General features: G+C 36.7%; 123 protein-coding genes, 3 tRNA genes and 1 rRNA gene. 68 read left to right on the forward strand and 59 right to left on the reverse strand.

The window, feature by feature from the left end; all coding sequences use genetic code 11:
• The first annotated feature begins 116 nt into the window (after positions 1-116).
• The gene (locus fad_RS07735) at positions 117-968 is read left to right on the forward strand and encodes a hypothetical protein (RefSeq protein WP_081142957.1); all 852 of its coding nucleotides are present in this window, start codon (positions 117-119) and stop codon (positions 966-968) included.
• Positions 969-1,030: 62 nt separating this feature from the next.
• On the opposite strand, the gene fad_RS07740 is transcribed toward fad_RS07735, so the two are convergent.
• Positions 1,031-2,419 carry an APC family permease gene (locus tag fad_RS07740; protein WP_081142958.1) on the reverse strand — a complete coding sequence of 463 codons (1,389 nt, stop codon included), beginning with the start codon at positions 2,417-2,419 and terminating at the stop codon, positions 1,031-1,033.
• 1,330 nt (positions 2,420-3,749) lie between these two features.
• Between fad_RS07740 and fad_RS07750 the strand changes: the two genes are divergently transcribed.
• Both fad_RS07750 and fad_RS07755 read left to right on the forward strand, forming a co-directional pair.
• Positions 3,750-4,691 carry an SIS domain-containing protein gene (locus fad_RS07750; RefSeq protein WP_081142960.1) on the forward strand — a complete coding sequence of 314 codons (942 nt, stop codon included), beginning with the start codon at positions 3,750-3,752 and terminating at the stop codon, positions 4,689-4,691.
• Positions 4,688-5,668, forward strand: a complete 981-nt coding sequence (locus tag fad_RS07755; RefSeq protein ID WP_081142961.1) for a BadF/BadG/BcrA/BcrD ATPase family protein — start codon at positions 4,688-4,690, stop codon at positions 5,666-5,668. The genes fad_RS07750 and fad_RS07755 overlap by 4 nt, the downstream gene beginning before the upstream one ends.
• Positions 5,669-5,733: 65 nt before the next feature.
• On the opposite strand, the gene fad_RS07760 is transcribed toward fad_RS07755, so the two are convergent.
• Together fad_RS07760 and fad_RS07765 are read right to left on the reverse strand one after the other, a co-directional pair.
• A complete protein-coding gene (locus fad_RS07760; protein WP_081142962.1) occupies positions 5,734-7,248 on the reverse strand; it encodes an APC family permease in 1,515 nt (504 codons plus the stop codon).
• Positions 7,249-7,593: 345 nt separating this feature from the next.
• A complete protein-coding gene (locus tag fad_RS07765; protein ID WP_081142963.1) occupies positions 7,594-8,352 on the reverse strand; it encodes an SDR family NAD(P)-dependent oxidoreductase in 759 nt (252 codons plus the stop codon).
• Positions 8,353-8,489: 137 nt separating this feature from the next.
• Here fad_RS07765 and fad_RS07770 point away from each other — a divergent pair, with 137 nt between their 5' ends.
• Positions 8,490-9,329 carry an aldose 1-epimerase gene (locus tag fad_RS07770; protein ID WP_196795596.1) on the forward strand — a complete coding sequence of 280 codons (840 nt, stop codon included), beginning with the start codon at positions 8,490-8,492 and terminating at the stop codon, positions 9,327-9,329.
• 24 nt (positions 9,330-9,353) lie between these two features.
• Here the strand turns inward: fad_RS07770 and fad_RS07775 are convergent, their stop codons facing one another.
• The gene (locus fad_RS07775; protein ID WP_081142965.1) at positions 9,354-9,722 is read right to left on the reverse strand and encodes a RidA family protein; all 369 of its coding nucleotides are present in this window, start codon (positions 9,720-9,722) and stop codon (positions 9,354-9,356) included.
• A 41-nt stretch (positions 9,723-9,763) separates the two neighbouring features.
• Here fad_RS07775 and fad_RS07780 point away from each other — a divergent pair, with 41 nt between their 5' ends.
• Positions 9,764-10,858 carry an alanine racemase gene (locus fad_RS07780; protein WP_081142966.1) on the forward strand — a complete coding sequence of 365 codons (1,095 nt, stop codon included), beginning with the start codon at positions 9,764-9,766 and terminating at the stop codon, positions 10,856-10,858.
• A gap of 837 nt (positions 10,859-11,695) precedes the next feature.
• On the opposite strand, the gene fad_RS07785 is transcribed toward fad_RS07780, so the two are convergent.
• From fad_RS07785 to psmA, 3 genes are all read right to left on the reverse strand, one after another.
• Positions 11,696-11,770 (reverse strand) — tRNA-Glu (locus tag fad_RS07785).
• A gap of 56 nt (positions 11,771-11,826) precedes the next feature.
• A complete protein-coding gene (locus fad_RS07790) occupies positions 11,827-13,107 on the reverse strand; it encodes an adenylosuccinate synthase (RefSeq protein ID WP_081142967.1) in 1,281 nt (426 codons plus the stop codon).
• A gap of 120 nt (positions 13,108-13,227) precedes the next feature.
• Positions 13,228-13,932 carry an archaeal proteasome endopeptidase complex subunit alpha gene (gene psmA / locus fad_RS07795; protein WP_019841472.1) on the reverse strand — a complete coding sequence of 235 codons (705 nt, stop codon included), beginning with the start codon at positions 13,930-13,932 and terminating at the stop codon, positions 13,228-13,230.
• A gap of 171 nt (positions 13,933-14,103) precedes the next feature.
• Between psmA and fad_RS07800 the strand changes: the two genes are divergently transcribed.
• The 4 genes from fad_RS07800 to fad_RS07815 all read left to right on the forward strand — a co-directional run bounded on the left by fad_RS07800 (position 14,104) and on the right by fad_RS07815 (position 16,691).
• Entirely contained in the window at positions 14,104-14,934 is an 831-nt protein-coding gene (locus fad_RS07800; RefSeq protein ID WP_081142968.1) for a TatD family hydrolase, read from the forward strand.
• Between the two features lie 116 nt (positions 14,935-15,050).
• Positions 15,051-15,704 carry a hypothetical protein gene (locus fad_RS07805; RefSeq protein ID WP_155951148.1) on the forward strand — a complete coding sequence of 218 codons (654 nt, stop codon included), beginning with the start codon at positions 15,051-15,053 and terminating at the stop codon, positions 15,702-15,704.
• A gap of 22 nt (positions 15,705-15,726) precedes the next feature.
• Entirely contained in the window at positions 15,727-15,912 is a 186-nt protein-coding gene (locus fad_RS07810) for a hypothetical protein (RefSeq protein WP_081142970.1), read from the forward strand.
• A gap of 8 nt (positions 15,913-15,920) precedes the next feature.
• The gene (locus fad_RS07815) at positions 15,921-16,691 is read left to right on the forward strand and encodes a glycosyltransferase (protein ID WP_081142971.1); all 771 of its coding nucleotides are present in this window, start codon (positions 15,921-15,923) and stop codon (positions 16,689-16,691) included.
• A 121-nt stretch (positions 16,692-16,812) separates the two neighbouring features.
• Here fad_RS07815 and fad_RS07820 read toward each other — a convergent pair whose 3' ends face one another.
• The gene (locus tag fad_RS07820) at positions 16,813-17,460 is read right to left on the reverse strand and encodes a helix-turn-helix domain-containing protein (RefSeq protein WP_081142972.1); all 648 of its coding nucleotides are present in this window, start codon (positions 17,458-17,460) and stop codon (positions 16,813-16,815) included.
• A 205-nt stretch (positions 17,461-17,665) separates the two neighbouring features.
• Here fad_RS07820 and fad_RS07825 point away from each other — a divergent pair, with 205 nt between their 5' ends.
• From fad_RS07825 to fad_RS07840, 4 genes are read left to right on the forward strand one after another with little or no spacing between them, the layout of a single operon-like run.
• Positions 17,666-18,703, forward strand: a complete 1,038-nt coding sequence (locus tag fad_RS07825) for a hypothetical protein (protein ID WP_081142973.1) — start codon at positions 17,666-17,668, stop codon at positions 18,701-18,703.
• A complete protein-coding gene (locus fad_RS07830) occupies positions 18,700-19,818 on the forward strand; it encodes a CaiB/BaiF CoA transferase family protein (protein WP_081142974.1) in 1,119 nt (372 codons plus the stop codon). Before fad_RS07825 ends, fad_RS07830 begins: the two co-directional genes overlap by 4 nt.
• A gap of 60 nt (positions 19,819-19,878) precedes the next feature.
• Positions 19,879-21,288 (forward strand): MFS transporter, encoded by a 1,410-nt coding sequence (locus fad_RS07835; protein WP_081142975.1) that lies wholly within the window; start codon positions 19,879-19,881, stop codon positions 21,286-21,288.
• A 20-nt stretch (positions 21,289-21,308) separates the two neighbouring features.
• Entirely contained in the window at positions 21,309-22,172 is an 864-nt protein-coding gene (locus tag fad_RS07840) for an IS481-like element ISFac5 family transposase (RefSeq protein WP_009886695.1), read from the forward strand.
• 241 nt (positions 22,173-22,413) lie between these two features.
• Here fad_RS07840 and fad_RS07845 read toward each other — a convergent pair whose 3' ends face one another.
• The 9 genes from fad_RS07845 to fad_RS07885 form a co-directional block, all read right to left on the reverse strand.
• Positions 22,414-23,658 carry an NRAMP family divalent metal transporter gene (locus fad_RS07845; RefSeq protein WP_081142976.1) on the reverse strand — a complete coding sequence of 415 codons (1,245 nt, stop codon included), beginning with the start codon at positions 23,656-23,658 and terminating at the stop codon, positions 22,414-22,416.
• A gap of 208 nt (positions 23,659-23,866) precedes the next feature.
• A tRNA-Pro gene (locus fad_RS07850) sits at positions 23,867-23,939 on the reverse strand.
• A gap of 98 nt (positions 23,940-24,037) precedes the next feature.
• The gene (locus fad_RS07855; protein ID WP_009886728.1) at positions 24,038-24,259 is read right to left on the reverse strand and encodes a DNA-directed RNA polymerase subunit N; all 222 of its coding nucleotides are present in this window, start codon (positions 24,257-24,259) and stop codon (positions 24,038-24,040) included.
• A gap of 4 nt (positions 24,260-24,263) precedes the next feature.
• Positions 24,264-24,668, reverse strand: coding sequence for a 30S ribosomal protein S9 (locus fad_RS07860; protein WP_009886729.1), 405 nt, complete (start codon positions 24,666-24,668; stop codon positions 24,264-24,266).
• The gene (locus fad_RS07865) at positions 24,665-25,078 is read right to left on the reverse strand and encodes a 50S ribosomal protein L13 (RefSeq protein ID WP_009886730.1); all 414 of its coding nucleotides are present in this window, start codon (positions 25,076-25,078) and stop codon (positions 24,665-24,667) included. The genes fad_RS07860 and fad_RS07865 overlap by 4 nt, the downstream gene beginning before the upstream one ends.
• Positions 25,079-25,083: 5 nt before the next feature.
• Positions 25,084-25,452 (reverse strand): 50S ribosomal protein L18e, encoded by a 369-nt coding sequence (locus tag fad_RS07870; RefSeq protein WP_081142977.1) that lies wholly within the window; start codon positions 25,450-25,452, stop codon positions 25,084-25,086.
• Positions 25,453-25,561: 109 nt separating this feature from the next.
• The gene (locus fad_RS07875; RefSeq protein WP_081142978.1) at positions 25,562-26,905 is read right to left on the reverse strand and encodes an MFS transporter; all 1,344 of its coding nucleotides are present in this window, start codon (positions 26,903-26,905) and stop codon (positions 25,562-25,564) included.
• Positions 26,906-26,955: 50 nt separating this feature from the next.
• Entirely contained in the window at positions 26,956-27,666 is a 711-nt protein-coding gene (locus fad_RS07880) for an RNA methyltransferase (RefSeq protein WP_081142979.1), read from the reverse strand.
• Positions 27,667-28,440 carry an FKBP-type peptidyl-prolyl cis-trans isomerase gene (locus fad_RS07885; protein ID WP_081142980.1) on the reverse strand — a complete coding sequence of 258 codons (774 nt, stop codon included), beginning with the start codon at positions 28,438-28,440 and terminating at the stop codon, positions 27,667-27,669.
• A 145-nt stretch (positions 28,441-28,585) separates the two neighbouring features.
• Here fad_RS07885 and fad_RS07890 point away from each other — a divergent pair, with 145 nt between their 5' ends.
• A complete protein-coding gene (locus tag fad_RS07890; RefSeq protein ID WP_009886735.1) occupies positions 28,586-30,067 on the forward strand; it encodes a D-glyceraldehyde dehydrogenase in 1,482 nt (493 codons plus the stop codon).
• A 2-nt stretch (positions 30,068-30,069) separates the two neighbouring features.
• On the opposite strand, the gene pyk is transcribed toward fad_RS07890, so the two are convergent.
• Positions 30,070-31,749, reverse strand: coding sequence for a pyruvate kinase (gene pyk / locus fad_RS07895; protein ID WP_009886736.1), 1,680 nt, complete (start codon positions 31,747-31,749; stop codon positions 30,070-30,072).
• Positions 31,750-31,804: 55 nt separating this feature from the next.
• Complete coding sequence (gene argS / locus fad_RS07900) at positions 31,805-33,433, reverse strand: arginine--tRNA ligase (protein WP_009886737.1); 1,629 nt, start codon at positions 33,431-33,433, stop codon at positions 31,805-31,807.
• Positions 33,434-33,533: 100 nt separating this feature from the next.
• On the opposite strand from argS, the gene fad_RS07905 reads away from it, so the two are divergent.
• The 11 genes from fad_RS07905 to fad_RS07955 all read left to right on the forward strand — a co-directional run bounded on the left by fad_RS07905 (position 33,534) and on the right by fad_RS07955 (position 43,179).
• Positions 33,534-34,607, forward strand: a complete 1,074-nt coding sequence (locus fad_RS07905) for a 3-dehydroquinate synthase (RefSeq protein ID WP_081142981.1) — start codon at positions 33,534-33,536, stop codon at positions 34,605-34,607.
• Positions 34,564-34,872, forward strand: a complete 309-nt coding sequence (locus fad_RS07910; RefSeq protein WP_019841474.1) for a hypothetical protein — start codon at positions 34,564-34,566, stop codon at positions 34,870-34,872. The genes fad_RS07905 and fad_RS07910 overlap by 44 nt, the downstream gene beginning before the upstream one ends.
• A complete protein-coding gene (locus fad_RS07915; RefSeq protein WP_009886740.1) occupies positions 34,869-35,657 on the forward strand; it encodes a shikimate dehydrogenase family protein in 789 nt (262 codons plus the stop codon). The genes fad_RS07910 and fad_RS07915 overlap by 4 nt, the downstream gene beginning before the upstream one ends.
• Position 35,658: 1 nt before the next feature.
• The gene (locus fad_RS07920) at positions 35,659-36,477 is read left to right on the forward strand and encodes a shikimate kinase (protein ID WP_009886741.1); all 819 of its coding nucleotides are present in this window, start codon (positions 35,659-35,661) and stop codon (positions 36,475-36,477) included.
• The gene (locus fad_RS07925; protein WP_009886742.1) at positions 36,474-37,745 is read left to right on the forward strand and encodes a 3-phosphoshikimate 1-carboxyvinyltransferase; all 1,272 of its coding nucleotides are present in this window, start codon (positions 36,474-36,476) and stop codon (positions 37,743-37,745) included. The genes fad_RS07920 and fad_RS07925 overlap by 4 nt, the downstream gene beginning before the upstream one ends.
• Positions 37,746-38,031: 286 nt before the next feature.
• A 16S ribosomal RNA gene (locus fad_RS07930) occupies positions 38,032-39,501 on the forward strand.
• A 166-nt stretch (positions 39,502-39,667) separates the two neighbouring features.
• The gene (locus fad_RS07935; protein ID WP_009886743.1) at positions 39,668-39,886 is read left to right on the forward strand and encodes a protein translocase SEC61 complex subunit gamma; all 219 of its coding nucleotides are present in this window, start codon (positions 39,668-39,670) and stop codon (positions 39,884-39,886) included.
• Positions 39,887-39,895: 9 nt separating this feature from the next.
• Entirely contained in the window at positions 39,896-40,792 is an 897-nt protein-coding gene (locus fad_RS07940) for a transcription elongation factor Spt5 (protein ID WP_081142982.1), read from the forward strand.
• The gene (locus fad_RS07945) at positions 40,789-42,156 is read left to right on the forward strand and encodes a hypothetical protein (protein ID WP_009886745.1); all 1,368 of its coding nucleotides are present in this window, start codon (positions 40,789-40,791) and stop codon (positions 42,154-42,156) included. The genes fad_RS07940 and fad_RS07945 overlap by 4 nt, the downstream gene beginning before the upstream one ends.
• The gene (locus tag fad_RS07950) at positions 42,156-42,605 is read left to right on the forward strand and encodes a DUF1947 domain-containing protein (protein WP_009886746.1); all 450 of its coding nucleotides are present in this window, start codon (positions 42,156-42,158) and stop codon (positions 42,603-42,605) included. Before fad_RS07945 ends, fad_RS07950 begins: the two co-directional genes overlap by 1 nt.
• 124 nt (positions 42,606-42,729) lie before the next feature.
• A complete protein-coding gene (locus fad_RS07955) occupies positions 42,730-43,179 on the forward strand; it encodes a peroxiredoxin (protein ID WP_009886747.1) in 450 nt (149 codons plus the stop codon).
• 216 nt (positions 43,180-43,395) lie between these two features.
• On the opposite strand, the gene rpl12p is transcribed toward fad_RS07955, so the two are convergent.
• From rpl12p to fad_RS07975, 4 genes are read right to left on the reverse strand one after another with little or no spacing between them, the layout of a single operon-like run.
• On the reverse strand, positions 43,396-43,701 hold the full coding sequence (gene rpl12p, locus fad_RS07960; protein ID WP_009886748.1) for a 50S ribosomal protein P1: 306 nt from the start codon (positions 43,699-43,701) through the stop codon (positions 43,396-43,398).
• A 9-nt stretch (positions 43,702-43,710) separates the two neighbouring features.
• A complete protein-coding gene (rplJ, locus tag fad_RS07965; protein WP_009886749.1) occupies positions 43,711-44,667 on the reverse strand; it encodes a 50S ribosomal protein L10 in 957 nt (318 codons plus the stop codon).
• Positions 44,664-45,308: a 50S ribosomal protein L1 gene (locus tag fad_RS07970; protein ID WP_009886750.1), complete on the reverse strand. Its 645-nt coding sequence runs from the start codon at positions 45,306-45,308 to the stop codon at positions 44,664-44,666. Before fad_RS07970 ends, rplJ begins: the two co-directional genes overlap by 4 nt.
• Positions 45,308-45,784 (reverse strand): 50S ribosomal protein L11, encoded by a 477-nt coding sequence (locus fad_RS07975; RefSeq protein WP_009886751.1) that lies wholly within the window; start codon positions 45,782-45,784, stop codon positions 45,308-45,310. Before fad_RS07975 ends, fad_RS07970 begins: the two co-directional genes overlap by 1 nt.
• 341 nt (positions 45,785-46,125) lie before the next feature.
• On the opposite strand from fad_RS07975, the gene fad_RS07980 reads away from it, so the two are divergent.
• On the forward strand, positions 46,126-46,815 hold the full coding sequence (locus fad_RS07980; RefSeq protein WP_009886752.1) for a 2-phosphosulfolactate phosphatase: 690 nt from the start codon (positions 46,126-46,128) through the stop codon (positions 46,813-46,815).
• Positions 46,816-46,863: 48 nt separating this feature from the next.
• Here fad_RS07980 and fad_RS07985 read toward each other — a convergent pair whose 3' ends face one another.
• The 3 genes from fad_RS07985 to fad_RS07995 all read right to left on the reverse strand — a co-directional run bounded on the left by fad_RS07985 (position 46,864) and on the right by fad_RS07995 (position 49,000).
• Complete coding sequence (locus fad_RS07985) at positions 46,864-47,538, reverse strand: 6-hydroxymethylpterin diphosphokinase MptE-like protein (RefSeq protein WP_009886753.1); 675 nt, start codon at positions 47,536-47,538, stop codon at positions 46,864-46,866.
• Positions 47,535-48,662, reverse strand: coding sequence for a DUF373 family protein (locus fad_RS07990; RefSeq protein ID WP_009886754.1), 1,128 nt, complete (start codon positions 48,660-48,662; stop codon positions 47,535-47,537). Before fad_RS07990 ends, fad_RS07985 begins: the two co-directional genes overlap by 4 nt.
• Before the next feature lie 122 nt (positions 48,663-48,784).
• Positions 48,785-49,000 (reverse strand): hypothetical protein, encoded by a 216-nt coding sequence (locus tag fad_RS07995; protein ID WP_009886756.1) that lies wholly within the window; start codon positions 48,998-49,000, stop codon positions 48,785-48,787.
• Between the two features lie 102 nt (positions 49,001-49,102).
• On the opposite strand from fad_RS07995, the gene fad_RS08000 reads away from it, so the two are divergent.
• Genes fad_RS08000 through dph2 form a run of 3 tightly spaced genes read left to right on the forward strand, consistent with a single transcriptional unit; the run spans position 49,103 to position 51,935 of the window.
• A complete protein-coding gene (locus fad_RS08000; RefSeq protein ID WP_009886757.1) occupies positions 49,103-49,852 on the forward strand; it encodes an MBL fold metallo-hydrolase in 750 nt (249 codons plus the stop codon).
• Positions 49,853-49,910: 58 nt separating this feature from the next.
• Positions 49,911-50,909 (forward strand): NAD(P)/FAD-dependent oxidoreductase, encoded by a 999-nt coding sequence (locus fad_RS08005; protein ID WP_009886758.1) that lies wholly within the window; start codon positions 49,911-49,913, stop codon positions 50,907-50,909.
• A 21-nt stretch (positions 50,910-50,930) separates the two neighbouring features.
• Positions 50,931-51,935, forward strand: a complete 1,005-nt coding sequence (gene dph2, locus fad_RS08010; protein ID WP_009886759.1) for a diphthamide biosynthesis enzyme Dph2 — start codon at positions 50,931-50,933, stop codon at positions 51,933-51,935.
• On the opposite strand, the gene fad_RS08015 is transcribed toward dph2, so the two are convergent.
• Positions 51,917-53,119 carry a tRNA (N(6)-L-threonylcarbamoyladenosine(37)-C(2))-methylthiotransferase gene (locus tag fad_RS08015; protein WP_009886760.1) on the reverse strand — a complete coding sequence of 401 codons (1,203 nt, stop codon included), beginning with the start codon at positions 53,117-53,119 and terminating at the stop codon, positions 51,917-51,919. The genes dph2 and fad_RS08015 overlap by 19 nt on opposite strands.
• Before the next feature lie 317 nt (positions 53,120-53,436).
• Here fad_RS08015 and fad_RS08020 point away from each other — a divergent pair, with 317 nt between their 5' ends.
• On the forward strand, positions 53,437-53,976 hold the full coding sequence (locus fad_RS08020; RefSeq protein WP_009886761.1) for an Lrp/AsnC family transcriptional regulator: 540 nt from the start codon (positions 53,437-53,439) through the stop codon (positions 53,974-53,976).
• Between the two features lie 6 nt (positions 53,977-53,982).
• Here the strand turns inward: fad_RS08020 and fad_RS08025 are convergent, their stop codons facing one another.
• On the reverse strand, positions 53,983-55,350 hold the full coding sequence (locus fad_RS08025; RefSeq protein ID WP_009886762.1) for an aspartate ammonia-lyase: 1,368 nt from the start codon (positions 55,348-55,350) through the stop codon (positions 53,983-53,985).
• 414 nt (positions 55,351-55,764) lie between these two features.
• Complete coding sequence (locus tag fad_RS08030) at positions 55,765-56,415, reverse strand: DUF981 family protein (RefSeq protein ID WP_009886763.1); 651 nt, start codon at positions 56,413-56,415, stop codon at positions 55,765-55,767.
• 227 nt (positions 56,416-56,642) lie between these two features.
• Between fad_RS08030 and fad_RS08035 the strand changes: the two genes are divergently transcribed.
• The gene (locus fad_RS08035; RefSeq protein ID WP_171481328.1) at positions 56,643-57,752 is read left to right on the forward strand and encodes an isocitrate/isopropylmalate family dehydrogenase; all 1,110 of its coding nucleotides are present in this window, start codon (positions 56,643-56,645) and stop codon (positions 57,750-57,752) included.
• Here fad_RS08035 and fad_RS08040 read toward each other — a convergent pair.
• The gene (locus fad_RS08040; RefSeq protein WP_081142984.1) at positions 57,720-59,501 is read right to left on the reverse strand and encodes a site-2 protease family protein; all 1,782 of its coding nucleotides are present in this window, start codon (positions 59,499-59,501) and stop codon (positions 57,720-57,722) included. The two genes, fad_RS08035 and fad_RS08040, sit on opposite strands and share 33 nt — an antisense overlap.
• Complete coding sequence (gene alaS / locus fad_RS08045; protein WP_081142985.1) at positions 59,498-62,173, reverse strand: alanine--tRNA ligase; 2,676 nt, start codon at positions 62,171-62,173, stop codon at positions 59,498-59,500. The genes fad_RS08040 and alaS overlap by 4 nt, the downstream gene beginning before the upstream one ends.
• Positions 62,174-62,284: 111 nt before the next feature.
• On the opposite strand from alaS, the gene fad_RS08050 reads away from it, so the two are divergent.
• On the forward strand, positions 62,285-62,803 hold the full coding sequence (locus fad_RS08050) for a deoxycytidylate deaminase (protein WP_009886767.1): 519 nt from the start codon (positions 62,285-62,287) through the stop codon (positions 62,801-62,803).
• A gap of 142 nt (positions 62,804-62,945) precedes the next feature.
• Here the strand turns inward: fad_RS08050 and fad_RS08055 are convergent, their stop codons facing one another.
• On the reverse strand, positions 62,946-63,911 hold the full coding sequence (locus fad_RS08055) for an IS5 family transposase (RefSeq protein ID WP_081142986.1): 966 nt from the start codon (positions 63,909-63,911) through the stop codon (positions 62,946-62,948).
• 921 nt (positions 63,912-64,832) lie between these two features.
• Positions 64,833-65,948 carry a hypothetical protein gene (locus fad_RS08065; RefSeq protein ID WP_081142988.1) on the reverse strand — a complete coding sequence of 372 codons (1,116 nt, stop codon included), beginning with the start codon at positions 65,946-65,948 and terminating at the stop codon, positions 64,833-64,835.
• Positions 65,949-66,318: 370 nt separating this feature from the next.
• Here fad_RS08065 and hsp20 point away from each other — a divergent pair, with 370 nt between their 5' ends.
• The 3 genes from hsp20 (at position 66,319) to fad_RS08080 (ending at position 67,947) form a co-directional block, all read left to right on the forward strand.
• Entirely contained in the window at positions 66,319-66,858 is a 540-nt protein-coding gene (hsp20, locus tag fad_RS08070) for an archaeal heat shock protein Hsp20 (RefSeq protein WP_081142989.1), read from the forward strand.
• 29 nt (positions 66,859-66,887) lie between these two features.
• Complete coding sequence (locus fad_RS08075; protein ID WP_081142990.1) at positions 66,888-67,469, forward strand: ArsR/SmtB family transcription factor; 582 nt, start codon at positions 66,888-66,890, stop codon at positions 67,467-67,469.
• 61 nt (positions 67,470-67,530) lie between these two features.
• The gene (locus tag fad_RS08080) at positions 67,531-67,947 is read left to right on the forward strand and encodes an OsmC family protein (RefSeq protein ID WP_081142991.1); all 417 of its coding nucleotides are present in this window, start codon (positions 67,531-67,533) and stop codon (positions 67,945-67,947) included.
• Here the strand turns inward: fad_RS08080 and fad_RS08085 are convergent.
• The 6 genes from fad_RS08085 to tuf all read right to left on the reverse strand — a co-directional run bounded on the left by fad_RS08085 (position 67,944) and on the right by tuf (position 75,193).
• The gene (locus fad_RS08085; RefSeq protein ID WP_081142992.1) at positions 67,944-68,957 is read right to left on the reverse strand and encodes a pyridoxal-phosphate dependent enzyme; all 1,014 of its coding nucleotides are present in this window, start codon (positions 68,955-68,957) and stop codon (positions 67,944-67,946) included. The genes fad_RS08080 and fad_RS08085 overlap by 4 nt on opposite strands.
• 43 nt (positions 68,958-69,000) lie before the next feature.
• On the reverse strand, positions 69,001-71,199 hold the full coding sequence (locus tag fad_RS08090) for an elongation factor EF-2 (protein ID WP_009886775.1): 2,199 nt from the start codon (positions 71,197-71,199) through the stop codon (positions 69,001-69,003).
• Between the two features lie 620 nt (positions 71,200-71,819).
• Complete coding sequence (locus tag fad_RS08100) at positions 71,820-72,047, reverse strand: hypothetical protein (protein WP_009886777.1); 228 nt, start codon at positions 72,045-72,047, stop codon at positions 71,820-71,822.
• A complete protein-coding gene (locus fad_RS08105) occupies positions 72,048-72,959 on the reverse strand; it encodes a hypothetical protein (RefSeq protein WP_081142994.1) in 912 nt (303 codons plus the stop codon).
• 635 nt (positions 72,960-73,594) lie between these two features.
• On the reverse strand, positions 73,595-73,906 hold the full coding sequence (rpsJ, locus tag fad_RS08110; RefSeq protein ID WP_009886783.1) for a 30S ribosomal protein S10: 312 nt from the start codon (positions 73,904-73,906) through the stop codon (positions 73,595-73,597).
• Between the two features lie 6 nt (positions 73,907-73,912).
• Positions 73,913-75,193: a translation elongation factor EF-1 subunit alpha gene (tuf, locus tag fad_RS08115; RefSeq protein WP_009886784.1), complete on the reverse strand. Its 1,281-nt coding sequence runs from the start codon at positions 75,191-75,193 to the stop codon at positions 73,913-73,915.
• Positions 75,194-75,630: 437 nt separating this feature from the next.
• On the opposite strand from tuf, the gene fad_RS08125 reads away from it, so the two are divergent.
• Complete coding sequence (locus fad_RS08125; protein WP_009886786.1) at positions 75,631-75,945, forward strand: DNA-directed RNA polymerase subunit L; 315 nt, start codon at positions 75,631-75,633, stop codon at positions 75,943-75,945.
• A complete protein-coding gene (locus fad_RS08130) occupies positions 75,935-76,906 on the forward strand; it encodes a DNA methyltransferase (RefSeq protein ID WP_081142996.1) in 972 nt (323 codons plus the stop codon). The genes fad_RS08125 and fad_RS08130 overlap by 11 nt, the downstream gene beginning before the upstream one ends.
• Here fad_RS08130 and ileS read toward each other — a convergent pair.
• Both ileS and fad_RS08140 read right to left on the reverse strand, forming a co-directional pair.
• Positions 76,899-79,973 carry an isoleucine--tRNA ligase gene (gene ileS / locus fad_RS08135; RefSeq protein WP_081142997.1) on the reverse strand — a complete coding sequence of 1,025 codons (3,075 nt, stop codon included), beginning with the start codon at positions 79,971-79,973 and terminating at the stop codon, positions 76,899-76,901. The genes fad_RS08130 and ileS overlap by 8 nt on opposite strands.
• A gap of 150 nt (positions 79,974-80,123) precedes the next feature.
• Positions 80,124-80,441, reverse strand: coding sequence for a hypothetical protein (locus fad_RS08140; RefSeq protein WP_081142998.1), 318 nt, complete (start codon positions 80,439-80,441; stop codon positions 80,124-80,126).
• Between the two features lie 116 nt (positions 80,442-80,557).
• On the opposite strand from fad_RS08140, the gene fad_RS08145 reads away from it, so the two are divergent.
• The 8 genes from fad_RS08145 (at position 80,558) to fad_RS08180 (ending at position 85,035) form a co-directional block, all read left to right on the forward strand.
• The gene (locus fad_RS08145) at positions 80,558-80,839 is read left to right on the forward strand and encodes a 50S ribosomal protein L44e (RefSeq protein WP_009886791.1); all 282 of its coding nucleotides are present in this window, start codon (positions 80,558-80,560) and stop codon (positions 80,837-80,839) included.
• A gap of 2 nt (positions 80,840-80,841) precedes the next feature.
• On the forward strand, positions 80,842-81,042 hold the full coding sequence (locus tag fad_RS08150) for a 30S ribosomal protein S27e (protein WP_081142999.1): 201 nt from the start codon (positions 80,842-80,844) through the stop codon (positions 81,040-81,042).
• A gap of 7 nt (positions 81,043-81,049) precedes the next feature.
• A complete protein-coding gene (locus fad_RS08155; protein ID WP_081143000.1) occupies positions 81,050-81,811 on the forward strand; it encodes a translation initiation factor IF-2 subunit alpha in 762 nt (253 codons plus the stop codon).
• Entirely contained in the window at positions 81,808-81,987 is a 180-nt protein-coding gene (locus fad_RS08160) for an RNA-protein complex protein Nop10 (RefSeq protein ID WP_009886794.1), read from the forward strand. Before fad_RS08155 ends, fad_RS08160 begins: the two co-directional genes overlap by 4 nt.
• Entirely contained in the window at positions 81,968-82,720 is a 753-nt protein-coding gene (locus fad_RS08165) for a proteasome assembly chaperone family protein (RefSeq protein WP_081143001.1), read from the forward strand. The genes fad_RS08160 and fad_RS08165 overlap by 20 nt, the downstream gene beginning before the upstream one ends.
• A 99-nt stretch (positions 82,721-82,819) precedes the next feature.
• Positions 82,820-83,437 carry a hypothetical protein gene (locus tag fad_RS08170; RefSeq protein ID WP_081143002.1) on the forward strand — a complete coding sequence of 206 codons (618 nt, stop codon included), beginning with the start codon at positions 82,820-82,822 and terminating at the stop codon, positions 83,435-83,437.
• 66 nt (positions 83,438-83,503) lie between these two features.
• On the forward strand, positions 83,504-84,769 hold the full coding sequence (locus tag fad_RS08175; protein ID WP_081143003.1) for an FAD-dependent oxidoreductase: 1,266 nt from the start codon (positions 83,504-83,506) through the stop codon (positions 84,767-84,769).
• Complete coding sequence (locus fad_RS08180; protein ID WP_373693797.1) at positions 84,766-85,035, forward strand: ferredoxin family protein; 270 nt, start codon at positions 84,766-84,768, stop codon at positions 85,033-85,035. The genes fad_RS08175 and fad_RS08180 overlap by 4 nt, the downstream gene beginning before the upstream one ends.
• 47 nt (positions 85,036-85,082) lie before the next feature.
• Here fad_RS08180 and fad_RS08185 read toward each other — a convergent pair whose 3' ends face one another.
• The 4 genes from fad_RS08185 to fad_RS09595 all read right to left on the reverse strand — a co-directional run bounded on the left by fad_RS08185 (position 85,083) and on the right by fad_RS09595 (position 87,870).
• Entirely contained in the window at positions 85,083-86,465 is a 1,383-nt protein-coding gene (locus fad_RS08185) for a hypothetical protein (protein WP_081143005.1), read from the reverse strand.
• Between the two features lie 35 nt (positions 86,466-86,500).
• On the reverse strand, positions 86,501-87,148 hold the full coding sequence (locus fad_RS08190) for a phosphoribosyltransferase (RefSeq protein WP_081143006.1): 648 nt from the start codon (positions 87,146-87,148) through the stop codon (positions 86,501-86,503).
• Between the two features lie 271 nt (positions 87,149-87,419).
• On the reverse strand, positions 87,420-87,611 hold the full coding sequence (locus fad_RS08195) for a hypothetical protein (RefSeq protein ID WP_081143007.1): 192 nt from the start codon (positions 87,609-87,611) through the stop codon (positions 87,420-87,422).
• A complete protein-coding gene (locus tag fad_RS09595) occupies positions 87,589-87,870 on the reverse strand; it encodes an AbrB/MazE/SpoVT family DNA-binding domain-containing protein (protein ID WP_081143179.1) in 282 nt (93 codons plus the stop codon). The genes fad_RS08195 and fad_RS09595 overlap by 23 nt, the downstream gene beginning before the upstream one ends.
• Positions 87,871-88,109: 239 nt before the next feature.
• Between fad_RS09595 and fad_RS08205 the strand changes: the two genes are divergently transcribed.
• The 9 genes from fad_RS08205 to fad_RS08245 all read left to right on the forward strand — a co-directional run bounded on the left by fad_RS08205 (position 88,110) and on the right by fad_RS08245 (position 95,133).
• The gene (locus tag fad_RS08205; protein ID WP_081143008.1) at positions 88,110-89,267 is read left to right on the forward strand and encodes an acyl-CoA dehydrogenase family protein; all 1,158 of its coding nucleotides are present in this window, start codon (positions 88,110-88,112) and stop codon (positions 89,265-89,267) included.
• Positions 89,268-89,472: 205 nt separating this feature from the next.
• Positions 89,473-90,027 carry a hypothetical protein gene (locus tag fad_RS08210; RefSeq protein WP_155951149.1) on the forward strand — a complete coding sequence of 185 codons (555 nt, stop codon included), beginning with the start codon at positions 89,473-89,475 and terminating at the stop codon, positions 90,025-90,027.
• An 8-nt stretch (positions 90,028-90,035) separates the two neighbouring features.
• Positions 90,036-90,866: a hypothetical protein gene (locus fad_RS08215; protein ID WP_155951150.1), complete on the forward strand. Its 831-nt coding sequence runs from the start codon at positions 90,036-90,038 to the stop codon at positions 90,864-90,866.
• 2 nt (positions 90,867-90,868) lie between these two features.
• The gene (locus fad_RS08220; RefSeq protein WP_171481159.1) at positions 90,869-91,720 is read left to right on the forward strand and encodes an ATP-binding cassette domain-containing protein; all 852 of its coding nucleotides are present in this window, start codon (positions 90,869-90,871) and stop codon (positions 91,718-91,720) included.
• Positions 91,704-92,465 (forward strand): hypothetical protein, encoded by a 762-nt coding sequence (locus tag fad_RS08225; protein ID WP_009886809.1) that lies wholly within the window; start codon positions 91,704-91,706, stop codon positions 92,463-92,465. Before fad_RS08220 ends, fad_RS08225 begins: the two co-directional genes overlap by 17 nt.
• Complete coding sequence (locus fad_RS08230; protein ID WP_081143012.1) at positions 92,462-93,031, forward strand: hypothetical protein; 570 nt, start codon at positions 92,462-92,464, stop codon at positions 93,029-93,031. The genes fad_RS08225 and fad_RS08230 overlap by 4 nt, the downstream gene beginning before the upstream one ends.
• A gap of 233 nt (positions 93,032-93,264) precedes the next feature.
• Positions 93,265-94,098 carry an SDR family oxidoreductase gene (locus tag fad_RS08235; protein WP_081143013.1) on the forward strand — a complete coding sequence of 278 codons (834 nt, stop codon included), beginning with the start codon at positions 93,265-93,267 and terminating at the stop codon, positions 94,096-94,098.
• Between the two features lie 112 nt (positions 94,099-94,210).
• A complete protein-coding gene (locus tag fad_RS08240; RefSeq protein WP_081143014.1) occupies positions 94,211-94,576 on the forward strand; it encodes a hypothetical protein in 366 nt (121 codons plus the stop codon).
• 269 nt (positions 94,577-94,845) lie between these two features.
• Positions 94,846-95,133, forward strand: coding sequence for a hypothetical protein (locus fad_RS08245; protein ID WP_081143015.1), 288 nt, complete (start codon positions 94,846-94,848; stop codon positions 95,131-95,133).
• 4 nt (positions 95,134-95,137) lie between these two features.
• Here fad_RS08245 and fad_RS08250 read toward each other — a convergent pair whose 3' ends face one another.
• Positions 95,138-96,514, reverse strand: a complete 1,377-nt coding sequence (locus tag fad_RS08250) for a transposase (RefSeq protein ID WP_081141818.1) — start codon at positions 96,512-96,514, stop codon at positions 95,138-95,140.
• Positions 96,515-96,667: 153 nt separating this feature from the next.
• Between fad_RS08250 and fad_RS08255 the strand changes: the two genes are divergently transcribed.
• On the forward strand, positions 96,668-97,633 hold the full coding sequence (locus fad_RS08255; protein ID WP_257788223.1) for an MFS transporter: 966 nt from the start codon (positions 96,668-96,670) through the stop codon (positions 97,631-97,633).
• Positions 97,634-97,655: 22 nt separating this feature from the next.
• On the opposite strand, the gene fad_RS08260 is transcribed toward fad_RS08255, so the two are convergent.
• Positions 97,656-97,847: a hypothetical protein gene (locus tag fad_RS08260; protein ID WP_081143016.1), complete on the reverse strand. Its 192-nt coding sequence runs from the start codon at positions 97,845-97,847 to the stop codon at positions 97,656-97,658.
• A 184-nt stretch (positions 97,848-98,031) separates the two neighbouring features.
• On the opposite strand from fad_RS08260, the gene fad_RS08265 reads away from it, so the two are divergent.
• The 6 genes from fad_RS08265 to fad_RS08295 all read left to right on the forward strand — a co-directional run bounded on the left by fad_RS08265 (position 98,032) and on the right by fad_RS08295 (position 103,693).
• Positions 98,032-98,274, forward strand: coding sequence for a helix-turn-helix domain-containing protein (locus tag fad_RS08265; RefSeq protein WP_155951151.1), 243 nt, complete (start codon positions 98,032-98,034; stop codon positions 98,272-98,274).
• 244 nt (positions 98,275-98,518) lie between these two features.
• On the forward strand, positions 98,519-99,535 hold the full coding sequence (locus fad_RS08270; protein ID WP_236940568.1) for a nuclear transport factor 2-like protein: 1,017 nt from the start codon (positions 98,519-98,521) through the stop codon (positions 99,533-99,535).
• A 596-nt stretch (positions 99,536-100,131) separates the two neighbouring features.
• On the forward strand, positions 100,132-101,277 hold the full coding sequence (locus tag fad_RS08280) for a M20 metallopeptidase family protein (RefSeq protein WP_081143020.1): 1,146 nt from the start codon (positions 100,132-100,134) through the stop codon (positions 101,275-101,277).
• Positions 101,278-101,326: 49 nt separating this feature from the next.
• Complete coding sequence (locus fad_RS08285; RefSeq protein ID WP_081143021.1) at positions 101,327-102,319, forward strand: proline racemase family protein; 993 nt, start codon at positions 101,327-101,329, stop codon at positions 102,317-102,319.
• Positions 102,320-102,396: 77 nt separating this feature from the next.
• A complete protein-coding gene (locus fad_RS08290) occupies positions 102,397-102,987 on the forward strand; it encodes a hypothetical protein (protein WP_081143022.1) in 591 nt (196 codons plus the stop codon).
• Positions 102,988-103,111: 124 nt separating this feature from the next.
• Positions 103,112-103,693 (forward strand): class I SAM-dependent methyltransferase, encoded by a 582-nt coding sequence (locus fad_RS08295; protein WP_081143023.1) that lies wholly within the window; start codon positions 103,112-103,114, stop codon positions 103,691-103,693.
• Between the two features lie 35 nt (positions 103,694-103,728).
• Here the strand turns inward: fad_RS08295 and fad_RS08300 are convergent, their stop codons facing one another.
• Entirely contained in the window at positions 103,729-104,907 is a 1,179-nt protein-coding gene (locus fad_RS08300) for an MFS transporter (RefSeq protein ID WP_236940569.1), read from the reverse strand.
• Positions 104,908-104,999: 92 nt separating this feature from the next.
• Here fad_RS08300 and fad_RS08305 point away from each other — a divergent pair, with 92 nt between their 5' ends.
• Positions 105,000-105,863 carry an IS481-like element ISFac5 family transposase gene (locus tag fad_RS08305; protein WP_009886695.1) on the forward strand — a complete coding sequence of 288 codons (864 nt, stop codon included), beginning with the start codon at positions 105,000-105,002 and terminating at the stop codon, positions 105,861-105,863.
• 682 nt (positions 105,864-106,545) lie between these two features.
• Here fad_RS08305 and fad_RS08310 read toward each other — a convergent pair.
• Positions 106,546-107,037 carry a PIN domain-containing protein gene (locus fad_RS08310; protein ID WP_081143025.1) on the reverse strand — a complete coding sequence of 164 codons (492 nt, stop codon included), beginning with the start codon at positions 107,035-107,037 and terminating at the stop codon, positions 106,546-106,548.
• Positions 107,038-107,568 (reverse strand): hypothetical protein, encoded by a 531-nt coding sequence (locus fad_RS08315; RefSeq protein WP_081143026.1) that lies wholly within the window; start codon positions 107,566-107,568, stop codon positions 107,038-107,040. It lies immediately after the preceding gene.
• 209 nt (positions 107,569-107,777) lie between these two features.
• Between fad_RS08315 and fad_RS08320 the strand changes: the two genes are divergently transcribed.
• Both fad_RS08320 and fad_RS08325 read left to right on the forward strand, forming a co-directional pair.
• Positions 107,778-107,990, forward strand: coding sequence for an antitoxin VapB family protein (locus fad_RS08320; RefSeq protein ID WP_081143027.1), 213 nt, complete (start codon positions 107,778-107,780; stop codon positions 107,988-107,990).
• Entirely contained in the window at positions 107,972-108,367 is a 396-nt protein-coding gene (locus fad_RS08325; RefSeq protein ID WP_081143028.1) for a PIN domain-containing protein, read from the forward strand. The genes fad_RS08320 and fad_RS08325 overlap by 19 nt, the downstream gene beginning before the upstream one ends.
• Positions 108,368-108,440: 73 nt before the next feature.
• Here fad_RS08325 and fad_RS08330 read toward each other — a convergent pair whose 3' ends face one another.
• Positions 108,441-108,836 carry a hypothetical protein gene (locus fad_RS08330; protein WP_081143029.1) on the reverse strand — a complete coding sequence of 132 codons (396 nt, stop codon included), beginning with the start codon at positions 108,834-108,836 and terminating at the stop codon, positions 108,441-108,443.
• A gap of 86 nt (positions 108,837-108,922) precedes the next feature.
• Between fad_RS08330 and fad_RS09555 the strand changes: the two genes are divergently transcribed.
• The gene (locus fad_RS09555) at positions 108,923-109,057 is read left to right on the forward strand and encodes a hypothetical protein (RefSeq protein WP_257788215.1); all 135 of its coding nucleotides are present in this window, start codon (positions 108,923-108,925) and stop codon (positions 109,055-109,057) included.
• Between the two features lie 465 nt (positions 109,058-109,522).
• Here fad_RS09555 and fad_RS08335 read toward each other — a convergent pair.
• The 3 genes from fad_RS08335 to fad_RS08345 all read right to left on the reverse strand — a co-directional run bounded on the left by fad_RS08335 (position 109,523) and on the right by fad_RS08345 (position 110,809).
• Positions 109,523-109,594, reverse strand: a tRNA-Ala gene (locus fad_RS08335).
• Positions 109,594-110,550, reverse strand: a complete 957-nt coding sequence (locus fad_RS08340) for a replication factor C small subunit (RefSeq protein ID WP_009886831.1) — start codon at positions 110,548-110,550, stop codon at positions 109,594-109,596. Before fad_RS08340 ends, fad_RS08335 begins: the two co-directional genes overlap by 1 nt.
• A 49-nt stretch (positions 110,551-110,599) precedes the next feature.
• Positions 110,600-110,809 (reverse strand): hypothetical protein, encoded by a 210-nt coding sequence (locus fad_RS08345; protein ID WP_196795598.1) that lies wholly within the window; start codon positions 110,807-110,809, stop codon positions 110,600-110,602.
• 70 nt (positions 110,810-110,879) lie between these two features.
• On the opposite strand from fad_RS08345, the gene fad_RS08350 reads away from it, so the two are divergent.
• Entirely contained in the window at positions 110,880-111,116 is a 237-nt protein-coding gene (locus tag fad_RS08350) for a hypothetical protein (RefSeq protein ID WP_009886833.1), read from the forward strand.
• Complete coding sequence (locus tag fad_RS08355; protein WP_081143030.1) at positions 111,113-111,520, forward strand: PIN domain-containing protein; 408 nt, start codon at positions 111,113-111,115, stop codon at positions 111,518-111,520. The genes fad_RS08350 and fad_RS08355 overlap by 4 nt, the downstream gene beginning before the upstream one ends.
• 75 nt (positions 111,521-111,595) lie before the next feature.
• Here fad_RS08355 and fad_RS08360 read toward each other — a convergent pair whose 3' ends face one another.
• The 3 genes from fad_RS08360 to fad_RS08370 form a co-directional block, all read right to left on the reverse strand.
• The gene (locus fad_RS08360) at positions 111,596-112,066 is read right to left on the reverse strand and encodes a tetratricopeptide repeat protein (RefSeq protein ID WP_081143031.1); all 471 of its coding nucleotides are present in this window, start codon (positions 112,064-112,066) and stop codon (positions 111,596-111,598) included.
• The gene (locus fad_RS08365; RefSeq protein WP_081143032.1) at positions 112,067-112,300 is read right to left on the reverse strand and encodes an antitoxin VapB family protein; all 234 of its coding nucleotides are present in this window, start codon (positions 112,298-112,300) and stop codon (positions 112,067-112,069) included. It lies immediately after the preceding gene.
• Between the two features lie 411 nt (positions 112,301-112,711).
• A complete protein-coding gene (locus fad_RS08370; protein WP_081143033.1) occupies positions 112,712-113,227 on the reverse strand; it encodes a hypothetical protein in 516 nt (171 codons plus the stop codon).
• Between the two features lie 473 nt (positions 113,228-113,700).
• Between fad_RS08370 and fad_RS08375 the strand changes: the two genes are divergently transcribed.
• A complete protein-coding gene (locus fad_RS08375) occupies positions 113,701-113,880 on the forward strand; it encodes a hypothetical protein (RefSeq protein WP_009886839.1) in 180 nt (59 codons plus the stop codon).
• A 171-nt stretch (positions 113,881-114,051) separates the two neighbouring features.
• Here fad_RS08375 and fad_RS08380 read toward each other — a convergent pair whose 3' ends face one another.
• Together fad_RS08380 and fad_RS08385 are read right to left on the reverse strand one after the other, a co-directional pair.
• Positions 114,052-114,576 carry a hypothetical protein gene (locus tag fad_RS08380; RefSeq protein WP_081143034.1) on the reverse strand — a complete coding sequence of 175 codons (525 nt, stop codon included), beginning with the start codon at positions 114,574-114,576 and terminating at the stop codon, positions 114,052-114,054.
• Positions 114,577-114,844: 268 nt separating this feature from the next.
• Complete coding sequence (locus tag fad_RS08385) at positions 114,845-115,099, reverse strand: DUF2614 family zinc ribbon-containing protein (protein ID WP_081143035.1); 255 nt, start codon at positions 115,097-115,099, stop codon at positions 114,845-114,847.
• Positions 115,100-115,343 lie beyond the last annotated feature (244 nt).

Genomic DNA, 115,343 nt, shown 5'->3' on the forward strand with positions numbered 1-115,343 from the left:
CAGAATGTGCAAGTAGGTTCATGGTATTCAAGTCAATATAGACTCCTATTGCATGCAGAGAGTATAATACATATTCCTGTACATAAATTTATATACCCCGTAAATGTATTGCCTCTATGATAACTGTAAATAGGAAAAGTTTATTGATTGTAGCCACGGTAATAACGGCAGCTCTTATGATAGGCATGCCATTATCCGCAGCAGCAAGCCCGGGAAACACCCCTGCATATTTGGCCAGTGGGTCATCAATGAATTACATTTGCAGTACATCAGGATACGCTTATTCCCAGGAATACTCACACTCAAATGGCATAGGAAAAACAACCATAAGCAATTCTACTACTGGCCCTGCCACATATTATTATAATGTATCTGTAAGCAGTTCAAACAACACAGTAGCAAATATAACTGTTCCGACAAGCAATGGAATGTCCTCATATACCAATGTACCCATAAGTGATGCAAAATATATGGTGCCCACATATGTCAGCAATTCTTCCAAAAGTGTGACAGTCTTAATTCCAATGAGTGGGGGAAATTTTAATGGATTATATGGAAACTACAACTATACAGTTAACTATTCAAAAACTATTAATTTTTCATACTACAAAACCGCATTTGGAACAGTAAAGGCCACGGAATATGTTATATCTGAGCATGAAATAGTGAATCAGGCAACACCATCAACTGCGGCTTCATATAAGAATATAACAGGCACAATATATATCAACTCCGCCACAAATGTCATATTAGGTTTGAATATAAATGTTTACGATATGCATGTTAAAAGTGGAACAACCCCGTTAAATGAAACTTATACCTCAACCGGCTATACGTACACTATTGACCTTTCGAGCACAAACGTTGTACCGGTTCATACAGAACTTACCGGAGCTTATATTGGCATAGGGGTAGCTATAGTGCTTCTTGGAATAACACTTTATTACTTCTACGGCAGGAAGCATTAACCGCCCGAACAGCTACATAAAGGAATGGGAGGAATACCGGGAGAATAAAATTATTTTCTTTTTTAATCCGGTATTATCTTTTGATTATTTTTAAACATAATCAGGATACCGGGAATTATCAATATTATAATAAGTATTATAAATAAAGTATTTGTAATGATTCCAAACATGATCATAACAAAAAATCCGGTAAATGAAAAGATGGAAATCCCGAGATAGATGTGTTTCATATTGATATTTTTCCTGTGTGAATAAAGATATATGCCTGTCAGGGAATCTATTCCGAATTCCATCATAAGAAATATTCCAGATATTGACAGCAACTGTGCAAAGAAACTTTCTATTGATGGCACAAAAAGCATGACTGCATTTATTGATTCAGCCGCTATCATAATTATAATAAGATTAGCATATGGGCTTTTCCTTGTTTTATTAATATATCCGAATTGCTTTGGAAGGAGATGCTCGCGGGACATAGCGTACCATGCCCTGCTGAGTATATAGGTTGTCAACCACAGCGAACTTGCAGTAGAGGCGATAACGGCAATATCCATAACAAATGAATATTGTGGAATTATGTAATGGGACCAGGTGGCAAGGGGGTCCAGACTAGCTGATAGAAGGCTTATAGGTGTCTCAATATCCATCAGTGTCATTGTAACCAGGTAAATGGCGAATACTGCGATAAGCCCTATAATTCCTGTAGTTCCTGGCCATTTTTCCCTATTAAACGACTCCTCAGATGCATATGAATCTATTTCCCACCCGTCCATTATTGTGGCTATTATGGGGAAAGCCAGCATAAATTTATATGGATTCTTTAATAGAGCGCCAAAACCTATAAACCAGGCAGGAGAAACCGTATTTACAGTATGCCCGGGCAAAAAATAGATTGCTATTATAATGAAAACGGCAATTATGGATAACTCCAGTACGAGAAAGATTTCTGTGAGCCTTGCAGTTGGCCTTGCACCCATTATAGATGCTACAAGCGTAATTAAAATCCATGCACTGCCGAGCAGGAATATGGTTATTGTACTGCTATATATTGAATAGCTTATTATTCCAGTATTATAGAGCAACACTGCTGTATATTCACCTGCGGGTATCACTATTGGTGGAATTGAAAAAAAATATGCAAGGGTGATTATCCATGCCTGCAAAGAACCGTACCTCTTTGATACGATCTTATTTCCCCAGTGATATGATGCACCTGCGCTGGGGTATAATCTGTTAAATTTTCTAAACAATATGGCTGCGCCAAGCCATATGGGAAATGTGATGATAATTGCCATAATTGAGTAGAACCCAAGGTACATTGCAATTACACCGTATGATGCTGCAATACTGAATGCAGGTGCTACGCTTGATGTTGAGAGTGCTGAAAGGTCAATAAATTTATGTACGTTAGATTTTAAGTCGCCAGAACTCCTGTTTATTTTAAATATCATCTTTATCAATTAAGTATACTTTATTAAAGTAAAGTTTATTTGAATATTTAAATTTTCCTTCAGGCATATTTCATGGGATAGGGGTAACTGTATAGAGATTATTATTGGTTTAAAAATATATAATCAACTGGTGCTACGTTTTGTGTTACAAAAAGTGGATTCAGAGACTATAAAGAGAAGAAATAATTTAAAGTTTTAAAGGGTGAAACATTAAAATTTTACTAAAGTGCCCTACGATGCCATTATTAAAGATTATTTTTAGGTCTTATGTTTTTACAATTTTGAGACAAGAGCCCTGAATACACCCAAAACTCCGAGCCTTTTAATGGGACATTTAGTTGTTACACAATATTTACAGAAATCTTTATATCATCATATGTGTCACTATATATAGAATATGAAAAAAGAGGCAAGATAGATAGGGGGATATAATTACCTAAAGGAGAGTGCCATTGTTTGGGGCCAGGAACACGTAAAAAGCCAGATATATGCTGCCATGGATAACTCTTATAGAGTGCATAATTTCGGGGTAGTGCATTTAAATGGTAAATTTATATGGTTTAATAATGGGATTTATATATTTAATAATATTTTATATAATTTCATGGAGGATGCTGGTTTATATTCTTTTTTTAATATACAGGAAATACATTCCAGAATCATCAACTAAAAAATCAATTTTATTTTCAACCGTAATTACATTTTCTATACTAATCTTATTATATTATCCATTATATGGTATATATTTATTAGCAACTAAAGATGTGTTTCCATTGGGTATAGCCGGTTTGATCATTGTTTATTTGAATATTTCTGTTATAATTGGATTTGCACCACTATCAATCATATATACTACACGGGACAATTATAAGGCCGCACTTAAAATTGGAGGGTTAACTTCTGTTGTGCTATTTTTATACATGAATCTGAGTGCATTTATATTTCTTGTATCCTGATTCTATTTTATAGTATGTTGCAGTAATCGGGTCTATTCATGTAACATACACAATATTATCTGCGTGAATTTAATAATAAATGTTCCTGTTAGTTGATTTAAACCATCACTGGGCCCTAATATACGAAAATCTTGCGTGCTTTCATAAATCTGCTAAATTTTATATTTTTCTTCGTTGTTAATAAAATATATACGATTAAACCTAGGAACCAGAGAACAAAACCCAACACACAGGATGGAAATGTCCTCGACAAATATTATTTCTCCCTGAAGATGTTACAGCAAAAAACATTAATAAATAGACGTGTTGAGAATTGTAGTATGCACATAATGTAAATATCCAAATTTTTAATAAGAGCTCTTTAATTTTGTGCCATGTCAGAACTGGAGAATGAAATTAATGAACAGAAAACTATATTTTCAAATTCAATAAAAAGGATAAAAGACAATGTTAATGCAGCATGCGACTTAATATCTAATAAAAATCCTATATTCATAATTGGCAGCGGAACAAGTTACCATTCAGCATTATATCTGAACTCAATGCTTGATATGGTATCAATAAATTCACGTGCTGTCCAGTCCTCCCAGTTAAAGTATATTATAAACAATTCCGATTATAAAAATGGTCTGATTATAGCCTTTAGTCAGTCCGGAGAAAGTAAAGATTTAATAGACGCAATAGAGTCAACAAGTGGAACAAAATTTACCGTAATAGGAATTACCAACTCATCAAAATCAAAATTAACAGAATTATCTGATGTTTTCATATCCCTTAATGCTGGAGCCGAAAAGGCAGTAACGGCTACAAAATCATTTACAACTTCACTTTTAGCGTCAATAATTATTAGGGACACAATAAATAATACAGAAACTGATTTTGCAGGTTTGGAGAATACCATTACAGACATATTAAACAACAGAAAAATAAAAGAAATTTCAAAAAGTATTACGGATAACGTCATAGTCCTTGGTGATGGTTTAAATTATACTATAGCACTGGAAGGTGCATTGAAACTAAGGGAAACAGCAAATATTATAGGGGAGGGTTTTCCATTTCGGGAATACCTACATGGATATATAGAAACATTAGACAAAAATACTACAGTTATATGCATTGGAAACAGACCTGATAAGGAAATTAGTGAGTATACGGACAATATTATATTGCTGGATGATTACATCTCCAGTAGCATAAATAGTGAATTATTCCCCATCTATTATGCAATAATGTTACAGTTGCTGGCAATGCATAGTGCGTTAAATAGAAACCTTGACCCGGACAGGCCGGAAAAATTACATAAGGTGGTTAAATGAAAATAATGTCTGTTGACGGTGGTGCAACAAAAACAGTTGCAGCGCTGTATGATTCCAATGAAGATAAAATCACCAGTATCGGGATATCGGGTCCATCCAATTATTTTTCTGTACCTCATGAAGAATCTCAAAATAATATTGTTTCAGCAATTAGCAGTGCTTATCATAACTGGAAACAGGACGATATAAAATTTATTGTAGGGATTGCTGGTTTTGGTGATTCAAAAAAAGCGAATGAAATAGGGAAATCCATAATGGATAGAATCTTCTCTAATAAACCGTACATTCTGGAAAACGATGGTATCTGTGCATATAGGATGGCACATCTGTTCGATGATGGTGGAATCTTTGCACCTGGAACCGGGAGCATTGCAATATATCAGCATAATAACGAAATAAATCGACTTGGTGGATGGGGGTGGTTTGCTGGCGATGAGGGTTCAGCATCCTGGATAGGAAAACGTTCCATAACAATGGCAGAAGAACAGTATGATGGAATTATAGAAGGAAGTTCCCTTATCGAACTGTTAGAATCATACTTTCATAATGATTTCATTGAACTTATAAATAAATTCGAAACCGCGCATCCAAAGAGAGAAATAGCAATGTTAGCACCACATATTTCAAAACTGGCATTGGAAGGCGATAAGGCATCTAATGTGGTAATCAACGAGGCTGCAGGTTATGATGCCAAAATCTTACACGTGTTGGATAATAAATTGGTCAATAAGTCCATGGCGCTTATAGGAGGCACAACTGGATCTGATATATTAATAAAAAATGTAAAGAAATATTATAACAGCAAATTAAAGTTTTACCATGGCTATGATGTGTGTACCGGAGGACTCTTGATTGCCGCGGATAGAAATAACATTAGAATTGATAAAAATTTTCGGGATAAGCTTGTTTCAAACGTGGAAGAATTGATAAAAATGGTAAACCCCGAAGATTTGAAAAAATATCTTGGTATTATATAATATTATAGTTTATAAAAATATTTTAACAAATTATATAAATAGGTGGAAATAGTTACACATGTACATTACTTATCCGTTTCATCATCATTTGATAATTCTACCTGCTCCGCTTCTGCTGCCATATATGAAACTGTGCTCTCACCAAGTTTATTGGTTTTTGCTTTATAAGTTACATAGATAACTATGCCAAGCAATGCAGCCACAGCAATAAGCATGAACGAGAAGTATGGTTCGAGAAGATCTGATACAATTCCTAGATAGAATGTATAAACAAACAGCGCAGTTCCGCCAAGTGGTACAACTATTCCAATAATCCATTTCCTGGCAAAAGAATATTTTAGTTCTTTATGTTTATTTATGTAGGGAAACAGTCCAAATTCAGGGATGAAATGGTGGAAATACCATACTACTGTGCCACCGGCACCCGCAGCAAACCATGCAATTGTAATTGTGCTAATACTGTATCCGTATATTGCCACTAAAGCCCCTCCAGCACTGAATGCAAATACAATTACGACGATAAATTGGAGTATGATGGCATTGGTTGGGGTCTTATTTTTACTAAGCTTCCTGAGCTTGATACTATCTATGAACTGGTCTCTGGCCATAGACCACATAAGCCTGCTTTGCGACCCGGCACCAGCCCCGAATGAAAGCATAGATATGACAACCACAATAAAGCTTAATATAAGAAGTGCAGGTGCTGGAATGTAGTGAATCCATGAGACAAGTTCTGGAAGTGTTGAAGAAGAGATAGCTCCAAGTTTGGAGGAAGGTACGGTAGCAACTACAGAATACGCAGATAGTGCAATCACCAATGCTGAAATACCTAAACCAATGTAAATAGCCTTCCAAACATCTTTCCTTCCATTCTTTGCTTCTTCGGAGTAAAATAATGTCGATCCATATCCCACGAATAGGAAGAAACCGTAAATTGCAGTTCCCTTAGCAATTCCTGTAAAACCTGAATAACTGTTCAGCGGGTTAACATAGTAAGCGCTGTTGTATGGTGATTTTAAGATAACGTAAAATACGAAACCTAAAACCAGTATAGTCGTTGCGATCGTTATGTATATTAGTACCTTGCTGAGTATTTTTGGATGCAGGGAACTCATAACATTTGTTAATATTAATACGGCTACACCAATTAGAAGCCACCCCCAGATTGGAATCATGTAATTGTATAGTAAGTAAACGCTATCCACAATTATTGCTGACATGGCGAAGAAATTGGTTACCTGCCAGAATATATAGAATGTATAATTTGATAGGGCAGTATATTTGCCAACAGCTTTACCGAATCCTAATTCAGCAAGCCCATAGTATCCGCCAGCGAAATTTGTGAATTTTGTATACTCAAAAATAGGAAGCGAAACAATAATAAACAGTAAAAATCCCAAAATAACAGGCCACATTGCCGCAGGACCGGCAGAACCAACAAATGACGAGACTTCCATAGGCCCGATTATTGCTAGGGTTCCAGCCATTGAAATGATCACGAGACCAAGCAGGCTAATAGATTTCTTACTTAGTTCTTTACTAGTGCTATCAGTAGATCTGGTTTTATTACTTTCAGACATGCCGGGGGTATTTTGATTATATTACTTAAATGTTTTTACAATCTAGAAATACAAATGGTTTCATTTATATATCTAATGTTTAAAATATATGGTAAATAAATATATATCATATAGAGGTAAAACTAAATATTTAAATTGCAAATCAACTAGCTCTAATTATAAAACCTGTAGTTCCTAAAGTATAGATACAAATTATAATAGCGATAATATTTGGATTTGACAATAAATTAGTTTTATATAATTAGTTTATCTAACATTTATCAAAAGACAACAGATAGTTGTATTACCATTCCTCTATCTGAGCCTATTTATACACTTATCAGGAATGGTATGATGACGATTATCTTATTCCTGGCAGATTTGTCCACCATCCACTACTATTTCAGTTCCAGTGATAAATGCTGATTCATCTGAGGCAAGATAGACAAAAACATTGGCAACATCCAACGGTGTTCCAAGACGACCCAATGGGATTTTTGATATATAATTGTCAATCATGTCCTTCGGTAATCCTGCACTATCCTGGAGCTTTGTTCTAATAAATCCTGGGCACACTGAATTTACCCTTATTTTATACTTAGCAAGTTCAAGAGCCATCGTTTTAGACAGGAGTATGACACCTGCCTTTGAAGCATTATAGGCTGCCAATCCTTCCTCAGCAAGAAGTCCATTTGTGGATGACATATTAACAATTACACCTCCTCCATTTTCGATCATGTTTTCTACCACATATTTTGAAGTTATAAATGTGCCCCTTAGATTCACACTCAATGTTTTATCCCAGTCTTCAACTTTTAGTTCCGGGAATTTTGCAAATGGACCTATTCCAGCGATGTTTGCCAGGATGTCTATTTTACCATTCTTAAAAATTTTAGTGGCTTTCTGAACTGTGTCCCTGATGCTTTCCTCACTTGTTACATCAATTTTAAGACCGGTTAAGTTATCGCCCTGGCCATCCAGTTCATTTAATGTAGAATCTATAGCTTTCTGGTCGCGGTCAACAATTAGAACGTTGGCACCTTCTTCAAGATAACGTTTTGCTACAACTGAACCGATTGACCCAGCACCGCCTGTGATTATTGCATTTTTATTTGACAGTCTCAATTTTTTTCACCTATTTTGTTATATATCCCTGAATTATTAAAAGATTATGGTATATTATTTTCTTATTACATACATGATGATGGGCTATTCATACCCAATGCGCATAAATTAATTATCTAATAATGCAATTGTATCCTATGTCTGATTTTGAGATCGTTGGCGCCGAAGATTTCTTTGCTACAATTTATAGGAGAGGGGCATATGTTGGGCAGATAGTAAAAAATGGGAAGAAAATTTTAAAAGAAACAGAAGATGGGGTAGACATTAAAGGAGGAATACCAATTCTCGTGCCTTACGGAGACCTTGTCAGGGATGCAAAATACACTTTCCATGGGACAGAGTATCATTTACCGAAAAATGCACATGTTGTTGGGAACTACAGGGATTCCATACACGGTCTAACACGGAGCCAGGAATGGAATGTTAAAAAAAGAAATGATAATTCCATTTCCCTATTTACAGAAATAAATGACCCTGGATATCCCTCAATTCTAGGTGTAGAAATTACTTACACCATAATAGAAGGATCTTTTGACGCCAGCATTTCGGTTGTTAATACAGGAGAAATGCCTGCTCCGTTGGTAATCGGTGCACACCCTTATTTCATTACTTCTGGTCCATGGAAACTGCATCACCAGGAGAGGATACAGATGCTCAACTACCCCGATGGAGTATTCCCGGATGGGAAACTGATGGATTATAGTTTCAATGACATAGATAACCCCGAAAAACTTAATCTTGACAGTTCATTTGTAGGAGGAGGTGCATTGAAATTGGAATCAAAATATTCTACTATTATACTTGAACGAATAAATATGACTTATTTTGAAGTGTACAATGGAACATTTGCAGGAAAAGATTCTGTAGCTCTGGAACCATTGACAGGCGCTATAGATGCTTTCAACAATGGCATGGGTCTAAAAGAGCTTGCAAGTGGTGAAAAATTTAAATGTGGTTTCAGGATAACTGTATACTGAAATTATTCTATATTGATAAAAAAATCAATGAAGTACTGCGTCTATTTCCACAAGAATTCCGTCAGCAACAAAACCGGAAACCAGTGTTGTCCTTGCCGGTGGTGAATCCTTGAAATATTCTCCGAATACTTCGTTCATCTCTTTGAAGTAGGATTTATCGCTAATATAAACACCAATTTTTACAATATCTTTTGTTGATTTCCCGGCGGATTCAGCGATTTTCTCAATCTTCTCCATTGATGCCCTGAACTGTGCCTTGAAGTCTTTCTGATTATTTTCATTCTGGCCAGTCTGGCCTGATATGTAAACTGTCTCTCCAGCAATTACTGCATGTGCATATGGCCCTCCACGGCCTAACCCCTCAACAACTATAGATTTGTGCATTTTAATCATATGAGAAGTAGCTTATTATATTTGAATGTTATTAGTAATCCATGAACGTAGAACAAGCATTATTAATAACTTCTGAAACACCTTACATGGCTGTAGACCTTAACCAGACAATGGATAATATCCGTAAATTCCAGGAAATTGCAAACAAAGGCCATAAAACCCTCCGACCACATTCAAAAACGCACAAAATACCCTATTTAGCAAAGCTTCAAATGGAGGAGGGCGCTTCCGGCGTTTGTGTTCAAAAAGTCGCAGAAGCTGAAGTTATGTTTAACGGTGGGATTTCAGATATCCTCATCAGTAATGAAGTGATTGATAAAAGGAAATGTGACAGGATAGCAAGGCTTTCAAAGAATAACTGCAGAATATCTGTTGCTATTGATAGCCTTGAAGGGGCAACTAATCTTTCCGAAAGCGCAGCCTATCTTAACCGGGTTATACCGGTCCTTATTGATATAAATATAGGAATGGACAGATGTGGAATTGATCCGGAAGAAGTTCTAAAGTTCCACTCTGAATTAAAGAAACTACCTAATATTAGGGTTGAGGGCATAATGGCGTATGATGGGCAAGTTCATAGTCCCAGGGCAGTTGAAAGGGAGGAAATGGTGAACAGAGAGCGAGTTATAGTACATGATATTTTTCAAAAATTGAAGAAAACAGACCCAGATATCAAGGTGCTTACTGTTGGTGGCACACCATCTTCCGAGATATGGTCACACTTTGAAGAAGTTTCTGAAATTCAGCCTGGGACATATATATTTTATGATATGCATTGCCAGGAGATGGGGCTGTGTAGCATGGATGAAGTTTCAATGGGGGTGGTTGGACAGGTAATGAGTATGAAACAGGGAAAAAGGATAGTCCTCGATGCCGGGTATAAGTCAATCTCACTGGATCAGGGAGTATACCCCGTTGCCGTCAACCAGAAAGGCATAGTTGGGAAAGTTGTTTCCATGTCTGAGGAACATACAGTAATTAAACCTGACCAGGGAGATATTAAATTGGGAAGCAAAGTCCTTTTGCTGCCTTACCATGCATGCACCACAACAGATTTTTGGGATTATACCTGGATATACGATGGTAAGGCACTACCAGTCATGACAAAAATTATGGGAAGGGGGAAGAGAGAGTAAAGTATCACCCAACACATTTTTTGTGTGTTTTGACACGGGTCTATTCCTTCAAATGGTTCTACAAAATTCTCTTATAGGGTTGCGTACATAATTATGTGTAAATATAAACTTATCAGGTATGGCCGTACGCTTCGCATGCCTTATCATATAATTTCTCTGTAAATCTGAGATGCGGAGATGGTACAACTATACTCTAATGACCAGGACTATCATAACAATATAGGCAATGTATTTTCTGAGATTAGAAAGAAAGTAGAAGCTTTAGATAGGTAAGAGAAATTCAGAATTTTAAGTTAACCATATTAAATTAATTTATGATTAGTAGATGTAATTGGGCCAATTGATAATAAAATTAAAGATCTACTCTGCGCCATTATAGAGCTGGGACAGTTTAATGTTATAAATAAGGAAGAATACATGGAGACATACCAATGAATTCAGGGTATCTAGTGTAATAGGCATTTGAGTTCAACATCAAAACAATCACTCAAAAAGTTATACCCACATCACAATTGAAGGTGATATCTTTTATCAAACCTGTGCATAACTTTTTGATCAAAATTTATGGTTAAAAGTAAAACAAACAATGGAAAACATTGATGAACGGTTTCAGTGGTAGTTTATCTATTAGTGTTTTTAAATTAAAAATTAACCTTTCTGGTGCTATTTTTAACTATAAAATTTTACAGAGAATGCGGAAGACCAACTGTGAAAATGCATATCTATATTCTGTATTAATTATATCATTGCATGTTTATATTACAAAAAGCAGATATGAAGTATTTAAAGAGAGGTGATTTAGATTTTCCTAGTTAAAGAATTAAAATTGTATTATAGTGCTCCGACCGGGATTTGAACCCGAGTCATCGGCTCGAAAGGCCGGAATGCTTGGCCTGACTACACCATCGGAGCATACAAATAAGCCTGGAATTAATGGCCTAAAAGTTGTATGCCATAATCGCATTATATTAATTAAATATTTGTTTTGTTATTGTCATCCTGCGGTCTTCCCCAAGTGATATAATATCAATGGTTTTACCTGTTTTTTCCTCAATGAACTCAATATATTTTTTCATATTCTGGGGAAGTGCCTGGTATCCGTTTGCAATTATATCATCAGGGTTTTCTATGTCGCCCCAACCGGGTAACTCCACATAATCAACATGCAACTTCTCAAAATCCTCCAGCCTTCTCGGAAAATAGTCAATTTCCTTGCCATCTATTGTATAGTTTGTTGCTATCTTTATTGTTTTCATTTTCCCCAGTATGTCTACCTTTGTAATGGCTAAAGAGTCAACATCGTTCATCATTATGGTATACTTTAACAATGGGAGGTCAAGCCAGCCGACTCTCCTTGGCCTGCCTGTAGTTGTACCGTATTCACTGCCTAAATCCCTCAATGTGCTGTCCCCTATTATTTCCGAGGGGAATGGCCCTGAACCAACCTTGGATGTATAGGCCTTGAAAACTCCGATAACACGGTCAACCTTTCTGAAAGAGAATCCAGACCCGGTTGATAGTGCTCCTGCAAGCGTGTTTGAAGATGTGACAAATGGATAGATCCCAAAATCTATATCCAGCATTCCCCCCTGGGCACCCTCAAAAAGTATATTTTTGCCAAGGCGGTAATCGTTGTTTATAACATTCTCTGTATAATCCATATATTGCATGATTGAATTGCCAAAACCACAAAGGTCTTTAACCATTTTAGCCCTTTCTTCAGGATTTTCAAATATGCTGCCCTTTAACAGTTGTTTCTTCATATTGTATATTGTTTCAATTTTGTCTTCAATAATTTCTGGATTCGACAGGTCTATAAAGCGTATTCCGGTTCTTGCATACTTATCCTCGTATGTGGGGCCGATGCCCTGGGACGTTGTGCCTATATTTAATTTAGACCTGATTTCTTCCTCTTTCTTGTCAAGGCATTTATGCATTTTGGTAACTATGTGTGCGCCTGCACTGATTTTTATTTCTATATCTTTCTTGGATTTTTTAAGCAGGTCCAGTTCGGATACAAGTTCTTCCGGATCTATGACCATTCCATTTCCAAGTATGACTTTATTGCTCTGCATTGCCCCCGATGGGACGAGATGGAATTTAAATTTTTCACCCTTTATGACAACCGTATGCCCTGCGTTGCTGCCGCCATTAAAACGTACAACTTCATCATAATCTCTGCTGACAAAATCAGTAATTTTACCCTTCCCCTCATCACCAAACTGCAAACCAAGAATAACTGAAATCACTTTAACCTATATGTTATATTAATTGAGTATAAAACTGTTATTTTAAATCAAGAAAATTAAAAATTAAATCGTTTTCCCTGATAAAGGGAAATGTTCATGGAATTATTTTGCATTTACAATTTAGTTAAGGTATTTTGACACTTCCTCATTTGTATAAACGTGGAAAGTCTCACCAACTTTTATTGAAGCGATTTCAGGCTCTTTCATTGAGCTTGCATCTGCAAGTGCTGATTTAAGGGCTGCTACTCCAAGTTTTATTGTGTCTTCAAGGCTCATGTCGTCCTTGTATTCCTTCTCAATATAATCGGTAACTGCATCCTTCCCTGCACCAATAGCCACTGATTTATATTCATTTATTGTTCCAGCGGGGTCACAATCAAATAACCTCGGGCCTATTGTGTCTGTACCAGCAAATATGATAGATACTCCGTACGGCCTGACGCCTCCAAATTGTGTGTACTGCTGCATCTGGTCGGCCACTTTTTTCACAAGGTTTTCTATATTTGTGAGTGAGCCATATGTTACCTTTTCCTGCTGTGCTCCAACCCTTGCAAAATCTATAAGCACCCTTGCATCAGCAACTAAACCCGATGTTACAGTTGCAACATTGTCATCTACAAGCTGAATTTTTTCCAATGAATTCTTCTCTACAAGCCTGCTTCTTGCCTTCTTTTCTGATAAAAGCAATACGCCGTCCTTGAATTTTATACCAAGGGCTGTTGAACCTTTCTTTACTGCTTCTCTTGCATACTCGACCTGAAATAATCTCCCATCAGGAGAAAATACTGTTATTGCTCTGTCATAAGCCATTTGACCCTGTTGCATTTATTCACCTCTTCCTTAATTATAATATAAGATTATAATCTTTTCTTCAAATCAATATGTATATTTCATTATAAAATTTTCCCTAATCCCGTAAAAGAAAAAAATGTTAAATACAGGATAATTAAATAGTGGCAAACACAAGGGATATATCACTAGATTTTATGTGTGCATATGTCACCCTATAGAACTGTATTTGACAATTTTGCCCATATACGTAGAAATGGGTATTACGTTGATGCAGCAAAAGAATTTTTGAAATATGGAGGAACATCCATGAACATGGTTAATTTTCCGGATTATTTCTATACGCCAGATTCACATTATGAAAAACTGTACAGGGAAACCATAGATGTGGCAAAGACAGTTAGAAATACCGGGGTGGATACGGTAATTACAATAGGGCCATATCCACTGGATTATTTCTATTTCCAATCTGCCCGGAAAGACCCTGTAGATGAAATGAAGAGAGGAATAGACATGGCAGCATCCATTATAACAGCCGGAGATGCTGATGCCATGGGAGAGATAGGGTATCCACATTTTCCCGTTGATGAAAAAGTCTACAGCGATTCAGGGGTTATTCTGGAATATGCACTGGATGTATGCCATGACCATGATATTCCTTTGATCCTGCATACAGAGGACATGGATGAAGAGGGCTATTTAAGGGTAGAATCCATAATTAAGATGCATTACAGCATTGATAGGGTAATAAAGCACCATGCAAATGCCACGGATATCTATTTTAATGATAGCATAACCAGATCATTTGTTGCTTCAAGGAGCAATATAAAGACTGCAGTAAGCTCTGGCAGGGATTTCTTACTGGAAACAGATTATACAGACCAGAAAGACAAGCCTGGCAAGGTTATTCCTGTATACTCGGTGCCGAAAAGGGCTGAAATGATAAAAAATTTATACGAGAATTATGATGAAATATTTCACAGGATTTTTGAGGAAGTGCCTTTCAGGATTTACAGGAAGGAATTCTTCGACAGATGATTATTTAATGCTATATTATTATCATCTATATTGCGTTCCAGGATTTATTAATAAGTTGGCACAATAAAATCCTTTTAGTGATAAATATTTAAATGGCTATGGTATTCGTAATGATAATGATCGACATCAGCAAATATGATAAATTACTGGAAGACCTTAAGGCAATGTTGTTTTCTGAACGAAAATCCAGAAAATTGAACAGGATAGAGCCTAATTTTTACAAAAATATACATTCATTGTTTGTTGAGTTAACAGAGGAAAAAGATAGGGTTGTGTCCAGCGATATAACCGAGTATATGGAAATAACTAAACTCCTTGATGAGGTAAGGAAAAATTTTAAGGCATTTTTTCAGGTAAGATTCGAGAAAATCGGGAAGTACTCCGTTTATGATGAAATAGAGGAATACCTTTACAATATGAGCCCCGAGGAAAAGAATATAATGAAGGAATTGAACGCCCAGATGAAGGGGTACTACGATGATTTTACCGGCATAACAAGGCAAACAGAGGAAATTCCAGAAATGCCTGAAGAAGAAAAGACTGTGGAAGAACCTCCTGAGAAAACTATTACAGAGCCTGAAATCGAAGAAGCACCTGTTGCAGAAGAAATGGTGCTTGTGAGGATAATTAAAGACCAGCCACCAATAGCGCAACCTGATAGGGATTATTATCTGCACAGGAATGACATTCTGTATATTTCAGGTTCATTTGCAAAAATGCTTAGTTCCCACGGAGTCTGTTCTTATATTGAAAAAGGTAAAAAATTATAAGCAGATATTATATTGCTAATCCATGGAAAAAATATGTGATGTCAAAGGATGCAATGAAAAAAGTTTTCAAACAGTGCCAGCTGACCTGGCCGGAAAGGTTTTCTCATTGAAGGAAGAGAAAACCAAGGTCCATCTATGTAAAGTTCATTACAAGGAGTACAAGAAGAATACTAAAAAAGAAAGGGAAACACAGAGGATGGACTGGTAAGTTTTTAGATGGAAGGCATTTCAGCGATTATAACTGTTCTTAACGAAGAGAAAAATATAAGGGACCTTATGGTTTCCCTGATTTCCCAGGAACAACCATTTGAGGTTATTGTAGTTGACTCCATGAGCACGGATAAAACCCCGAAAATACTGAAGGAGTACGCTGAAAAATATGATTTCGTGAAATATTATAGGAAAAAAACAACCAGGGGCGGCGGAAGGAATTATGGCGCATCGAAATCAAATTATGATTATCTTGCATTCATCGATGGCGATGCAATAGCAGGTGAGGCGTGGATTAAAAATTTAAGGGCTTTAACACAAAATTATAACCTTGTTGCCGGTAAAAGCATCAATACAGGCAATATGAGATATTCTATGGAAAGGTTCAGGCTTTATTATGAGGGATTTGAGGTTACGCGCCCTTCCTCTAATTTAATGTATTCAAAATCGCTTTTTCAAAGCATAGGTGGCTTCGATGAAAATTTTGTAACTGCCGAGGATATTGATATGAATATACGGGCAGTAAAATCCGGTGCGAAATATGCAGTATGTGATACCTGCATTGTGTACACCAAAACTAGGGAAACTTTCAGGGATTTCAAAAAACAGGCATACTGGAACGGATACGGAAGGCGCCAGCTAAAGGAAAAGTATGGCAAAACACTTGAATTGTCCCATAGGCTGAATATGAAAGACCTATTCTCGCCTACATATGTTATCAGGAATTTTTATGGTTTAAGAGGTTACATGCACTGCATGCTGAAAAGCAAAAAATAGGCTTTGTTTTATCCGGATTTTACTGGCTGCGCCATGTTATTGCTGTTGAATTGCCATTGCAGGGATGCAATCCCGATGACCGTAAGTAATTGGCATAGTTCAGCATGAATCAGCCCTTTCATCAATGCCTGGCAATAAAACATGATAGGATCTTTTTTTCTGCATTTCTTATGTGCAATAATGCGGTGGGTTTCGAGATGGAAAACCTGCGTGCTATATCATCAAGGCTTGTGGTCCTTGGCCAATCCAGGTATCCGCTATTGTATGCTTCCTGAATTATCTTTTTTTCTGTCGGTGTAAGGCGCATCATGTTCATTTCCTGGTTTAGATTCCTCGATATATCCATTATGCTATCTCCTGAACTCACAGATGTATAATCAAAATACTTTATTTTATTATTCTTTTCTATAAGTTCTAAATCACGCATCATAGAAGATTTATCAAAGTGCATAATAAAATAACTCTCTCCGCCATTAAACGCAATGAAAGGATACATTGGAATTCCGCCACTTTCGTTTATGGCTTGCATTATATTATGCCCTTTTTTTGTGCCTATGAACATGTTGGCATATTTCCCCTTGATGAATCTTATTGTGCTGAAATCCCGCCTGTATATGTTATTTATGTCACTTCCTATGGAATATGCTATCAGGGAATTTGCACTATCCCTCATATTATAAATATTCGATATTATAATCTTTGATTCGTTGTTTTCGGTTGATTTTGATAGGCTACAGTCCCCAGCTACATGCACGCTCAGGAAATACATAGCAAAATAGCCCAATCGAGTATATAACTTTAATTAACATGCAATATTGCAAATGACGGTTTAAACAGCATAGTACTTATTTCATTGAATTTCTTGGGACGCAGCCATCATTAAAATTTTTTGATTGGCAATCATACCCCACAGCTGGTTTCATGCTATAATATGTTATATTAACAGATTATATAGTGGCATACAATAATACATCATGTTAACTGATGATACTTTGCGGGAGGGAATGCAGACTCCCGGATTTGCCATGTCTTATGATGAAAAGATAGAACTTGCAAAACTTATTTCTTCTGCCGGAATTGAGCGGGCACTTGTTGCCTATCCACCGGCACATAAATCTGAATTTGATGTCACAGCTGCTATTGTGGATGGCAAATATTTCCAGCAGGTATTCGGGCTCGGGCGCACAGTAAAGGAAGACATCGATATGATTAATGCAACCGGGGCTAATATTTCACTTCACCTGCCATTTAAACTTGATAATCTGGATCCGATATATGAAAACATAAAATATGCGTGTACACTGGGAAAACTTGTTGAAGTTGGCTTTGTGGATATAGATATGTTTAGCGTTGACCAGATAACAAAATTTTGCCTCAGGATGGAGGAGTTAAATGTTGATGTGGTCCAGCTGCCGGATACACGTGGTAAAATGAATCCTGCAGCCATAAAAAATGTATTTGAAGCTGCAAGAAAAGCCACAAATATAAAAATAGAAGCCCATTGCCATAATGACTATGGGATGGCAGTAGCCAATACAGTATCAGCAATATCGGCAGGTGCCGATTATATAGATACAACAATATTTGCCACTGGAGAAAGGAATGGCATTGCTGATTCCATAACACTGGCAGATTATCTGATGAAAAATAATTTGGAAAAGTCACTGGATATAAAGGGCATTAGAAAAGCATATAATTATATGTATAATCTTATTTTAAAGAAAATTGGCGTTAATTTCTTTACAGATAATTTGCCCATATATGGAAACAATTCTGGAATACAGACGGCCGGAACCCATGTAGCCTATGGGAATGCCTTTACCGAAAAAAATTATTCTGTGAACGTTTACACCGGGAAGAAAATGATTATGGAGATACTGGATAACAATAATGTAGCATATGATAAGGAAAAAATAGGGAGAATAGTGTCTATGATTAAGGATGAATCTGCTATCCGTGGTGAGGCTTTGCCAGTCAAGGATATTATAAAAATCGCTGATGGTGCCATATGAAGAGGGTTATAGAATTGGGGCAGATAGTAGCAGGGCCCACTGCAGGATTAATTTTTGCTGACATGGGATTCGAGGTTATAAAAGTTGAAAAACCATGCAGCGGTGATATATCAAGGGAATTAAACGGAACCAGCGCTGGAACATTTATGTATTATAACAGGGGCAAAAAAAGCCTTGAACTGGATATTAAAACAGATTTTGGAAAAGAAGTACTGACTAAACTTTTGAGTACTGCAGATATTATTGTGGAAAATATGGCACCCGGCACTATGAAAAAAATTGGATTCTCCTATGAAGATGTTAAAAAAATCAATAGCCGAATCATATATGTATCCATAAAGGGATATATGGAAGGCCCTTACGAAAATAGAAAATCCCTTGATTATCCAATAGAAATAGAATCTGGCCTTGCTTATATGACCGGGACAAAAGATCGGCCGATGAGAATGGGTGCATCAATAGTAGACATGGTAGCTGCTATACTTGGTGTTACAAAGGCTTTCCAGTTAATTTCAGAAAATAAGGGCGGGCTGGTAGAAATAGGCCTTTTTGAAACTGCAATGTTTCTGGCAGGGCAGCATATAGCAACATACGAGATAGAAAAAAAGGATCTGGAACCTATAAATGAAATGAATTTCGCATGGGGTATATATGACTATTTTATGTCATCTGATAATAAGAAACTTTTCATAGCTGTAGCCACGGATGACCAGTGGAAAAAATTCTGTGAAGGTTTTGGGCTGCAAAGCATAATCACGGATGAAAAATTTTCCAGCAACAATGCAAGGTATATGCACAGAGATTTTCTTATACCATTAATTCAGAAGAAGCTATTATCTATGAAGTATGAAGAGATAAAAAATGTACTGGATTTATATAATATAAGTTACGGAACACTTAATAAGCCCTGGGATCTGTTGCATGACCCGCAGGCTCTGAAATATATGGTAAATATGAATTACAACAATAATAGCTATGAAGTCCCAAGGCTCCCGTTTTCGGTGGCGCAGAATAATAACGCACCAACACTTGGAAATTGTACCAAAAAAATACTGTCTGATCTGGGTTATAGTGATACCCGGATAGAAGAGGCAATAAAAACAATGATTAAATAAGCTATATTTGATCTAACATATTATAATACTACTTTATATATACTTCTAATATGCATTTTTATGCAAAATAAACCTTATGAAGGTAGTGTTTCAGACAGGCTTGAACGGATTCCATTCAGTTCAGTGCAGAGAGATTTCCTGCTGATGGTAGCCGGTGGAGAGTGGGCTGAAACTTTGATGTTGCTGGGCAATGGTGCAATTTTAGCACTGGTTGTATCTGTATTGGGAATTACACACAGCCTTGGTGCTACTATTATAACTACTGCATTCTTCCTCGGGGAGTTTGTGGGAAGTGCGTTCTTTGGATGGCTCGCAGATAGGAGGGGAAGAAAATTTGTCTTCCTTTATAATCTTCTGGTATTTTCATTCGGAATGCTTATAGCTGGATTCATGTCAGATCCATTCCTAATCGCCGTATTCATATTTATAGGTGGCATAGGTGTTGGTGGTGAGTTCCCCCTGGTGGACTCATTTACCACTGAAATGATGCCAGCAAAGGTTCGTGGCAACCGTCTGGCGTGGGTTTATACAATAGCTGTAACAGCTGGCTTTGTCATAGCGTTCCTGACATATGAAATGGATATAATAGCGCCGACTTATTACTCATGGAGAATACTATTCTGGTTCATGGCTGTGGTTGGATTCGCAATATGGGCCGTCAGGACAAGGCTTAAGGAATCACCAAGATGGCTTGAGGTACATGGAGAATACAAAAAAGCCAACGAAATTACCACTGAGTGGGAACAGAAAACTATGGAGAGAAAACATCTAAAGGAACTCCCGCCTGTTACAACGAATACCCCCATTGAACAAAACAGAAGCAAATACAAGGATATTTTCGAACCGGATGTCAGGAAAAGGTCAATAATGATGATTATCTTCCAGTTCTTCCAATCCGGCATATTCTATGGATTTACAGCACTATCCCCATTATTCCTTATTGATAAGGGCTTTGACCTGCCAAAAACTCTGGAATTTACATTCCTGATATATGCTGGATTCTTCTTTGGGTCAGTATTCAATCTGTTCATAATAGACAAAGTTGAAAGAAAATGGGGAATAATAGGCACCGCTGTCCTCGCAGGAATATTTGGAACTGCATTTGCAGTGGTGTCAAATGTATATCTGATTGTAATATTCGGATTCATAACAACATTCCTGCTATGGAATTTCTCAAATTTCTACCACGCTTACCAGGCAGAAATATTCCCTACAAGAATCAGGCCAACAGCTGCCGGAACAGTATATGCAGTCAGCAGGGTATCAACTGCAATTTTAACACTGTTTATAGTTGATATATTCCTGCCGCATGGTGTTCTTGCAAGTTTCGGGATAATATGGGTTTTCATAGCCATAGTTGTTGTCGATATATGGGTTCTTGGTCCGAAAAGTTCTAAGGAACAGGTAGAAACAATAGCACAATTATATTGTCCCGTAAATATTTCCTATATATACCCTCTAAAAATATAATAAAAGAATATAAGCCCAGAATGAAGTTAAATGAGAAAAAAATAAAATATATAATAAGGGAGAAAAATAAGAGAAGATCATCTACAGAAATAGCTAAGGAAATGAAAATAACAACAAGGTATGTAAATTACATATACAAAAAATACAGGGATAATGGAGAATATACAATAGGTAAAAGGAAACATAGGGAATTAAACAGCAAGGATATAGAAATAGTTAAAAAAATAAGATATGAATACCCTATGTCAGGACCTGAAAGAATAAGGAAATACCTTAAAAGAAAGGGGATAATAATAGCTAAAAACAATATATACAGAATACTGTTATTATTAAATATGGTTGATAACAGCAATAATAAGAAGAAACAGAGAAAATATATAAAATATGAGAGGAAACATAGCAACTCACTATGGCATATGGACTGGACTAAATACAGTGACAGTGAGAAGTTAATAATAATAGAAGATGATGCTTCAAGGTTCATAGTAGGAATGGGAATATACGGTGAGGAAACAATAGATAATACAATAGAAGCACTGGAAATAGCAATAAACACTTACGGTAAGCCTGAAGAGATATTAACAGACCATGGAACACAGTTCTTTTCAAATGGTAAGAATGGAATACCTGGAGATCACAATAAGTTCCAGGAATACTTAGATAACAGTAATATAAAACACATACTTGGAAGGGTAAAACACCCTGAAACAAATGGAAAACTGGAGAGATTAAACTATACCATAAAACGTTTAAGGCCATATTTCAGTACCTGGGAAGAGGTAGTATACCATTACAACTATGAAAGGATGCATGACTCACTGTCAGATGGTGATAATATAGTTACACCAGCAATGGCATATAAAAATAAAATGGTGGTAAAATGAAAAAATATAAATTCATACAGTATATAAAGGAAATAATAATGGGACAGTACAAACAATAGCACAATAATAAATTTTTTATAATATTAATTGGATCTTTTTACAACATTATCTGGCGATATCTTCAGGTACCTCATTTGTTCGTTCGTTTTTGTGGGCATGCATGGAGAAATCTCTGCTGCACTATACAGAGAGGATAGTACGTTAATTAAAATTCATATGTATTGAATACCGGCAATGCGGTTTATGTTGTAACCGCTATGCATGCAGTAGCTATTATTAATCCAAACATGAGAAGGTATACAACCTCATTTTTCCTTGATAATACAAGGTCCCCCATTATATTTTTGTTTCTGCCAATTATCCACATCATTGCCAGAGGTGCAATCAATGCAAAAACAAAGAATATAAGGAGATACAGGACAATTGCTATCATGCTTGATGGGTTGATAAGCATTATTGCTACTACGGCTGGCAGGCTTTCAAGTATATATATAATCCAGTATGATTTCTTTTTCAGGTTAAGAGATTCAGCTATGCCCCATGCACTCCCGAGGGATATGGTAATAAGTGCAATAAAACCTGCAGCTATTAATCCTATTCCGAGGATAATTGGTGAGAAAGACCCTGCTACCGGAATAAGTACTTTGCCAAGTTGCTGTGGAGTTGCAAAAAAGGATGAATGATTTGCATGTGGGATTCCCGCAAAAGCCATTTCAGCAATAACCATAAGAAGTTCAGTCACTATGGCTCCGGCGAGTGTTTCTTTGCGCATTATTCTGAGAGACCTGCGCCGTGTAATTCTTATATGTCCACCATCCAGATCACCGAGTTTCAACCCGGTAGCTGATGCCTGGAAGAATATCATAAATGGCATTATTACTGCACCAACATTAGCTGCAAGCAGGAAGAAATACCCTGCGGTAGGTTTTATCAATATGGGGTTGGCCAGAGGTGATGACACAGGTATAATGCCTCTCAATGCCAGCGATAGAAGCAATGCGATTATCAAAAGCAGTGAAATTATAATAAGGGGCTTTTCAGCCTCGCTATATTTTTTTCTTGTAACAATTAATATGTGTATAACATATATAACTGGAATAGTATAATAAATTGAAAGGCCCATTATTTCCAGGCCTATTCCTATTCCAAGGTATTCAATGCCATAGGTTACCGTATCGGTTAAAGCCATGGGCAAAGCAACAATGGATGCTATTCTTTTCCCGTAATTCTTCCTGACAATGTCCCCAAGCCCGCCTTTAGTTGCTATCCCGATCCTTCCAGCAAGTTCCTGAATCACATATAGCGGTATTATAAGAATGAGCATAAGCCATATTAAGCCGTATCCAAGAGTTGCACCGGTTTGTGCTGCTCCAATATATGAGGAGGCATCCATATCAGCCATCATGACAAGCCATGCAGGCCCGAATAGGGCGATGGTATCCCTGTTTAATAATCTCCGCCTTTTATGTAAATCGTCTACGTCCATTAGCTACATCCCTGAACCTACAATACAATAGGGTTGTGTTGTATTTTTAGGTTAGCCAAAGTGTATATTTAAATGTTTGTTAGGCACACCTAACTAATTGTATTACAGCATATATAGGGTTTATCAACTTATAGAACGTACAAAATAAACTGGATTTGTTAAAATTTTTGCTGGTATAAAAATGGTAAAATGCTCTAATCTGTATAAATGGGACCGTCCGAATTTGAATCGGAGTCACCAACACCCCAAGCTGGTAGGATACCAAGCTACCCCACGGTCCCTTGTGTTATGAATATCCAGATAGGATATAAAAATTTTCAATAGCAGAAATTATATTATAATTCTGCACATAATATTAATTATAAATTTTTATGGATATTCAGGAATATGAGATAACCTCATCCAGCAGGTCTGCGTTTGAAAGTATCATCCTTCTGCAGCAGTACCTGTCAACGCCAAGGTTGTCAAGTATCTCTGATTTTTCTTTGCCAGTAGGGTCGTGTCCGGTATCCTTGCGTATTTTTTTAGATTCTTCTACAAATCTTACGTAATCGGAACCGATAACCTTGCCACAGCTGAAACATCTCACCGGTATTATCATGATATCACCTGTATGATTTCTGCCTCTTCGCCCTGGCTCCTGAACCCATAGGTTTTTTCGGCATTTTTCTCCTTATGTCGTTTACCAGCATCGTCCTGTCATATGTCCTGATTGTGTTTTCCAGTTCGTGGTCATCTGAGAAGTATTTTACTATTCCCTTTGCCATTGCAGTTCTTGCGGCGTCTGTTTGCCCGGTATTTCCTCCTCCGGTTACCTTTATTTCTATATCTATTTCATTCGCCCTGTCTCCCAGTATCTTCAGGGGCTCCATGACTTTATTTCTCAAAAGTTCTATAGGATAGAGTTCTACCGGTTTGCCGTTTATGAAGACTTTCCCGTTGCCCTTGCGGGTTATGGCCCTTGCAACTGCAGTTTTTCTCTTTCCTATTGTAAGTATTTCATTGCTCATTGGTTCTCACCTAATATCTTTGAAATGTCTCCCAGTGTTATAAATCCTGTTGCGTTTGTATTCATAGCCTTGTCTATTTTAACAAATTCAACATCAGTTAAGGATTTTGGTATGCCGCTGTATACCTTGCACCTTTTAAGTGCTTCAAGCCCCTTTGTTTTCTTTATTGGAAGCATTTCACTTACCGATCTTCTCATAATCTGGTCCGGTGTTCTGGGATAGTATGGACCTTTTCTTACACTTCCTATATTTCTCCTGTGGTTAAATTTATCAAGAATAAACTTCCTGCTTCCTGTTATGGCTATTTTAGAAGCATTAACTATAACGACCTCTTCGCCTGAAAGAAGCTGTTTCGCCACATAGGTTGAAAGCCTTCCGTAAATATGGTTGTCGCCATCAATATATATCATATTTATCACTTTATAATTTTTAAATTGGTACCCTTTGGATTTTCATCGGCAAGATCCTTTAACTCTATGAACTCGCTACCTGATTCGGCAAGTTTAAGCTTTGCCTTATCACTTGCTTTTACCGCTGCAATTCTGACCTTTTTATGGAGTATTCCTGATGAAAGAAGTGTTCCGGGTATAACCACAGTATCTCCCTCAGAAACAACCCTGTCAAGTTTCCCAAGGTTCACGTCTGCGTAATGGTTTCTTGAAGAATTTAATCGAGAGGCAATATCACGCCAGAATATGCTCTGGCTTTCCCTCGATCTTTCAAGCAAATTGTTTATTACATCTATTAAATAGACGCTTGTCTTTCTCTCTACTTTGATCGACATAGGGCTATATTGATAATTAATTAATAAATTTATTGAATGCCTGAGCTACAAAGAAAGACAGGGGCAATGCTTGATTGCCGGCAAACAGGCAGATGCTGCCAGGAAAAGGTCAATTAAGGCTTTTGCCCTTCGTCTCCGGTGCAAGCAGGAAAGTAATGGAAAAACCTATTACTTCAAACACCACAAGGAAAATCAGGACAAATGTAAATGGCAGTGTAAATAGTATAATTGGAAATGCTATGGTGCCGACAATAGCACCTACTCTGGATACTGATGTGGCAAAACCCATTGCAGTTCCACGGATCCTTGTTGGGAATATCTCCACAGGATAATCATAGGTAAGGTTTGTTGGCCCCATATTATGGAAAAGGTGCATTGTTGCGAATGCAAAGAAGGTCAGAAGTATTCCAAGGGCAATAAAATTTGATACTGCAGCAAAGATAATAAGAGAAACAGCGGCACCGCCAAAACCTATTAGCTCCAGGCTCTTCCTCCCGGTTTTTTCAACATAGTACATGCATATAAGAAAACCTATAAAGACTGGCAATTCCTCAAGGAGGGTGGCGAGCACAACCATAACAATGTTGGAATTGCTATAAGCAAAAGCAGATGGGGTATATTCCCAGACGCCATAACTGGAAACATCGTATGAAAACCATGCAACTGAGACGAATATAGTATAATAAAGATATTTTTTGGAGAATAAATCCCTGATTTTTGAATTCCCACTTTCCACAACGGGAAGTTCATCCACTTCCATGCCTGCTGATTTGCCCAGGTAATTGGATGATTTTAATGCCTCACTGTCTTTTCCTTTTCCTGTAAGCCAGAATGGGCTCTCTGGCAGGTTTCTCCGCGATAGTATAACGAAAAATGGTATAATTGCACCTGTAAGGTATAATATTCTCCAGTTTATAGCTGCAGGAATGTAGAGAATAACAGGAATTGCCACAAGCAGAAGGACAACACCACCGATTGTCCAGGAAAATATGTTAAACACAAGGAATTTGCCACGTTTGTTTTTCGGCGAGAATTCTGCCTGAATTGATGAGCTTATTGGATAATCTGCGCCAATTCCCACACCTGCCAGAATTTCGAATATTATAAATTCAAGAATATTGGTAGAAATGCCACTCATAATGAGAAATACCATTGTTATAATCAAGTCGTATTCGTATATTTTTTTCCTGCCATACTTATCGGAGAGGTTCCCGAGAATTATGCTTCCAAAGAACATTCCTATAAACAGGGAAGAACCCATGAATGCAATGTAATAAACGTAAAATGGCGTTCCAGAAACCAGGTGGAAGTAATCACGCATATAAAGTATGGCAATTGAGTAAATTGAAAGCACATAGCCATCCATGAAAATACCCATTGAGGAAAGCAGTGTGATTTTTAGCAGAAACGGGCTTACTGGCAGTTCATCTATTCTTTTATGAACAGAAAGCATCTTAATCCTTTCTTTATCTTATATTTAATGATAAAGTTTGCCAAACCAATTTATTGCAATCTGTTTATGGTCTGGCGCATGATTCCCATTATTTTAAAAAATTCAGAATCAGTTATATTTGCCCGTGCTATTATGCGATTGAGCATATTCATGAGCGTATCAATTTCCTGTTCATTATAGTCTATTTTAGCCAGCAATTCTTCAAGCCTTCCTGCAAGTGTATCAATTTTGTCACGCCCTATGAGGTCATGTGTTATAGTAGCATTGCATGAATAGTTTGCCTTGATCATTTCATATAGTATTATTGCAACAGCATGTGATAAATTGTATACAGGATATTCAGGGTTCCCTATTATTTTCAGGAAAAAATTGCACATTCCCAGTTCTTCATAGTTGAGACCGTTGTCCTCCCTTCCAAATACAAGGGCAACTTTCTGCCCTGTAAGCCCGTTAGTTGACCAGAACTCTTCAGGCCCGGTTGGAACTCTCCTGAACTTTTCGCCGGATTTAGAGATATCTGAAGTCCCTGCTATTATCTCAAAGCCACTCACAGCTTCCTTAAGAGAATTAAAAATTTTTGCATTTTCTAAAATATAACGGCCATGCATAGACCGGTAAATAGCTTCTGTTTCAATAGGGGTTTTAACTATCCTGAGATCGCTTATTCCACTATTTGCCATTGATCTGGCAACTGCCCCTATATTGCCCTGGTATTTTGGTTCAACCAGAACCACAGAAATAATTTTATCAAGGTCTAACATTTATTGTGTTTCTTTGACGTTGTCTTTCTGGTTTTCCTTTGAATCTTCTTTTTTCTCCTCCTTGTTCTCGGCAGGAGCTTCTTCCTTCTTTTCTTCTTTTTTCTCCTCTTTCTTATAAAGTTCTTTTACAACTACGTCTTTCTCAGGCATGTATTTCCTTATATCGTTTACGATTTTATACTTGGAATCTATCCAGTTAACGTCAAATTTTGCTTCTTCCGGAATCTGAATGCTTATAGAATCATTTTCTATTTCGACCACAAAATTATCTGAATCTGAATAGTCCATATCTATTATTGCGTTTACTTTTCCCTTGACATCGTCGATAACCTTGCTAATCTGGTACTTATAGTAAAGGTCTTTTCCAGCAAGCTCATGGTTATAATCAATTAAAACCCTGCCTGGAGTAACAGATATTATTCTGCCGACTTTGTTGTTTATATTTACTTCTTTTCCAATTTCAGGATTAATCTTATTTCTCTGGAATTCTCTCATGGGGACAACCTTAATGTTTTTGGTATCTCTCATGCCATATGCATCCTTTGCCGGGACTGTTACCTCGTACTCTTTGCCGAGCTCTGCCTGCTTAAATGAATCGTTAATTTCCTTGAAAAGGCCATCTGTGCCAATAACAATAACTGCATTTTTGTACTTTTTCTTATCGTCAAATATATTTTCCTGTTTGGCTAAGTCTTCCTTGCTAGTTGAAATCAATTTTTTATCCTGCCCTGCACGCATTTCAAAGCTTAATTCTATGAAATCTCCATCGTTCATCAATAATCACCAATAATTTACTGTATGGAATTATTAATTTCTATTTATATTTATTGAAATACGGGGAACCGGTCCGGGCATGGTTAAATTATATATATTTTCACCCTATTAACAAGGCTTTTATATATTGTATTAATAGTTTATTATGAAAATATATATTGATGGAACATGGAAAGAATCATCAAATGGAAATACGTTAAACAAGTACAACCCGAGCACTGGAGAAGTTCTTGATACATTTCCCGCTGCCACTAAAGATGATATTGATGCAGCTATGGATTCCGCTGAATCCGCATTTCCCTCATGGTCAGATATGGGAACACAGGAAAGGGCAAAAATCCTGTATAAGGCAGTAGAATTAATATCGCAGAAAAGAGGGGAGCTTGAAAACCTGCTAACTTTAGAAGTTGGAAAAATAAAACGTGAGGCTATAGATGAAGTTGATGGTGTTATTGACCAGATTCAATACTACGCTGAATTTGAAAGGAAGCTAACAGGAGATATAGTGGAAGGGTCCAGTTCAAAAAGGAAAATATTCCAGTATAAAGTTCCATATGGCATAGTGGTTGCAATAACGCCATGGAATTTTCCGGCAGCTATGGTTGTGAGAAAGCTTGCACCGGCATTGTTGACAGGAAATACCGTTATACTGAAGCCAAGTTCAGATACACCGCTTACTGCCAACTGGATCGTCAATAAATTTATAGAAGCAGGAATACCCAAGGGAGTTTTGAACTTTGTAACAGGCCGTGGATCTGAAATAGGTGATTATATAGTAAACCATAAAAAGGTCGGCCTGGTAACTATGACAGGTTCAACTTCAACCGGGCAAAAAATCATGCAAAATGCATCCTCAAATATGGCAAAATTAATTCTGGAACTTGGTGGAAAAGCCCCATTTATCGTATGGAAGGACGCTGATATGATAAGGGCATTGAAAAGCCTAATATGGGCAAAGTACCTCAATGTTGGACAATCGTGTATAGCTGCAGAGAGATTGTACATACATGAAGATATATATGACAAATTTATGTCAAAGTTTGTCGCAATCACAAAGAAATTGACAACAGGGGATCCGGATACATCCGATGTTGGGCCACTGATAAATAAAAACGCGCTGGCTGGGATGGTACAGACAGTAAACAATGCAAAGGATTCCGGGTATAAAATACTCACAGGCGGCAATACTCCGGACCTTCAGGGAAAGTATAAAAACGGGTATTTCTTTGCACCAACCATAATAGAAAACGTTCCACAGGATTCCGGATTATTCCAGGATGAGATATTTGGCCCTATTATAGGCACTGAAAAGATTTCCGGGGTAGATGAGATGTATAGAAAAGCAAACGATTCGAAGTTTGGATTGGCATCTTACCTGTTCACTGAAGACCCTGAACTCATGCTGGAGGCATCCGAGAAAATCAGATTCGGGGAACTCTATATAAACATGCCAGGGCCTGAAGCGTCACAGGGCTACCATACAGGATTTAGAATGACAGGTCAGGCAGGAGAAGGCAGCAAATATGGAATAAACGAATATCTGAAGTTAAAAAATGTATATGTTGATTATTCAAAGAAGGCACTTTACATAAATACTATAAACAACAGCCTTTTTGATAATCTATAAATTTATATTTCTGTGATGATGCCTGTATCGGCATCTATGCTTATTGTTGTATTTTTGTTTATCTGTTTAACCAGTTCGGCATTATATACCAGAGTTTTTCCGGCATCCAGGAATTTGTCTATTATCCTGTTGGTAACATCGGATTTTATTATGGCTGCGTTATATTTCGAATAATCGATATTGCTGTCATATCTGTCAAGAAGGATGATGTTTCCGTTTTCAGGAGCATCCGTATCAATTTTTCCTGTTACGTTGTGCCCTGCAGGGTACCCCCTGCCAATGAAGCGCCCTATAGAAATAACCCTGATGTTATTTGTACCTCCAAGGTATAGGGATGGAGAACCTGATACAACGATGGCCTTTTCCCCTGGATTCAGCAATCCAAGCGGGGCTATTTTATTTATTATATCGTATATATTTTCCTCCTTCGCCTGTGCTTCCGGCAGTACAACTGGTATTACGCCCCTCATGAGATTTATAGACCTTGCAAGCCATTCAGTTTGCACGATAGCATAGATATCATTGACAGGCCTGATTGCCGACAATATTTTCGCTGTATGGCCTGTTCTTGTCATTGCAATAATGGAACTTACATCAATGGTATTTGACATAATTTTCACACCCTTGGCAACAGAGAAAGCTATGGGATCCACCATAAAATTCTCCGGTTCAGGGAAAGATGTGGATTGTGATTCTACATATTTGGAAATCTCGTAGAGGTATGTTACAGCCTCTACCGGATATTTTCCGATAGCAGTTTCCTCAGACAGCATAACAGCATCAGTATCATCAAGTATGGCATTTGTTACATCCGATACCTCAGCCCGGGTGGGTGAATCTGAATTTACCATAGATTCAAGCATCTGTGTTGCTACTATGGTTGGCACTGCATATTTATGTGATATGTCTATAATCCTTTTCTGGGCCATTGCAACTTCTTTCAATGGCAGCTCAACACCAAGGTCTCCCCTGGCGACCATGATAAAATCAGAAGCTTTCACAATTGATTCTAAATTATCGTAACCGCTTTTTGTTTCGATTTTGCTTATAATATCGCCCTGCCCTTTTCGGTCATATATGTAGTCCTGAAGCTCATAAACATTTTCACGTGACTGGACAAATGAAAGTGCATAGAAATTTATATTATTTTTCAGGCCTTCCTCCAGGAACATTTTGTCCCTATCTGTAAGGACTCCAAGGTCAATGTATTTGCCCGGAATATTTACCCTTGACCTATCGTGTATTGTTCCGGTATCCATGGCTCTAGTTGTTATTACTCCATTGCTGATGGATTCCACATTGAATCTTACCCTGCCATCATTTATCGCTATCAGTGTATCCTTATCAACATAATCAGAGATTTTGTAGTTAATGGATATATCAGATTTAACTCCCGGGTTATCTGAAATTCCATATGTATTCCCGGCTGTTATGTTTAAAATTCCACCGGGAAATTCCCCTGTTCTGAGCTCAGGCCCCTTGAGGTCCACCATTATTCCAAGTTTCTTATTATATTTCTCATTTATTTTATAAACAAGGCGGCTGACATCTGTAATATAACCTTCTGAAATATGTGCAGTGTTAATCCTTATGGTGGCCAATCCTTTATCAGCCATTTTTGTGATAATAGATTCATCAAAACTTGCCGGGCCTAAGGTGGCCACTATTTTGGTTTTCGTCATAAAAACTGATAATTGATACTATAATAAGCTTATTGGTTAACCATTTAGTGGAAATTTATATTTTTTCCAGAAGCTGTATTCCAAGAAGGTCTGCACTATCCTCCATGATTTTCTTAAATGCCCTGACTATCCTCATTCTTTTATTTTCCTCGCTGTTGCCAATTATAGGGCAATTCAAATAGAACTCATTGAAAGATTTAACAAGGTAAAGGATATAGCCAGCTATTATATCCGCCCTCAGGAAATCAACTGAATTCTGTAAATAGTATGGATAAACATACATCGCCTTTATAAGCGCCTTCTCGAATTCATTGTATTCCTCAGTGGAACTTTCAGTATTGCCAGTTTTGGAAATCAGGCTGCATGCCCTGGCATATGCATACATAATATAAGGAGCAGAATCCCCTTCAAAGTTGAGTGCCTCATCCCACCTGAATGTCAATGGCTTGTTGGCATTTATTTTTATAATGTTGTAACGGATTGATGATGCTGCTATGGCATTGCTTATTTTATCAACTTCCTCCTTGCTGTACTCCGGCCTTTTTTGCTTTATTATAGCTGCAGACTCCTCAACAGTTTTTTCATATAGATCGTTAACAGTAACAATATTTCCTTTTCTTGTTGACATCTTTCCTGTATCGAGGGAAACAAACCCGTAGAACAGATAGTCGATCCGGGATGGGAAATCCAGGTAATTATGGAGGACATAATCAAGATTTTTGGCATGGTCTTTGTGGTCTTCGCCTAAAACATCGATTATCCAGTCGAAATTTTCTGATTTGAACATATGGTAGACAAGGTCTCTGGCAAAATACAGCGATGTCCCATCCTGCCTTGTTAGAAATATTTTTTTATCACCAATTTCGATATATTTAGCCTTTCCCTCTGACTTCAGGTCTTCCGAAAGTGAATCTATTAACTGTGCAACATTGCCATACATAATAAAATTGGACTCCCATACATATGTAGAAATATGTATGCCCAGTTTGGCCAGTGAATCTGTTATTGACTTAAGGACTATGGATGCGGTATTCTGTATTTCCTTGATTAATTCATTATCCCCTGTTTCATATTTTTCATCAAGTTCCTGGACTTCTCTTTTTATATCCGGGTCACTGTCGATATTTGTGTAAATTTTCTGGTATCCGTCCAGCAGATTTTCCACTGTCATTTCCTCATCTTTGTGGTATTTAATATGGCCCAGGTACAGTGAAATAACCTGTTTGCCGGAATCGTTTACAAAGTACTGGGTTAAAGATCTTGTTCCATAACGTTCTATTATTCTGAAAATAGAATCGCCTATTATCGAGTTCCTTATTCTGCCTACATGTATCGGCCCGGTGGGATTGGAGCTTGTATGCTCTATGAGTGCTTTTGATGTATCCTGGAAAGTGTTTGGGTACTTGCCGAAAGTCCCGATAGAATTTTCCACTGTATCCAGCATCTTGCTAGACTTTATATAAAAATTTATGTAATTGCCCTGAAGCTCTACCCTGTCAATAAACTCCATGTCCATGCTTGATTTAATTCTGGAATAAACCTCCTCACGGTTATCTTTAAATTTAAATATTTTAAGTGTAAAATCACCAAAATTTGTACCCAGTTCCATGTCATTGTCCTGTACACTGTATATGGTTTTAATTTTGTCCAGCATAATTTTTTTGTAATCATCAAAAAGAAGCATTATTGGTAATAAATTATATGTAGTTATATTTTTTTATATCCAGTGTTAACGGATCCGGATAAAATCGATTGATAAATATAACATATTGCCATTATAATTCATGGAGATTCTGGAAAAACCCATAAATGGCAAAAATATAAAGATGTACATAGGTTCCGGGCTTGAAAACAAAATCAACAGTTTCATGGAAGATTATGGCAAAAATATTTCCTTTGTTAGCTATGCACTGAAGCAGCTATACAAAAGCAAGATAAATGCCATTTCTTCATACAAATCATTTTTGAAAGATGGAGAATCATCTAAATCTCAGAAGTATGTTAATATTGTTATAAAAAAACTGATAAATATGGAAATTGAACGGGACAATTCCGTGTCGTATATAGGCGGGGGAACTATAGGAGACCTTATAGGATATTCAGCATCTGTGTATAAGCGTGGAGTGCACCTGATAGGAATTCCAACAACCTTGCTTGCCCAGGTAGACAGTTCCATAGGTGGCAAGAACGCTATAAATTTTGAAAATTTAAAAAATGCTATGGGGACATTCTATAATCCTGATGTAATCTTTGCCGATGTTGATTTCCTGCTCGGGTCGGACCCTGCACTTTTAAGGGATGGCATAGCAGAAGCAATGAAGATGGCCCTTGTAAAGGACAGGGAATTTTTTAATTATTTTACCTCAAAAAACTTGAATTCTATATACAATAGGAAAAGCCTGGAATATGTAATATCAAAAAGCGCAAAGATAAAACTGGATGTTGTTTCGGAAGATTTTTTTGATTCCAGGAAAATACGGTACCTGCTAAACTTTGGGCATTCCATCGGGCATGCTATAGAATCTTATACTGAAAACAGGGTGTCCCATGGAACTGCTGTTGCCAATGGCATGATACTGGAAAGTTATCTGGCATATAAGGCCGGATTTTCTGAACCATTTTACGAAACAGTAAGGGATGCAGTATCAGCCTATGGGATTCCATTGCTGGATTTCAACACTATTGAAACAGATAAGCTGGTATCCTTTATAAAAAATGACAAAAAAGTCGAAAATGGAAAGCTGAATATGGTAATGTTAAAAGGCCCCGGACAGGCAGAAATTGGTGAAATAGGATTCCAGCAGATGAGGATGTATGTTAATCTCTACAAAGAGAGAAGCACGAAGGGAAACCATTGATTTAACAGGATGTGTGGATTCTGGAAATAACCGTACAAATATTTATAATCCTATGTGGAATATTAACAGTGAAATGACACGGTGTCACAGGGCAATAGGTACAATTACAGATATCGATATGGAAAGAAGCATCCCGGAATTTAACACTGTACTTAATGCTTTATCTGCAAAACTTTTCCAGAAAGAAGTTATGCGCATTAACATTGCGTTGGACAGGAACATTATGCCAGCAATAATTAAGGGATTCAGGAGGTATAAGGTATGAATTTTTCAGCTTTAATAGGTAACCCTGTAGGCCATTCTATAGGTCAGGATATTTACAACAGCCTGTTTATGGACTACGGTATAGATTCCATGTATATTGCAATAGATCTGCACAGGAAAAATTTGCCACGATTTTTTGATTTGTCCAGGGGCAATATTGAAGGCTTCAACATAACTGCACCGTATAAGGAAGAGTCAATACAATTTATAGACTATGCAGATAAAATAGTTTCTGATACCGGATCGGTTAATCTCGTAAAAAACCAGGGTGGAAAATTATACGGATATAACAGCGATTACGCTGGATTTATGATGCTTGCCAGAAAAAATAATATTGATTTTTCAGGTAAAAATGTAATAATAATGGGCACAGGTGGTGCAGCCAGGACAGTTGCATATTCAATAATGCAAAATTATAATTCAAATATCAGCATAGTTTCAAGGAATCCTGGGGAAAAAAAGATTTACGGAATAGCCACAACAGGATATAATGATATAAAGGAATATGATATTATTATTAATTGCACGCCACTGGGCACATTTCCAGATACTGGAATGCCTATCCCGGAAAATATGATACATAATGGAATAACCGGCATAGACCTTGTGTATAATCCCTCCAGGACCCCATTTCTGAAAATAGTCGAAAAAAATGGTGGGATTCCGGTAAACGGAGAGGACATGTTCATCGGGCAGGGAATTGAAACGTTAAAAAAAATATATGGGATAACGGTAGATTATGAAAAATTTTATGATATTTTCCATGAAAATTTAAGGAGTAAATAAAATGATAATAAAAACCAATGGCGGCCTTTCTGTTCTGTCAGCATTTGTCAACGGCTATGGTGCTGCAATATCCATAGACCTGCCAATGTACACTGAGATCAAAAAGAGCGGAGAGGATATTTTTCCCACACCTGAAATGGCAGATACTGTGAATTTTCTGAGGAACAGATTTTCCATCCATGATAAATATTCAATAAATATCAATAGCCAGATTCCAATGGGAATGGGATTGAAAAGCAGCAGTGCCATGACACTTTCATTAATTTACGGAATTTTTAAAATAAATCATATGGACATCGCACCACAGGAAGTTTTAAAGATTGCGTCAGAGGCCTCAATACACAATAAAACATCGGTAACAGGGGCAATAGATGACCTTTCCATAGCATATTATGGCGGGTTTTGTTTTACTGACAACAGTTCGAACCGGATTATATCAAAGCAGCAGATTGAGGAAAAATACATTATCCTGGAATTGCAGGACAGAATGGCATTGACATATGATATGCGAAACAGGGATTTTTCAGGGTACAAAAATTATTACGGAAGATTGCTGGAACTTGTGAAGGACGGACATATATTCGAATCTATGATGCTCAACGGGTATATATTCAGTGATGGAACAGAAACCGGGATAGTCAAAAAGATGCTCGGCACAGGTGCCATATATGCAGGAAGGAGTGGAAAAGGGCCTGCCATATTCGGAATATACGAAACAGAAAGTTCCATGGAAAGCTCTTTTAAACAGCTTACATCAGAAGGATACAACGTGATAAGAAGCAGGTTTAATAATTATGGAATTAATATATATGAACAATGAACGTTAAAATAAAAAATGGAACTATTTCAGGTACAATTTACGCACCGTCTTCAAAAAGTTATACCCAGAGGTATGTGCTCTATTCAGCCTTTTCCAATAAGCCGGTAAAAATTAAAAATGTCTCATTTTCAGAGGATGAGATGGTATCGCTTAAAATTGCCGAAAGCTGCAATGCCACCATTAATTACAACAGAAAAGATATAGAAATAAAACCGGATTTTAAATGCCCGGATAGCATTTATGTTGGAGAATCCGGAACTTCTTACAGGCTCTCTATAGGATTACTGGTCGCAAGAAAATGCAAAACAACAATAAAAGGAGAACAGCAACTGGCAGGGCGGCCTGTTGAACCTTTAATAAAAGCCTTATCAGATGCAGGTACCAATTTCAAAAAACACAAAGATGGCTTTTATATGGTAGATGGTAGAAATTCTGCTTCTACAGGAGTATCTATTGATGGTGGAACAAGTTCACAGTTCGTAAGTGCTATGTTATATTATTATTCCATACTTGGAGAAGGAAACTTCACTGTCAGCAATATGGTTTCTGCGAATTATGTAAATATTACCATTAACTGCCTGAGGAATTTTGGTATCACGGTGCACAATAATGGAAATAATTATTCCATAGAAAATGGTGATTACGCTGTTAAAGAAATTGGCATTGAAGGTGATTACTCCTCTGCGTCTTATTTTATAGTACTGGGCATATTTACCGGGAACATAAAAATAAAAAACCTGGGTATTGATTCACTCCAGCCGGACAGGCAAATTATAGAATTGTTAAACAATGCAACAGAATGCATAAAAATTGGTGGCAATGAACTTACCGTTGATAAGGCAAATTTTATAAAAGGAATTATTGTAGACGCTTCTGCGACCCCTGATATAGCTCCAGTAATATCGGTTATAGGGATATTTTCGACTGAAGGTGTAAAAATTTATAATTACCAGAGGTTAAAAACGAAGGAATCCGATAGATGGAAAGGAATAATTGAAATGTGCCGGGCATTTGGAGCGACCGTTTCAGTATGTGAAAACTTTATAGAAATTAAGAAGGGCATCCTTAAAGACCCGGAATCTATAAAATTCACAGACCATCGCATGATAATGAGTGCTATAATAGCTGGGGTAATAGCAGGATCTCATACGGAATTTAAAAATGCGGAGAAAATTAATAAAAGTTATCCAGAATTTCTGGTTGACCTGAAAAGGCTCGGGCTGGAGATATATTCAGATTTAAATTTAAGTGGAGATGCCGTAATTTGAACGGATTTATAAATATGTGAAATCTATATTATATTATTAATATATATTATGTCATTATTTTTATTGATTTTATATAAGTTTCTGAATTGAAAATGCTTAAATATTGCTTAGTTATTTAGAATAGTCAACAAAAGCCAATCTACAGCAAATAGATGGATATGCACACAGTGCGATTATGAAATCTATATTCCAGGATTGGGACAGATGAAGTTCTCATCATAAGATGGGTTCCGATATGTAAGGTAAAGCCGCTAATTTCTTATTAATAAGAGTGGAGGTAGGATTAACTCCGGTTGATCCTGCCGGCGGCCACTGCTATCAAGTTCCGACTAAGCCATGCGAGTCAAGGTATCGTAAGATGCCGGCAAACTGCTCAGTAACACGTGGATAATCTAACCTTGAGTAAGGGATAACTTCGGGAAACTGAAGGTAATACCTTATAATTGCTTAAAACTGGAATGTTTTTGCAATAAAAGTTACGACGCTCAAGGATGAGTCTGCGACCTATCAGGTAGTAGGTGGTGTAATGGACCACCTAGCCTCAGACGGGTACGGGCCCTGGGAGGGGTAGCCCGGAGATGGACTCTGAGACATAAGTCCAGGCCCTACGGGGCGCAGCAGGCGCGAACACTGTGCAATGCGCGAAAGCGCGACACGGGGAGCTTGAGTGTCTTGGCATAGCCAAGACTTTTCTCATTCCTAAAAAGCATGAGGAATAAGTGCTGGGTAAGACGGGTGCCAGCCGCCGCGGTAACACCCGCAGCACGAGTAGTGGTCACTTTTATTGAGCCTAAAGCGTTCGTAGCCGGTTTTGTAAATCTTCAGATAAAGCCTGAAGCTTAACTCCAGAAAGTCTGAAGAGACTGCAAGACTTGAGATCGGGTGAGGTTAAACGTACTTTCAGGGTAGGGGTAAAATCCTGTAATCCCGGAAGGACGACCAGTGGCGAAAGCGTTTAACTAGAACGAATCTGACGGTAAGGAACGAAGGCTAGGGTAGCAAACCGGATTAGATACCCGGGTAGTCCTAGCTGTAAACATTGCCCATTTGATGTTGCTTTTCCGTTGAGGGAAGGCAGTGTCGGAGCGAAGGTGTTAAATGGGCCGCTTGGGAAGTATGGTCGCAAGACTGAAACTTAAAGGAATTGGCGGGGGAGCACCGCAACGGGAGGAATGTGCGGTTTAATTGGATTCAACGCCGGAAAACTCACCGGGAACGACCTGTGCATGAGAGTCAACCTGACGAGCTTACTCGATAGCAGGAGAGGTGGTGCATGGCCGTCGTCAGCTCGTACCGTAGGGCGTTCACTTAAGTGTGATAACGAGCGAGACCCACATCTTTAATTGCAAATGTATATGAGAATATGCATGCACTTTAGAGAAACCGCCAGCGCTAAGCTGGAGGAAGGAGTGGTCGACGGCAGGTCAGTACGCCCCGAATTTCCCGGGCTACACGCGCATTACAAAGAACGGGACAATACGTTGCAACCTCGAAAGAGGAAGCTAATCGCGAAACCCGTCCATAGTTAGGATTGAGGGCTGTAACTCGCCCTCATGAATCTGGATTCCGTAGTAATCGCGGGTCAACAACCCGCGGTGAACATGCCCCTGCTCCTTGCACACACCGCCCGTCAAACCATCCGAGTTGGTGTTGGATGAGGTTTAATTCGAGAGGGTTAAATCAAATCTGATGTCGGTGAGGAGGGTTAAGTCGTAACAAGGTATCCGTAGGGGAACCTGCGGATGGATCACCTCCATGTGAAAGGCAGCTTTGCCTTACAAACTTTTTATTTTTTATTGTTTTATATTGTTAAGTATTTGTTATATTGATTTTCATCTATTCATGTACCATTCCATCATATTTATTCATATAATTTTTAAATTTTAGAAAAGATTTTATTTTATGTTTATCTTATCTATATAATGGATAAAGGTATTGAGGGCAAACTTGTTGAACAACAGGAAAAAATTGAACGAAAATTTCAGGGTATAGGAAAGGGAAAATATGCCCGTATCCTCAAAATGGCCAAGAAGCCCAATGGAAATGAATACACAAAAGTGGTGCTTATAGCAGGCAGCGGTATTGTGCTCTTAGGTTTAATAGGGTTTATTATATATTATATAATGCAGATAGTGTTTTAGGTGACTTTAATGATGGAATATGATTGGTTAACGGCAGATATCCCCGATGTTATAAATGCGGGATGTGATAAACGTATCAAGCAACTTGAAGAAAAAGATGATAGAGAGAAAATTATACCACTGGCTATTACTGTAAAGAATATCCAGGGTGCAAAAAGGAAATTCAACATTAATATAAGGACATCCCTGGAACTTCAAGACCCGTCTATAGACTGGAAATTAAAGTTAAAAGACGAATATACACTTTCAAGCAAAAAAATAGAGGAGATAACATATGACTTTGATCTCGATGGAAACAAATCAAGGGATCTGGGATTGGAGATAGATACACCCATAGGCGGATATGAGGGTGACAGGCTTGATATTGATCTTTCAATTAAATCAGAAGATGGAATAAATAGTTATAATAAAAAATTCAGTGTTAACCTTGTGCCGGTTATTAAAATTGCCAAATGTACCATAGGAAAGGAGCTTGACATCGCTATAGACCTGTCAAACCATGCCGAAAGAGACAGGGAAGAGCGCATGGCAATGAATAAAAACGCCAGGAATGAAGTTATGGCCGTCATGTCCCCATATGAGATAAAGGGGTACTTTTTCATTGAAACAATGCATGCAGACAGGGTTGACGTACTGTCAAAATCTATAAGGGGATTCAAGGGATTTGTTTCTGGAGATATAGATATATCAGAAATAGAGAAATACCTTACGCCAAAGCCTGCAGTAACTGGCCTTGAAATGGGCTCACTTGTAGAAATAGTTGAAGGGCCATTTAAAGGAGAAAGGGCAAAGATTACTGCAATTGATGCAGCAAAGGAAGAGGTAACAGTCCAGTTAATAGAATCCATGGTTCCTATACCGGTTACTGTAAAGGCTGAAGCTATTAGAAATCTGGATAAAACATGATAACTAAATCCAATTCAAAAGAAGCAGAAAAAGCGTTTATCGATAATATTAAAAAATTTTTTGACAATCCTGAGATTATACTTCCAGAGTGTACTGACAGTTGCTTTATGTGCCCTATAAAAGGTTATGCAAAGAAAATCCAGAAGATGAAAGAATCCAGCAATTTTGGCAAATACCATAATTCTGCAGACCAGTTCCTGGCTGGGGTGTCAGAGACTTACAGAATACTGGAGAGCGAAAAAGCACCACTTATGGGGGTTATAAAGACAAACTATGGTTCTGTTAATTACTGTAAGCGGGGAAACACTGATGAACTGATAATTTCAGGTGTACAGAATTATGATAACGATATATACAGGCTTCTTGCATTTACAAATACAGTAAAATTGAAGAAGTTAAGGGTGTATTCCACAAGAAATTATTTTACAGCAACATGCAGGGAAAAGATTGATATTGATTTTATAACAGATTTATTGAACGAGGAGAATATACCCTTTACCAGAGCCGAAGACAGGATAGTTATTGGAACAACCGGCAATAAAATTACTGTATCGGCATATGATGCCATACTGGACGTGTATGAAGATTTTGACCACAACATAGTTTTTACATTGCTTAAGCATATGTTATTGCCTGATATGCCATTTAAAATTCAATCAGATTTTATGGATTTTATACCCGATAATCCTGATATCATAACTGAATTTATACACAAAAGGCTTAGCACAAAGCAATTGCTGTCCCGTTTACGGAAAGACAAGATAAATTATGCAATCAAGAATAACTATTATATTATAAATTACGAGAATTATGGAATAGATGAATTTCTGGATAAACTGGAATTTGATGACAGGCTAAAGCCGTTCATAAGGGAGAAAATAGCATCCAAAGGATTTGTACTTGACTCTCCCAGCCAGCGCAAGGTACTGGAGTACCTGTTTCCTGAATATAAAAATGAAATTGTAAGGCTATTATATGATCTTACAGACGCGGAAATAAAATCCTTGAAAGGAAACCCCATGGAGATCATGGAAAACGCAAAGCTATTAAAAAGCAAGAAGTCGGTGAAATCAAAGATCATGGAACCATGGTCTGAAAATTCCAGGTATCTAATAGACTTAATTACATATTATTTCAACTATGGAAAATCCGACTCAATAAACTTTGGCAGGAAGAACATGAATAATGACATACAGAAATCAATATATTATGCTTTTCTTGAAGCAATAGGAAGTGGAGAAGGATGGATGTTTACTGAAAACCAGATACTTCTGGGAAAAAGAATATATGACTATGTAAATGACATGGTTAATGATCGGAATATAAACGATCAGCTCAAGAAAATAAAGGGGATAATAGGATAATGTCAAAGCATATACTGTCAAAAAAAGATTACAGGGCATTCATGGAAAAGCTCAGCGCATTCAATATAGACGGAACATCCATGGCGGATATTGAAGTGGAAACAAACAAAAAAAATGAGGTGTATTATTTTTCAGGCAAACCGGTATTTTACAACGGCATGCCTACATTATACCTTATAAATTATCTGAAAATAAAGACACATAACGTTACTGTAGATAATGGTGCTGTGCCCCATTTAATGAATGGATCTAATCTATTCGCGCCCGGGATTGTTGATATGGACCCGAATATTAAAAAAGGTGACATGGTTTTTATCAAAAACATGGAAGGGTTATATATAGCAATAGGAAGGGCCAATGATAGCGGTGATGCAATAATGTCCTCCAGAAAGGGTGAAGCAGTGGAGATATTGCATTATCTTAATGATAAAGTCATGAAAGAATTTTAAGCTTAGGCATGGGGGCTCATTATAAGATATCATTGCCATATCTAATTATGCGCCATGTTATGCAGTATTTTATAGACTAAAAAGTATACAAAATACTTATTTATCTAATTTGTATATATATTTCATGGAAACATTAAAAATTGGAGAACAGGCTCCTGATTTTGAAACAATTGACCAGGATGGAAAAAATGTAAAGCTCTCAGATTTTAAAGACAGCGTGGTTGTATTATATTTTTACCCGAAGGACAATACGCCGGGATGCACCATGGAGGCTAAAAACTTCAGAGATAATATAGATATGTTTACTGAAAAAGGCGTGAAGGTTTTCGGGGTAAGCGTAGACTCAAGTGAATCACATAAAAAATTCCAGGAAAAATATAACCTTAATTTCACATTGCTCAGTGACAAACAGAAAGATATAGTAAAAAAATATGGCGTACTGGGCCTCGCTACTGCCAAGAGAGTTACATATATTATAAAAGATGGAAAGATTGTTTATGTATACCCGAAAGTGAGCCCGGGAGAACATGCAAAAGAAGTATATGAAAAGCTTCAGGAGTTAAAACTTATTTAATTTTATTAATTTTAAGATCTTACAAAATTGCTTTTAATACTGAAATTTATAAGAGAAACAACCAATGTTACAAGTAACCATAAAACTGAGATCATTATCAGAAACGGATTGAATTTTATTATAGAATACGCTAAAATGCCTATTGGCAACAGATACTTAATTATTATCCATAAAATACTATAAAAACCCATAAAAATCTAAAATAAAAAAATGTATTTATCCGAAAAGAGAGCTTAAACCGGCCATTGCGTCTGAATCCGATTCATCCTTCTTTTCTTCTTTCTTCTCTTCTTTCTTTTTCTCCTCTTTCTTTTCTTCCTTCGCAGGTGCTGCTGCTACAGGTGCTGCTGCGGCATTTTTCAAGACTTCTTCTATGTTTACATTCTTCATGCTTTCAAGCAATGATTTAAGTCTTGCGTCATCTGCCGCTACGCCTGCGTCTGTCAGTACCTTCTTCAGGTTCTCTTCATCTATTTCTTTTCCTGCTGAGTGAAGCAGTAAAGCTCCATATATATATTCCATTTTGTCACCTCATCCAAATAAAGACCCGAGACCCGCTGCTGCGTCATCTCCAGATCCTTCATCTTTCTTGTCCTCTGTCTGGCTTTCTTCAGGGTTTTCATTCTCTATGTTTTCATTATTTAAATCTTTATTTATTAATGAATTTAGAGTTGTAGCGTTTATTACTGCTTTCCTTATAAAAATATCTATATTCTTTTCATCAACAAAGTTTGCAGCAAGTGCAAGACCCTGTGCCTGTAGATATGCCTTGGACAATAATTCAGGCATTATCTCAGGAACAAGGAAATCTGCCTTTAATGCAAGTGCTTTTGCTTTCAGGAAAGCTCCGGCCATATCCGATACTATCTGTTCTATAGTTATGGATAGGGCATCCCTGGAATAAACAAGCCTGTCACTATATGCAGCTATCATCTCAAGGCCAACTGTAACCGGAAGTATTTCCAGTTTTTCCAGCACCTGTGCCTTCTCCTTGGATATTACTTCGCCTTTTTTGACCAGTGTAACTTCGCTTTTTATTACTATTTTCCCCTTTTCTATTCCTGCCGGTATACCTGCCTTCTGGAATACTGATATCATAGGCCCTGGTGGGAATGATGTTTCCTTCGGTTCTATTATTATATCCTCTTCTGCTATTTCTCCACCACGTGCAGCCGCTTTTGTCCTTTTTGAGACAAGCATATCGTAAACTGTTTTTGGTGTCTCAGAGGTTGTAATAAGGGCTATCTGCCCGGTTGCGTGTTCTGTCATTCCTGCAATATTCTTTTTGTTTGATTTTTGTAATGCAAGCCTTAGTAATCTTGCCCTTAATACCTCTATTTTCACTTTCCCGCGTATATCGCTCCTTATTTTCTGGAATTCCTTATTTCTTAATCCCTTTATGCTAATAACTGCTGATACGGGGCTTTCGTTTAATTCCTCAGTAAGGGCATTAACCTTATCCACCTTCCACTGTGCTGGCTCGATCATTCTATATCACCTAAATTAATTGTAATTGCCTTACTCATCGTGCTCTTAATATATGCAGAGGCTATATTTCCCTTACCCTTATCAAGGTGGGAAATTATTCTTTTCAGAACTGTATTAAGGTTGGTAAATAGGTCTTCATTGCTCATAGCTTTCGTCCCGATAGGTACATGGAATGTGATTTTATCCCTGCTTCTGGCCCTTACACTTTTCTTAAGGTTTTCTATTAATGCACTTGGGTCCTGCCCTGGTGGCAATGGCTTGGGCATTTTTCCCCTTGGGCCCAGAATTATACCGAGGTTTTTACCAACATTTCCCATAAGTGTGGATTCTGCTACAAAGAAATCTATTCCCTTGACAATTTTCTTGAATGACTTTTTATTATCTGAAAAATTATTCAGGTCTTCAACTGAATACAGATAATCTGCATTCTTTGCCTTTGTACGCATTTCCTCACTGGCAATAACAGCAACTTTCAGGTCTTTGCCTCTGCCCGCAGGAAGTATGATTTCTTCATTGATCCTATTCTTAGGATCTACCATATCAACGTCTTTCAGGTTTATTCCAACCTCTATGCTCTCATCAAAATTTCTTTTCTTGAGTTCTTTTAATTCCTTTAAATTTTCTATAATACTATTCTCCATTATTTCTCACCGACATCTATTTCGCCAGCCTTGATTTTTTTCTGTAGTTCTGCAGCATTTATGCCATCTACTGTAATGCCCAGAGACAGCGCAGTGCCAAGAACTTCAAGGACAGCTCCTTTCATTGTGTATGAAAGTAAACCGGATTTTTTGGATTCCGCAACCTTTTTGACCTGTTCCATTGTCAAATTTCCAGCGTAGTTTTCCTTATTTTTTCCCGAACCTTTGGCTATTCCAGCCTCTTTCTTCAACAGAGCTGAAGTCGGAGGTATTCCTATTATTATTTCATATTTCTTGGTAGAAGGGTCCACAACATTTACTGTTACCGGGACCTGCATTCCAGCAAAATCCTTTGTTTGTTCGTTTATATCCTTTATTACCTGCCCGAGATTAAGTCCAAGAGGACCAAGGGCAGGGCCTAAAGGAGGCCCTGATGTGGCTTTTCCACCTTCAACCATTGTTTTAACTGCAACCATTTATTACACCTTCGATTATACCCTATTTCTAACTCATTTTTAATATTTTCTTTTTAACATATTTATTTTAGTGCATAGTTTCTAATCAGGTTGTTCTACAAATATTTTATACCGGTATTCTGGGTATAAATAAAATATATAATCCGGAGTTTTTATTTTCTAAGACTAAAAGTATGTCATAACGTCCTGAAACATTAGTTATTACAGTATATAAGAATAAAATTTATAACATTGATAAAATTAAAGCAAAAATTTATAGGGTATATAAATGAAATAATAATATAGCAACATAATGTCAGAATAAATAAAAAGTAAATATATAAAAACAATATAGCATATAAATGATAGTTAACGTTATCGACGGGCGAAGGGAAAAAAATTTTGATGATTCAACAAAGGTTCTTATTGATATATTCAGGGCTACCACAACAATTCCCCTGATGTTATACAGAAATGCAAAATCCATAATACCTGTAAGAACTATAACAGAAACAAGAAAAATGAAAGCAAAAAACCCGGATTATCTGACAAGCGGCGAAAGATATGGCGTCAGAATCCCAAGATTCAATTATGGAAATTCGCCAAGTGTAATAATGGGCGAAGACCTTTCAGGCAAAACCCTGCTATTTACCTCAACCAATGGAATAAAGGTTCTTTTTAAGATAAGGGAATTCCCGGGCGATATATACTTATCATCATTCATAAATTTCACTGCAACATATAATGCCATCAAGGATCGGGAAAAAGTATCCATTATTGTCTCAAACAGGCCTGATGGCATATCAGATGAGGATTATATCTATGCAAATATGCTAAAAGCTAAGCTCGAAGGCGAAGAGGTGAATGTTGATGATTACTGCAACCAGATAAGGGCAAGCCATGGTGCAAAGAGGCTTAAAATTATGGGTGCAGCAGCCGATATAGAAAGTTCATTGAAAGTTGATATTTACCATGAACCTATAATATACAGCAATGGAAAAATAATACCCTTAACAAAATTGAGCGGGAAATCTCCTTCAGCAAGCGAATAATATGGTAGCCGACGGTTAAATGAAAATCCTGTGGCACATTATTGTAACTTAAATCTCAATAACATCACCATAGTGCATGGATGTTCCCCTTAATTTTGACAGGCACCCGAGAAGGTATTTTGCCCACTCAAGCTTAATTTTTTTCCTTATAATGGCAGTGTTATCATAATATGGCTTGATATTAACATTCTTGAAGTCGAAACCAAGCAGCGTTATATGCCTTGCTCCGAGATAATCTGCCAGAAAAGCTGACCTGTCACCATCACTGAATCCGCCGTAATTGTAAAGATGCGCCATTGGTATATACTGTGTTGTAGCAATACCATTACTGAAATATTTTGCATATTTTTCTATGGCGTTTATATTATCCCCATGTGCATGCACGAGAATAATTGAACCGCGGTTGTACGAATCTATTATGGAATTGATATTTCCATCAAGGTCTGTCACTATAATATCCGGATTGCCATATAAGCTGCTGTAAGTTTCTATTGCCGAATCAGCAACTATTACATATCCACCTGAAATTGTTTTAATAGCATTCTTTAAGTTTGGCCCGTTGCCGATAATAAAAGCATTTCTTCCACGGTATGCATCTAAAATATTATCGCTGTTATGGATAAACTTCCTTAAAATCATAGATGATTCATAATCCATTTTTCTATTAATTCCCAGAGAATCGGTAATCTGGAGATACAGCTGGAACCATTGGTCAAAGTTCATTTTATCTCCATCATATTATGATTTTTGCTTTTTGACGAAGAGTAGTATTTATGGACTGCAGATGCCGATAATGCTATTATTATTCCAGCAATTATATATGTCAAATACAGTATCATAGATGAATATGGTATAAAGCCAATTATATACCTGACGTAATTCATCATTCCATAAACTATTAACACTATAGCCAGCGAAAACGAAATGCCATACCACATCCTTGACATCCCGTGCCTCTCCTCCATGTAAACATCAAAGGCATCAAAAAGTTCCTTTGAAACGAATGACGCCAATACCCACCATACAAATGCAGATATAAATACCAGTACCTTGTTCATAATCGGTACGGTTTTTATTATGGATTCGTAGCTATATGCAATGCCGATTACTATAATAAAGAAAGACACAAGGTATGAAAGCATTGAAATTTTTGCCTCCTGTGAATATTCCTTTACGTCTGCAGCTAATTTTATAATAAGCTGGTTTATTTCAACAGCCCTGCCAACGAAATATGCACCCAGGACAATGGTAACAAACATAACTGCCCCTGTGGCTGGATCAAGTACATAAGATTTTGTAATAACCATGGCATATATAGTAAAAGCCAGCAGCGACACACCATAGCTCAGAAGCAGGAGGCCAACGGGTATTGTAAATTTCCTGGCTATTTTCTTATCTTTAATGCCCCTTATAATGTAATAATAAAGTGATTCTATATTTTCGTTATGGCGAATAAGAATATGCTTAACATACCTTATCCTTATCCTCGATGATATTAACGGTATTATATAATCGTCTTCTGCACCATCTGACACAAGTATAAGGTCGTCATAATGCTCCATTGAAAGTACATCATCCAGCTGTTTTCCAAGTATTTCATCTGATTTTGCACCAACATCATCGTCACCGGTGATCAGGGCAATTTCAACCTCTTCGTTTTTTCTCTGCAAGTCTTCGTATACCTTTATTGCGCCAAAAAGGGCGTTTGCATCAGAATCTTCAGGGTCAACAGAAATCAGCTTAAGTGCTGCATTATAGCATTCACCATATCCCGTAACGGGTCCATCCACCCCGGCCTTTATGCCGTAATCGTTGTCACGGTCCACATTCAATACAAGAGTTGCCATACAGTATAATTATAATAGGAAAAGCAAGTATATAAGTTTTATTACATTCAGATTATAAAAATAAATCTTAGTATTAAAATACTTTTTCCTCAGAAAATCCAGCAATATATCCTGTTTGATAATCATTTCAGTATAAAGTATCCTGCACTTTTTTGCCTTGCCACCCTTTTTACCATTTTTCCGTCCATGAGTTCCTTAAGCCCGGAATTAACCAGCGCCTTTCCCAGGGCTACTTTTTTCATTATATCGTCGGCTGTTTTCATCTTCTCTTCAGATACGGCGCCCATTGCTTTCAATGAACTGTATATTTTTTCTGCATTTCCTGATAATCCTACCATTTAAAACCCCTATTCCATATTATATATAAATATATAAATATTATTAAATTAATAATTGTTATAAAAAGGCAAAAAATAATACCTGTAAGTTATTCACTATTTATGCTGAACTTTTATATGCTGTCATCCGGTAGCAGGGGCAATTCGACTATAATATGGGATGAATATGATGCCATAATTATAGATTGCGGGATAAGCATGAAGAAATTCTCTGAGAAAACCTCACAATTTCAGATAGATGGGCTTGAAAAATCTATTTTTATCAGCCATGAGCATTCAGACCATTCTGCAGGTGCAAAGGCGATTTCCAGGAAACTCAAGGCTGACCTGTATTCCAGAAGCGGGACACTTGAAAAGCTTCACCTGGAAAATTCTTATAGCATAAACGGCGAAGTTGCAATAGGGAATTTTACCGTTACCCCTGTGCATGTAAACCACGATGCTGTTGACCCTGTGGTTTACGTTATACGGAACAGGGGCGTGAAAATATCGGTGGTTTCTGACCTGGGAATAATGAATGATGAATTGCTTGATGAAATGAAAAATTCCAATATCATGGCAATTGAAGCAAACCATGATCCGGAAATGCTTAAAAATGGGCCATATACAGAGGCACTTAAAAGGAGGATACGGAGTGACCACGGGCACCTGTCCAATGAACAGTCTGCTGAGGCCATATACAGCTCCGCCTCAGATGGGACAAGCATTATCCTTACACACCTGAGTGAAAAGAACAACACTCCGGATATTGCAATTAATACTGTAAAAAGTTATCTGGCCAACAGGCATAAGGGGTATAAGTCCCTGGAAGCAGCATCACAGGAATTCGGCAGTACACTGTATAAATTATAGCCTGATATACAAATTAGACCATACCAAAGTTTTTGTATAGTTTTTCAATCTGCGGAGTATGGATGAATACGATCTTGTTATAATAGGGGCTGGACCTACTGGCCTCTTTGCTACTTTTCTGGCTGGCCTGAGAGATATAAAAAGTGTCACACTGGAAGCACTTGACTATACAGGAGGGCAGATACCTGAACTTTACCCGGAAAAGATGGTATATGATGTCCAGGGGATTCCAAAGATAAATGCTACGGAACTCAGGGATAAAATGTACGAACAGGCAAAACTTTTCGACGGTGAAATAAAGCTCAGTTCCAAGGTTACCGATATTATTCCGGATAATGATGAGTACATAATAGAAGTTAATGGTGTTAAAGAGTACAAATGCAAAGCTGTGCTTATAGCCACAGGCATAGGCGATTTCACACCTAGAAAGATTGGATGCCCTGGCGAAGATGAATTCAAGGGCAAGGGAGTTGATTATACTGTAAAGGATATAACCAAATTTAAAGACATGGTTGTAGCTATTGTTGGTGGAGGGGATTCTGCACTGGATTATGCCGATGAGCTTTCAGGCACAGCAAAAAAGGTCTATGTTTTACACCACAGTGAGAAATTCAAGGCAGCGGAAAAAACACTGGATGCGGTGATGAACAATAAAGGCATATCGCTTATGATGAATACCTCCGTAACAGAAATAAAGGGCGACTCAAAAATACGGGAAATATCTACTATAAATGAAAAAGACAAAACCACCGGAAGTATAAAAGTTGATGCACTTGTCATTGCCATAGGGCATGTTGGAAAAGCAAATGTCTTTAAATCTGTAAATATAGAAACAAGCAAAAACGGCAGAACCATTCTGGTAAACAATGAGTTCCAGACAAATTTAAAGGGCATCTATGCAGTAGGTGATGGGGCCACGGCAGCGGGAGAACCTGTACACCCTATAATAGCGATTGATGGCGCAAATGCTTATATTGCAATCAACTTTATCAAAAAATACCTGACTCCAAATGCAACAATGTTTGGCGGGCATAGCTCCAGCCTTAACATTAAATAGGCATAAAACGATATGCAGTAAATGGAAGTTGACGATGCAATAATAAGATTACGGGAGATGAAGGCTTCAAAGATATTGCTCCAGATACCGGACGGTTTGAAGCCTGAATCTTTCAACCTTTTCAATAAATTTTCAAAGGAATTTAATGTAATAATAAGCTCACAATCATTTTATGGTGCGTGTGACATAGGAAATATGGAAGTGTACAGGGATGTTGACTGCATAGTCCAGTTCGGCCATTCTGAAATACCCAATATCAAATACACAAAACCCATTCTATTCATAGAATACTTCTACAAGCAGATAGAGCTTGATGATGATATATTTTCCATACTGGCTGAAAATCTTGTAAAAAATGTAGGGCTCCTTTCATCCGTGCAGTATTATAAGGAAATGGAGTATGTAAATGGCAAATTAAAGGAACTGGGATATAATGTAATAGTGGGAAATGTGGATGGAAGGATGAAATACCCAGGCCAGGTTCTGGGTTGCAATTTCAGTGCCGCACATTCAATAGCTGCTAAAGTGGATGCATACCTGCTTGTCAGTACCGGCTTATTCCACGGAATAGGTGCACAGCTATCCACAGATAAACCTGTATACATACTGGATCTGAATAACCGGTCTATCAGAAATATACAGCCAGATATAGATAAATTTCTCAGAAAAAGGTATGCGAGAATAGAACCGGCAATAGATGCAAAGAAATTTGCCATAGTTATTGACACAAAAATAGGGCAATACAGAAAAAAACTTGCATACAGCATATACAACAGGGTAAAAGGCATGGGGCGTGATGCCATAATCGTAACAGCAGACAATATAAATCCGGTAGATTTCCAGAACCTTATGTGTGATGCTGTTGTATTCACAGGATGCCCGAGGGTATCTATAGACGATGAGGATAAATTCAGCATGCCTGTATTGACGCCAATAGAATTCGAACAGTTATTCGGGTTTAAAAGCAATAATAAATATATAATGGACGAAATAGTGGGTGTCGATTCCTACTCCCCTATAAGATAATTGGACCCATGGGAGACAATGGTGCATTTAATTTCTGAATATTTTTCATAGTTTCCCTTTAATACAACTGGCCTGTAATTTATATCCCTTCCGACCATTGTTCCATTTTTCCCCTTTTCAGTAATCAAAACTTTTTCTTCCCTGCCAAGGTAACTATCAAGTTTTTTCTCCATCTGTTCCCTGTGCAATGATATGATTTCATTTGACCATTCCTTAAGCAGATTGGAATTTAAAGGCGTTTTATTATAATCTTTAGTGTATGGCCGGGGCGAAAAGCGTGTAACGTTTATTATATCAGGGTTATATTTCTCCAGGAATTTCATAGTTTTTTCGAAGCCTGCCCTGCTGTCATTATAGTATCCAAGTATTATATCTGTGGCTATGGACATATCTGGAAATGCGTCATGGAATTTCTGCCATACTGCTTCCGCTTCCTCTATTGTGTATTCCCGGTTCATGGCAGAAAGTACATTATTTTCCGCGCTCTGCACAGGCAGGTGGAGGAATTTAAATACCCTATCGTGCCTGTATGCATCCACAAGCTTATCCAGTATATCGTATGTATTTCTTGGTTCCAGCATTCCAACGCGGAGGTAGAAATCCCTATCTATGGATGAAATTCTATTTACAAGTTCTGCAAGGTCTGTTCCTATGTCTTTTCCGTATGCTGCAGTATCCAGTGAGGAAATCCTGATTTCCTTTATATTGCGGTCAAGTTCCATATTTACCTGGTTTACAATTTTATCTATTCCCCTTGAAAGGAGTTTTCCCCTGGCTATATGTGATATGCAGAAATTGCAACTGCCTGTACATCCTTGGTTGATAGGTATTCCATCGTATATATCTGATTTTATTTCTATGCCATCCAGATCGCCCTCGTAAAAACTCCTGAATTCGCGTGGTTTTAATACCTGGACATTACCTGATTCTATCGTATTTCCGTTGACTGTTGCAAGGCATCCCAGAACCTGGACATTACCTGAAACCTTTGAAAGTGAGGATATGCGCTTTACCATTCTGTCTTCTGTATGCTTAATAACAACACAGGTGCCTATAAGGCTCAAATCTGCCTCCTCCGGGCTATTGACAATCTGGTTGTTTTCATCCTTAAGCAATTTGTTTAGGTAAAGTGAAGATTCGGATTTCTGTAAAGTGCATCCGTAGGATTCGAAATAAATTTTCATGGATTTTAATTACAATTACGTTAATAACGATTATTATATTTACTATGGCAGCTGTTGAATATCAGGTTGTTTAAATTTTCTGTATAGTTTTCCATTGGCAATAAAGGTTTCCAGAATATTTCCATTGATAATTAATATAATTACTGGAGGAGCATTCAATGTGCATCATAATATGTTTCTTACTCAATAGGCGGGAGTAATGATTTATATATGGATATTTCTATACTGCCATGCGACATTCTAAATTCGATAAGTGCCGAATTTTTTTAATAATTCTACTTTGAAAAAAGTTATATATTGCTTTAAAATATAATTTTATGACGAAAGAAAATAATATGGAGAAGACCGAAGATAATAAAAATTATGAGTGTGACCTTTCTGTCCGATGGGGGCATATTGACCCATCTATTCTGCCATTTGATGACCTCGATAAGGAGATTATGTGCTTTCTCCGTTATAATGCAAGAATGTCCAATGCCGAAATAGCTAAAATGTTGAATACAAGCGAAGCTACAGTAAGAAGAAGGATTAATGAGCTGGTGCGGAGGAAGATCATTACAGGATTCTCTGCACTTGTTGACCTGCATGCAATAGAAAATAGCATAAAGGTATGCATCAGGATAGACACTGAAGGAGACAGGCTTGATGCAATAGCCGATTCACTGGCTGCAAATCCAAACGTATTATCACTTTACAGAAGGAGGGGACAGAATCAGTTACTTCTCCAGGGGCTTTTCCTGAATCTTGAAACAATACAGGAATTTGAAGATAGCCTTGCCAGGAAGGATGGAATAGTAAAATACGATACTATGGTGGTATCAAAGGCGTTTAAAAAAGACCCCTGGGTAGGTATATAAAAAAAATTAGTTCAAGAAATTAAATATTTCTTTATATTTCTTTTCATCTATTTTTCCAGTTGCCAGAACAAGGTCCTTTATGCTTTTTCCAGTTTCAAGGGATTCTTCAACAATCTTGGCCATGGTATCGTAGCCCAGGTATGGATTCAGCAATGCGGCAGACCCGAAACTTCTTTCTATGTTTTCCTTTATCTTATTAAGATCCGGCTTTATGCCCTGTATGGCTTCTTCATCCAGCATTTTGATTCCATTTGCCAGCCTTTCTATTGACTTGGATATCTCATAGTCAATATGGGGCATCATAACATTCAGTTCCAGCTGCCCTGCTTTTACAGATAGATTGACAGCCTGCTGTGATCCGGTTATGGAATGGCATATCATATTCATAGCCTCTGCTATTGATGGATTTATCTTTCCTGGCATTATAGATGAACCCTGCTGTACTGCTGGGAGGACAATTTCATGTAATCCTGCTCCCGGCCCGGAATAGAGAAGCCTCAAATCATCTGAAATTTTGCTCAGGTCAAGTGCCATATTTGACAGTGAGTTGATTACCCTTGAAAAATCGGTCATAAACTGCATTATGCCCATAAGATTTTCTCCGGGCCTGAAATTGAAGCCTGTTTCCTCTGATATTTTCTTCACGGCGTATTCTTTGTATCCATCCGGTGTATTTGCCCCATTTCCCACTGCGGTACCGCCGATATTTAATTCCAGTATATAGTCCAGTGCGGATTTGAATTCCTTCAAATCTCTGCCAATAGCAAATGCCCAGGCATTGAATTCATCCCCCAGGGTAACCCTGACGGCATCCTGAAGGTGGGTTCTCCCGGTTTTGTAAACTTTCTCGAATTCCTTATGCTTTGCCTTTAATGATTTTATTAGGGCTTCCGCATTTTCGATAAGTTTTGGTGATTTTAGCATTATGCTCACACGCATCATGGTGGGGTAAATATCGTTTGTTGATTGGCTCATGTTAATTACGTCGTTTGGGTGTGCGTATTTATATTCGCCTTTCTTATGGTTAAGTGATTCCAGAACCAGGTTCGCCAGTATTTCATTTGTATTCATGTTGAATGAAGTACCTGCCCCTGCCTGGAAAACATCAACTACGAATTGTTCATCAAAATCTCCTGATATTAATCTGTCACATGCCTTGCTTATGCTTTCGTATAGCTCTTTCTGTAGCTTCCCGGCAGTATAGTTGGCATATGCTGCCCCTTTCTTTACAATGGCCATTGCTTTTATATGGTCACGGTCTTTTGATTTTATTCCGGAAATATTAAAATTATTTTTTGCCCTCAGAGTATTAATTCCATAATAAATGGAATCGTCAATCTGTACTTCGCCTATTACATCTCTTTCTGTTCTCATAAATAACAATGCTATATCACTATAAAAATATTTTAATCAATACATTTAACATTGTCAACTGGCGAGTTAAAGCAATGAACCTGGAAACTGTGTGTTCAAATCTGGAAAATATCACCAGCTACAATAGGCTCACTGGCTGGCAACACAGTGATTTCCGGGTATTACAGTACGCATGCAATTTAATGCCTTGGCATCTCCCTTCTTTTATGCATACGCTTTAATAAACCTTGGTTCTCACTTTTCAAACATCTCACAAATTGTTTCCTAATGTTATATTTTCACTTTCTATTCATGACTTTGGAGGAATCTACATTGCCTTTTTTTAATTTCGACATATTGCAGATAAAATTAACATTATCCGGAAAAAATTAAATTTCTACACTGGCACATAATAAAATATTAAAAATAAAAAAATTATGGAGGCGAAACCAGATGTGCTGGAATAGCTTCTAATCCTATTAATGCAGCAACAACAGCAGATACTACCAGGCCTATCCAGAACAACACCAGAACTACTGTCCAGACATTAGAGACTTTAGTCTTTCCTGGAAGTATATCATAGATAAGTGTTGTGGGGAAAGTGAAAACCCCTGTCAATCCAAAGGCCAGAAAGAGCCCGAACATTGCAATTGGGCTTGAGGTAAGTTTGTCCACATATGCATTTGCGCCATACCATATAGAAATTATACCGGCAAAGAATGCAAGAATACCGACATACTGAAGTTTCTGTTTTAGGGCTATTGTGCCAGCCATCATCAGTACTATAATGCCGAGGAACATAAATGGGTCGTCAAAAAGTATATTATACGCCCCGGGAAGTGGCCATACCATCTCACCCCAGAGCCCCATAAGAACAATTATAGCACCCAGTATTCCAAGCGGGAGCGCCCCTGGCTTCAATATCTCATTAACATTTTTAGCTCCGTTTTTCCTGAACTCAATATACACCCAAGCCGACATATAAATAGAAACTATTGCCACCAATGATATTAAAAAAAGTTCCATTGGGGTGTCATCTACAAATCCCATATTTTTGTCACCAAGCCCATAATCTGCATTGAGCATATAGCTTTATGTTATTGGATATAAATATTTTGAAGCTATGATATAGACAAAATGGCGTATTATTCTATATTTCCGGAGCAACAGCCCATTATAAAACCGTATTATCAATATTTTCAAAAAATATGATTGATTAAACATTTATAATAAATAACTCTTCGAATAGTGTATCTTATTTCTGGAAATTACACATTGAAAAAAATTATATGCTTGTAAGCATGGTGAATTTAATGTATATAGAGTTCACCGATTCTGGCATGGTGGTTCCAGATGTCCTTACCATCGGTTATATAGATGGCGATGGCATAGGCCCTGAAATTACCGGAGCTATGATAGGAGTTGTTAACAGTGCGATTGAACTTGCGTATAAGGGCAGCAGGTCCATTGAATGGCATAAAATACTCATAGGAACAGAAGCATATGAGAAATTTGGAACTTATGTGCCGGAGGACTCCATAAAGGAAATCCAGAAAATGTATATAGCCATGAAATCAACACTGAACTTTATGCCTGACAAGAGAGATTTGAATACAATATTGAGGAAGCGGCTTGGGTTATATTCAAATATACGAATATTAAAATATATTGAGGGAATGGATATACCGGTAAATACATTCAACAGGCTGAATCTAACAATTATAAGGGATTCCACCCCGAACAGCCACATATTTTACCATTCTTCTGAAAGCACCGATGATTTAATCCGGTTTATATCTGACAATTATGGATTGAATATTACGCCCGACTCAGGGATATATATGATGCCACAGAGCAAATTCAGGACAAGGAAGATTGCAAAACAGGCCGTAAGGTATTCCAGAAGAAATGGGAAAAAGAAAATTACAATACTGGAAAGCCAGCAAAACCATGAATTTGCAAACTGGTGCATAGAAGAAGCATCAGCCCAGGAGGACGTGGGTTATGAAGTTGTGAAAACGCGGGAATTCATGAAACGGCTGATAGCCTCGCCGGAGGATTTTGAAGTTATCCTGGTTGACAATGTATTAAGCCAGACACTGGTAGACTACCTTGCAGGTACGATTAATATAGAATATGGATCAAGTATAGGAGATGAATGTGCAGTTTTTGAAGCCGTCCAGTCCTCTTTGCCATCTGAAGCAGGATATGATGCCGCTGACCCACTTTCATTCATTCTTTCAGGGTGTGAGATGCTTATGCACATAGGATGGGTTGAGGCAGCACAAATTATTGAGAAAGCAATATCTGCCGCGTTTAAGGACAATAAAATTCCAAAAGATATAAACACAAGGCCGGATATAAGCCCTATAAAGTGCTCTGAATTTTCATCAGAAATTATAAAAAGGATGAATGGTGCCTAATTGCATTTCATAGTATCCAGTATAATTGATGGTTGGGAATATTCCGGGCGGGCTAACCGTCCTTGGCCGTGGCTCCGGCAGTATATGTATATTCACAATAGCTGCCTGGCCGCCCTGCCCCATTATAATAAGTTTTAGATTTCCAGGGTCATATGACACCAGTGTCAATGTCTGGTTCTGCCCACCGTATATTTGGAGTATCCCTAGAGGAATGTGTGGGTTCAGGTTAATTTCTGCATTCAGGTTATTCTGTAAGCTCATGTACAAGCCTGTGCTATTAAAAATTGGTATTATCTGTGCATTCAATGTACTGTTGCTGTTATTGAATATGGTGATATTGAATGGTTTATATTCTTTTACTGTTAAATTTTCGGGCCCCATTGTTTTATTAATATGCATATTACTATCAGGTTTCAGGAAATATACTGAAACTGTTTTGTTAACACTGCTCATTCCGGTATCAACTGTTATGGTAAAATTTTTCCTACCGGAGTAATTATGGTTGTAAGTGATCAGTTCTAGAGTGTATATGGTATCAGCTTTATTCTGTGTAAATCCTTTAACTGTAAAATTACCGGGTGTAACAGAGAATAAAGGAGAAATATTTACACCATGGTTCTGTACCGTAATATTAACGGAAACATTCCCGGTATTGTTCTGCTGCATTATATAACAGGAATCCGGAATGGCGACGTTGTTGCTATCTGTATTATGCAAAGGCAATGGGGCAAAGCCAAGAATGATAACTATAACTACTATTACCAATGCCAACCATTTGACCGAAGCACGTGGCTTAAAGAAGTTATTCATTGGCAGTGCCCCCTTAATCCCGAGCAAAATTGAGAGCACAGCAAGAATGAGAATGTATGGATACAGAATGCTGGCGGCTAGAAGTATGGCTATTCCAGCATAGGATGCATATTTAAATTGTTTTCCCAGTATTCCGGAAAAGACAAGCCCGCCATCCATAAACCCAACAGGCATTGAGTTTAATGCAGTTGTTATAATGCCAACATACCCGGCAAGTTCCAGGGGATCCGGTATAATATATGCAGGGAATAAATGGTCAAGGGCAACCGGGAAAACAAGAGGGAAGTTGAGAACAGAAATTGGGGAATGGATTGCCGAACTATAATTCACATATGGCATGATAGCCGCACCGGCAATTATTAAAAGAATCGATGCAAGAAATCCAAAAAATAATGAAAATGTGCCTGCCTCAATCATGGATTTTGAGTCTCTAAATTGGTTTTTGTTTGAATTTATGGTTCCAAGGGTCCCCAGGCCAGGAGATGGAACAAAAATGGGAAAATTATATTTTATATGGTTTTTTCTTAAAGCTATATACTTTCCTGCTTCGCGGAATAACAGGATAGAAATCACAGGTATTGCATAGAATAATGTTCCATATATGATATTACGGTATATTAAATCTGATGAGTAGTATGATGAATAATAAACAGAGCCGGTATAAATCAGGGCGGCCATGGAAAGGAAAAGCATCAGGGTTTTTAATCCCCTGCGTTCCCGGCTTACATTGCCATTATTTATTACTATTATCTGGCTATCAGGAAAATCGTTTGTAAAAGCTGTTGCACCTACTGGAGCAAGTTCATCAAGAAGGTAGCCAAATGTTTTTTCATCCCCTCTGCCCTGTATATGGAATACCATAGAATAGCGTGTATTTTCAACTTCTGAAACGTCGTAATACTTTTTTACTATCCCGTCAATGGTACTGGATTCTATCATACGTTAATGCTTACTAAAATCTCCTTTATTAACTTTTCATTTATTCCCGGATTGCATATTGCCGTGTACAGTTTCCTGTTTCTTGATTTCTCTTTAATCCCTATATTGCGCGTGGAAAGCCCGGATATAAGGGTGTCAACGCCAGCATCAATCCCTATTGCAGTAAGCTCCGTTTCACTGTTAATTATAATCGCTTTAATATTTTTCCTGAATATGCCCTGGATCAGGAGGTTAAATTCATACCGGTCCAGATTTGTGGCATAAACATAGATATTTTCGTGAACCGGTTCCCTGGAATTAAGTATCCCTTCAATTTTTTCTTTTCTGTACTTATCTATAAGTTTTCTGTTTTCCAGATTTTCATGGAAAATTTCCAGGGATTGCCTGTATACATCCTCCGTATCAACCTTCAGGTATTCCTGTTCCATCTGAACGGTATCATAAACCAACTGAACATAGCGCATTGCTGCAGGGCCTGCGGAGAAGGTAATCCTCTGTATTCCTTCCTGTAGGGTTTCTACTTTCATAATTTTTATAAAGCCTATTGGGGCCGTGCTGTCCAGATGCGTACCCCCGCACCCTTCAGAGTCTATGCCATCTATGGTAACAACTCTGATTTTGGATGATACGGGAACACCCCCCTCAAAAAGCCTGAAACCGTATTTTTCTATGGCAGGATTCCAGCTTACATTTGACACTGTAATTTTTCTGTCCTGTTCTATGGCTTCCATGCACATATCTTCTATATGCCTGATATCCTCCAGAGTTATTTTCCTGTAATGCGTTATATCTATTCTTGATTCTTTTATATCTTTCTTTACACCGCTCTGCCATACATGTTCACCGAAATACTTTCTCATTATTCCAAGCAAAAGATGTGTTGCTGAATGGTGTATCATAAGCTGCTTTCTCCTTGTGTAGTCTATATAGCCCTTAACACGTGAATTAGCCGGTATATTATTATCAAGAAAATGTACTATTGAATCGTTGTATTTCTGGACATCAACAACGTTAACTTTTTTTCCGTTGGCAATAAAATATCCGAGATCACATGGTTGCCCTCCGCCTTCCGGATAGAATGCAGTCTGGTTTGGTATTATGCACTTTTCCCCGGAGTAAAGCACTATTCCTGTAAACTCGCTTATTTTAGTATTGTCATAATAAAGTGGCCTGGTATGTACAGGCGGAAATTGAGGCATCTCTTTCTTCTTTGTATGCCTTGTTTCGTGCCTGGATATTACTATTTCCTGAAAATTGTCAGGAAGTTCGAGGTCTTTTCCTGTAATTTTCTTAAATGATTCACTGATCAGATCCTCATTCATGCCTTCAGAGTCATAAAGCGTGATTGCATCCTTCAGCTCAAGCTTGCCAGAATGTATGTATTTTCTTACTTTCCCTTCAGCGGATTTATTTATTTCAGCGTATTTTTCCTTCTCTATATCAATAATATTTTTGATGAAATCCCTGTCGTAGTTAGAAACTATTCTGGAAAATATTTCATGCTGGAAGTCCATGAGGTCCATAAAATCCTGTGAGAAACTTATATCATCCATAAATTTCAATGACCTTCTAATCAAAGTCCTTGCCAGGTATCCAACCTTAACGTTTGAAGGTATAACATAGTCGGCAAACATTAAAAGAAGTGTTTTTGTATGGTCCGCCAGTGAATAAAGGCTTCTGACACTTTTGAGCCGGCTCAGGAATTCATCGTCAATGTATATGTGCTTCTCCTTAAGCCATGGAGCTACCTGCTTAAGGAGTTTTGACTCACTGTATGGGTCTATTTCTGCCGAGAGTTCCGATAACTTCTGCATAATTTCCGGGTCCATATCTCCTGCTGAAGAGTTTTTCCTTATATATTCTATTGTCTTCCCCAGTATGGATTCATAAACTGTGGGAGTGCCTGTAGAAAGCCAGACAAGCCTTTCCAATCCGTAACCGGTATCAACAATTTTGAGTGGCATCATGGAATACTTCGTGCCCTCGATGTCTATTTCCCCATCGGGGTCTTCTTTCATGTCCATAAACACGAGTGTTGCTACCTCCAATCCCCTGACAAAAACTTCCACAGCGTTTCCAGCATTGCCACCCCCAAACCAGGGTTTTTCCTTGTATGTAATTTCAGTTCCATCCACATGGAGTTTTTCTGTAAGAAACCTGTATGAATATTCTATTGTTTCGTTCTTCCAGTATATGTACTTGTTTTCATAATTGAACGCATCATGGCACAGCATCTCAAATGATGTCAGATGCCGCCCGGTTTTGCCCACAAGGTCAAGGTCCAGCATCCGTATACTTGGCTGTGACATGGCCAGAGGGTTTCCTGGAGGGGGCACCAGTCCCGATGTTACCTGTGGCTGGAAATCATATATGGACGCATTGACAAGGAGAACGTCATCACGCCACCTGGGGACTACAGGATATTTTTCTATTATAGTGTGTGGAAGTTTATCCTCTTTAAAAAATGACAGGAACTCCTGGCGCATCTCATCAAGGCTATATTTCCTGTCTACGGGAGAGTTGCCAATAAATGAATAGCCTTCACAGGCAGGGTCCCCGCATGTCTTTTTCCCCGGGTTCTGTGTCCAGAAGAACGATGAGCATACTATACATTGTTTTCTAAGGAAATTATTGTCCCTGAAGAAATCCAGGTCAAATTCATCTTGCACCATTTTACATATAATACATCTGTATAAATAAATATAATTGTCCGTGTTTATATATACGGGCTGTAATGAATCGAGATAAAGAATATTTATATCCTTATTTTCAATCAATAGTTTATGGAAGAAAGGCTAAAAAGGCCGTCATGGGATGAATACTTTATGCGTATGGCTTATCTGGCGGCATCACGCTCCAACTGCACAAGAAGAAAGGTTGGCGCGGTTATTGTGAGAGACAATAATGTACTGGCTACCGGATATAATGGTCCGCCATCGCACACGGTAAACTGTGATATAGTAGGATGTATAAGGGATGAACTTAACGTGCCATCTGGTGAAAGACATGAGCTTTGCAGGGGATTGCATGCAGAGCAGAATGCGATTATACAGGCTGCAGTTAATGGTTCATCAATCAAAGGATCTAAAATATATGTGACAACACATCCCTGTGTTGTGTGCTCCAAAATGATAATGAATTCCAGCATAGAGGAAATAATATTCGCCGAAGGGTATCCTGATGACCTTGCTGAATTGATGTTGCTTGAAAGCAATATTACAATACGTAAATTTAATCTGCCAGACCCGGAAGTGGAGTCTATAATAGGAATATATTATACACATAAAACAGGGGAAGATTAAACAGTATTGCTGCTATTATTTTAATATATTATAATTTAATTATTATCCAATTTTAATCTGAGGGAGATGAATCTATTCCTGAACATTGAGCAGGAATATTGCTATATTTAAATTGTTATTCAATAAATAGTGTGTTGCATAATTAATAGGCATGTGTCATCCCCCTCATAATATTGTAATTAACTACCTTAAGAGCTAATTCCTGTACAATATACTCTATTTTCTTAGCTTTAATTACCTCTGACATTACTCTTTTTAATCCTGAAAAATATATTTCCACGAGCCATCTTTTACCATAGCTATTATTCTCCTTCCACTGTTCCATGGAGTTCTTTTTTATAAATCTTACAATCTTAGCCCTTGCAGGTGATCCTCTGAATTCAGTAGAAGCATTCTTCCTGGGAGGTATTATTGCATTATATCCAAACATATTGTAGATATATTTGGAATCATATCCCCTATCCCCAAAGAGCCTTAAAATATTATTTTTCATTTTACTCAATAGTTTTCTGGCAGCCTTAGAATCATGTGTATGCTCATCTGTAATTGTGAATGATAATACAGTAACATCTTTTAATGATATTATTACATGTAATTTTATCCATCCTCTCCTTTTCTTATGCCATTTATGCCTTAAATAATCCCCTCTTATTGTTATCTTAGAGCCAGTAGAATCTATAATGCAATCCAGCTTACTGTTAATATTATTCAATTCAGGTTTGATTCTCCTTATCCTCCTGAATATTTCACTATATGATATTGATTTTATATTAGCTATAATTGCTAAGGACCTTAACACCCCTTCAAGTGACCTGAAAGGTATACTGAATATAGATCTTAATCTCGCTAAATATATTATCAATGCATCAGGAACTTTGTATGGATGGCCTATTTTACCATTATTTTTTTCCTCCAGCAGACGATCATTATCCTTTATGAATGATAGATCTGCAAGGTATTCTATTCTATCTGCAAGGTATTCTATTCTATCTACAAGGTATTCTATTCTATCTACAAGTGATTCATTATACTTTCCCCATCTCCTGTTAGAACCGAGCCAGTACCTTTTTATACTTCTATTTATTTTATTATTGATTTGTGGAGTCAAAGCAAATCACCCCTATATTTCACTATATAGGGGTTTTTCTTTTAAGTTTTAAATTTATTATGGGATAATTATTAAATTAGAATGAATTATGCAACACACTATTCAATAAAACCAACTACTCCCCGGACACCTAAAATACATTTCAATTTGGATCGTGCTTACCATCTTCTTTTATCTATTGCATTGGAAATAGAACATTGCCAGCTGGTGCAATTTGAATCCCCAACAATAACTAGCATTGCTGCCATGTTTCCATTATGCTAAATGAAAACTATAGTACAATAAAAAACCCAGCTAGGAAACTCTAACTTTATGCCCCAATAATTGTCTTCTGCTATTAGTCGCTTGCACCGTATAAATGTTCGCTTACTCTGTGTATAAAATGTGTTCCGGGAACAAAGTATGGTGGCTTATAGTTGAAATTTAATATATCATTAATATTAAATCACAGTTTATATTGTATAAAACGTTGTAATCACAGACACTTTCTGCGACACCAGAAAAAAGTTGAATAATTTTCATTTTATGTTTAAACTTAACGTGTTGTTTGAACAAACAGGGAAGTGTAATACTATGAATGGGGTAATTTACCTTTCTTTGATTCCTTTACTCTCAATATTATAAATCCCGCCAGACCAATTAATAACGATATAACACCATATATCACAACCAGCATGTATCTTCTGGATTGTATCGAATTGTATTCAAAAACTCTATCCGAGTAGGGGTATCCTATTACAATAAGAGTTATAGCAATTATTCCAGACGCGAGAATTATAAATAGAGTAAAATATTGCCCGGATTTTGACCAATCGGATCTGTGTCTACGGAATGAAATAGTTAACGAGATTGAAAGTACAGCAAAGATAATTATGAAATATATAAAAAATGCTATGTTAGGAGTATAAATATTGCCAAACATTAACTCACCCAATTATTTTCACCATATTTGTTCCCCAGATAATGGACATAAGACGAAAAATATCCACTTATGACTACGCCTGGCACTCCACCAAAAACTCCAAGCGGTGTATTTTGGAATATTGTAACAGTGTTTCCATTGGAGAGATGCCCGTAAAATCCAATGGAGGAAGCTAAACTACCGACAACTGTTATCCATGGATAATAATAATCATTCATCATATATGTCCATATATATTTATTTCCTGATGGTTCATTGGCATATGTTGATTCATACAACTTTGTCATGGCGTCATCAATATGCATAATTACAAGTCCAGCCACTATACCAACTACTGCACCAACAATGGTACCAACTGGACCGCCCCAAGAACCACCTATTGCACCGGCTAATACATATCCTGTAAGACCAGATGCAGCGGCACCACTTGCAATCCCATCCAGCGTCATGTACTTTTCAAAACTATTATACTCTTTCTGTGCTGTACTACCAGCCCATAGTTCGTTAAAATCATCCTGCTCACCATAAGTTACAGTCCATCCCCCAAGCCACCAGGGTGCATGGTATACGAAATAGTTAATAGTTACCATAACCCATGTTCCACTATCTGATGAAACACCACCGGGAAGGTCTGCCATTATATTTAAGACATATGACATAGAGTCTTTTCCATTTATTACAGATGGAACTTTGTGCCCTGAATGCAGTATAGATTCTATTGAGCTCACTTCCATCTTGTTGCTTTTATTAAAGGATGATTTTTCATTAGCTGTAAGCTGTGATATGTATGCCTTTCCTGCTATTGACTGGTTAATGTATTGCATAAATAAAGATTGTCCGGTAGTTGATGATATCTCAGGAAGGTTTTCTTTAACATGGTTCTTCATGTACCAGCTAGAGAATGATACTGCAATTTTATTTGATAGGTTTGAATTTGTTGTGGTAGTGGGTTGTGATTTATTTACAACATATTTGCCAATAGCTACCTGGGGAGAAATATTCCCTGGTGCTTTATTGCTCTGAACTGAATGTATATTGTCTGCCACAGGGACAAATGCGAGTATCACAAATATTGCTGCCATTAATACACCTATTATTATCCTCTTTTTATTCACAATGATATTAATACATGAATATATATATATATATTTCTGTAATAATATTAATAAATGATTTATTATTTAATAATTTACCGGTCAATTTTACAACTTAAACCATACTTATAATAGGAATTTACGGTTATTTATATAAATTATATGTATTACATTTATAACTCCATTGTGCATATATATACAACAGTTCATTTATTCCTTATGTTTCTCGGAACAATACCTTTATTGCACCTGTGCCAGAAGTTATATATTTGCAATGCGGCATTTATTTATAATGCAATATTTTTATATTATATTTAAATAAAATAAATATTTATATACATGTTAATAATATACAGATAACAACCAATGGTTGTTAACTAAGGTGATATAAATGAATGGAAGAAGAGATGATGACTGGGATGATATATTTAACGACATGTATGATGAATTTGGCTTTGACATGAAGAAAATAAACAGGGAAATTGCCAGATTCTGGGAATCCATCATGAAAGGAGAACCGAACAGCAAAATTATGGGCCCATATGTATACGGATTCAGTTACAAGATGGGGCCAGATGGGAAACCTGTTTTCCAGGAATTCGGCAATGTGCCAAGAAATGGAATAGGGCCAAAAGCAGAGCCACAGGGAGGGTTCAGGGAGCCACTTACAGACATAAACGAAGACAAAGAAAATGTATACATCACATATGAATTGCCCGGTGTCGAGAAAAATGATATTGACCTGGTAGTAAACGAGAACAACATAGAACTTAAGGTGGACAAGGGGTCAAGGAAATATTATAAAAACATAGAATTCGACAGGGAAGTCGATATAAACAGTGTTATAGCTAAATTTACCAATGGCGTCCTGGATATAACAATTAAAAAAGTAAACAACAAAAGTACCGGCAGGGCAGTAAAAATCGATTAAATATATTTTTAATATTTTATGGTGTTTACATGGACGAGGATTTATGGTCTATTTTAATTGCACTGGAAAACAATACCAGGAGAGAAATGCTAAAAACACTGGCAAATTATAATTCCTATGGGCTCGAATTAAGCAGGATGATAGGGGTTTCACAGCAGGCCATCAATAAACAGCTTGAAATTCTGGAAAAACTTGGATTGATATGTACAGATGGAAGCATACCATCAACCATGGGGCCACCGCGGAAAGTTTACAGGTCAATGGGATTCTCAACCATAATTATAGATTATTCAAAAAATTTTATGAAAATTAAGAAAATGGATATTGATTATGGAGACGAAAATATTGAAGGGAATAATTCTGATCTTGTCAATAAATTAAATAATTTAAATGGTGAAATAGACAAAATCGACAGGGAAAGAAATTTGCTGTCATCGAAAAAGGATGCAATAATAGGCATGTTAAAGGAGAGAGCCTCAGGCTTTGACAATTTCTACAGAAAGGTAATATACGGATATCTTGAAACTATGGATATATCAATTGTGGCTCACAATATGGGGATTCCTGAGGAGCTTGTTAAAGGGATTGTGGATAAATTTTTGCAGGGATAATAAAATTCATTTCATAACATGAGTGGGTTAAAAGTTATATATATTTCATAAATATGCAAATATGAAAGTATCGTTTAAGTTTGATAGTGATGTTGGGTTTATTTCAGATGATGGGAAGAGAGAAACTAAATTCAAAAATTCTATAGTAGGCAATGACGAATACCATTCACCTACAGAGCTCCTGCTTCTGGCAATGGGTGGATGCAGCAGTGATGATGTGCTCAATATCTTAAAAAAGATGAAAAAGGAAATTAAGAGTTATAGATGTGAGGTTACAGGAGAAAAAAGGGATACTGATCCAAAACTTTTAAAATATGGGGAAATACATTACATATTTGAAGGGGATATGGATCCGGAATCTGTGAAAAAGGCAATAGATCTGTCTCTGGAAAAATATTGCTCGGTATCGCTCACCGTGAAAGGCGCAGGTATTCCTGTTTCCTATTATTATACAATAAATGGGCAGGATTACCGCTAATTTTTTAATCCATTTCCGGTAAGTACTAGGAGTGACGACCCTTCAAAATTGAATTTTCTGTATGCTGCGAATACAGTAGCCGAACTGTATTCTGCATAAAACCCTTTCAATGCAAGGTCTTTTCTTGCTGTTATTATTTCATTTTCGGATACAGAAATGCACCTGTTGCCATCATTCATAATTTTAATCATTTTATTCATCAGTACAGGGCGTTTTGCTACTAGAGCATCGGCTATGGATGAAAGGTTATTGTCAGGATCATATTTTTCTCCGTTTATGAATGAGCATACAGGCGAAATATTCTCCGGCTGGACACCAACTATTACAGGTACTTTACTTATTTCTCCGGAATTATAAAGATGGGTTAAGCCGCTATATAGCCCTGAAAGCAATGTGCCTGCTGATATTGGTACGAATATATTGTCAGGCATTTTGCCCTGAAGGAATATTTCATAGGCAAGTGTCCTGATGCCATCCCTGAATTCCGGGTTTAATATATGGGAAGCATAGAATCCTTCCGCATGTTCTGCTTCTTCCTGCACATGGTCCCTTGATCCATCTACCTTGATTATATGAGCCCCATAACTTTCAATCTGTTTCAGTTTGGCCGGATTTGCATTTGAAGGAACGTAAATATTAGTTTTAAAGCCTGCACTTATTCCATATGCTGCTATTGAAGAACCTGCATTCCCGGAAGAATCTTCATTGATCATTTCTATATTAAGTTCATTTCTCCTTGATGATATATAGGAAATCAGATTTCTTGTACCACGATCCTTGTATGAATAAGTTGGTGAAAAGTAATCCAGTTTAAATGAAAGATCATTATTAATTTTGACAACCGGTGTCCTGACTTCGCCCAGGGTCACCCATCTGGAGATATAATCAAAATTTTTATCCATATCATCGTAAAATTTTCCTTCAGGAACAATCTCAAATGGTTCATTGCATTGCCTGCATCTTAACTCGTGCTCGAGCCGTGGATGGCCGTTAAAACAAACTGTGCGCATAAAAATAAGAATACAATTAAAAATAAAATACTATGCAAAAAAATTAAAGGGATGAATAGTAGGATTCATCATATGGTTCTGGCTTAAGTCCCTTTCTTTCCCTTATCTTTGCAACTATTCCAGCCTGCAGTTCATATGGAACACGCTGATATCCAGAGTTTTCTGAACTCCATATAGCTTTTCCGCCTGTTGCGCTCCTTATTGCGGATGCGAAACCTATCATTCCTGAAACAGGGGCATTTGCTATAACAGTGATTTCTTCACCATTCTGCTGCATATCTTCAACAACGCCACGCCTCTGCTGGAGTTCACTGGTTACAGGGCCCATTAATTCCTGTGGAACGCTGATGAAAACTTTCTGCATGGGCTCCATTAATACTCTGCCTGCCTGGCACATTGCACCATATATTGAGTTTCTTCCTGCAGGTATAACCTGTGCCGGCCCTCTGTGGATACTATCCTCATGAAGTTTTGCGTCCATCAGGCTTACCTTCAATCCATATACCTTTTCATTTGCAAGCGGGCCCTTGTCCAGGGATTCGTTAAATGACTCTATAAGAAGTTCCATTGTTTCATCAAGGTACTGGATTCCCTTTGTCATGTCCAGAAGAAGGTTTGCCCCGTGGATAGATACAAGCCCCCTGGCTTCATTATGGTCAAGGCCAGCTTCCTCGAGTATGGCCATGACAGCTTTCTTATCTTTTATTTTAGACCCGTCAGGCACTTTACCTTCCAGGATAGCCTGCACTACACCTTCAGGCAATGGCTCAACTTTGAAATAGAACCTGTTATGCTTGTTGGGTGATTTTCCCTCAAATGGCCCACCTGTTTTGTCCACAGTTTCCCTGTAAACTACAAGGGGAGCTGAGGTAACAACATCAACGTGGTAATCATTTTTTATCCTGTACATTGTGATTTCAAGATGCAATTCTCCCATACCAGAGATTAAATGTTCCCCTGTTTCCTGGTTTATATCTACCTGTATGGACGGGTCTGCCTTGGAAACCGATCTCAGTACATCGATAAGTTTGGGAAGGTCTGCAGTATGTTTTGCTTCAATTGCAAGGGTAACTACTGGATCAGAATAGTGGGACATTGGTTCAAAGTCATCCATATCCTGCAGTGATGATACTGTAGAACCTGCAATTGCTCCCTTTAATCCAACAACTGCTGCGATATTTCCTGCAGCTATTTCGTCTATTGAAATTCTGTCAGGGCCAACCATCATAGATAGTAACTGGACCTTTGATTTTCCAGCTCCTGTAACATATAATTCACTTCCTTTCCTTATTATACCGGAGAAAACTCTTCCCACTGCAATTTCTCCTGCATGCGGGTCTATAAGTATTTTTGTTATCATCATACTTACAGGGCCATTGTCATCACACTTTTCCATAGCCTTGCCTATCTCGCTGTCAAGGTCCCCATGCCATATCTGTGGTATTCTATACTTCTGGGCAACAGCCGGATTTGGAAGGTTTTTGGTAACCATATCAAGAACCACCTTATGTAAAGGTGCTTTTTTAGCCAGTTCCTTCTGTTTTCCTGCACTGACGAGATCTACTATATCTTTAAATGTAACCTTGAATAATGCCATTGCCGGAACAGATAGTGCCCAGTTATGGTATGCTGAACCGAAAGCCACTGTTCCATTTTTAACATTTACAAGCCATGAATCAGCGAATTCCTTCGGTGCATATTTTGTTATAAGCTTGTTTACATCTGTAATAACTTTTATGAAACGTTTCTGCATTTCATCTCCATTCAGCTTCAATTCATTGATAAGCCTGTCCACTTTATTAATAAAAAGCACTGGCTTTACTCTCTCTTTAAGGGCCTGCCTTACCACTGTCTCTGTCTGTGGCATTACACCTTCAACAGAATCCACAACGATTACTGTACCGTCAACTGCCCTCATAGCCCTTGTAACATCACCGCCAAAATCAACATGCCCTGGCGTATCTATAAGATTAATAAGAAATTCTTTTCCATCTACTTCATGCACCATGGAAGCATTAGCTGCATTTATGGTTATTCCTCTTGCCTGCTCCTGTTCATCATAATCAAGCAGCAACTGCTTTCCTGCCAAATCTTCGCTCATCATGCCAGCACCGGCAATAAGATTATCACTCAATGTGGTTTTACCATGGTCTATATGAGCAGCAATATCAATATTTCTGATCAATTCTGGATGTTCGACTAATTTCATTGCTTTTGCAACATTTTCTTCTTTTCGCCCCATTAACAACACCATTTAACGTTTATAATACCGTATCGAAAATCATTATTTAATAATTATTAAAATTTAATGATATTACGACAACAATATGTATTTTGTTATATCCACTATATATTATACGAATTTATATGTTTTCATTTTATTAGTGTGAGTGGTGGAGACCACACCGTTTATATGTGGGATAAATGGGGACTTAAAGTTAATAAATACAATACTAATTATAAAAAAGGGAATTGTTTTAAAACATATCATACATTTCCAACCTTGTTGCGCCTTTTGAATATTGATAGATACGCCGGATTAGTATTATATTTTATGATTCACTATTTAAATTTAATGTTTAATCTCTCTTTTGTTTATATCGTGCAAAGTTACAATGGTATAAACCATACTCAAAAACAACCGCGGGGTCATGGGGTTAAAGGAGAATAATATGTATTTTATTTCAAGACTAAAGAAGAATGCTGGTCATACTAAAATAGAAGAGGAAACGTGGGAATATTAAAAAATTCCATTGACCGATAATAATTTCCATAGCAACACTGAAATTGATGTTATTTTTATGAAATTGCAGATAATTAGATATAAGTATTGGAAATTTAGATGATAATTAAGGAAAAACTTTAATTATTTAAAATATTATGCCTATTTTTTACTAGATATATGACCACTACTATATAAACTATTGTCCCAATAATAAATATGTAAAGTAAAATATTTATGTGGGATATATCATATGCAACTGCTATAAGTTCGACAATAACAAACAATAAAAGTATAATTATCCCTAATTTTATAGATTTTTTTTTGCTTATCTTATTTTCTTCTTTATTATTATGAGTATTGTTCATTTACCATCCCCCATAACATGCATTACCAATCAGATATGTTTGATAACCTATCAAACCTATAGATAGACTTAAGCCTAGAATGAAAAGAGCTATGGCCGCTCCTCCGGTTATCCCAGTGGAAAGAGCTAGACCTCCTAACATTGCTACTACTCCCATTAATTCAACAACAAGAATCGTTATTGATACTATGCATCCCCAACTCCAGTCTATTGCTATTGCACTTGTTTTATCTACAACTATATTTTTTACATTATTATTTGTAAATCCTAACATAGTATTCATTGCTATAGCAATGTATGAATATTCTATGCCAAATTTATTTAATGTACTGTTGCCGGAGAACATATAATTAAATGCAACCAGTTTAACATCGCCTATCAGTGATTTCATTTCATTACTATACGTGCCCTTATAATTCAATGTAAATTCATTGCCTAATAATATCTTTGATGAGTTTATGGGAACTATGTTTGCATATATATAAGATATCTTATTATTATTTTCATTTGCTATTATATCAGCTATTTCTACTTTATAATCTTTGAACTTTTCTGTAAATGCTATTGTATACTTTATAGTGGAATTATTATAATACTGTAATAGATAATTTGAATTGTTTGATTTAGTATAATTGTATTGATATGCTGTTATACTATTATTTTTTATATCATTGTTATTATAATTATATATGTTGTTTATGGAAGTTTTGTTTATATTAGCTGGTATTATTGTGCCATTGTTAGAATCAATAAAATTGTTCATAAATGTAATGTTCCCGAGTTTAACATAATTATTATTTGATTTGGCATCATTAATATTGTTTATATAATTAGTATTGGCAGATGAATATGCAATCATAATAAACATAGTAGCAATCAGTACCGCAACTAGTGCTACATACTTTTGCTTCATAATAAATATAATTCTAAAAAATATATAAACTATTCGATATAGTAATAGTTCAATGGTTTGAATTAACATGGAGTTAATATGGCTTTAAATTTATTTTTGTTTCAATAGGATTTCTGTACAGTGTAAAGATGTGAAAAATACTATGGACTATCTGATACTTTCCATTATGTAATTATTGATCTTATTGACCTTTCTGACTTATTGTTTGCAGGTCGATTTTATTACAAATCGAAATCTATCATCCTCTTATGCCTTAACTGGTTGTTTACAAAATCTCTGGATTTCTTTCATTCATATGGTGTATCTATATGGATGAAATTTTCATTCAATGATTTTTATATGATTCTGTAACGTTTTCATGCGCCCGTTTAGTATTTCCTTTGCCTTATTGTATATCTATTTCAATGTATTATAGATATATTCACTGGCGTGCTCCATTTATTATTTAGATAGTTATCAAGTCGAATATTGGGATAATATAATGGGTAAATTTACAGCAATAGCAGGCCAGCATTAGTAATGACCATTCTATAACTCATTTAGAACAAACTGCATATAGCAAAATAATCTTGAAGATTTCGGAGATAAAGAAAAATTAATTGAAATAAAAAATAATATTAAAAAACACAGATAATTTAGCTTTTTATCTGGATTTCAATCCTGACGCCATCAGGAATGGATATCCTCATTAATTGCCTTAGGGTTCTCTCATCGGCATCCACATCCATAAGGCGTTTGTGTACTCTCATTTCCCAGCGGTCCCATGTTGGAGAACCTTCCCCATCGGGGCTTTTCCTTAATGGAACTTTAAGTTTTTTTGTAGGCAATGGGATTGGACCGTGTATTTCTACACCAGTTCTCTTTGCTATGGCTTTGATCTCGTTGCAAACTACGTCAACTATTTGATTTTCGGTGCCACTCAGTGAAATCCTTGCTTTATATGCCATATATCATCACGCTACTGTGGCTTTTTCAAGGTCTATGCACTGACCGGCTGCAACGGTCATACCCATATCCCTTATTGCAAATCTTCCCAGCTGCGGGAACTCCGATACTTTCTCTATTACAAGGGGTTTGTCAGGTATAACCTTAACTACAGCTATATCCCCTGCTTTTATGAAATCGGGTTTTTCCTTAAGTGTGGTTCCATCCTTCGGGTTTATTGTTTTTATGATTTCTTCAAATCTGCAGGCTATCTGGGCAGTATGTACGTGGAATACAGGTTTGTATCCAGCTGCTATTACACTCGGGTGCTGAAGTACAACTATCTGGGCTGTAAATGATTTTACAACTGTTGGCGGTGCAGATACTGGGCCGCAGACATCTCCTCTCTTCAGGTCGTTCTTTGCAATTCCCCTTACGTTGAATCCTATATTGTCACCAGGTTCAGCGCTTTGCATTGCAGTATGATGCTCCTCTATTGACTTCACTTCCCCTGACTTGTTTGCAGGAAGGAATATTACCTTGTCATTTATTTTAATGACTCCAGTTTCCACTCTCCCTACTGGAACTGTGCCTATACCTGTTATGGAGTAAACATCCTCAACCGGTATTCTAAGCGGTTTGTCTGTTGGTTTTGCTGGTACCTTAAGGTTATTAAGTGCTTCCATAATTGTTGGGCCTTTCCACCATGACAGATTTGCGCTGTTTTTCATGATGTTGTCTCCCTTGTAACCGCTCATGGGTATAATTGGAACATCCTTAAATCCAATCGGGGTAAGCAGTTTTGTAACCTGTTCCTTTACTTCGTTGTACCTTTTTTCACTGTAAGCTGGCTGTGTTGCATCCATCTTGTTGACTGCAACTATGAGCTGTGATACACCAAGGGTCCTGGCAAGGAAAGCGTGCTCTCTTGTCTGTGCCATTACACCGTCACCCTCTCTTGCTGAAACAACAAGCACTGCTGCATCTGCCTGGCTTGTTCCTGTAATCATGTTCTTAACAAAGTCCCTGTGTCCGGGTGCATCAATAATAGTAAAGTAGTATTTGTCTGTCTGGAATTTTCTGTGTGTAAGGTCGATTGTAACTCCTCTTTCCCTTTCTTCCTTAAACCGGTCCATAACCCAGGCAAACTCGAATGTTGCCTTTCCCTTTTCTTCAGACTCTTTCTTGTACTCGTCTATTATGTGCTGTGGGATCTCTCCGTGTTCGAACAATAATCTTCCTACGAAAGTAGACTTTCCATGATCGACATGCCCTATTATAACTAAATTCATATGTGGTAATTCTGCCATTTTCTTTCACCTTTAACCAGGATTGACAATCCTTTCTTTACCATATAATACTTTAATATTTAAATATCTTTCTTATCATAATGGTAGTACAGATAAAAACGCGGGAGTTATACTTGAATCTTTAATTCTAAAAAATGTTTTGTGGCATAATTTCTGGCCCAGAATGGAATACTGGGGCTTTGCCCGTTCTAACCGGATCCTGGATATGGTACCACAAAAAAAGTCAAAATTGTCGAATATTGGGTGTATGATAATTTTTCAAATGAAGGAGGCAGGTTCCGGTGGAATTTAGGCTAGAGAATTTATTTGAAAACTCCTGAAGAATATTTTAACCGGATAGAAACTATGAAAATTGCTCTCTGCAATGATGAATAATAAAAATTAAAAATATCTCGCTCCTGTGATAATAAATATATACTAATTTAAAATATAGCTACATGGATTCTCAATTTAACATTATTTCAAAGGACAAAGATTCAATTAAAGTAGAAATGATAAATTATGACAATACCGTTTTAAGGCCCCTTGTCGAGGAGATATTAAAGGATGATAAGGTTGTGGAATCTCACTATTACATAAAACACCCCGACATAGACAATCCGGAGATTTATGTAAAAGTCAGTACGGGAAAGCCCCAGGCTGCAATTAAAAGAGCTATAAAACGCATGAACAAGATTTACGAATCGCTGGATGCGGAATTGCAGAAGGAACTTGAAAAATTCAAAGCCAGCACAGAAAAAAATGAACAGTAGATATATCCTGGAACTTTCAGGTGAAAATATTGAAATAGCCTACACTGAAATAAAATCTATCCAGGAAACTTATAAAAATTTTCAGATAATTTTTCTCAGTGGTAAATTCGCATTAATTGATGGTGACCCTGCAAAGGTAATGAATTCTGCATTCACCAATTATATATCCAGAGTTATAAATGAAAGTGACGATTACAAGAATTTTACCGGAACAGAAATTCCGGATGGTTTTTTTTACGTCAGGGTTATAGGAAAAGCTAAAACAGAGACAGAGGGGATAGAATCTGAAATAGGGAGAAATTTAGGTGGCAAAGGCAGAATATCCTTTAAAAATCCGGATTTTATTGTCAGGGCAATTTTTCTGGATAAATGGTACCTGTGCATCCTCACATATGAAAGGGATAAAAAACGTTTCGAAGAGCGCAGGGCGCCTATGAGGCCATTTTTTTCACCCGTTTCCCTCCACCCTAAATATGCAAGATATCTGGTTAACACATCAGGGACAGTGGAGGGAGATACCTTGCTTGACCCGTTCTGTGGAACTGGCGGCATACTCATAGAGGCTTCAATGCTTGGGAGAAAAATAATCGGAAACGATTCAGAACTTAATATGGTAATGGGCACAAAATTGAATTTTAAGTATTTTGGCATAGAGAATTATAAAATGTATAATTTAGATATAGCCAGCTTATCACTGGATAAGAAGGTTGATGGGATAGTCACAGATATGCCGTATGGGAGAAGTTCCGGAGTAAACAACCATGACATAGTAGAATTATATAAAGAATCATTCATAAAATTTAACGAATTGTTAAAAAGCAGAGGAAAGTGCTCCATTATAGTAAATAATACCCAGTTTCTTGATTATGCTGTAAAATATTTCAATATAGAAAAAATTGTGCCTGTGTACCAGCATAAGTCGCTGATCCGGCAATTTGTTATTTTATCCAGGATTAATTAACCGGAGTTATGCTTATCTGGACATTTTCACCATCAATATCCCAGGTTTTTCCATCAGTGGAAGATGAAAATTCTATGCTTTTGCTTAATGTCTCATTCTTTATAAGATCCATAAACTTCTCTATGGATTTTCTTATATCGCCTGACACATTTATCTCCGTTTTGATATTCCTGGAATATTCCAGATTAAGGTCCTTTCTCATTATCTGTATTCTCCTTATAATTTCCCTTGCGTATCCTGCCAGCAGAAGATTGTTGTCAATATTTTTGTTTATGAATACGGATATCCCTGTTTTTTCATCACTGGCAAAGGCATATTCCGGTGATGGATCCTCGTGGATTTCAAAAAAGTCAGGTGTAAATTCATTGCCTTTATACGTTATTTTGCCGGTTTTTTTAAGTTCACTGTAAATGTTTTCTGAATTCAGGTACTCAGCAAATTTATTGGTGTCCCCCCTCAATACCGGAGCTACCTTTGAGAAAACAGGTTTTACTGTTGTTTTAACTGGCCTTTCTCCAAATGGTATAAATTTAATATCCATAGAATTAAGCTCCGGGGATATTATATCAAGAATAGCCGGATTTAATTCCATATCGCTGTACAGCATTATATTGCCCACAACCTGCCTTCCTTTTATATTGGATTCCTGCCTTGCCCGCCTGGAAAGTTCCATTATGGATATGGCATATTTAAATTCCTTTTCCAGATCGCTGTCTATGTAATTATTGTCAGGTTCCGGGTATTTTTCTGAATGGATTGTTTTTTCCGGGCCTGAGAGTTTCTGGTACATATAATCTGTATAGAACGGCGCCAGGGGTGCAAGAAGTTTCAGTATGTTTATAAGGGTATAATACAGTGTTTCGTATGCTCTCTTCTTCTCATCGTCCAGTTTCCCTTCCCAGAATCTTTTCCTTGATAGCCTCAGGTAATAATTGGAAAAATCGTTTATAAGGTCCATTATGTTTCTGAGAGCTATATGCATATCAAATTCATCCATATTCTTCCGGGTATTTTCTATTGTAGAATTTAATCTGGAAAGGAGCCACCTGTCCAGAAGGTTGCTGGAGGGTTCAAGGTCCTGGAAGACGAATCCATCCAGGTTGGCATTGGATGCAAAAAATGAGTAAACGTTGGATAGTGTGCCGAACACCTTTCTTGCAGTATCGCCTATGAGCTTCTTGTCAATTGATTTTGAATTCCATGGTGCGCCTGTGTAGAAGAAAAGCCTTGCAGGGTCTGCACCATACATAGATATAAAATCCCTTGCTGTAACAAAATTCCCCTTGCTTTTGCTCATTTTCTGCCCGTTTTCATCAAGGATAAAACTCATAGACATTACATTTTTATATGCATTTCTTCCAAAAAGCAGGGATGATATAACATGAAGCGTGTAAAACCAGCCACGTGTCTGGTCAATTGCCTCGGTTATAAAATCTACAGGTATGCCTTCTGTGTCAAAATTTTTGTTAAAGGGATAATGCATTGCGGCATAGCTTGCACTCCCAGAGTCAAACCATGTATCTATGACATATGGCTCCCTTTCCATAGTTTCTGAACATTCCGGGCACTTCAGTTTAACAGCATCGATAAATGGCCTGTGTAAGTCATCCGGTATATTGCCACCATGCTTTTCTATGTCTTCCCTGCTTCCAACTGCAAGGTAATGGCCGTTGCTACATTTCCATATTGGCAATGGAGTTCCCCAGTATCTGTTCCTGCTTAGCGCCCAATCCTTTGCATCATTAAGGAAATTCCCGAATCTTCCGTCTTTAAGGTATTCCGGATACCAGTTAACCTTATCATTATTTTTCTTCAGCAGCTCCCTTATTGTGGATACTTTGATAAACCATGCATCCAGTGGATAATAAAGCAGTTTTGTTCCGCACCTGTAGCAAAATGGATATGTATGCTTTATTTTCTGGCTTTTAAATAGAAGGTTATTTTCCTTCAAGTATCCGATTATATCAGGATTAACATCCATGACAAACTTATCTTTCCATGGAACGCTATTATCAAATTTTCCCTCTGAATCCACAGGATTTATAAGGCTAACATTGTATTCCTTTGCTATGTCAAAATCGTCAGCTCCGAATGCGGGTGCTGCATGGACTATTCCCGTACCATCCTCTGCTGTTACAAAATCACCAGGAACGACCTGGAGTGCATTACTGCCAACGTGAAGAAATGGCATAAGCTGCTCATAACGTGTTCCAACAAGGTCTTTCCCTTTCATTGTTTTCAGGACTTTCGCATCCTTAAATAATGATTGGACGGTGCTGGATAATACATAATATTCATTGTTTCCATCCGAAACCAGAGAGTAATCAAAATCTTTATTGACAACAAGAAGTTCATTTGATGGCAGTGTCCAGGGCGTTGTTGTCCAGGCTATAAGATACCGGTTCATGCTGCCTTTTACCCTGAACTTCACATACACAGATATATCATCTGTATTCTTATATCCCTGGGCTACTTCATGGGAACTTAATGATGTTCCGCATCTGGGGCAATATGGGACAATTTTGTAATCCTTTACAAGCATATTTTCATCAAATAGCTTCTTCAGGGCGTACCATTCACTCTCCATATAGTCGTTTCTCAATGTTACATAGGATTTATTCTCATCAATCCAGTAGCCTATTTCACTGTCTACTTCGTTCCATTCATCTATGTATGTAAATACACTGTTTCTGCAGTATTCATTAAATTTTTCTATTCCAAAATCCTCTATTTCCTTTTTTGTATTAAACCCGAAATGCTTTTCGGCTTCCAGTTCAACAGGAAGGCCGTGGCAATCCCACCCGCCGGTTCTCCTTCCTATGTCGTATCCGGACATATATTTATACCTCATGACAGTATCTTTTACTGTCCTGGTCATGAGATGCCCTACGTGGGGCCTACCGTTTGCTGTTGGGGGCCCCTCGAGAAAAGTATATCTTTTAAGGTTCCTGTCCTTATTCAATATATCCTCGATGATTTTATTTTCTTTCCAGTATTTTCTTATTTCTTTCTCAATATCCATCGATGATTTGTTAACGTCAATAGTCTGGTAAAAATTGCTACTCATTATCAGTTCAGTAATAAAATGTATTTATTATTTTTTATCAAATCTAATTATATGCAATGTTAATAATCCGCGGGTAGTTGAAAGGATCCATAAAATACATACTACCAGCATAAAAATAATCGGGGCAGTTGCAAAGATGCCACAGGATATTTAATTCCTGTACTTGCTGTATGAATATATTAAATCTATGAGGTTTTTCTCCATTTTTTCGTCTATGGTGCCATCTTCCTTCTTTTTAATTATATATTCCTTGGCATCCTTAATGCCTTTCTTTGAAGTGATAGCATATATGCTGCCCCTTACTGCTCCCCTGACACTGTCAGGAAGGTCCTTCAGCATAGTTCCAAGCATGTAGTTGAATTCGTCTTCCCGCCTCATGTCAAGTTTTTTTGAAGCTTTTTCGCCATTATTTTCCCGGTAATTTTTATTAACCCTTGTTCCATATTTTCTATACTTGTAATTGGCCATTCACTTTTATAGGTTAAATTTATATTTAATATTTGTTAATTTATATGCTTTACCTACAATTTATAATTGTATAAACATTATATATCAGTAAAAAATATAGTTTAAGGTTTGATATTATGAAAATGCCAAAACAGATAAAAACTTACTGTCCATATTGCAAAAAACATACAGTACATGATGTAGAAAGAGTACGTAAAAGAAAGGCCAGCGAATTAAGGGCAGGCCAGAGGAGGTTTAGAAGGGTTACATCAGGTTATGGAGGATTTCCAAGGCCAAGGTACGAAGGAAGGGAAAAACCAACCAAAAGAATTGCATTGAGGCTTAAGTGCACAGTATGCAAGAAATCTATAACACCACCCACACAGAGGGCCAAGAAATTTGAAATAGTGGAGGCATAAATATGGCAGATGAATTTAAAAAATTGAAGGATGTAGGAAATAATTTCCTTAAAATTAAATGTAAAGATTGCGGAAATGAACAGATTATTTATTCAAAAGTCTCCTCTGTGGTAGTTTGCAACATCTGTGGGTCAACCATAGCAAAACCAACAGGTTCAACACTTGCCACATCTGGAGAGCTTGTTGAAAAGATAAAATTATAGGCCAGTTATGTCCAGAGATATGCCAGAACCCGGAGATTTAGTAGTTGTTACGATAAAAGAAGTCCAGAATTATGGTGCAATTGTACAGCTGGATGAATATCCTGGCGTTTCAGGTTTTATTCACATAGCTGAGGTCGCAACAGGATGGATTAAGCACATTAAAGATTTTGTCAGGGTTAACCAGAGAACAGTATGCAAGGTATTGAATGTTGATAGCAATAGGAGGCATGTTGACCTTTCCCTTAAAAGAGTTAACGAGCACCAGAAGAGGGAGAAGATAGAAGAATGGAAAAACGACCAGAAATCCGAGAAGCTCCTGGAAATTGTGGCAAAGGAAGCAAACATATCTGATAAGGCCATAACAAAGAATATGGAAGATTATCTTGTATCAGAATATGGAAGTGCCTATGACGCATTCTTTGAGGCAGCATCAAATAAGGAGTTCATGAGCGATAAAAATGAGCCATGGAAAGATGCATTCATAAAGGTTGCAAAGGAGAACATTTCAATCCCAATGGTAAAGATAGGCGGCGAGATAGATATGTATTCGCTGGCATCAAACGGAATAGAGCTCATAAAGGAAGCACTTGATGTAGGCTCCGGAAATAATGTTGAAATAACATATGCAGGGTCACCAAAATACAGGATTTCTATAGTAGATGAGGATTATAAATCTGCAGAGGAAAAATTGAAAAATGTGCTTGAAAAGATCTCAACTGCATGCAAAAAAAACAATATATCATATAGTTTCACAAGGGACGAACAATGAGAACTTTAATAAGGATATGCCCATCATGCAAACTGTACACAATGAATGATATATGCAGTAATTGTGGAACGGCAACTGTTATGGCAATCCCGATGAAATATTCGCCCGCGGACAAATTCCAGAAGTACAGGATTAAATTGCTTGAGGATGAACACAATGGAAAAAATAATGTTTAAAAATTATGAAGAACCTGAATTGAATTCCCCCATATTCGTAGGCGGGCTTCCAGGCATAGGCAATGTTGGCAAAATTACAGTTGATTATTTTGTTGACAAATTAAAAATGAAAAAGCTGGCGGATGTGTATTCCGAATTCCTTCCACCACAGGTATTTATTAACAACAATGTGGTGCACCTGGTAAGGGAATCACTTTATTATAAAAAAACCAGCGGGGAACACGACCTTATTTTCTTAACAGGCGATTTCCAGGGAACAACACAGGAAGGACAGTATGAACTCTCATACAGGATGCTTGAATTTCTTAAAAAATATGAAGTTTCAATGATTTATACCCTTGGTGGCTATAGTGTGGGAAAGATAGTTGAAAAACCCCGCGTACTGGGAGCTGTAACAGACAAAAAACTGATAAAGCCCCTTGCCCGCAAAGGTGTTGTTTTCTCAGAAGGCGAGCCAAGTGGTGGGATAGTTGGATCTGCCGGATTAATTCTTGGCATGGGAACTGAACTGTTTTCAATTCCAGGTGCCTGTTTTATGGGGGAAACATCCGGTTATTTTGCCGACCCAAAGAGTGCCAGGGAGATAATAATGGTTCTGGCAAAGGTCCTTAAGACCAGGATAAACCTGAAGGACATAGATGAAAAAACCAGGCAGCTGGAGGATATAACCGAAAAGATGAAGCAGGAAGCACAGAACAAGGCTCCCAAGGATGACCTGGGATACTTTGGATAAACATTTTAAATTATATCCATAAAAGCCACATTATTTTTGGCTAGTTGGAATTTTGTAGAATAATGTCAAATTTTTATATTTTAATAACATGTAGTAATAATGAAAGCCGAAGTTTTTAAACCAGGCAACATTAAAAAATTAAAAAAGGATTTTGACAATATTGATGAATGTGACAAGCCCGTATATTATATGGTGATAAATCTTTTTGAATCTTTTCCGGGCAAAATTTCTGCAATAAAGGTATACAGGGGCAGCGATATTGATTTAAAGATAAGGCTGGGAAATACCGATTACAGATATATAAAAATATTGAAGTCAAAATCAGGGATGTTTGAAATTATGAGGCTCCCACTTGATGAGAGGAAAATTGGGAAATACAGCCTGTATGATATGATCAGGAATGATGTGGAATCCGGAAATGAGCTTAAAAGGGAGACCAGGAATGAAATATTGAAATACATAGATTTTAACAGGAACAGAAAAAAATTGCTTTATATTCTGAATGACAGTGAAAATGCAAATTATTACATTATGAAGGAAACAACAATAAAAGATATTGTGGTGCGTGACATAGAATATATGTATACAAAAAACAGTTCATACAGGGTATATAATGGCACAATACCTGTAAAATTTATAGGGGATTACTGGAGCAGTTACCTTAAAAGAAGGAAAAAGACAGAAAAAGACGTATGGAAATCCTTAATAACACAATGAATTTTTAATTTAAAAGAGTTAACAGCATATACCAAAAATTATTAAATATAGTAATTATACGTAATAATGGATTATGATGTTGACGTTGCAGTGGTGGGAGGCGGACTCGCCGGCATTTCTGCGGCGATAAGTGCTGCAAAAAATGGCCTCTCTGTTATAGTTCTCGAACGTGGGGAACACTCCGGTTCAAAAAATGTATCGGGTGGCAGGATGTATATCCATTCCCTAAAGACGCTCCTTGGAGACAGATACAGGGATGCCCCGCTGGAACTGCCAATTAAGAAGGAAACCTTTGAAATTTATACAGGGAATAACAAGGCAAGCTTCTCATTTGAAAATAAAGAAACTGAAAATAGTTACTCTATACTCAGATCAAGGTTTGATGCATGGTTTGCTTCTGAAGCTGAAAATCTTGGAGTTCCTGTATCTTACTCCACACTTGTGTCAGGAATTGATAGGGAAGACGGCGGCCTAGTTGTTAAAAGTGACAGGGGAGACATAAGGACACCACTTGTAATAGAAAGTGATGGTGCTGCAGGTTTTGCTTCCAGATACCTTGGAATCAGGAAGGAAAAGGCATTTAAAATGCAGCCGGTGAAAAATCTACAGGAAAACCCTGATTTTATGCCAAAGCAATTCATGGTCGGCGTAAAGGAAATAGTGGACAAAAAGCCTGATGCAGATTATGGTGAAGCGAAAACTATACTCGGACTTTCCAATGGCGTAAAGGGTGGCGGATTTGCATACACAAATAAGGATTCTACATCAATAGGTCTTACATTAAAGCTGGATTCCCTGGAGGGGCACAGTGAAAAAGCCTTCGATCTAATAGAGGATTTCAGGGAAAAGCTCGGCATTGAAGGGAAATTGCTTGAATATTCTGCCCATTTAATACCATTTTACAGGTTTGAAACACTTCCAGCTAGATATGTAGACAATTTAATGGTTACAGGTGACGCAGCAGGATTTTTAATAAACGATGGATTTACGATAAGGGGCATGGACAATGCCATAGAATCCGGGCGCCTTGCTGGGGAAGCTGCTAAAAAAATAACAGATTCCGGTGATTTCAAGGACACATATATTTACGAACAGATGCTGGAGAATAGCTTTATACTGAAAGACATGCAGGCTGCTTCAAGAATATCTACATTATTCGGCAATGAAAGGACATTCGATGCATACCCGAAGATGATGGCCGGGATTCTTGAAAGGATGTTCACAGTTACAGACAATCCCCGGGAAAATATAAAAAGTGTTTTGATGGATGAAATAAAAAAGAACAATATAGGGTATTATACATTGCTGCAGGATATGTTAAAGGTGATATAATGGATTTAATAAAGAGACTTGGGCTGAATAAAAATGAAGTTGGAAACCAGAGCCATATAGAGGTCAATACTGATATGTGCAAAATATGCGTTGATAAGCCGTGCATAAAGGTTTGCCCTGCTGGAACATATGAGGAAGACAAGGAAAATGGCATATCTGTCCACTATGAGAGATGCCTGGAATGTGGTGCTGCACTTTATGCATGCCCATTTGGAGCCCTGCAATTCAAGTATCCTGAGAAGGGTGTAAGCTATATTTACGGATAAATTCCTGAAATATTAGCAATAGATAAAACCAGAGATAGTTGCTGCCTTTACCTTCCTTTTATTATTTCTCTTCTGCAACTGCATGAGGCAAAATCACATGATTTTATTGCGAATTCCGGGCACATGTCCAGTATCTCCGGAGTCTTTCTGGCAACAGCAGTTTCAATATTTTCTATAGATGTCCGGCATGCTGAAATAATCCTATCTATGTCAAACTTCACCTCGTGCACTTTTATAGTTTTTTCAAGTTTCGGATATACCACTACTATGAGACCTTCTTTTATATTTCTCCTTGCGCATGTAATTGCCAGCTCTGAATAATATGTGTCAGGGATATTGTTCGTATATTTTGAATTGTTTATCTTTAATAAATATGGAACTATTGTATTTTCGTCATATATATTTTTGATGATGTATCTATCATCACCGTAGAGTGGCAGGGTTGATACCTTATTGATGTTTGCTTTTTCGGTTCCGCTTACATTCAGTATTGAGCTGTCTATGGAACCCAGGACAAAAAATTTTATATTATTCTTTTCATAATAGGAGTCGGGTATCTGGCCGCTACTTCCTGCATTTCTGGAATCGCCGGTAATTTTGTGGTAATATTTTCTCTGGTATATAAGATCATAAAACCTCAGGTCTATAGTACTTTTGCCATGTTCATATATCTCCTGAAGCCTGGATTCCATGCCATAGTCTTCTTCTACTTTTGCCACATTGCTTATCCATGAGGAATCACTGTGCCGGAGTGAATGGCAGGGGCATACCTGTGCCTCTGAAAACTGGCAGCCGTAACCAAAATATGAACACCGTGGGAAATCTCCAATATCTCCATTTTCCATAGCTCTGGTGATAAGGGAAAAACGGTAAACCATTTCATCTTCTATTATTGCCCTGTCATGTACTGAAACTTTGTAAACATAAAATTTTTCATCTGAAAAGAAAACGAGGTAATTGTCCTCTGTGAAATTTTTATTCATTGCAGCATAGAAAAGCAACTGCTCAAGATCAGAGCTGTAAACGCTGTATATGCTTTCAAGGTCTATCATGTCAACATGCTTTGTCTTGAATTCAACAATAGAATTATAGAGCATAAAATCTGCCCTCCCAACAACGTTTAATCCTATGTCAGCACCGGTCAATATAACTTCAGACCCGGAAAAGCCGGGCAACTGTTCAAACCATTGCCTGGCAAGAAAATGTATTTCCTCCCCATTTTTCATTCTGGCTTCAACGTTTTCTGGCAGCGGGATCTCTGGATATTTTCTTGTAAAATATGACCTTACAGGGTTTATAAGGTCTGTAACATAAAGATATTCGGGAATATCGAAATTTTTTATCTTTATCCTATCTTCCAGTACACGTGAAATGTATGTATTTTCAGTATCACTGAGGATAGAATATTTAACTTCCCTTAAAAATGACATTATAATACATTGTTCCGGGCTTAAAAAAATTTTGTTTATAGTATAGAAAACTTATTTTCCCGTTTTTTCAGCATTTTCAACGATGCAATGTTTTCCAGGACTTCGCTGAGGTTAACATCTTCAACGTTCAAATTATAGTTTTCTACTAATTTTTCCTCGAGTTTTTCTACATCAATAGGGTCTTCCATAAATTTCTTGGAAAGGTTATATGTATCTTCATAAACGTTCCAGGGGAATATAAACCATGCCCACTGTTCCTTTGAAAGCCCTTTTCCGTAGTAATCTGGAGTGTAATTAGAACCGTTTACATAAAGCATTGAAGTTGTTTTTACCGTTGCTGGATTAAGGGATTTAATATAATTGTATGAGAGTTTCATGCTTTCTCCAGTATCTGTTATATCGTCTACTATGAGAACTTTCTTTCCAGTAATATCATAGTTCAGTTTTTCCTTCAAAACAGCCTTTCCATCCATTGTAGCCGTCAATCCCCAGTGTTCGGTCTTAATTGACAGTAAATCTTTTTTGAAAAGGTAATCTGCAACCATTCTTGAAGGGACAAGGCCGCCACGTGCAATGCCTATAATTATGTCGGGATTATAATTATCCTCTATGACCATTTTCATTATTCCCTTTGTCCATTCTTCTATTTCGTTCCATGAAACATATGTAGCCTTGAATTCCATTTCTATCTATAGATAAGTGGTTATTATTATTTTAAAGTTCTTTAAGTGACATCTCCTCGTGCAATGACAGTAGATAAAAAATATATCAGTATGAAAATTATCTGGCATGAACTCCCCTGTCATAACGGCAAAAAACACTCTAGACAGAGTATAAGGCAGTTATACTTATATCCACGAATACACCTATACAACATATGGTTTCACGCGAAGACTTATTCAGAAACCAGGATAATTGCAGGTAACCTCTGGATATTTATAACCTTAATAATGATCAAAGCAAATTCATTCTCCACCAATCCTGTTCAGTCAAACAGGCATCCTGAGGTGATTTTTGATCTGCTGTTTCAGAAGAGGATTTTCTGCTCAAAAATGTTAAAATTTTGCCGGATATAATTGCCTTCTCATTTTCATAAATAGCCGGAAATATAAATATATTTGAATCAATGTAGAAAATCTCGGTCACACTCCCTATCCAATATTTTATTTATATCTATATTATTTTTCAATTTCTTAGAATATGTGGCCGCATAATAAGTAAAGTAACTTTCAGTTGCTGGTTTCGATTTTTTAATAACTATGCAATCATCATTTAATGATACTATGACTTCTGTATTCTCTTTTATCCCGGTTATAGTCCTGATTTCTTTCGGGATAAGGATCTGCCCCTCGGCCCTATCTTCATTTTTATCTCCATAATAGTTATGTGTATAATATTTATTTATACTTTATTATATTAAATTTAGAAAAATAAATGGTATGGCTAGCCATAAGTTCTGGAATAACCGGTGACTGTATAAACCAGTCAACCCCTATGATAAACACAAAAACCAGTATGGGATTAGTTTCTTAATGTTGTCAATGATTGCTATAGTATATCTTTTTAATAATATTTGGATTGTGTATATTGTGCATAATTATACCCAGTTAGGAATATTTAATAATCATAAATCCATAAAATAATATGGATTTTTCATTAAGTGATGAACAGAAACTGCTAAGAAAAAATACTGCAGAGTTTTTAGAAAAGAATTTAAAGCCTTTTGTCAGGGAAATAGACAACAATGGAGAAATTCCTGTTGAATTTTTCAGGAAAGCTGGAGAAAATGGCATTATTTCACCATTAATAAAACTGAAATATGGTGGGCCAAGCCTGTCATTCATGGATTCGGTAATTATATCTGAGGAAATAGCCAGGATAGATACCAGTATGGCAACATCTGTATACTATTTATTGAATACTTCATGGGCATATGTACTCCAGAAGTATGGAAAACAGGAACTTAAGGATAAACTGTTGCCAGAAATAGCGAATGGAAGCAGGTTTATCGGCATAGCATCTACAGAACCGTCCGGAGGGAGTGATGTTGCGAATATCACAACAACGGGAAGAATAGAAAATGGAAAGGTAATTATCAACGGAGAGAAGATGTACATAAGCGGCGCAGTGGAAGCCAAAAAGAATGGAGGCGGCCACCTTACTCTTGTTAAAACAAAGGAAGGAGTCGGGCATAAAGGGATAACAATGGTATATGTCCCTGCTAACGCAGATGGCATTGAAATTACAAAATTAAATAACATGGGCAGGATGGGTATTTCTACCTCAGGGATAAAATATACAAATGTGGAAGTGCCCGAAGAGAATATAATAGGCGAAATAAACGAAGGATTTTACTATTCCATGGATGGGTTTAACCATGCACGTATAATGGTAGCTGCAGCATGCAACGGATTATCTTACAAAATGCTGGAAGAGGGATTGAACTACATTAAGGAAAGGAAAGCATTCGGGAAACACCTCAGCGACTTTGAGGCCATATCATTCGAAGCTGCAGATTTAAGAACGGATATAGAAATGGCAGCACTGTTAAACTACAAAGCTGCATACCTTGCAGATGTGGAAGACCCCGATTTTTATATATATAGCTCTATGTCCAAGCTTAAATCTCCCCAGATAGCAATGGATACGACAAAAAAGGTAATGATGTGGTTCGGTGCTTATGGCTATACAAAGGATTCAGGAATAGAGATGGCTGCAAGAGGAATATTCTCCTATCTTGTTGGTGCAGAAGGGGCATTGAATATCATGAAAGTTATTATATCTAAAGCAATTTTGAAATAATTATTTTATATTATTGACAGCTATTCATATTTACGGACAACTATATTCAATACCTTAATTATTCTGATAATTCAAACCACTGAACTCCCCCAAAATATCGATAAATCATTTAATAATCAATTATTTACTAGTATTATTATCGTAATATATATATTGATGTGTTAATATCACTATGTATATAAAGAGAATGGTAGCAGGTGTATTAATGGTAGTGATATTTACTATGATTTTATTCGCCCCTGCAATAAGCAGCGGCTATATGGGGAGCAATCAGGTTCAATTGCCGGATTCCCCCATAATATGTACTCAGCATAGTAATTTGATTATTGAAACAAAAAATGTATCGTCAGGTCTATTTAGTTCTGTTAACTCGATCGACACAGGATATTTCAATGTCACACAAACCTATTATTATAATTATCACGACCTGGAACATGATATTGCATGCAATGTATTGGGAAAGGTAACCGGGAACACAGGAGGTTGTACAATAATTACACAACAGTTCAGTTATGTAATCACGGCTTCAAATTCTACCGGGACTTTTAAGGAGTATAACGGATATGTAGTAATGAAAAATCTAGGGTTTAGCTGGGGTGGTTCCTATACACACAATTACGTTGCAATGAATGTAAATCTTGAGATTTATAGTAATGGAGATGTATTTATGCAATATTCCATAGCCTATAGCAGGACACCATCTGAAATCAGTATGGCATTTATAGACATAACTGGTCTGGTAAAAAATATGGATTGTTAGGTGCATAGATGAAGCGAAGAACAATATTTATGACTGTAATTGCTATCTTAATAATATTAACAGCCAGTATTATGATAGCTGTTATAGACAATGTCTCCAGCGAGGTTGACGTAGAAAAGCCTTCGCCTGCAACAAATGGTGCATACTTTGTATATAGCTATACATCAGAGTTACGCTGTAAATCATTTCCGAGTAATTCTATATACAAAAATGAAACACTTAAGCATGGGGATTTATATATAAATGGTCGTGTGTATATAAATATTACCGGATCTTCTGCAGTTTTTCATAGTTATTTATGTAACTCTACAGGAACCATTATAGCAAACAGAACATTTTCCGAGCCATTAAACGGAACTATATTTACGGCTATGTTTCCAGAGGAAAACCACATCAATACAGGAAATATTGTGATATTCGGCAATAATGTGATAGCAATAAAAGGAATGTATACAACATGCCCCTCTTCACATTATGTAGTTAATTATGGAAAAAAGCAGGTTCAATATATACCATATATTGGCAAGATCGAATCACTAACGGATGTTATACAGGATTACAATTATAGCCTTTTTAATTATGCAAATTTTATACAGTCAAGGGGATATTCAATACTGTCTTCAATATCGATTCCTGGAAATTCCAGCATAGCTGCTATGATACAGGACAATATCGGCATCAAGACATCATGGTTTACAATGAAACTTGACAGAACAAACGTAGGGATAACTGCTATAAATTATATATCCTATATTGAAAAGTATACAATAGTTTATGCGGTGATATGGATAATCGGCATAGGATATTTAATTTCCATAAAGGTAAAAAAGAAGAGATAATAATGGATGGAATATACTTTGGCAATGCAACCAAGAAGTTCGACGATATAACTATATTCGAAAACTCTACATTCAGAGTTGATAAGGGAGTTACACTTTTAATCTCCCCAAATGGTTCCGGCAAAAGCACAATTATTTATTTAATAATGGGAAATTACCGCATTAACTCAGGGGAAATATACGTTAACGGCTATAATCCAGTGAACAATCACAGACTGGCTTTTTTAAATACATCGTTAATGCCTGAGAATCCAGTATATTTTGGTTCCGGGACTGTCAGGGAACATATTAGCCTGTTTTCTCGCTTAAAAGGAGTGGCCAGTTCCGAAATATATGGATTTTTGTCATATTTTAAGATGGAACATATTATAAATTCAAGGATATCTTCCTTAAGTATGGGAGAGGCACAGATACTGTACATATCATGTTATTTATCAGGAAACTATAAATTATATATATTTGATGAGCCAAATTCTAACCTTGACCAGCCAAACAGGAGGAGATTCGCTGAAGCTGTAAAATTAAAGCAATTAAATTCTAATTCTATATTTTTGATTACAAGCCACATAAACGATGAATTAAACCAGCAGGCAAATCAAATATTAACAATTACAGGAAATAAAGTCAGGGCATTTTACAGGGATGATATAAATATAGCCTACGCCCTGAAATTTTATGACATTAAAACTGTGGAGGGGAAATTAAAAGGATTAAAACATTTTATGGTTAACGATTCAATAGTCATTAAGAACGCTTCAATAAGGGATATAATAGACGTTATACCTGAAAGCAATATAAAGGAAATTACCAGAATTCCTCCTGCGATGGTTGAGTATTATGAGAATCAAAAATAATCTTATGTCTATTATTTTCCAGGACTTTGACAGCAGGTATTTCATTGAAATAATACTAATAATAGGCATATGTGCAACTGTATATTTCAGTTATATTCAATCTATATCCATATCGCCGCATTTAAATTTTGGTTACCCTGAAATTGGTGTGTTATTTTTTTTCAAGCAATATTTGTATTATGCATCATATCCGTTATTCACTATATTTTATATTGTTACAATAGTTATTTCATCCTATGAAGTATTTTTATTTTCTTCGTCTATAGTACGAAATAAATTTCTTGTTATGTATTCTATGGGATTCAGAAAGAATTCTATAATACTTTCATATTTTATTCTATTTGTTATTTATCCCCTACTCATATTATCCATTTCGTATTTTGTAATCTCCTACGTAGATTTTTTCTCAATAGAATATTATATAATATGGCATCTGGTACTGTTCACTTTTATAAGTTTGATGTTTTTTATAAGTATAGGCATGGTATTATCCGCAATAACAAAAAATTTATTGATCCCGGGTGCTTTCATTATAATATTCTTTTATTTTCTGGTACCGCTTGTATACATAAGGCCACAGAACACAATATTATACCATGTGGTTGATCCTGTATACGGCTATCTAAATTACGGCTTTAACCACATTACTTTTATTGGTGTTATAATAGAAGTATTGCTTTCTTTAATGTTTATATTCCTAACCATGCTGATAGCACGGTATAGAGATATGAAGGTGGTGAGATGAATTATAAAAGCCTGTTACGCATATTTCTTATATTATTAGTTATTTTTGCTGTATTAATTACCTCTATTCCCTTTGCAAACCATTATGATAATTCATTTACTCTTAATACCAAAAACAACATAACTGAAAAATACAATGGAACAACACACTACATAATTCAGGGGCGATACTATTCAGCATTCTTCAGAACATATGGAGGTAAATTGAAATTAATGCCGGACACCAGCATAATTGAAAATGGGCAAAACTATACGATTAATAACTGTGTATCAATTTATTCTGTTAGTCTGCATTATAATAATTCAACTGGCCATAAAATTTTTGAAAAAAATATTCTAAACACAGTAAATGTAAATTTGACAGCCGGATATTATATGATAAAATATAATTCGACACTAACAATTTATGGAAGGGAGAACTCCAGTCAGGTAAATAAATTAAATCTTATAGTTGTTGATCCGCCGGGAAATTATGCAATGATGGCCATTATTTACATTTTTGCCATACCAACAGCAGCCACTGGCATATTATCAGGAATTTTATATAATAAAAATAAACATAAATAATGGTAAGTCAATAATTATCTTGCATATATTCCATTATTTAAAGTTTTATTGATACGGAGTAAATAACACAACAGTCTACATTTAACATTTTCAGAAAGTGTAGAGATAAATATCTTAAATTCAGGATTTATCTGATATTGCCAGGGCGCATATTTTAATTCTTACCTGATTTGCATTTAGATTAAATATTGTTCCAGGCATTATAGTTATATCATTCCATCATATATTCATCAATGTTTAAAGAGAATTTACTGAAAGATAAGAATATCCTGATTACAGGCGGAGGAACAGGCCTCGGAAAACAGATGACAGAAACTTTCCTGAAATTAGGTGCTACAGTATCAATAATTAGCAGGAAAGAAGAGCATCTTACCGCTGCAAAGGAATATTTTAATAATATGGGATACAAAATTGAAGCTGTGAAATGCGACATAAGGAATCCTGATGAGATTAAAAACGCAGTGGATTTAATAGAAAGTAAAACAGGGAAAATTAATGTTTTAATAAATAATGCTGCGGGAAATTTTATCAGCAGGACAGAGGACCTAACTCCTAAGGCGTTTGACACTGTAATGGGGATTGTTTTACATGGGACAGCATATGCTTCACTGGAAATGGGGAAAAGGTGGATCTCTAATTCCATGAAGGGAACAATACTGAGCATTGTGGCAACATACGCCTGGACAGGTTCCGGATATGTGGTGCCATCAGCAATATCCAAGGCCGGAGTTTTAGCCCTTACAAGGTCACTTGCAGCCGAATGGGGACATAAGGGAATAAGGACTGTTGCAATTGCCCCTGGAGCATTTAAGACTGAAGGAGCATGGTCAAGGCTTCTCCCTGGCGATGATTATGAAAAGCAGCTCATATCAGGAAACCCTGAAAGGAGGCTTGCAACAAAGGAAGAAATAGCTAACATAGCTGCCTTTCTTATCTCGGACATGGCATCCTATATCAATGGAGAAGTTGTTACTGCTGACGGAGGGCAGGCATTATATGGCTCCAGCATGTTCAACATGATGGAAAGCCTTCCTGATGATATATGGAAAATGATGAGACAAAGGTAATCAGGCAACATTATAACTGCTACCTGATAATTGTGCTATTATAACCTATATAAAACAATGTTTACAATATTTATAAGAATACCTTTTAATACTCTATTTTAGATGGATATTAATGGCATCTAACGCACGCATACGGTATCTAATTACATCAATTGGTTCGATTATAACTTTTATTTCAGGAATTATAGTATTGCTTTTATTGTTTATTTCGGGGCTTGGAGGAGCAGCACAACTTCTCTTTTTCAATCCAGCAGGAGCCGCAGTGATAGGCAGTTCTATTGTTATGGCAATTGTTCCTATAATATGGATCATTCTGGCATATATTATTTACACCAGGGCAGATGGAGGTAGAAGAAAGGATAAAGTTCTCAATGGTGTCATTATAATATTCCTCGGATTTATAATACTTCTACTGGGCGGCGGATTTGTAATAGGCCCTGTGATGGAAATAGTAGGCGGATTTCTATTGATATTATAGGGATATACCATAATAATACGATATTAAATTGCCAGTATTCTCAACAGATTGGAAAACTATAGCTAATTATGGGGCAAAGTCGGACACTCTGCCACATACAGCAATAAAAATTTACTTTAAGTATTTCTGGATTATAGGTTGAAATTAAATATATTTATTTTTATCAGGCTGTATTGTATATGCTTGGGAACAAATTCTGGAAGAAATCATAGATAAATTTCCGGAAATGTGCAGGATATTTTTATATAGTGCTAAACATTGACAAACGTATGGATAGTATTTTTAAATTGGGATTTCAAAAAAAGGAAACGGTCAGACAGGCTGCAGGAGAAAGCCTTGCACGATTTATTATAATAGCTATTGTTGCTGGCCTGCCTGCTTTTCTGGAAGGATTTGATGGAGAGATTTATTCATTCGGTTCAACATATATTGTTCCTTCCCTGACTGGCCCGCTATACCTCTCAATAGGGCTTATACTTACAGGATATGCTATAGGCATAGCCATATTCAGCCTTGTGGGTGGATACTTATTTGACAGGTATTCAGTTAAGCCTTAACTCTTCATTTTTTACGTAATATGTCCAGGTCTACCCCTAATTTTGATATGAGTTCCTTTGCCTTCTTCGGTATTTCGCTTACCATCTCAGTTTTCCCTGTACTGTATATTTTTATCCTGGAAAGAATGAGTAGAATATCCCTCACACTGTATTTTCCATCTATCGTGTTAAGTACCTGGAAATGCAGGTAAAGTGAGAGTAAATTCAAAAACATGTAGGATGAAAGCATGTGATCATCTCGGATATATGATCTATCTGCTTCAAGGTCATTCTTGTATACATTGAAAGCGTATTCAACATATTCACGTTCTTTGTACAATCTGTATATCCGTTCCGGTTCATCAATAATATCGGATAAAAGGTAAAGCTTTCCAAAATCACCGGAATGATCGTAGTATGATGATTTTGACCTGATATTGTCATGGATTCTTATGAGGTAGTCCCTCTCCTCCTCTGATTTCAGGACAGGGTCTTCGAATACATATACACCATTCTCAGGCTTCCAGTACTTCACAGGCTTTCCATTGTACATGAAAACATTAAGGAAATCACCGCTTTCCGGTATAATGGAAGAATTCCTCCTCAATGGTATGATGTAGCTAAGATGCCTCCTCTTCAGCTTTTTAATATTGTCTGCGGAGAAGAAGCCCTTATCTGCTACTATAACGCATCTTTCCACGCCTGCTATGTCTATTGTATTTGCCATAGCTGATACATCCCTTATTGAGCCTGGAAGTATCCTTATGAATGTGGGTACAGTCCTTGTTGATGAGAACAGCATCATTACATTGATCTGTGGAAGGTGTATCTCCTTTGAATTATGGCCAGGCTCAAGGAATGATATGTTCTCTGACCTGGAGAATATTGCTGTTGAATCCATTAAAACATACTCGCCCTTTTCTGTGAGCTTTCTCATTACTGCTACCATGCCTTCCTGTGGCAGTGATGACAGCATTCCTGAAATGGACCCGGGAGACATGGATTCATTATACATTCTTGAAAGGTATGTTTTCTCATATAGATACCTTAAGGACTTCATTGGTAGCGGCTGTATATCCCTGAGTATTACATATATTATTATCCTCTCATACATATATGGAAATACCTGCTTCAGTACCGGGAGTATTGTCTTCCCTGCTATTCCATACAACAATGCAATATTTCCATATTCATAGTCCCCACTTATGCCTGAAACATCGCTTTTCTTTATTATTCCAGCAGGTGTTACAACCCCAAGGTATTTCCCTGTCACTTTCTTTGCCCTTTTTAGATCCTTATCATACCTGCTTGATGATTCATATGCATAATACCTGTCACCGAACCTCCTTATCTCTATCCCCTTCCCCTTATGTTTCAATACCCAATCTGGCATATTATTCATATAACGTATATATACGTAATATGTATATAAATATTTCTCTAATCAAATGTGGTAATAAACCCGGTAAAACACTAACTTACTATTACATAGATGGAGAGAGAAAATGTGACATATAACGTAAAAAACTAAGAGTTAAGGGTTAAGAACACAGTTATTCTCTCTGTGCTGGTGTTTTCAGCCTTTACCATAATGACAGGATTTGTTACAACAACGCCCGAGTTATTCATAGCAAGGCTTGGTGTTGGAGTGGGTGTTGGCATATTCCAGCCCGCTGGAGTAGCTCTACTTGGCGATATATTCTATGAAACCAGGGGAAGGGCAGTATCTGTCTGGGCTACTTTCTTCTCAGTAGGATTATTTGCGAGCCCTTATCTAATAGAACCATTCCTTCCTGCATTCAGGCTCCCCTTTGAAATATCGGGTGCCATGGCAATAATTATCCTTGCACTGGTAATAATGGTAATACCTGTTACATTCAAAAAGGAAAAGCCAACAACAAAATTGAACATAAGAAATGTCTTCAACAGGAATATTATACTTTTATCCATATCTGTATTCTTCTTTGGAATAGCTTTATTTGCAGGATATCTTGGCTATTTCTCTGACTACCTGATAAAGGGTCTTTCTATATCCGATGGCAATGCGGCTATAATAGCTTCAATGGCAGGGGCGGGAGGATTCATAATGGCTTTCCCTATTGGGTACACAGCAGATAAGATAGGAAGAAAGTATATGGTGATAATAACTTCCCTTTTAATTGCTTTCGGTTCCCTGGGAATGTTTTTCCTGTTTACGTCATTTGCAGGGCTTATTGTATCTACTTTCATTTTCGGAGCTGGATGGGGGGTTTATGTTGATCTTCTTGTGGCCCTCGGGCAGGATTCCGTAGAGGATAGAATAGTCGGGACAATCTCAGGTTTTCTATTCTTTATATTCAATGTGGGAACTATAATAGGGGGGCCATTATACGAAGCTCTCTTATCTGAGGGATTCAAGAAAACCTCACTTCTGTCAGTAATTATACCTGCATTCCTGGCAGTATTGTTTGTGGTATTCACAAAAAAGATGACCAAAAGCACAATAGAAGAACATCCAGAATTCGAGAAGCAGGCATCATAATTTTTTAAATTTTAATTTGCTTTTAATTTGCATTTCTTAATTTATATATGTGCCTGTGCAAAAGATATAAAATTACAAGTATGATTACAGTTGGCAATGCAGCATAATAGGTGAAAAACCTGAATGAAAAATAAATATTTGATACAGCGGTGTAAATTACCATTATAATGGCTACTGCACCTATAATGTAATCTAAAATGGCAAGCCTTTCCATAGCTTCGGATTTTTACCTTATATATTAAGTTTTATTAAGTGACATGGTACATGGAGATAATTTTTATGTAAAATTATTAAATAATTAGAACCGATATATTGAAGGATGGGATTTGGGTGCAGAATTTGATAGCTCTTTTAAAAGGCTGTTATGGTGGATATTTATATCTACAAGGGGAGGAGAAATGCGTATTAAAGTAATGAAATCCCTGATGGAATCCCCTAAAAACGCTTATGGGTTAAGTTGCAGCCTTGGCGTAAATTACCGTACCATTGAACACCATATGAAAGTTCTGCTTTCAAATAATTTTGTTGTTGTACAGGGCCAGGGTTACGGGAAGGTGTACTTTCCAAGCCCCACTCTGATAAACAATATCAAAATATTTCAGGAAACTCTTGCTGCTGCAGGGATTAAATGGGATCCTTAATTATAGATTTATCATGCAATAAATCCCCAGATTATAGCAATAGCATACTAAATATAACATTTATAACAGTTATTCCATGTTAAGTGCCGGCAAACTATGACTGAAAGATAGAATTAAATCATATGTTAATTATAACGTAACTGTTTATTCATATTTATACATAATTTGCATATTATTTATCTATAATTTGTGTGTAATTTTGAAATATCCTTAAATCAATTTCACTTATAATCAAATGATAAATATGAACATGAAAATGTTAGCAGCTATATTTATTGCTTTGACCATAATATTTGCAGGGCTTTTTATAGGTTTTTACGCCGTTGATAACTCAACAATTGCACATAAGGATACCCAGCTGAAAAAGTCTCAGAATGCGTACAGTGATGCAAAGGCATCATCAGCTCTCGAAGCCGCTTATGCCCACTGGAACAATATAACTATAGAGAATCTTGCGAATGTTTCTGCTGGATACACAGATAATGCAACATTGCACTGGATAGGTGGACCTTTAAATGGAGTTTACTCTGGAATAGCAAACATAAATTCTACCTGGAGCAAGTTCTTTAAGACATGGTCAGCAGTGTGGTTTTATGCAGAAACACCGCCGACTGTGGTGGTAAATGGCAATTACTCAAATGTAACATCAACCAACCAGTTTATACTAACACCATTCAACAATGAAACACAGGTACAGTACCTGAATGTAAGCTATACACTTGATATGATGTATATGGACAACAGCTGGCACATATACAATGAAATATGGCATATAACAGGGTCTGGATATGTATCATATGCACAGGAATTTGCAGAGTACAACGAGATCAATGCATTGTCATTGCAGCACTGGAACCAGATAGCAATTGAGAATCTATCTCTGATAATGAAAGAATATGCAAATAATGCAACATTGCACTGGATCGGAGGGCCATTAAATGGGACATATTCCGGAATAACAAGCATAAATTCAACCTGGAATAAGTTCTTCACTGCCTGGAAAGCTGTATGGTTCTATGCATCAACCAGCACTACGAATAATCCGGAGATATCCATAAACGGTAATATGGCAACAGTAAGTGCAAACTTTACACAGTTTATAGTCCAGAATGCAACAACAAATGCGTTCCAGTATATAAATACAACATATGCTATAACATACTATAACTATGGATTCAACGGGCATCTGGGAGAAAACAGTTTCAAAATAGTTAACGAAACATTCCACATAACCGGTTCAGGGAATTTAACTGATCTTTAATAAACTAAATATTTTTATTTTGTATTTATATTCAGCAAATAAGTTATAATAAAGAAAAATTATAGGGTAATTCAATGGAATATATATGGATAACAAATATGGTAATTATTGCTATTGAATTCATAATATTTTTGATAATCGGCATTAGCTACATAAAAAATTATAAAAAAACTGGATTAAAAGTGTATAATCAAATATTTGTGTTCCTATTTGTATTCATGGTTCAGAGTGCAATGACACTCTATATTTATTACAATTTTTCAAAATTTCTGGGGTTAAACGTGTCTTTGCCCTTATTAATTATAAATATCACAGGATTAACAGGAACAGTATTATTGTATAAATTTATATCACAGTAATTTTCCATGGTGATTTGCATCTTTGCTGGAATAAAAACCAGGTAACAGGATAATTCAACATTTCAGGGCATTATATTTCTAACATTGTTTAACATTCATCCGGTTTTACAGGTTTTGCTTATCATAAATATGGTGTATAAAGTTCAGAATATATATTTACAGGATAAATTATAAATTTGAAACAAATAAATGAAAGATTAGTAGAACTATTAATATAGATAAATATCATATTTCATTATGGAGACTGAGGAATACATAATTGCAATGAGGGAATATTTCCATGAAAACCCGGAATTGAGCTTTAAAGAATTTAAAACTGCAGATAGGCTGGAGAAAGAATTAAGAGATATGGGGTTAAACCCTAAAAGAATCACAGAAACAGGAATAATTGCAGATATAAAGGGAAAAGGCAAAAAAACAGTGGCAATAAGGGCAGATATAGATGCTTTGCCAGTTACAGAAGAAAACAAAGTTGACTATGTGTCTAAAAACAAGGGTGTAATGCATGCCTGTGGCCATGATACCCACATGGCTATGCTATTGGGTGCAGCGAAAATGCTTATAGCAGAAAAGGAAAAACTCAATGGCAACATAAGGTTGATTTTCCAGCCAGCTGAGGAACTCCCTCCAGGCGGTGCAGTTGGCATGATTAAAAACGGTGCACTGGATGGTGTTGACTACATAATAGGGCAGCATATAATGGGATTTATACCTGCAGGAAAGATAGCAATATACTACAAGGAAATGATGGCAAATGCGGACGAATTTGATATTAAAATACATGGGAAAGGCGGGCACGGTTCTGCACCACAGGATTCAATTGATGCTGTTTACATAACAGCACACCTTATAGAAATGCTGAATACAATTGTTTCAAGGGAAATTGACCCCCAGGAGCCTGCAGTAATAACAACCGGGACAGTGAATTCAGGATACAGGTATAACATAATAGCTGCACATGCAGAACTCACCGGCACTGTGAGGACATTCAACACAGAGATCCAGGAAAAGATAATAAAAAGGATAAAGGATATATTGGAAGGGCTGAAATCCATTTATGGAATTGAATATGAGTATGAGTACAAGAAGGGGTATCCGGTTCTGGTAAACAACGAAAAAATAGCTAAATATATAGAGGAAGCTGCAAAGAGGGTTGTTGGGAAAGATAATATAATTTACCCTAAACCCAATATGGGTGGTGAAGACTTCGCATATTTCCTGCAGAAAGTTCCTGGATCTTATTATTTCATTGGGGGGAGCAATCCTGAAAGAGGAATTGATTCTATGAACCATTCTCCTACATTTGATATGGATGAAAGTGCACTTTATACCGGTGCCAAGGTTTTAAAGGAAGCCGCAATGGAAATATTGAATAAGGAATAAAATAATTATTTTATCCAAAATTATTTATTTATAGTCCAATTATTAGATAATGAGCTTGAAATCTGATTTTACCATTGATGTTATAGATACACATACAGAGGGAGAGCCAACACGTATTATGTTCTGGAATAACATTCCTAAAAATTTAAGGGATGCGCTTTCCGTGAGAAAATATTTCATTGACCATTATGACTACATAAGAAAAATATTGCTGCTGGAGCCCAGGGGGCATAAGGACCAGTTCGGCGCCATTCTCCTTCCTCCGGTAAACCCTGATAGCGATTATACCGTGATTTATCCTACAACTGAATCATATCTTGATATGTGCGGGCATGCAACAATTGGTGTGAGCACTGCACTGGTTGCACTTGGGTATGTTCCATTTGAAGGCAATGAGAAAACTCTGGTATATGACACAGTAGCCGGGACTGTTAAAGCAAGGGTCAAGATAGAAAACGGAGAACCTGTTTCTGTATCCATTGTGGATGTCAAATCATATTTTGTAAAGCAGATTAAGGTAAATGTGAACGGGAAAGATGTGGATGTTAATATTTCATATGGAGGAAATTTCTACGCCATTGTAAATTCTAAGGATCTTGGAGTTGATGTGGAGCCAGAATATATTGATGACCTGCTTGCATATGGGAAAATAATAAGGGAAAAAGCATATGAGACTTTGAAAGAACTGTATCCTGAAAACCGTAAAAACCTGGAGCCTCTTGCAATGATAACCGATAATAACCATGATTACCGCGCAATAGTTACCTTTGCAGGCAATAGCTTTGATAGGTCGCCGTGTGGTACTGGAACTGCTGCCAGGGCTGCTTTTCTTGTCCATGAGGGAAAGTTGAAACTGGATGGCAGCTATGTTAATGAGTCAATTCTCAGGACAAAATTTGAATGCAGGATAATATCGTGGGAGAAAGTCAACGACACCATTGCAATTGTCCCTGAAATTACAGGTAGGGCATGGGTAACACAGCTGTGCAAGCTTATAGTTGACCCATCAGACCCTTTGAAACACGGGTTTCTGGTACAGTAATTATTCATTAAATAATGACTCTTTTTCTGGAAATGTTTCGCAATATTTATTTATATTTATGTTATAAAACATCATAAATGCCGGACACAATATATGTTTATGAAAACCATAAAATTACAGGCCCCGATGGCTATAATGTTGATATAATTATATCTGACCATGGAAAAGAAATAACCATAGAAGGGACTGATAATATACAATTAAAACGGGAAAAGGGCAAATATATCATAAGCCACAATTTTCTCGAAGAAGGCAACCTGGAAAGAGGTTCTGCAATGGAGTATAGGGGAACCAATTTCTGGATTCCAAAAAAGGATATGAAAAAGTTAAGAATGTTAAATTTTGCTATTTATTCTCAAAATATAGAAGTTGCATATATTAACAAATTCAAAAATAGCCTCAATATAAATATAGAAAAAAATGAGTATACAATTCCAGTAATAATATACATTGCGGTACTATCCAGAGAGTTAAAGGAAAAATTCGGAAAATTGTATATGAAAACCGGGGCACTAAATATGGCTGGATCAGTTTTATATCCGCTACTTGGAATTTCCTCACTATTGGGGGTTAGCGTAAACTCACCAGCAATTTACATAGTAAGTATACTCATTTTTGTGGCTTTACCTGTTGCATCATCAATAATAGGTAGGAAAGGTGTATTTTAGTTAATTTCTGGAGCCCGAATATGTTATCTGGCCAGTTGACATTTAATATTTAGCGGTATTTAACGATACTCCAATTTCATATGGAAATGCAAATAAATAAATATTGAAGTGGGATAAAATTACCATGGCAGAGATTGATTTTGGAACGTATCACCATTCATCCTTAGAAGGGTCAATAAAAGTAAGGGCGCTGGTGGAGGAAAATATGAACCAGGTACTTGGCAACTTGTATCCAGCAACTCAAAAAATAAATATTCTTGATGCGGGTTGCGGCCTTGGTTTTATGGTTTCCATAGCTGCAAAACATTTTCCCTATGCATCAATTACCGGTATTGACATATTTAACCATGACAGCCTTTCTGGATCTTCCATGGAAAAGGCACTTCAAAATATGAAAGAACTTGGCATAGATAATAGAGTTTTATTGATCAACCATAACCTCTTAACTCCTTTTACCATAGAAACAAAATTTGACCTTGCAATGTCAAACCTGGTTTTCCATAATCTGGGGAAAAATAGATTTAAGGCCTATGATAATGTTATTGAATGTCTTAACAGCGGAGGGTATTTTATTCTTATCGACCTTCTTCCTGAACAATATATAGATATGGATTATTTTGGAAATAGTTTTTCTACAGTTATGGAAATACCCATCACAGGCAATGGGAAATGGGATTTGCAGATGAAGATATTTCAAAAAATTTAATTTAAAAATAACAAAATATAAAAAAATAAATTATCTTATCTGGAATGCTTTACGAATAATACCAGAATTCCAGCTACCAGGGCAAATAATGCCATCCCATAAACACCTGCTACGAAGGAATGGGTTACAGTCTCAAGCCCCCCAACAACTATAGGCCCAACTGCACCACCGAGGTTACCCAGCCCATTGATAAGGCCTATTGACGCAGCGGAACTTTCCTTTGTAAGTGATTCCTGGGGTATATTCCAGAAAACCGGAAGGAATGTGAATATTCCAATAGCTGATATTGTAAAGAATGCAAAAGATACATAGGCGTTCGATATTGAGAAAGCACTTATTGCAAGCCCTATAAAAGCGATAAAGAATATAATGGCTGTAAGTTTTTTCCGATCACCTTTTCTATCCGAGTACCTCAGTATAAAAATAAGTGCTATAGCTGCAACTATATATGGTATATCAGACAGGAAACTGGAAGAAGCTGCGTTAACATGCGCAAAAGACCCTATAATTGACGGTAACCATATAGAATACCCATAGAGTGCTGTTACACCGAAGAAATATACAAGTGTTAATAAAATAACATCCGGCTCCATTAATGCCTTCTTCCAGGGGATTTTTAAAGCTTTATTTTTTTGTTCAATATCAAGGTCTGCTTCAAGGGCATTTATTTCTTCTTTTTTCATCCATTTTGCCTGTGATGGAAAATCGGTTAGGACTATCCATAAGATTACGACTGAGACCAGGGCAAGTATACCTTCGATTATAAACAGATATCTCCAGCCAGGATTGTTGCCATAAACAGTAAAAATTTCACCTGAAAGTAAGCCACCAAATATACCGGCAACCGGAATTGCAGCATTGAAAAAGGCATTCGCAACTCCCCTCTCGGACTCAACAAACCATACACCCATAAAGAACATAACTCCCGCATAGAATGGAGCTTCTGCCAATCCAAGAATGAATCTCAGGGCATAAATTTCTGGCACATTTTGGACAAAACCGGTTATTATTGTTATTATTCCCCATGCAGTAAAGGCTACTGCGAAAATTTTTCTTACACCTACTTTGTTTATCCTTAACGTGGTGAACACCTGTGGTATGGCATATGCCACGAAAAACAATGCCGATGCTATGCCTGCAATTAAATCAGCCGATGATTTCGGTACCCCTATATCAGGGAACATCCCTGCAGATATTGCATAGGATAGATTCACCCGGTCTAAAAAATTTATAACGTAGTATATTGTCCCGTAAATATTTCCTATATATACCCTCTAAAAATATAATAAAAGAATATAAGCCCAGAATGAAGTTAAATGAGAAAAAAATAAAATATATAATAAGGGAGAAAAATAAGAGAAGATCATCTACAGAAATAGCTAAGGAAATGAAAATAACAACAAGGTATGTAAATTACATATACAAAAAATACAGGGATAATGGAGAATATACAATAGGTAAAAGGAAACATAGGGAATTAAACAGCAAGGATATAGAAATAGTTAAAAAAATAAGATATGAATACCCTATGTCAGGACCTGAAAGAATAAGGAAATACCTTAAAAGAAAGGGGATAATAATAGCTAAAAACAATATATACAGAATACTGTTATTATTAAATATGGTTGATAACAGCAATAATAAGAAGAAACAGAGAAAATATATAAAATATGAGAGGAAACATAGCAACTCACTATGGCATATGGACTGGACTAAATACAGTGACAGTGAGAAGTTAATAATAATAGAAGATGATGCTTCAAGGTTCATAGTAGGAATGGGAATATACGGTGAGGAAACAATAGATAATACAATAGAAGCACTGGAAATAGCAATAAACACTTACGGTAAGCCTGAAGAGATATTAACAGACCATGGAACACAGTTCTTTTCAAATGGTAAGAATGGAATACCTGGAGATCACAATAAGTTCCAGGAATACTTAGATAACAGTAATATAAAACACATACTTGGAAGGGTAAAACACCCTGAAACAAATGGAAAACTGGAGAGATTAAACTATACCATAAAACGTTTAAGGCCATATTTCAGTACCTGGGAAGAGGTAGTATACCATTACAACTATGAAAGGATGCATGACTCACTGTCAGATGGTGATAATATAGTTACACCAGCAATGGCATATAAAAATAAAATGGTGGTAAAATGAAAAAATATAAATTCATACAGTATATAAAGGAAATAATAATGGGACAGTACAAAATTTATAACGTAGAGAAAAAATAGTATAGGCGCTATCCTTATATATCTCTTCTTCAACGAAGAAGCCACACTAAACTTAGTAGTTTCCATAACAGATAGAATAAATATCTTATATATAAATTGTTACATGATAACACTGGTCATGTATGATGTTTTCTAAATATGGATTAATGGATAGTTATGTGCTTGGTTATAAACTTTTCAAGTTTCGTTATTCATAATAGATACCCCATAAGCGTATTTAGTTGTTACTTTACCTTTGTATATGAACATATAGGAAAACTTTAAGGTTTCTTTAAGGTTTTGAACATCATTCAAATTCATAGAAATGAAGCATAATAGCGGAGATTGAAACACTCTCAAAAATATCAGTTGATATATTTGAGTTCGAAAATAATATGATCAGGCTATAACAGGAGTATTATGGCAATACTCTCTGGTTATAATACATGTACTCACATTCATAATAATAGAAAAATGGAGCAAAAAACCTACAATACAAAGTTAGTAAAATGAGCGAATTCAGATTTTATTAGAATATTACTAGAATACAAATTCTTTTACAAAAAGAGAGATGATATAGTAATTAAAAACTTATATTTTTGTGTACTATACAAAAGCAGGGTATTTTATTTCAATAATTCCAAGTATTTTGGAGGTTCTAATATTCTATTAACGTCAATGCCATTTACGGTAGCATACCTGAGGACATGTTTAGTATTCCATGTGACAATATAGTCAATACTGACTGATTTTGCTATTGAAATCATGTACCAATCGTTTCCAACATCTTGTATTGCCGTAGGGTCTATTGTAAGATTCTCTGTTTTTATAAAATTCAGTTGCATAACATAAGGATCGAGCCTTGAGTTCAAATATTCAGGTCTAACATTATTTAGGGCGCGAAATACATCTCCTTCTTTCTTTCCACTCCGTGAAATCTTTTCAACCAGATCTGGGTCCAAATCAAGAAGTCTTTTCAACTCACCATAGAGTATATCGCAGGTAAATGCCTTATCTGAGCCATTGACGACTCTTTTACATACCTTACCATTTGCGGAGCTACCAGACCCGGAGATAAGGTAGGCTAATATAACATTGGTATCAATTATGAGCCGCATTTATTGTTTCAGTGCCTCTTTGGCCAGGTTGACAGCAGAGACTACATCTTCTTCAGTTATTTTATTTTCCTGCAGAAACTCAGCAAAATACTTATCTACAACCTCTTTCTTAAGGGCTGATCTTTTAGTGAATTTTGGGTACCTTGAATATACCGTATCAAGTAATTCTTTTAAACTCATATAATTGAAGGTAGACTTGACATAGTATATTTGTTGTTTCTCAAAATCAGATAAGTTGTTCCAAACTGAAGCGGCAATTTTAAAACCTCTGTTGGTAAGTCTTAGCTCATCAAAAGAAATCAGTCCTCTTGATTGAAAATCAGTAAGATCTCCTGAAAGTTCCTTTGAAAATGGGCCATACCAAAGAGGTTCAAAGTGATAGATCTCCTTCATATCTATGAATGGAGTTCTTCTACATAGGAGGAAAATTTCCTTCTGTAAATGTGTAACTGATGGGATTGACTCATTATTCTTCTTAGACTTTCCCCATGCGTATATGAAAGAAAGCAACAAATCACTTCTTGAAACCATATAACGAAGATATTCCATTGTTATATATATTTCTTGTGTAACGCAGTAAGTTTTCACGAGTAGAGGTTGGTTGTGCATCTCGGATAAAATAGTGGATCAGTCGGGATTTAATTATAACTTAATCTGGATAGAAGAACCTGTAAATACTAAAGAAATTTTATTGACACCATCAATAACATTTAAGTATAGTTTAAACATAAACATATGTTATGCCAAAAACAATTACCATTAAAAAGTCAGTGTATGATGAATTAATCGGTGTTAAAAAGAAAAACGAAAGCTTTAGTGAGTTATTGGAAAGGCTAGTAAAATCACAGAGCAAACAGGAACTACTTCTGTCATTGCGAGGGCGCATTGAATTCGAAGGAAAGGATGAACTTCTAAAAGAAGTTGAGAAAAAACGGTGGGAGAGAGAAAATTGATTCTACTGGATACAGATGTTATCATTGAGATACTCGACAAGAAATCGGATAAAGGAGAGACGCTTATGTCAAAGATTATTGACAGCGGAGAATATTACTGCACAAGCTCCATAAATTTACACGAGGTTCTATATGGAATTAAAAAATATTCTAAAGATTCTAAATTGGTCATGCAGATTCCAGTTTTAGGCTACAGGAAAAGTGACACTGAACTGTCTGTAGACTTAGAACTAAGTGCCGAAAGAAGTGGGAAAGCTATTCCCAGAATAGATGTAATCATAGCAGCAATAGCGATAAACAACGGGTGTTCACTTTACACTTTAGACAACCATTTTGAAGTTTTAACGGATATTGGCCTAAAGCTGTTCAGGTTATGATTTTTAAAATATACTAATACCCATAAAGCCTGAAGTCAGAAATATAATTCCAAATACTGATAGAAATAATATTCTAATTCCTGCTTTTTCTGTATGCACTCAAACCACCCTGAATTAATAATCTAACCATCGCTGCCAGGATAAACAGTATGCCAAGTACAAATGAACCTGCCCATACTAAGGATTTTACTCGTAAGTAGAATGCTAGGATACCGAACGAAAATAAAGTGATTCCACCAACTAAACTCATAATTCCTGTTCTAAAAAACCATGGAGAATCTTTTTCCATTATAAGAAGGACTGCAATACCAATAGATGCTATAGAAAAAATCAAGGGTAAAACTATTGGTAATGCGGATATGAAATGCCCATTGTACTTCAGGTTGTTGGATAAAAATATTGACAGATAGAGAAGTAATAAACTAGCAATATAAAAAAGGATAGACTTATAGATGTTTTCATATCTCATGTTTGTTTCCCTTACTCTTATCAAGCCCCAGTATAAAATATTTATTTTGATAGAACATTTAAATATCAAGGTTAAATGCTCAGTTAATGACGTCCAATGTTCCTGAGCAATTTGCTAAAAAGCATACTTCGAAGGTTAAATGCCCTAACTGCCAGTTCGAATTCAATTTTATACATTCAAAGTATGGATCAATTACTGCCGTGAGAGCCTTTAACGTATAGATATTTAAATGCCCAAGATGCAACCAGAAAGAGAGTTTTGATCTTTCAGATCATGAATACGATCCATCTATTCCAACATATGTAGATCCGGGTTTCGGAAAGTTCTTTGGATTTATAATACCTCTTTCTATTGGGCTGGCAATCTCTGTAACTGTACTTGGTATTTTCCTTCCATCTGCTTATAAGGCATTGTCACTTATACCTCTTATCCCATATATAATAGCTATGGTATGGCTTACTTTGCTTATGATGAAAACGTCTAAGATCAAATTGTGGAAACCAGCATAATATACATATGTTATTTTCAGAAGCTAGCAATAGACAAAGTTTCTTAATACTAATGATTAAAACAGGATTATTAAAACATCAACCTACATCGTCTTATAGAAGAAATTTCTGACACCAGGGTTCCATAGCCGTAATAAATGTGTTTACTGAATAGTAGTATAAAAGTATTAGATTAAGTGGACCGGTCGGGATTTGGACCCGAGCCCTCTTGCTTGCGAAGCAAGCGATCTACCGCTGATCTACCGGCCCTAATTAATTTCACTGCCGATATAGGACAATTTAGCCAGAAGTGCATCCATCTGTATATTGTCTGTGCCACCTTCAACAATTCTGAATTCAGCCTCAGCCAGTGCCATGATTATTTCGAGCTTCTGCTTGTATGCTATCTGCTCTCCCCGTATAGATGAATGCATCCCTTTTATTATATCTATTCCTGACAATCCATAGTCAATTAACATCTTGTCAAGATAATTCCTGGCATCATTAAAATTCCCTTCTATTGCCATATTGATGAGATTTTTATATTCATCCCTGTTAATTTCCCCTGATATCTCATATATTGCAGTAGCAGAAACTTTTCCTGAAAGCTTTACCGCCTGAAGGACGTTTACGGCCTTTCTCATATCACCATCTGAGATTTCGTATATGGCATCAAGGGAATCATCGTCTATTTCGAAATTCTCCTTTTTAGCTATATCCTTTAACCTGTTCTTCATTGATTCCCTGTCAATAGGCTTGAAACGGAGAACCACACATCGGGATTGAATCGGAGGAATTATCTTGGATGAATAGTTGCATGAAAATATAAAACGGGTTGTGTTGTAAAACATCTCCATTGTCCTTCTCAGTGCAGCCTGGGCATCCCCTGTAAGATGGTCTGCTTCATCAAGGAATATGATCTTAAATCCCAGATCATTTGATGGCCTGATCTTGGCAAAGTTTTTGATATTGTCCCTTATAATATCTATGCCACGGTCATTGGATGCATTTAATTCCATAAAATTTTCTTTCCATGAATCGCCAAATAATGAAATTGCCAGTGCAATAGCTGTGGATGTCTTGCCTGTCCCCTGTGGTCCGGCAAAAATAAGGTGTGGTATATTTTTATCCTTAACATAGGCATTCAGTCTGTTTATGTTCCCTTTTTCGCCTATGACATCCGAGAGTTTGCTTGGCCTGTATTTTTCCGTCCAGATATTTAACATACTTTTTTTTGATAATTACTTTATTTATAAACATATCTATTCAAAATTCTTATTTCAACGTGCTATTTACAATTGAAGGGTATACATTACGAACACCTTCTGTAGCTTCTATTTCTGCTATGCATTCATTCAATGATTTTCCATATAGCTTTGAAATGACTATAGCTATGGCGGAATGATCTCCAGAAGTTGAAAAAAGGCTCTTGATAAAGGTTAATTTTCTTAATTCTTCCAGTGTCTTTGTATAATGTTCAGGCATAATATTGAGTTGACTATTAATTATACCATTTAACCGTAAAACTTTTATACGGCATTATGATAATATAAATATGGTAAAAACCACAATCAATCTTGATGACGAAATTTATGCTGAAATTGTGAGAGAATCTATTGAAAAATATGGGAGTACTAAGAATATGTCCAAGATTATTAATCAACGCCTTGGGAATAAGAAATCCGATACAGGTAAGAGTGGAAAGCGAATTACATTCAACGTCAGAGAAGACCTTGCATCTCTTGATGCAGACAAAGAGATAAAAAAAGGTTGGAAAGCGAGGGATAGATGACATTAGTAGTGGACACAAATGTCCTGGTATATGATGCTATAGAAAACTCTCCACAGCATGGCCGTGCAACTGAGATTATAAATGAATCGGAAAATATTATAATAAATTCCCTTTCAATTATTGAAATTGGATTTGTTCTTCCAAGATATGGAATAAATAATAACAGTGTCGGGATGAAACTTGAAGAATTATTGCACAGCGATTATTTCATGGTTTCCTGGCTATCCGAAAGGATGCTTGAGGGGACATCTACATTCATAGTTGAAAACAACTTCAGTTTCAGGGATTTCAATGACTGGATAATTGCATATGACGCGCTTTCCCGAAATGCTCCCCTAGTGACTTTTGATAAAAAACTATCCAAGCAATGCAAAAAAATCGGAATAGAAATTATTGAGTGCTAGTTGATAGAACGAAGTACAGGGAAAATGAGAGTCTCCAGTATCCTTTAATTAAGGGTGCTTTAGAAACATGAACCATCACTTTATTTCATTAACATAGTCTGATAGAGCCCTGCTGTATTCGGGCAGCATACCCTGATTACTAGATAGGATAAAATTGAGGGCATACTTAAGAGCCTTATCAGCTTGCCCGGATCTGAAAAGAGCAATGCATAGAAATTCCAGTGATGCGGGGTCTGCTGTATCCTTATAAACTCCATCTAGAATAGCTATTGCACTTTCATGTTCACCTTTTATGCTTAATGAACTCCCCAACTGCATTTCAGCCTGTATTTTCATTTTGCCCGTAAGTCTTAGTTTTATTGCCTTTTCATAGAGTGGAATTGCCTCGGTTTCCTTACCCAGAAAATCCAGAACATTGGCATATTCAAACAGGTAAGCAGCATTTTCGCTGAAATCATCATAGGATTCCTGGAAAATTTTCAACATGATTTCCGGTTTGTCCTGATACTTCCAGGCTTCTTCTATAATATTGTTCGGACTTTTCATTTATTTCCATCTCTCAAAAAGCTTTTCAATTTTTTCCCTCCTTGCTTCTCTAGATTCCACTATGCTATTTCTCATGCCATTTGCATCCTCATTTGAAATAGTGCCCCTCAATTCAAGCAGGGTAATAGTTGAGAACAGCCTGTTTATAACAGCGGTAAAACTTTCATTTTTACCTTTTAATTTTTTTAATTTGTTGTATGCTTCATCTGAAATTGATATATTCTTGCTGGGCATTATAATATCTATATGCGTATATATTTTAAACTTTACTAAATTGGGTTAATGAGCAGTTATTTATTCTTCAGGGGAAAAATAAACGGATTAAAAGCATACAGAAGTATGACTTGCGATAAACGGCTGGATGCGCTCCCTGAAGGTGATGAGGAGTGAATGTATACTGAGAATTTCAGAATTTCTTTGCTAACAAGCCTCATTAATGTAAAAGAGAAGAAAACATACACATCAGAAGAAGTAAAGAAACAGTTGAGAATTCAGTGACCAACTTTGAAGTTAAATATTCAGAAGAATATAGTTTCCCATCTTAGAGGCCGGGAGAATTATCCAGGAAATAGAAAGTACCATCTGGCGTAGCCCACAATTCCCATAGATACACGAGAATAAAAGAAAAAATTTTTAAAGCAAAAACTAACTCTTGACTTTTAGCTTGCTCCCAAATGCCGTTGTGAGTGTTTCTTTGTATTGAGAAAATATTTCATCTGTCAATTTTCCCCTTCCATGGAAGTTGCAACGAACAAGGTGGAACTTCAGCTTCTTTCTATTCGCATGCAAAAGAATCTCAGGAAGGGAAACTACCGTTCCGCCGCTTAATTCTGCCTTATCTACGGTTGAATAAGGAATAACTGTATATTGAGGTGGTACTTCTGAGAGCTTTGTTTCCAGGTTATCTTCTATTTCTTTGCCTCTTCTGGCATTCTCCATAACTATGTTTTCAGCCTCTTCCTGGGTAACCTTATAATTGGAATAATTGCCAACAACAGGCGCCATTCTTTCTGGATTACCCATAGTTGTATGCCACATATCGGAAAGCCTTTCCTTTGCACTCATTGTCAAGAATTGATACATTTCATTATCGGTGAAAATGAGATAGTAAGTGTCGTTCATATGGGCAGCATTATCTATTGAACCAATGATTTTTACCATAATGAAATAATTTATAATATGTATTAAATTTTGCTGTTAAAATTCATAGCCATTATCTATATTTGGATAAGAACTGTTTTTGTGTATAATTTCTTCAGTAAAATGTATTATTTTAGGGATAATTTCAATAGGTACGTTTATTCATCTGAGAGAATGTAATTAACATGATGATATAAGTATTTCAGAACATGGTTAATTATTAAGATAACCATGGCTATTCATGATACGATAATAAGAAAATAATGCTTGCCTCCCTGCAGTCCCGAATCAAGCTTGATTGCAGACTACTTCATTCATTGCCAAAAAATAGATTTCATGCTTTACTGGACATATTAAGCAGGGCATAATGAATATTAATTAAAGCTTATAGATCGGTGCTAACAACACAATTTTTGGTAACGTTTTTATAATGCACCACTTACTTATTTTAACTAACATTTATATATATCCACAAATTATATAATTGGAAAACTATGACAGATATTAAGTGTAGAAAGTGCGGGGAAATATTCAAAAAACCACGGTGGGGATTTAAGCCTCTGGAATACAAGGCCGGGATGAAAATGCCAGGAGGACTTGTAGCCCTGGGTGCAATTATTGTGTGCCCGAAATGCGGTTTCGAAGGGTCTTTAAAAGAATATGATACTGTTTAAATTGCATTCCCTTAAAAATTACACATTTACCAACTTCTAAATGATGTCCGCAATAGAAAAGCCGGCATCGGTATCAACTAATTCCAGAATATGACCTCCCATTTAACCATAGTCGATCATGGAAGGTGCTCTGGAAAGGATACTACAAGAGTTATTTATCTTCTCTTGTATTTATAATGGCAGTTTCTTCCAGTCCATCAGGTCCTTATCATTCAGGGATCTAATTTCAAGCTTCTCCAGAATATCCGTAAACAGGTCATCGCTAATTGAACCGGCATAAACCTTTTCTTCAGAGTGCCGGAAGATGGCAGACCGTATTGCGCTTGCTGCTATAGTAGACTGGAGATGCGAATCCACAACAGAATCGTCCTTTATCTGCTTTGAATAAGTGCCCGATATGTCGTCTTTCTTTATGTCCTCAAGCAGGTCATCAACAGTGGCTTCAAGTTTCCTGTTATTCTCTTCTGCCAGTACTACACGGACTTTGTATGTTGGCTCGAAATCAATCTTATCATCATCCACCTTGAACCAGTTCTTCGCATCCTTTTCAAAGAATACTTCAGCCAGTTCCTTTGCGACAAGCTTGGGATTTGAAAAATCAACTCCAGAAGTTAAATCATAAGTAACCATTGAACCGTCCTGTGAAACTTTTCTGCATTTTTCAATATCTGACTTAAGTTTATCTTCATTTACCATAAATATACATACAGTTTTGCCTAAAAAGACTTTCCTAAAGATGCTTTCCGGTAGTTATATAACATTTAGTCCGGTTCCCTCTTTTGCGAATAAAAAATTAATACATAGTATATCCTTTTGGTCGAAATAGAACAATGATAGTAGGATAATTCCCTAAGGTGTATAACACATGGTCAAAATAAAGATAGACTAGCATTGCTCAAAGAGCAGTGAAAAGAGCTGATGCCGACAGTGCAATAATAAGGTATGTATTATTCACTTTGATGCTTTACTCTCTCTTTTTCTTCTTGCTGAATATCTCATCAGTCCTCTGTTGAAGTTTTCCACTTCTTGCACCAATGACTAAACCTATTGCCAGGAGAATTATGGAAATTAGGAAGGCTAATCCTCCATAAAGAAAACTGTCTGCCAAAATTGTACCGTTAGAATGAAAAATTGCACCGATAGCCAATACAATAAGGGAGACAAAAAACAAAAAGGTGCCAGCAGTCATTATTTTGTTTATCGCATGAAATTTGACCATTTTATCGCCTCGTTTATAGCCATAGTGCTAATAAATATTTGCTTTCTGCCGTAAGTTTAGAAGTCACACATAAAGTAGGAAGATGTTAACTTACGCAGGAGTGTAGATAACTACTTTACCATATAAAGGGCAGATATTAACCAGGAATGATATGGCGAAATCTCAGATCCCTTCAGACACCAAAAAGCATTATAATCACCGGGCGGTGAAATAGCCGTTGCAATTGCAGTAGATATCTTCCTTT

It is taken from the genome of Ferroplasma acidiphilum (assembly GCF_002078355.1).
Lineage (GTDB): Archaea > Thermoplasmatota > Thermoplasmata > Thermoplasmatales > Thermoplasmataceae > Ferroplasma > Ferroplasma acidiphilum.

Excerpts from the sequence above, each read along its gene's own strand:
- fad_RS09555 (WP_257788215.1), top strand. The coding sequence starts at position 108,923 with ATGACGTCCAATGTTCCTGAGCAATTTGCTAAAAAGCATACTTCGAAG.
- fad_RS08215 (WP_155951150.1), top strand. The coding sequence starts at position 90,036 with ATGAAGCGAAGAACAATATTTATGACTGTAATTGCTATCTTAATAATA.
- fad_RS08265 (WP_155951151.1), top strand. The coding sequence starts at position 98,032 with ATGCGTATTAAAGTAATGAAATCCCTGATGGAATCCCCTAAAAACGCT.
- fad_RS08125 (WP_009886786.1), top strand. The coding sequence starts at position 75,631 with ATGGATTCTCAATTTAACATTATTTCAAAGGACAAAGATTCAATTAAA.
- fad_RS08370 (WP_081143033.1), bottom strand. The coding sequence starts at position 113,227 with ATGGTAAAAATCATTGGTTCAATAGATAATGCTGCCCATATGAACGAC.
- fad_RS07755 (WP_081142961.1), top strand. The coding sequence starts at position 4,688 with ATGAAAATAATGTCTGTTGACGGTGGTGCAACAAAAACAGTTGCAGCG.
- fad_RS08235 (WP_081143013.1), top strand. The coding sequence starts at position 93,265 with ATGTTTAAAGAGAATTTACTGAAAGATAAGAATATCCTGATTACAGGC.
- fad_RS08260 (WP_081143016.1), bottom strand. The coding sequence starts at position 97,847 with ATGGAAAGGCTTGCCATTTTAGATTACATTATAGGTGCAGTAGCCATT.
- fad_RS08160 (WP_009886794.1), top strand. The coding sequence starts at position 81,808 with ATGAGAACTTTAATAAGGATATGCCCATCATGCAAACTGTACACAATG.
- fad_RS08240 (WP_081143014.1), top strand. The coding sequence starts at position 94,211 with ATGGCATCTAACGCACGCATACGGTATCTAATTACATCAATTGGTTCG.
- fad_RS08225 (WP_009886809.1), top strand. The coding sequence starts at position 91,704 with ATGAGAATCAAAAATAATCTTATGTCTATTATTTTCCAGGACTTTGAC.
- fad_RS07820 (WP_081142972.1), bottom strand. The coding sequence starts at position 17,460 with ATGTATTTCCTGAGCGTGCATGTAGCTGGGGACTGTAGCCTATCAAAA.
- fad_RS08250 (WP_081141818.1), bottom strand. The coding sequence starts at position 96,514 with ATGAATAATATGCCAGATTGGGTATTGAAACATAAGGGGAAGGGGATA.
- fad_RS08185 (WP_081143005.1), bottom strand. The coding sequence starts at position 86,465 with ATGTCATTTTTAAGGGAAGTTAAATATTCTATCCTCAGTGATACTGAA.
- fad_RS08175 (WP_081143003.1), top strand. The coding sequence starts at position 83,504 with ATGGATTATGATGTTGACGTTGCAGTGGTGGGAGGCGGACTCGCCGGC.
- fad_RS07845 (WP_081142976.1), bottom strand. The coding sequence starts at position 23,658 with ATGGACGTAGACGATTTACATAAAAGGCGGAGATTATTAAACAGGGAT.
- psmA (WP_019841472.1), bottom strand. The coding sequence starts at position 13,932 with ATGCAACAGGGTCAAATGGCTTATGACAGAGCAATAACAGTATTTTCT.
- fad_RS07970 (WP_009886750.1), bottom strand. The coding sequence starts at position 45,308 with ATGGAGAATAGTATTATAGAAAATTTAAAGGAATTAAAAGAACTCAAG.
- fad_RS08165 (WP_081143001.1), top strand. The coding sequence starts at position 81,968 with ATGGAAAAAATAATGTTTAAAAATTATGAAGAACCTGAATTGAATTCC.
- alaS (WP_081142985.1), bottom strand. The coding sequence starts at position 62,173 with ATGGTGCAAGATGAATTTGACCTGGATTTCTTCAGGGACAATAATTTC.
- fad_RS08040 (WP_081142984.1), bottom strand. The coding sequence starts at position 59,501 with ATGATAGAATCCAGTACCATTGACGGGATAGTAAAAAAGTATTACGAC.
- fad_RS07920 (WP_009886741.1), top strand. The coding sequence starts at position 35,659 with ATGATAATAAAAACCAATGGCGGCCTTTCTGTTCTGTCAGCATTTGTC.
- fad_RS07865 (WP_009886730.1), bottom strand. The coding sequence starts at position 25,078 with ATGATATATATTGATGGCGACAACCATATTTACGGAAGGCTTTCAACC.
- fad_RS08285 (WP_081143021.1), top strand. The coding sequence starts at position 101,327 with ATGAGCTTGAAATCTGATTTTACCATTGATGTTATAGATACACATACA.
- fad_RS07815 (WP_081142971.1), top strand. The coding sequence starts at position 15,921 with ATGGAAGGCATTTCAGCGATTATAACTGTTCTTAACGAAGAGAAAAAT.
- fad_RS07780 (WP_081142966.1), top strand. The coding sequence starts at position 9,764 with ATGAACGTAGAACAAGCATTATTAATAACTTCTGAAACACCTTACATG.
- fad_RS07890 (WP_009886735.1), top strand. The coding sequence starts at position 28,586 with ATGAAAATATATATTGATGGAACATGGAAAGAATCATCAAATGGAAAT.
- fad_RS08350 (WP_009886833.1), top strand. The coding sequence starts at position 110,880 with ATGGTAAAAACCACAATCAATCTTGATGACGAAATTTATGCTGAAATT.
- fad_RS07770 (WP_196795596.1), top strand. The coding sequence starts at position 8,490 with ATGTCTGATTTTGAGATCGTTGGCGCCGAAGATTTCTTTGCTACAATT.
- fad_RS07735 (WP_081142957.1), top strand. The coding sequence starts at position 117 with ATGATAACTGTAAATAGGAAAAGTTTATTGATTGTAGCCACGGTAATA.
- fad_RS08290 (WP_081143022.1), top strand. The coding sequence starts at position 102,397 with ATGCCGGACACAATATATGTTTATGAAAACCATAAAATTACAGGCCCC.
- fad_RS07905 (WP_081142981.1), top strand. The coding sequence starts at position 33,534 with ATGGAGATTCTGGAAAAACCCATAAATGGCAAAAATATAAAGATGTAC.
- fad_RS07855 (WP_009886728.1), bottom strand. The coding sequence starts at position 24,259 with ATGATAATACCGGTGAGATGTTTCAGCTGTGGCAAGGTTATCGGTTCC.
- fad_RS08190 (WP_081143006.1), bottom strand. The coding sequence starts at position 87,148 with ATGGAATTCAAGGCTACATATGTTTCATGGAACGAAATAGAAGAATGG.
- rplJ (WP_009886749.1), bottom strand. The coding sequence starts at position 44,667 with ATGATCGAGCCAGCACAGTGGAAGGTGGATAAGGTTAATGCCCTTACT.
- fad_RS08230 (WP_081143012.1), top strand. The coding sequence starts at position 92,462 with ATGAATTATAAAAGCCTGTTACGCATATTTCTTATATTATTAGTTATT.
- fad_RS08320 (WP_081143027.1), top strand. The coding sequence starts at position 107,778 with ATGCCAAAAACAATTACCATTAAAAAGTCAGTGTATGATGAATTAATC.
- fad_RS07800 (WP_081142968.1), top strand. The coding sequence starts at position 14,104 with ATGTCACCCTATAGAACTGTATTTGACAATTTTGCCCATATACGTAGA.
- fad_RS07750 (WP_081142960.1), top strand. The coding sequence starts at position 3,750 with ATGTCAGAACTGGAGAATGAAATTAATGAACAGAAAACTATATTTTCA.
- fad_RS08170 (WP_081143002.1), top strand. The coding sequence starts at position 82,820 with ATGAAAGCCGAAGTTTTTAAACCAGGCAACATTAAAAAATTAAAAAAG.
- fad_RS08150 (WP_081142999.1), top strand. The coding sequence starts at position 80,842 with ATGGCAGATGAATTTAAAAAATTGAAGGATGTAGGAAATAATTTCCTT.
- fad_RS08245 (WP_081143015.1), top strand. The coding sequence starts at position 94,846 with ATGGATAGTATTTTTAAATTGGGATTTCAAAAAAAGGAAACGGTCAGA.
- fad_RS07875 (WP_081142978.1), bottom strand. The coding sequence starts at position 26,905 with ATGCTTTCTGTTCATAAAAGAATAGATGAACTGCCAGTAAGCCCGTTT.
- fad_RS08295 (WP_081143023.1), top strand. The coding sequence starts at position 103,112 with ATGGCAGAGATTGATTTTGGAACGTATCACCATTCATCCTTAGAAGGG.
- hsp20 (WP_081142989.1), top strand. The coding sequence starts at position 66,319 with ATGAATGGAAGAAGAGATGATGACTGGGATGATATATTTAACGACATG.
- fad_RS07870 (WP_081142977.1), bottom strand. The coding sequence starts at position 25,452 with ATGTCGATCAAAGTAGAGAGAAAGACAAGCGTCTATTTAATAGATGTA.
- fad_RS07885 (WP_081142980.1), bottom strand. The coding sequence starts at position 28,440 with ATGAACGATGGAGATTTCATAGAATTAAGCTTTGAAATGCGTGCAGGG.
- fad_RS07825 (WP_081142973.1), top strand. The coding sequence starts at position 17,666 with ATGTTAACTGATGATACTTTGCGGGAGGGAATGCAGACTCCCGGATTT.
- fad_RS08035 (WP_171481328.1), top strand. The coding sequence starts at position 56,643 with ATGTATATAGAGTTCACCGATTCTGGCATGGTGGTTCCAGATGTCCTT.
- fad_RS07980 (WP_009886752.1), top strand. The coding sequence starts at position 46,126 with ATGATAGTTAACGTTATCGACGGGCGAAGGGAAAAAAATTTTGATGAT.
- ileS (WP_081142997.1), bottom strand. The coding sequence starts at position 79,973 with ATGAGTAGCAATTTTTACCAGACTATTGACGTTAACAAATCATCGATG.
- fad_RS08080 (WP_081142991.1), top strand. The coding sequence starts at position 67,531 with ATGAAAGTATCGTTTAAGTTTGATAGTGATGTTGGGTTTATTTCAGAT.
- fad_RS07975 (WP_009886751.1), bottom strand. The coding sequence starts at position 45,784 with ATGGTTGCAGTTAAAACAATGGTTGAAGGTGGAAAAGCCACATCAGGG.
- rpl12p (WP_009886748.1), bottom strand. The coding sequence starts at position 43,701 with ATGGAATATATATATGGAGCTTTACTGCTTCACTCAGCAGGAAAAGAA.
- fad_RS08280 (WP_081143020.1), top strand. The coding sequence starts at position 100,132 with ATGGAGACTGAGGAATACATAATTGCAATGAGGGAATATTTCCATGAA.
- fad_RS08000 (WP_009886757.1), top strand. The coding sequence starts at position 49,103 with ATGCTGAACTTTTATATGCTGTCATCCGGTAGCAGGGGCAATTCGACT.
- fad_RS07880 (WP_081142979.1), bottom strand. The coding sequence starts at position 27,666 with ATGTTAGACCTTGATAAAATTATTTCTGTGGTTCTGGTTGAACCAAAA.
- fad_RS08380 (WP_081143034.1), bottom strand. The coding sequence starts at position 114,576 with ATGGTAAATGAAGATAAACTTAAGTCAGATATTGAAAAATGCAGAAAA.
- argS (WP_009886737.1), bottom strand. The coding sequence starts at position 33,433 with ATGCTTCTTTTTGATGATTACAAAAAAATTATGCTGGACAAAATTAAA.
- fad_RS08205 (WP_081143008.1), top strand. The coding sequence starts at position 88,110 with ATGGATTTTTCATTAAGTGATGAACAGAAACTGCTAAGAAAAAATACT.
- fad_RS08210 (WP_155951149.1), top strand. The coding sequence starts at position 89,473 with ATGGTAGTGATATTTACTATGATTTTATTCGCCCCTGCAATAAGCAGC.
- fad_RS08155 (WP_081143000.1), top strand. The coding sequence starts at position 81,050 with ATGTCCAGAGATATGCCAGAACCCGGAGATTTAGTAGTTGTTACGATA.
- fad_RS08050 (WP_009886767.1), top strand. The coding sequence starts at position 62,285 with ATGGAAGAAAGGCTAAAAAGGCCGTCATGGGATGAATACTTTATGCGT.
- fad_RS08385 (WP_081143035.1), bottom strand. The coding sequence starts at position 115,099 with ATGGTCAAATTTCATGCGATAAACAAAATAATGACTGCTGGCACCTTT.
- fad_RS07810 (WP_081142970.1), top strand. The coding sequence starts at position 15,727 with ATGGAAAAAATATGTGATGTCAAAGGATGCAATGAAAAAAGTTTTCAA.
- fad_RS07950 (WP_009886746.1), top strand. The coding sequence starts at position 42,156 with ATGTCAAAGCATATACTGTCAAAAAAAGATTACAGGGCATTCATGGAA.
- fad_RS08330 (WP_081143029.1), bottom strand. The coding sequence starts at position 108,836 with ATGAGATATGAAAACATCTATAAGTCTATCCTTTTTTATATTGCTAGT.
- fad_RS07915 (WP_009886740.1), top strand. The coding sequence starts at position 34,869 with ATGAATTTTTCAGCTTTAATAGGTAACCCTGTAGGCCATTCTATAGGT.
- rpsJ (WP_009886783.1), bottom strand. The coding sequence starts at position 73,906 with ATGGCATATAAAGCAAGGATTTCACTGAGTGGCACCGAAAATCAAATA.
- fad_RS07805 (WP_155951148.1), top strand. The coding sequence starts at position 15,051 with ATGATCGACATCAGCAAATATGATAAATTACTGGAAGACCTTAAGGCA.
- fad_RS07835 (WP_081142975.1), top strand. The coding sequence starts at position 19,879 with ATGCAAAATAAACCTTATGAAGGTAGTGTTTCAGACAGGCTTGAACGG.
- fad_RS07740 (WP_081142958.1), bottom strand. The coding sequence starts at position 2,419 with ATGATATTTAAAATAAACAGGAGTTCTGGCGACTTAAAATCTAACGTA.
- fad_RS08140 (WP_081142998.1), bottom strand. The coding sequence starts at position 80,441 with ATGGCCAATTACAAGTATAGAAAATATGGAACAAGGGTTAATAAAAAT.
- fad_RS07860 (WP_009886729.1), bottom strand. The coding sequence starts at position 24,668 with ATGAGCAATGAAATACTTACAATAGGAAAGAGAAAAACTGCAGTTGCA.
- fad_RS08145 (WP_009886791.1), top strand. The coding sequence starts at position 80,558 with ATGAAAATGCCAAAACAGATAAAAACTTACTGTCCATATTGCAAAAAA.
- fad_RS08360 (WP_081143031.1), bottom strand. The coding sequence starts at position 112,066 with ATGAAAAGTCCGAACAATATTATAGAAGAAGCCTGGAAGTATCAGGAC.
- fad_RS08030 (WP_009886763.1), bottom strand. The coding sequence starts at position 56,415 with ATGCTCAATGCAGATTATGGGCTTGGTGACAAAAATATGGGATTTGTA.
- fad_RS08355 (WP_081143030.1), top strand. The coding sequence starts at position 111,113 with ATGACATTAGTAGTGGACACAAATGTCCTGGTATATGATGCTATAGAA.
- fad_RS07910 (WP_019841474.1), top strand. The coding sequence starts at position 34,564 with ATGTTAATCTCTACAAAGAGAGAAGCACGAAGGGAAACCATTGATTTA.
- fad_RS08365 (WP_081143032.1), bottom strand. The coding sequence starts at position 112,300 with ATGCCCAGCAAGAATATATCAATTTCAGATGAAGCATACAACAAATTA.
- fad_RS08075 (WP_081142990.1), top strand. The coding sequence starts at position 66,888 with ATGGACGAGGATTTATGGTCTATTTTAATTGCACTGGAAAACAATACC.
- fad_RS08345 (WP_196795598.1), bottom strand. The coding sequence starts at position 110,809 with ATGCCTGAACATTATACAAAGACACTGGAAGAATTAAGAAAATTAACC.
- fad_RS08220 (WP_171481159.1), top strand. The coding sequence starts at position 90,869 with ATGGATGGAATATACTTTGGCAATGCAACCAAGAAGTTCGACGATATA.
- fad_RS08020 (WP_009886761.1), top strand. The coding sequence starts at position 53,437 with ATGACGAAAGAAAATAATATGGAGAAGACCGAAGATAATAAAAATTAT.
- fad_RS08100 (WP_009886777.1), bottom strand. The coding sequence starts at position 72,047 with ATGAACAATACTCATAATAATAAAGAAGAAAATAAGATAAGCAAAAAA.
- fad_RS08105 (WP_081142994.1), bottom strand. The coding sequence starts at position 72,959 with ATGAAGCAAAAGTATGTAGCACTAGTTGCGGTACTGATTGCTACTATG.
- fad_RS08375 (WP_009886839.1), top strand. The coding sequence starts at position 113,701 with ATGACAGATATTAAGTGTAGAAAGTGCGGGGAAATATTCAAAAAACCA.
- fad_RS07955 (WP_009886747.1), top strand. The coding sequence starts at position 42,730 with ATGGAAACATTAAAAATTGGAGAACAGGCTCCTGATTTTGAAACAATT.
- fad_RS07995 (WP_009886756.1), bottom strand. The coding sequence starts at position 49,000 with ATGGTAGGATTATCAGGAAATGCAGAAAAAATATACAGTTCATTGAAA.
- fad_RS08085 (WP_081142992.1), bottom strand. The coding sequence starts at position 68,957 with ATGCGCACAGTTTGTTTTAACGGCCATCCACGGCTCGAGCACGAGTTA.
- fad_RS07830 (WP_081142974.1), top strand. The coding sequence starts at position 18,700 with ATGAAGAGGGTTATAGAATTGGGGCAGATAGTAGCAGGGCCCACTGCA.
- fad_RS07940 (WP_081142982.1), top strand. The coding sequence starts at position 39,896 with ATGATGGAATATGATTGGTTAACGGCAGATATCCCCGATGTTATAAAT.
- fad_RS08130 (WP_081142996.1), top strand. The coding sequence starts at position 75,935 with ATGAACAGTAGATATATCCTGGAACTTTCAGGTGAAAATATTGAAATA.
- fad_RS07775 (WP_081142965.1), bottom strand. The coding sequence starts at position 9,722 with ATGATTAAAATGCACAAATCTATAGTTGTTGAGGGGTTAGGCCGTGGA.
- fad_RS08005 (WP_009886758.1), top strand. The coding sequence starts at position 49,911 with ATGGATGAATACGATCTTGTTATAATAGGGGCTGGACCTACTGGCCTC.
- fad_RS07945 (WP_009886745.1), top strand. The coding sequence starts at position 40,789 with ATGATAACTAAATCCAATTCAAAAGAAGCAGAAAAAGCGTTTATCGAT.
- fad_RS07935 (WP_009886743.1), top strand. The coding sequence starts at position 39,668 with ATGGATAAAGGTATTGAGGGCAAACTTGTTGAACAACAGGAAAAAATT.
- fad_RS08090 (WP_009886775.1), bottom strand. The coding sequence starts at position 71,199 with ATGGGGCGAAAAGAAGAAAATGTTGCAAAAGCAATGAAATTAGTCGAA.
- fad_RS08025 (WP_009886762.1), bottom strand. The coding sequence starts at position 55,350 with ATGAGAACAGAAAGAGATGTAATAGGCGAAGTACAGATTGACGATTCC.
- fad_RS07840 (WP_009886695.1), top strand. The coding sequence starts at position 21,309 with ATGAAGTTAAATGAGAAAAAAATAAAATATATAATAAGGGAGAAAAAT.
- fad_RS07925 (WP_009886742.1), top strand. The coding sequence starts at position 36,474 with ATGAACGTTAAAATAAAAAATGGAACTATTTCAGGTACAATTTACGCA.
- fad_RS07990 (WP_009886754.1), bottom strand. The coding sequence starts at position 48,662 with ATGGCAACTCTTGTATTGAATGTGGACCGTGACAACGATTACGGCATA.
- fad_RS07985 (WP_009886753.1), bottom strand. The coding sequence starts at position 47,538 with ATGAACTTTGACCAATGGTTCCAGCTGTATCTCCAGATTACCGATTCT.
- fad_RS08310 (WP_081143025.1), bottom strand. The coding sequence starts at position 107,037 with ATGCGGCTCATAATTGATACCAATGTTATATTAGCCTACCTTATCTCC.
- fad_RS08340 (WP_009886831.1), bottom strand. The coding sequence starts at position 110,550 with ATGTTAAATATCTGGACGGAAAAATACAGGCCAAGCAAACTCTCGGAT.
- pyk (WP_009886736.1), bottom strand. The coding sequence starts at position 31,749 with ATGACGAAAACCAAAATAGTGGCCACCTTAGGCCCGGCAAGTTTTGAT.
- tuf (WP_009886784.1), bottom strand. The coding sequence starts at position 75,193 with ATGGCAGAATTACCACATATGAATTTAGTTATAATAGGGCATGTCGAT.
- dph2 (WP_009886759.1), top strand. The coding sequence starts at position 50,931 with ATGGAAGTTGACGATGCAATAATAAGATTACGGGAGATGAAGGCTTCA.
- fad_RS07760 (WP_081142962.1), bottom strand. The coding sequence starts at position 7,248 with ATGTCTGAAAGTAATAAAACCAGATCTACTGATAGCACTAGTAAAGAA.
- fad_RS08305 (WP_009886695.1), top strand. The coding sequence starts at position 105,000 with ATGAAGTTAAATGAGAAAAAAATAAAATATATAATAAGGGAGAAAAAT.
- fad_RS08015 (WP_009886760.1), bottom strand. The coding sequence starts at position 53,119 with ATGAAAATTTATTTCGAATCCTACGGATGCACTTTACAGAAATCCGAA.
- fad_RS08270 (WP_236940568.1), top strand. The coding sequence starts at position 98,519 with ATGAACATGAAAATGTTAGCAGCTATATTTATTGCTTTGACCATAATA.
- fad_RS08315 (WP_081143026.1), bottom strand. The coding sequence starts at position 107,568 with ATGGTTTCAAGAAGTGATTTGTTGCTTTCTTTCATATACGCATGGGGA.